General features: G+C 40.5%; 95 protein-coding genes and 1 tRNA gene. 34 read left to right on the top strand and 62 right to left on the bottom strand.

All coding sequences use genetic code 11. The annotated features are described in order from the left end of the window. Nucleotides 1–46: 46 nt before the first annotated feature. Nucleotides 47–856 carry a Uma2 family endonuclease gene (locus tag ACE1CC_RS27130; protein ID WP_413273550.1) on the bottom strand — a complete coding sequence of 270 codons (810 nt, stop codon included), beginning with the start codon at nt 854–856 and terminating at the stop codon, nt 47–49. 101 nt (nt 857–957) lie between these two features. Here ACE1CC_RS27130 and ACE1CC_RS27125 point away from each other — a divergent pair, with 101 nt between their 5' ends. After that, nucleotides 958–1,506 carry a pentapeptide repeat-containing protein gene (locus ACE1CC_RS27125; protein WP_413273549.1) on the top strand — a complete coding sequence of 183 codons (549 nt, stop codon included), beginning with the start codon at nt 958–960 and terminating at the stop codon, nt 1,504–1,506. Here the strand turns inward: ACE1CC_RS27125 and ACE1CC_RS27120 are convergent. Further along, entirely contained in the window at nt 1,477–2,187 is a 711-nt protein-coding gene (locus ACE1CC_RS27120; protein WP_413273548.1) for a GDSL-type esterase/lipase family protein, read from the bottom strand. The genes ACE1CC_RS27125 and ACE1CC_RS27120 overlap by 30 nt on opposite strands. 227 nt (nt 2,188–2,414) lie before the next feature. Between ACE1CC_RS27120 and ACE1CC_RS27115 the strand changes: the two genes are divergently transcribed. From ACE1CC_RS27115 to ACE1CC_RS27100, 4 genes are all read left to right on the top strand, one after another. After that, nucleotides 2,415–2,648, top strand: coding sequence for a DNA-directed RNA polymerase subunit omega (locus ACE1CC_RS27115; protein WP_413273547.1), 234 nt, complete (start codon nt 2,415–2,417; stop codon nt 2,646–2,648). A gap of 75 nt (nt 2,649–2,723) precedes the next feature. Continuing rightward, nucleotides 2,724–3,365 carry a hypothetical protein gene (locus ACE1CC_RS27110; RefSeq protein WP_413273546.1) on the top strand — a complete coding sequence of 214 codons (642 nt, stop codon included), beginning with the start codon at nt 2,724–2,726 and terminating at the stop codon, nt 3,363–3,365. 17 nt (nt 3,366–3,382) lie between these two features. Then, a complete protein-coding gene (locus ACE1CC_RS27105; RefSeq protein ID WP_413273545.1) occupies nt 3,383–3,754 on the top strand; it encodes a DUF1818 family protein in 372 nt (123 codons plus the stop codon). A 46-nt stretch (nt 3,755–3,800) separates the two neighbouring features. Next, nucleotides 3,801–3,874: transfer RNA gene (locus ACE1CC_RS27100), tRNA-Pro, on the top strand. A 179-nt stretch (nt 3,875–4,053) separates the two neighbouring features. Here the strand turns inward: ACE1CC_RS27100 and ACE1CC_RS27095 are convergent. The 5 genes from ACE1CC_RS27095 to ACE1CC_RS27075 all read right to left on the bottom strand — a co-directional run bounded on the left by ACE1CC_RS27095 (nt 4,054) and on the right by ACE1CC_RS27075 (nt 8,043). Then, complete coding sequence (locus ACE1CC_RS27095; RefSeq protein WP_413273544.1) at nt 4,054–5,817, bottom strand: ABC-three component system protein; 1,764 nt, start codon at nt 5,815–5,817, stop codon at nt 4,054–4,056. Continuing rightward, nucleotides 5,814–6,041, bottom strand: coding sequence for an ABC-three component system middle component 6 (locus ACE1CC_RS27090; RefSeq protein WP_413273543.1), 228 nt, complete (start codon nt 6,039–6,041; stop codon nt 5,814–5,816). The genes ACE1CC_RS27095 and ACE1CC_RS27090 overlap by 4 nt, the downstream gene beginning before the upstream one ends. Before the next feature lie 38 nt (nt 6,042–6,079). Further along, a complete protein-coding gene (locus ACE1CC_RS27085) occupies nt 6,080–6,715 on the bottom strand; it encodes a hypothetical protein (RefSeq protein WP_413273542.1) in 636 nt (211 codons plus the stop codon). Nucleotides 6,716–6,718: 3 nt separating this feature from the next. Then, on the bottom strand, nt 6,719–7,429 hold the full coding sequence (locus tag ACE1CC_RS27080; protein ID WP_413273541.1) for a hypothetical protein: 711 nt from the start codon (nt 7,427–7,429) through the stop codon (nt 6,719–6,721). Between the two features lie 227 nt (nt 7,430–7,656). Further along, nucleotides 7,657–8,043, bottom strand: a complete 387-nt coding sequence (locus ACE1CC_RS27075; protein ID WP_413273552.1) for a GUN4 domain-containing protein — start codon at nt 8,041–8,043, stop codon at nt 7,657–7,659. A gap of 594 nt (nt 8,044–8,637) precedes the next feature. Between ACE1CC_RS27075 and ACE1CC_RS27070 the strand changes: the two genes are divergently transcribed. Beyond that, on the top strand, nt 8,638–8,775 hold the full coding sequence (locus tag ACE1CC_RS27070) for a hypothetical protein (protein ID WP_413273540.1): 138 nt from the start codon (nt 8,638–8,640) through the stop codon (nt 8,773–8,775). Here ACE1CC_RS27070 and ACE1CC_RS27065 read toward each other — a convergent pair. Beyond that, complete coding sequence (locus ACE1CC_RS27065) at nt 8,769–8,924, bottom strand: ribbon-helix-helix domain-containing protein (protein ID WP_413257255.1); 156 nt, start codon at nt 8,922–8,924, stop codon at nt 8,769–8,771. The genes ACE1CC_RS27070 and ACE1CC_RS27065 overlap by 7 nt on opposite strands. A 266-nt stretch (nt 8,925–9,190) precedes the next feature. Here ACE1CC_RS27065 and ACE1CC_RS27060 point away from each other — a divergent pair, with 266 nt between their 5' ends. After that, nucleotides 9,191–11,056, top strand: a complete 1,866-nt coding sequence (locus tag ACE1CC_RS27060) for a hypothetical protein (RefSeq protein WP_413273539.1) — start codon at nt 9,191–9,193, stop codon at nt 11,054–11,056. A 438-nt stretch (nt 11,057–11,494) separates the two neighbouring features. On the opposite strand, the gene ACE1CC_RS27055 is transcribed toward ACE1CC_RS27060, so the two are convergent. Further along, a complete protein-coding gene (locus ACE1CC_RS27055; protein ID WP_413273538.1) occupies nt 11,495–11,929 on the bottom strand; it encodes a hypothetical protein in 435 nt (144 codons plus the stop codon). A 415-nt stretch (nt 11,930–12,344) separates the two neighbouring features. On the opposite strand from ACE1CC_RS27055, the gene ACE1CC_RS27050 reads away from it, so the two are divergent. From ACE1CC_RS27050 to ACE1CC_RS27035, 4 genes are all read left to right on the top strand, one after another. Then, nucleotides 12,345–12,845, top strand: coding sequence for a hypothetical protein (locus ACE1CC_RS27050; RefSeq protein WP_413273537.1), 501 nt, complete (start codon nt 12,345–12,347; stop codon nt 12,843–12,845). 63 nt (nt 12,846–12,908) lie between these two features. Then, nucleotides 12,909–14,168, top strand: coding sequence for a nickel pincer cofactor-dependent isomerase, group 22 (locus tag ACE1CC_RS27045; RefSeq protein WP_413273536.1), 1,260 nt, complete (start codon nt 12,909–12,911; stop codon nt 14,166–14,168). A 207-nt stretch (nt 14,169–14,375) separates the two neighbouring features. After that, nucleotides 14,376–14,699, top strand: a complete 324-nt coding sequence (locus ACE1CC_RS27040) for a hypothetical protein (RefSeq protein ID WP_413273535.1) — start codon at nt 14,376–14,378, stop codon at nt 14,697–14,699. Nucleotides 14,700–15,007: 308 nt separating this feature from the next. Then, entirely contained in the window at nt 15,008–15,373 is a 366-nt protein-coding gene (locus ACE1CC_RS27035) for a hypothetical protein (RefSeq protein WP_413273534.1), read from the top strand. Nucleotides 15,374–15,622: 249 nt separating this feature from the next. On the opposite strand, the gene ACE1CC_RS27030 is transcribed toward ACE1CC_RS27035, so the two are convergent. After that, nucleotides 15,623–15,913 carry a DUF2103 domain-containing protein gene (locus ACE1CC_RS27030; RefSeq protein ID WP_413273533.1) on the bottom strand — a complete coding sequence of 97 codons (291 nt, stop codon included), beginning with the start codon at nt 15,911–15,913 and terminating at the stop codon, nt 15,623–15,625. A gap of 10 nt (nt 15,914–15,923) precedes the next feature. Further along, nucleotides 15,924–16,250: an ATP-dependent Clp protease adapter ClpS gene (gene clpS, locus ACE1CC_RS27025; protein WP_193981883.1), complete on the bottom strand. Its 327-nt coding sequence runs from the start codon at nt 16,248–16,250 to the stop codon at nt 15,924–15,926. 373 nt (nt 16,251–16,623) lie between these two features. Here clpS and ACE1CC_RS27020 point away from each other — a divergent pair, with 373 nt between their 5' ends. After that, on the top strand, nt 16,624–18,471 hold the full coding sequence (locus ACE1CC_RS27020; protein ID WP_413273532.1) for an alpha-amylase family glycosyl hydrolase: 1,848 nt from the start codon (nt 16,624–16,626) through the stop codon (nt 18,469–18,471). Between the two features lie 809 nt (nt 18,472–19,280). Here ACE1CC_RS27020 and ACE1CC_RS27015 read toward each other — a convergent pair. The 8 genes from ACE1CC_RS27015 to ACE1CC_RS26980 form a co-directional block, all read right to left on the bottom strand. Further along, nucleotides 19,281–21,302 carry an FAD-dependent oxidoreductase gene (locus ACE1CC_RS27015; protein ID WP_413273531.1) on the bottom strand — a complete coding sequence of 674 codons (2,022 nt, stop codon included), beginning with the start codon at nt 21,300–21,302 and terminating at the stop codon, nt 19,281–19,283. 12 nt (nt 21,303–21,314) lie between these two features. Then, nucleotides 21,315–21,557, bottom strand: a complete 243-nt coding sequence (locus ACE1CC_RS27010) for a hypothetical protein (protein WP_413273530.1) — start codon at nt 21,555–21,557, stop codon at nt 21,315–21,317. Between the two features lie 116 nt (nt 21,558–21,673). Beyond that, complete coding sequence (locus ACE1CC_RS27005; protein ID WP_413273529.1) at nt 21,674–21,994, bottom strand: hypothetical protein; 321 nt, start codon at nt 21,992–21,994, stop codon at nt 21,674–21,676. Nucleotides 21,995–22,006: 12 nt separating this feature from the next. Continuing rightward, nucleotides 22,007–22,285, bottom strand: a complete 279-nt coding sequence (locus ACE1CC_RS27000; protein ID WP_413273528.1) for a hypothetical protein — start codon at nt 22,283–22,285, stop codon at nt 22,007–22,009. A gap of 581 nt (nt 22,286–22,866) precedes the next feature. After that, on the bottom strand, nt 22,867–23,163 hold the full coding sequence (locus ACE1CC_RS26995; protein WP_413273527.1) for a hypothetical protein: 297 nt from the start codon (nt 23,161–23,163) through the stop codon (nt 22,867–22,869). Then, nucleotides 23,160–23,411, bottom strand: coding sequence for a BrnT family toxin (locus ACE1CC_RS26990; protein ID WP_413273526.1), 252 nt, complete (start codon nt 23,409–23,411; stop codon nt 23,160–23,162). The genes ACE1CC_RS26995 and ACE1CC_RS26990 overlap by 4 nt, the downstream gene beginning before the upstream one ends. A gap of 177 nt (nt 23,412–23,588) precedes the next feature. Next, entirely contained in the window at nt 23,589–24,941 is a 1,353-nt protein-coding gene (locus ACE1CC_RS26985) for a GUN4 domain-containing protein (protein WP_413273525.1), read from the bottom strand. 460 nt (nt 24,942–25,401) lie between these two features. Further along, nucleotides 25,402–25,800, bottom strand: coding sequence for a nuclear transport factor 2 family protein (locus ACE1CC_RS26980; protein ID WP_413273524.1), 399 nt, complete (start codon nt 25,798–25,800; stop codon nt 25,402–25,404). A gap of 318 nt (nt 25,801–26,118) precedes the next feature. Here ACE1CC_RS26980 and ACE1CC_RS26975 point away from each other — a divergent pair, with 318 nt between their 5' ends. Next, nucleotides 26,119–26,553: a RidA family protein gene (locus tag ACE1CC_RS26975; RefSeq protein WP_413273523.1), complete on the top strand. Its 435-nt coding sequence runs from the start codon at nt 26,119–26,121 to the stop codon at nt 26,551–26,553. On the opposite strand, the gene ACE1CC_RS26970 is transcribed toward ACE1CC_RS26975, so the two are convergent. The 8 genes from ACE1CC_RS26970 to ACE1CC_RS26935 form a co-directional block, all read right to left on the bottom strand. Further along, nucleotides 26,550–27,557: a zinc-binding dehydrogenase gene (locus tag ACE1CC_RS26970; protein WP_413273522.1), complete on the bottom strand. Its 1,008-nt coding sequence runs from the start codon at nt 27,555–27,557 to the stop codon at nt 26,550–26,552. The two genes, ACE1CC_RS26975 and ACE1CC_RS26970, sit on opposite strands and share 4 nt — an antisense overlap. A 5-nt stretch (nt 27,558–27,562) precedes the next feature. Further along, nucleotides 27,563–28,453, bottom strand: a complete 891-nt coding sequence (locus ACE1CC_RS26965) for a formylglycine-generating enzyme family protein (protein ID WP_413273521.1) — start codon at nt 28,451–28,453, stop codon at nt 27,563–27,565. A 117-nt stretch (nt 28,454–28,570) separates the two neighbouring features. After that, complete coding sequence (locus ACE1CC_RS26960; RefSeq protein WP_413273520.1) at nt 28,571–29,395, bottom strand: alpha/beta fold hydrolase; 825 nt, start codon at nt 29,393–29,395, stop codon at nt 28,571–28,573. 25 nt (nt 29,396–29,420) lie between these two features. Next, complete coding sequence (locus ACE1CC_RS26955; protein ID WP_413273519.1) at nt 29,421–29,864, bottom strand: DUF3598 family protein; 444 nt, start codon at nt 29,862–29,864, stop codon at nt 29,421–29,423. A 424-nt stretch (nt 29,865–30,288) separates the two neighbouring features. Then, nucleotides 30,289–31,704 carry an aldehyde dehydrogenase family protein gene (locus tag ACE1CC_RS26950; RefSeq protein WP_413273518.1) on the bottom strand — a complete coding sequence of 472 codons (1,416 nt, stop codon included), beginning with the start codon at nt 31,702–31,704 and terminating at the stop codon, nt 30,289–30,291. A gap of 43 nt (nt 31,705–31,747) precedes the next feature. Then, entirely contained in the window at nt 31,748–32,788 is a 1,041-nt protein-coding gene (locus ACE1CC_RS26945; protein ID WP_413273517.1) for a nitrilase-related carbon-nitrogen hydrolase, read from the bottom strand. A gap of 30 nt (nt 32,789–32,818) precedes the next feature. Continuing rightward, nucleotides 32,819–34,321 (bottom strand): adenylate/guanylate cyclase domain-containing protein, encoded by a 1,503-nt coding sequence (locus tag ACE1CC_RS26940; RefSeq protein ID WP_413273516.1) that lies wholly within the window; start codon nt 34,319–34,321, stop codon nt 32,819–32,821. A 149-nt stretch (nt 34,322–34,470) separates the two neighbouring features. Next, a complete protein-coding gene (locus ACE1CC_RS26935) occupies nt 34,471–35,235 on the bottom strand; it encodes a hypothetical protein (protein WP_413273515.1) in 765 nt (254 codons plus the stop codon). 56 nt (nt 35,236–35,291) lie between these two features. Between ACE1CC_RS26935 and ACE1CC_RS26930 the strand changes: the two genes are divergently transcribed. Beyond that, nucleotides 35,292–35,987, top strand: coding sequence for a DUF547 domain-containing protein (locus ACE1CC_RS26930; RefSeq protein WP_413273514.1), 696 nt, complete (start codon nt 35,292–35,294; stop codon nt 35,985–35,987). A 9-nt stretch (nt 35,988–35,996) separates the two neighbouring features. Here ACE1CC_RS26930 and ACE1CC_RS26925 read toward each other — a convergent pair whose 3' ends face one another. Together ACE1CC_RS26925 and ACE1CC_RS26920 are read right to left on the bottom strand one after the other, a co-directional pair. After that, nucleotides 35,997–36,728 carry a TIGR04283 family arsenosugar biosynthesis glycosyltransferase gene (locus tag ACE1CC_RS26925; protein ID WP_413273513.1) on the bottom strand — a complete coding sequence of 244 codons (732 nt, stop codon included), beginning with the start codon at nt 36,726–36,728 and terminating at the stop codon, nt 35,997–35,999. Nucleotides 36,729–36,744: 16 nt separating this feature from the next. Then, complete coding sequence (locus ACE1CC_RS26920; RefSeq protein WP_413273512.1) at nt 36,745–37,662, bottom strand: beta-keto acid cleavage family enzyme; 918 nt, start codon at nt 37,660–37,662, stop codon at nt 36,745–36,747. A 155-nt stretch (nt 37,663–37,817) separates the two neighbouring features. Between ACE1CC_RS26920 and ACE1CC_RS26915 the strand changes: the two genes are divergently transcribed. After that, a complete protein-coding gene (locus tag ACE1CC_RS26915) occupies nt 37,818–38,735 on the top strand; it encodes an NmrA/HSCARG family protein (protein ID WP_413273511.1) in 918 nt (305 codons plus the stop codon). A gap of 87 nt (nt 38,736–38,822) precedes the next feature. Here the strand turns inward: ACE1CC_RS26915 and ACE1CC_RS26910 are convergent, their stop codons facing one another. The 5 genes from ACE1CC_RS26910 to ACE1CC_RS26890 form a co-directional block, all read right to left on the bottom strand. Continuing rightward, nucleotides 38,823–39,230, bottom strand: a complete 408-nt coding sequence (locus ACE1CC_RS26910) for a hypothetical protein (RefSeq protein ID WP_413273510.1) — start codon at nt 39,228–39,230, stop codon at nt 38,823–38,825. A 90-nt stretch (nt 39,231–39,320) separates the two neighbouring features. Further along, nucleotides 39,321–40,289: a CBASS cGAMP-activated phospholipase gene (locus tag ACE1CC_RS26905; RefSeq protein WP_413273509.1), complete on the bottom strand. Its 969-nt coding sequence runs from the start codon at nt 40,287–40,289 to the stop codon at nt 39,321–39,323. Nucleotides 40,290–40,307: 18 nt separating this feature from the next. After that, nucleotides 40,308–40,670 carry a dihydroneopterin aldolase gene (gene folB / locus ACE1CC_RS26900; RefSeq protein WP_413273508.1) on the bottom strand — a complete coding sequence of 121 codons (363 nt, stop codon included), beginning with the start codon at nt 40,668–40,670 and terminating at the stop codon, nt 40,308–40,310. 9 nt (nt 40,671–40,679) lie between these two features. Continuing rightward, nucleotides 40,680–41,591 (bottom strand): bestrophin family protein, encoded by a 912-nt coding sequence (locus ACE1CC_RS26895; RefSeq protein WP_413273507.1) that lies wholly within the window; start codon nt 41,589–41,591, stop codon nt 40,680–40,682. A 128-nt stretch (nt 41,592–41,719) separates the two neighbouring features. Next, nucleotides 41,720–43,129 carry a glutamate-5-semialdehyde dehydrogenase gene (locus tag ACE1CC_RS26890; protein ID WP_413273506.1) on the bottom strand — a complete coding sequence of 470 codons (1,410 nt, stop codon included), beginning with the start codon at nt 43,127–43,129 and terminating at the stop codon, nt 41,720–41,722. Here ACE1CC_RS26890 and ACE1CC_RS26885 point away from each other — a divergent pair. The 3 genes from ACE1CC_RS26885 to ACE1CC_RS26875 all read left to right on the top strand — a co-directional run bounded on the left by ACE1CC_RS26885 (nt 43,107) and on the right by ACE1CC_RS26875 (nt 46,759). Beyond that, a complete protein-coding gene (locus ACE1CC_RS26885) occupies nt 43,107–43,913 on the top strand; it encodes an ABC transporter permease (RefSeq protein WP_459563924.1) in 807 nt (268 codons plus the stop codon). The genes ACE1CC_RS26890 and ACE1CC_RS26885 overlap by 23 nt on opposite strands. After that, nucleotides 43,914–44,669, top strand: a complete 756-nt coding sequence (locus ACE1CC_RS26880) for an ABC transporter ATP-binding protein (RefSeq protein WP_413273504.1) — start codon at nt 43,914–43,916, stop codon at nt 44,667–44,669. 95 nt (nt 44,670–44,764) lie between these two features. Next, nucleotides 44,765–46,759 (top strand): M48 family metalloprotease, encoded by a 1,995-nt coding sequence (locus ACE1CC_RS26875; protein ID WP_413273503.1) that lies wholly within the window; start codon nt 44,765–44,767, stop codon nt 46,757–46,759. A gap of 89 nt (nt 46,760–46,848) precedes the next feature. On the opposite strand, the gene ACE1CC_RS26870 is transcribed toward ACE1CC_RS26875, so the two are convergent. The 6 genes from ACE1CC_RS26870 to ACE1CC_RS26845 form a co-directional block, all read right to left on the bottom strand. Further along, complete coding sequence (locus tag ACE1CC_RS26870) at nt 46,849–48,072, bottom strand: M64 family metallopeptidase (RefSeq protein WP_413273502.1); 1,224 nt, start codon at nt 48,070–48,072, stop codon at nt 46,849–46,851. 85 nt (nt 48,073–48,157) lie between these two features. Continuing rightward, nucleotides 48,158–48,988 carry a nucleoside triphosphate pyrophosphohydrolase gene (gene mazG / locus ACE1CC_RS26865; protein ID WP_413273501.1) on the bottom strand — a complete coding sequence of 277 codons (831 nt, stop codon included), beginning with the start codon at nt 48,986–48,988 and terminating at the stop codon, nt 48,158–48,160. A gap of 172 nt (nt 48,989–49,160) precedes the next feature. Next, on the bottom strand, nt 49,161–49,745 hold the full coding sequence (locus tag ACE1CC_RS26860) for a hypothetical protein (RefSeq protein ID WP_413273500.1): 585 nt from the start codon (nt 49,743–49,745) through the stop codon (nt 49,161–49,163). Nucleotides 49,746–49,823: 78 nt separating this feature from the next. Next, complete coding sequence (locus ACE1CC_RS26855) at nt 49,824–51,068, bottom strand: type II secretion system F family protein (RefSeq protein ID WP_413273499.1); 1,245 nt, start codon at nt 51,066–51,068, stop codon at nt 49,824–49,826. A 210-nt stretch (nt 51,069–51,278) separates the two neighbouring features. After that, nucleotides 51,279–52,385 carry a type IV pilus twitching motility protein PilT gene (locus ACE1CC_RS26850; protein ID WP_413273551.1) on the bottom strand — a complete coding sequence of 369 codons (1,107 nt, stop codon included), beginning with the start codon at nt 52,383–52,385 and terminating at the stop codon, nt 51,279–51,281. A gap of 163 nt (nt 52,386–52,548) precedes the next feature. Next, nucleotides 52,549–54,546 carry a GspE/PulE family protein gene (locus ACE1CC_RS26845; RefSeq protein ID WP_413273498.1) on the bottom strand — a complete coding sequence of 666 codons (1,998 nt, stop codon included), beginning with the start codon at nt 54,544–54,546 and terminating at the stop codon, nt 52,549–52,551. Nucleotides 54,547–55,452: 906 nt separating this feature from the next. Between ACE1CC_RS26845 and grpE the strand changes: the two genes are divergently transcribed. The 5 genes from grpE to rsgA all read left to right on the top strand — a co-directional run bounded on the left by grpE (nt 55,453) and on the right by rsgA (nt 60,982). After that, a complete protein-coding gene (grpE, locus tag ACE1CC_RS26840; protein WP_413273497.1) occupies nt 55,453–56,169 on the top strand; it encodes a nucleotide exchange factor GrpE in 717 nt (238 codons plus the stop codon). A 124-nt stretch (nt 56,170–56,293) separates the two neighbouring features. Beyond that, entirely contained in the window at nt 56,294–58,255 is a 1,962-nt protein-coding gene (gene dnaK / locus ACE1CC_RS26835) for a molecular chaperone DnaK (RefSeq protein ID WP_413273496.1), read from the top strand. Nucleotides 58,256–58,431: 176 nt separating this feature from the next. Next, a complete protein-coding gene (gene dnaJ, locus ACE1CC_RS26830) occupies nt 58,432–59,574 on the top strand; it encodes a molecular chaperone DnaJ (RefSeq protein ID WP_413273495.1) in 1,143 nt (380 codons plus the stop codon). Beyond that, nucleotides 59,571–59,822, top strand: a complete 252-nt coding sequence (locus ACE1CC_RS26825; RefSeq protein ID WP_413273494.1) for a sulfurtransferase TusA family protein — start codon at nt 59,571–59,573, stop codon at nt 59,820–59,822. Before dnaJ ends, ACE1CC_RS26825 begins: the two co-directional genes overlap by 4 nt. A gap of 2 nt (nt 59,823–59,824) precedes the next feature. Then, nucleotides 59,825–60,982, top strand: a complete 1,158-nt coding sequence (rsgA, locus tag ACE1CC_RS26820; RefSeq protein WP_413273493.1) for a small ribosomal subunit biogenesis GTPase RsgA — start codon at nt 59,825–59,827, stop codon at nt 60,980–60,982. Between the two features lie 193 nt (nt 60,983–61,175). On the opposite strand, the gene ACE1CC_RS26815 is transcribed toward rsgA, so the two are convergent. From ACE1CC_RS26815 to ACE1CC_RS26790, 6 genes are all read right to left on the bottom strand, one after another. Continuing rightward, nucleotides 61,176–61,637: a DUF29 domain-containing protein gene (locus tag ACE1CC_RS26815; RefSeq protein ID WP_413273492.1), complete on the bottom strand. Its 462-nt coding sequence runs from the start codon at nt 61,635–61,637 to the stop codon at nt 61,176–61,178. A gap of 30 nt (nt 61,638–61,667) precedes the next feature. After that, on the bottom strand, nt 61,668–61,844 hold the full coding sequence (locus ACE1CC_RS26810; protein ID WP_413273491.1) for a type II toxin-antitoxin system HicB family antitoxin: 177 nt from the start codon (nt 61,842–61,844) through the stop codon (nt 61,668–61,670). A gap of 137 nt (nt 61,845–61,981) precedes the next feature. Further along, nucleotides 61,982–62,338: a hypothetical protein gene (locus ACE1CC_RS26805; protein WP_413273490.1), complete on the bottom strand. Its 357-nt coding sequence runs from the start codon at nt 62,336–62,338 to the stop codon at nt 61,982–61,984. A 60-nt stretch (nt 62,339–62,398) separates the two neighbouring features. Then, nucleotides 62,399–62,788: a type II toxin-antitoxin system VapC family toxin gene (locus tag ACE1CC_RS26800; RefSeq protein ID WP_413273489.1), complete on the bottom strand. Its 390-nt coding sequence runs from the start codon at nt 62,786–62,788 to the stop codon at nt 62,399–62,401. After that, the gene (locus tag ACE1CC_RS26795; RefSeq protein WP_413273488.1) at nt 62,778–63,008 is read right to left on the bottom strand and encodes a hypothetical protein; all 231 of its coding nucleotides are present in this window, start codon (nt 63,006–63,008) and stop codon (nt 62,778–62,780) included. Before ACE1CC_RS26795 ends, ACE1CC_RS26800 begins: the two co-directional genes overlap by 11 nt. Before the next feature lie 18 nt (nt 63,009–63,026). After that, entirely contained in the window at nt 63,027–66,983 is a 3,957-nt protein-coding gene (locus tag ACE1CC_RS26790) for a cobaltochelatase subunit CobN (RefSeq protein WP_413273487.1), read from the bottom strand. Between the two features lie 195 nt (nt 66,984–67,178). Here ACE1CC_RS26790 and ACE1CC_RS26785 point away from each other — a divergent pair, with 195 nt between their 5' ends. From ACE1CC_RS26785 to ACE1CC_RS26765, 5 genes are all read left to right on the top strand, one after another. Beyond that, entirely contained in the window at nt 67,179–67,694 is a 516-nt protein-coding gene (locus ACE1CC_RS26785; protein WP_413273486.1) for a hypothetical protein, read from the top strand. Nucleotides 67,695–67,696: 2 nt separating this feature from the next. Then, the gene (locus ACE1CC_RS26780) at nt 67,697–68,557 is read left to right on the top strand and encodes a cytochrome c biogenesis protein CcdA (protein WP_413273485.1); all 861 of its coding nucleotides are present in this window, start codon (nt 67,697–67,699) and stop codon (nt 68,555–68,557) included. Between the two features lie 125 nt (nt 68,558–68,682). After that, the gene (locus ACE1CC_RS26775; protein WP_413273484.1) at nt 68,683–70,203 is read left to right on the top strand and encodes a phytoene desaturase family protein; all 1,521 of its coding nucleotides are present in this window, start codon (nt 68,683–68,685) and stop codon (nt 70,201–70,203) included. Between the two features lie 128 nt (nt 70,204–70,331). After that, a complete protein-coding gene (locus ACE1CC_RS26770) occupies nt 70,332–71,867 on the top strand; it encodes an FAD-dependent oxidoreductase (protein WP_413273483.1) in 1,536 nt (511 codons plus the stop codon). 390 nt (nt 71,868–72,257) lie between these two features. Further along, on the top strand, nt 72,258–73,118 hold the full coding sequence (locus tag ACE1CC_RS26765; RefSeq protein WP_413273482.1) for an SDR family oxidoreductase: 861 nt from the start codon (nt 72,258–72,260) through the stop codon (nt 73,116–73,118). A 160-nt stretch (nt 73,119–73,278) separates the two neighbouring features. Here the strand turns inward: ACE1CC_RS26765 and ACE1CC_RS26760 are convergent, their stop codons facing one another. The 3 genes from ACE1CC_RS26760 to ACE1CC_RS26750 all read right to left on the bottom strand — a co-directional run bounded on the left by ACE1CC_RS26760 (nt 73,279) and on the right by ACE1CC_RS26750 (nt 76,127). Next, a complete protein-coding gene (locus ACE1CC_RS26760; protein WP_413273481.1) occupies nt 73,279–73,731 on the bottom strand; it encodes a hemerythrin domain-containing protein in 453 nt (150 codons plus the stop codon). A 91-nt stretch (nt 73,732–73,822) separates the two neighbouring features. Beyond that, nucleotides 73,823–74,869, bottom strand: a complete 1,047-nt coding sequence (locus ACE1CC_RS26755) for a hemerythrin domain-containing protein (RefSeq protein WP_413273480.1) — start codon at nt 74,867–74,869, stop codon at nt 73,823–73,825. A 223-nt stretch (nt 74,870–75,092) separates the two neighbouring features. Further along, nucleotides 75,093–76,127 (bottom strand): hemerythrin domain-containing protein, encoded by a 1,035-nt coding sequence (locus ACE1CC_RS26750; RefSeq protein ID WP_413273479.1) that lies wholly within the window; start codon nt 76,125–76,127, stop codon nt 75,093–75,095. 432 nt (nt 76,128–76,559) lie between these two features. Between ACE1CC_RS26750 and ACE1CC_RS26745 the strand changes: the two genes are divergently transcribed. The 3 genes from ACE1CC_RS26745 to ACE1CC_RS26735 all read left to right on the top strand — a co-directional run bounded on the left by ACE1CC_RS26745 (nt 76,560) and on the right by ACE1CC_RS26735 (nt 77,824). Further along, a complete protein-coding gene (locus ACE1CC_RS26745) occupies nt 76,560–77,081 on the top strand; it encodes a DUF2231 domain-containing protein (RefSeq protein ID WP_413273478.1) in 522 nt (173 codons plus the stop codon). Nucleotides 77,082–77,196: 115 nt separating this feature from the next. Beyond that, nucleotides 77,197–77,613, top strand: coding sequence for a ribosomal maturation YjgA family protein (locus tag ACE1CC_RS26740; protein ID WP_413273477.1), 417 nt, complete (start codon nt 77,197–77,199; stop codon nt 77,611–77,613). Continuing rightward, entirely contained in the window at nt 77,597–77,824 is a 228-nt protein-coding gene (locus tag ACE1CC_RS26735) for a DUF167 domain-containing protein (protein ID WP_413273476.1), read from the top strand. Before ACE1CC_RS26740 ends, ACE1CC_RS26735 begins: the two co-directional genes overlap by 17 nt. A 174-nt stretch (nt 77,825–77,998) precedes the next feature. Here the strand turns inward: ACE1CC_RS26735 and ACE1CC_RS26730 are convergent, their stop codons facing one another. Then, entirely contained in the window at nt 77,999–78,604 is a 606-nt protein-coding gene (locus tag ACE1CC_RS26730) for a glutathione S-transferase family protein (protein WP_413273475.1), read from the bottom strand. 19 nt (nt 78,605–78,623) lie between these two features. Between ACE1CC_RS26730 and ACE1CC_RS26725 the strand changes: the two genes are divergently transcribed. Next, nucleotides 78,624–79,292: an SOS response-associated peptidase gene (locus ACE1CC_RS26725; RefSeq protein WP_413273474.1), complete on the top strand. Its 669-nt coding sequence runs from the start codon at nt 78,624–78,626 to the stop codon at nt 79,290–79,292. On the opposite strand, the gene ACE1CC_RS26720 is transcribed toward ACE1CC_RS26725, so the two are convergent. Continuing rightward, nucleotides 79,285–79,863: a zinc ribbon domain-containing protein gene (locus ACE1CC_RS26720; protein ID WP_413273473.1), complete on the bottom strand. Its 579-nt coding sequence runs from the start codon at nt 79,861–79,863 to the stop codon at nt 79,285–79,287. The genes ACE1CC_RS26725 and ACE1CC_RS26720 overlap by 8 nt on opposite strands. Nucleotides 79,864–80,274: 411 nt before the next feature. Between ACE1CC_RS26720 and ACE1CC_RS26715 the strand changes: the two genes are divergently transcribed. Then, entirely contained in the window at nt 80,275–80,556 is a 282-nt protein-coding gene (locus ACE1CC_RS26715) for a YiaA/YiaB family inner membrane protein (RefSeq protein ID WP_413273472.1), read from the top strand. 226 nt (nt 80,557–80,782) lie between these two features. On the opposite strand, the gene ACE1CC_RS26710 is transcribed toward ACE1CC_RS26715, so the two are convergent. The 11 genes from ACE1CC_RS26710 to ACE1CC_RS26660 form a co-directional block, all read right to left on the bottom strand. Further along, the gene (locus ACE1CC_RS26710; RefSeq protein ID WP_413273471.1) at nt 80,783–81,922 is read right to left on the bottom strand and encodes a nucleotidyltransferase domain-containing protein; all 1,140 of its coding nucleotides are present in this window, start codon (nt 81,920–81,922) and stop codon (nt 80,783–80,785) included. A gap of 6 nt (nt 81,923–81,928) precedes the next feature. Continuing rightward, nucleotides 81,929–83,878: an ABC transporter ATP-binding protein gene (locus tag ACE1CC_RS26705; protein WP_413273470.1), complete on the bottom strand. Its 1,950-nt coding sequence runs from the start codon at nt 83,876–83,878 to the stop codon at nt 81,929–81,931. Continuing rightward, the gene (locus tag ACE1CC_RS26700) at nt 83,841–84,449 is read right to left on the bottom strand and encodes a 2OG-Fe(II) oxygenase (protein ID WP_413273469.1); all 609 of its coding nucleotides are present in this window, start codon (nt 84,447–84,449) and stop codon (nt 83,841–83,843) included. Before ACE1CC_RS26700 ends, ACE1CC_RS26705 begins: the two co-directional genes overlap by 38 nt. After that, the gene (locus ACE1CC_RS26695) at nt 84,436–85,446 is read right to left on the bottom strand and encodes a serine/threonine protein kinase (RefSeq protein ID WP_413273468.1); all 1,011 of its coding nucleotides are present in this window, start codon (nt 85,444–85,446) and stop codon (nt 84,436–84,438) included. Before ACE1CC_RS26695 ends, ACE1CC_RS26700 begins: the two co-directional genes overlap by 14 nt. Nucleotides 85,447–85,472: 26 nt before the next feature. Then, complete coding sequence (locus ACE1CC_RS26690; protein WP_413273467.1) at nt 85,473–85,670, bottom strand: lasso RiPP family leader peptide-containing protein; 198 nt, start codon at nt 85,668–85,670, stop codon at nt 85,473–85,475. Continuing rightward, the gene (locus ACE1CC_RS26685) at nt 85,660–87,504 is read right to left on the bottom strand and encodes an asparagine synthase-related protein (RefSeq protein WP_413273466.1); all 1,845 of its coding nucleotides are present in this window, start codon (nt 87,502–87,504) and stop codon (nt 85,660–85,662) included. Before ACE1CC_RS26685 ends, ACE1CC_RS26690 begins: the two co-directional genes overlap by 11 nt. Further along, a complete protein-coding gene (locus ACE1CC_RS26680) occupies nt 87,504–87,968 on the bottom strand; it encodes a lasso peptide biosynthesis B2 protein (protein ID WP_413273465.1) in 465 nt (154 codons plus the stop codon). Before ACE1CC_RS26680 ends, ACE1CC_RS26685 begins: the two co-directional genes overlap by 1 nt. Then, nucleotides 87,952–88,236, bottom strand: coding sequence for a PqqD family protein (locus ACE1CC_RS26675; protein ID WP_413273464.1), 285 nt, complete (start codon nt 88,234–88,236; stop codon nt 87,952–87,954). Before ACE1CC_RS26675 ends, ACE1CC_RS26680 begins: the two co-directional genes overlap by 17 nt. 399 nt (nt 88,237–88,635) lie before the next feature. Continuing rightward, complete coding sequence (locus ACE1CC_RS26670; protein WP_413273463.1) at nt 88,636–89,088, bottom strand: ferredoxin; 453 nt, start codon at nt 89,086–89,088, stop codon at nt 88,636–88,638. Continuing rightward, the gene (locus ACE1CC_RS26665) at nt 89,088–89,474 is read right to left on the bottom strand and encodes a DUF1257 domain-containing protein (RefSeq protein WP_413266590.1); all 387 of its coding nucleotides are present in this window, start codon (nt 89,472–89,474) and stop codon (nt 89,088–89,090) included. The genes ACE1CC_RS26670 and ACE1CC_RS26665 overlap by 1 nt, the downstream gene beginning before the upstream one ends. A 45-nt stretch (nt 89,475–89,519) precedes the next feature. Further along, a complete protein-coding gene (locus ACE1CC_RS26660) occupies nt 89,520–89,729 on the bottom strand; it encodes a DUF2997 domain-containing protein (RefSeq protein WP_413273462.1) in 210 nt (69 codons plus the stop codon). A 452-nt stretch (nt 89,730–90,181) separates the two neighbouring features. Between ACE1CC_RS26660 and bioU the strand changes: the two genes are divergently transcribed. Then, the gene (gene bioU / locus ACE1CC_RS26655; protein ID WP_413273461.1) at nt 90,182–91,186 is read left to right on the top strand and encodes a (S)-8-amino-7-oxononanoate synthase BioU; all 1,005 of its coding nucleotides are present in this window, start codon (nt 90,182–90,184) and stop codon (nt 91,184–91,186) included. Nucleotides 91,187–91,227 lie beyond the last annotated feature (41 nt).

The raw sequence follows: 91,227 nt of genomic DNA, 5'->3' as shown, positions 1-91,227 counted from the left end.
TGTTGCGCTTCAGCGCCTTCTTTAGCGCTGAAGCGCAACAACGTACCTATTGTAATTGTTCAGGATCGATGCCCATTTCCCGCAGTTTAGCGAGTAAGGATTGGGTTCTTTCCCTCTCCTGCGCTAACAAAGCTTGTGCTTCTTCCGCCCGTTGGCGTTCCGCTTCTGCCCGTTGACTTTCAGCTTCTGCGCGTTGGCGTTCGGCTTCCCGCTGTTCTTCTGACCATAGTAAGAGATTTCCTTGGGCATCCCACCACCTTAACCAAAATCCGGTTCTGCCTTCGTGAGTGCCCTCCCAAACTCCCAAAAATAAGTCTAATCCGGGAATTAAATAACGCCCAGATTCATCGGCTTCTTGGGGTTTATAATGTCCCGACTCTAAACCATAAACCTCAATGCGTCCGGTGTTTGGGCGAAAAATTACATAGCGCGGAACTTGGATGACTCGTTCGTAAAAGAACCATTTGCCAATGTTTTCGGTAGATTCTACAGAGTATTCTTCGCCGTAGGTAGCTGAAAGAAACTCCATTACTACCTGGGGAATAGTTCCTTCTGTGTGCGGTGTGTAACTGCGACGGGCTGTGTTTTTGCGCCAAGGTTGCACAGGGCGCACATACATCCAGTCTGGTGCTTTACAAATAATTTTTGCATCAATTGCCGCACATAAGGCAAAATTAGAAACTATTAGTGCATCTTGGCAAAGTTCCGGGAATGAGGTTAATGGCTGACGCAATGCTGCTGCCAGTAATGGCTGGTCGGTGTTTTCCACTGGGTCATCAGGTAAAATAAAGTCTTCTGGTAATAAAGGCCAAGTAATTGCCAGTTGTGGTGCTGGTGTTTGAATGGCGGTAGTCATGTGCTCACCTTGCGATCGCCTCTTGTTGAATTTTAATTGATGAATCTAGTCAAATGTTGTGCGAACATTAATGTGTTGAGTAAAGTTATGAGCAAGTTGCTATGGTGTTACCATTTCCCACAATAATCAAATCATTTTGGCTGCGTTTGTTGACGGCAATTTTAACGTTGATTTTGGCTTTTCTTTGGGTAATGTTAAGCGCAACGCCTGTGGCTGTAGCCCAAGAAAAAACTGTTAATTACACTAAGACTAATTTACAAAATCGCGATTTTTCTAATACAGATTTAGAGGGCGCGGTGTTTGCAGCAGCGGAAATGAAGGGCATTAATTTCCAAAATTCTAACCTGAATTTGGCAATTATGACTCAGGGAATTATGCTGGAAGCTAATTTAGAAGGTGCTAGTTTGGCTGGGGCTTTAGTTGATAGCGTGGTCTTTAATAAAGCGAATTTAAAAAACGCTATTTTCACGGCGGCTATCATGGTTGATACTAGTTTTAAGGATGCAGATATTACTGGCGCTGACTTCACAGATGCGATTATCGATCGCTATGAAGTAAAACTTCTTTGTCAACGCGCCGAAGGTGTCAACCCAGTAACTAAAGTTTCTACAAAAGAGAGTTTAGATTGTGACTATTTTAGCAGACATTAGTTGCTGCATTGCTTCCCAGTTGAGGACATCTTCTAATAAACTTTGATAGCCCAAAATATTGGGGTGAAGTCCATCTTCAGTCAGGCGCGATCGCATCCATTGGGAACCACGTCCCATCCAAAGATCAAAAATGTCTAAATAGGGAATCTCTCGCGCCTGACAAGCTTGTTTAGTTGCTTCTTTGTAACGATATTGGTCAGCCAAGTTATAGTAAAAACAATCTAAAAATGGCATCTTCTCTTCATTAACTGGCACCATCCCCACAAATAACACCGGACATAACTGTTGGGCGCGAGCGAGCAAAGCATCAATTTCACGTTCAAAATTGGCAAAATCTGTGTAATTTCTGCCATTTGCTCTAGCTAATCTCGCCGAATCATTGACTCCCACAGAAAGAATGATTAAATCTGGAACGCGATTTCGCAGTTCTCCTCGATTACGAAACTCATCTTCTAAACGTTGGCTAACTTGCTGTGTGCGATCGCCCCGCACCCCCAAATTATACAAAACATGACCCGGATTCGGCGGCATCATCCACTGCCGTCTGAGTCGTTCTACCCATCCCCCACCCTCATGATCGCCGAATCCATAAACTAAACTATCCCCAAGCGCTACCACCTTCAGGGAATTGTTATTCACTAAGCGTAAACGAAAGGAAGTACTATCTGCTAATGCTGCCATGTATCACAGAGTATAAATACTGAACTATTATAAAATCTTGACACAACGACAAGAAAATACACAATATCTCACATTAGAGAAGAGTGTGGGGACTAGGGACTGGGGATTGGCAAAGTTTTAAGTTTTCAACTTTCCTTCCCCTCTGCCCCCCTGCCCCTCTGCCCCTCTGCCCCCCTGCCCCCCTGCCCCTCTGCTACACTGGGAAATGACCTCTAAATAAAGGTTTTATGTACAAGCGATCCAAATTTGAGACTAGCCAAACCCAAGTGATGTATCGGGCGGAAGATTTAATTAGAGCAGCTTCCAACCGTTATCGGATTACTGTACAAGTGGCGAATCGCGCCAAACGTCGCCGCTATGAAGACTTTGAAAATATTGATGATCCAATGATGAAACCTGTAATTCGGGCAATCATTGAAATGTCTGATGAGTTAACTCAACCAGAAATTATCGGCGAATAGAGTTATTAGTCATTGGTCATTTGTCCTTTGTTAGTCAACAATAACAAATGACCAAGAACCAATGGCCAAGAACCAATGACCAAGAAAGCGAGATTTGCACTTGTAGCTTTAACAATTTTGGGTTTAACGGTTTTGCGATCGCTGCACATACCATCAAACAACCTAAATTTATTTACTCTCCAACCTGCACAAGCGCAAAATGCACCGAGTCAGAATCCCCAAAGATTTATAGTAGAAGATGTTTGGCAGAGAGTTTATGAACTTTTGCCCGATTTCCCCAAAGAAAATCAATATATCAGCAAGGAAACGGGAAAACAGGCGACAAGCAATACTCTAGTCGGTCGGTTGATTCGATATCATTTATTTGTTAAAGGTCGTCCACCGATTTACCGCTTGGATTGGAAATTGACGATCGCAGATTATTTAGGTGTAAATGAGGTAATGTTTGAAGGTGTGTATCCGGGTGGAGATACTTTACGACAAAATCCGATGGATAGCGATCGCGCCGTGATTACTCGCCTAACTCGTTCCCAAAGAGATGCTTTAGTCAACATCCTCGTTAGCATCTTTAACCCTAACGCCACCGCAGAATCTCAACCTACGCCAACACCAACTCCCACTCCAACTCCCACCCCAACACCAACTCCCAACCCTGGTAGATCTCTTCCTTCCTTACCCCAACCAGGAGACGCACAGCAACTTAAACTTGAAAAATGACCAATGACAAATAACCAATGACAAATGACAAATTGATTAAAAGTGGTGTCGGTTGGCGAATAGGTTGGAACCCGAAAGCTGAAAAATTTCAGGGTTTGGTGGGTGGAGATGATTGGGCGATCGAACTCACAGAAGCAGAGTTAAACGACTTTTGCCGCTTGTTGACGCAATTAGCAGCCACAATGGAACAAATGGCGAGTGAATTAATGGATGAGGAAAGAATTGCCACCGAAGCCGAAACTGACTTAATTTGGCTGGAAGTGGAAGGTTATCCTCACTCTTACAGTTTGCATTTAATGGTAAATTGCGATCGGCGTTGCGAAGGCAGTTGGTCAGCACAAGCAGTTCCCCACTTATTGCAAGCAATTCAAATTTTCCAAGTTTTTTAGTTGCAAATTCTTTTGTTCGTGCTATACTAGATAAGCAAAATGAAATCGGGGCGTAGCGCAGCTTGGTAGCGCACCACTTTGGGGTAGTGGGGGTCGCACGTTCAAATCGTGTCGCTCCGATATTAAAGAAATAGCCAGAAACCTTACTGGTTAAAGATATAGAAGGATTTACTCTGGAGAGCGATCGGTTTTCTGGGGTGAATTTTTTTGTTTGCATATTGACTATTGACTATCTTAAATTGCGTTTTGGCTATCAGGTGGCTATCATAATACAAAATACTACTAAATATAATTTTTAATTAAAAGCGAATACCTAGTAATCCTCCTTCATCAGTATCATCGGTCAGTCTTAGCCTTACAAAGGAATCAAAATTCTTTTCAAAATCCTGTGAGAACTCGGAACGGGGAATCATATCTGAGTTGAAAGTACAAATATATTGAAACCCGCAGTTGCTTGATACGCGATCAGCTAACTCAAGAGCAAGTGCTACTTGTCTCTCATCTACACCATCAAAAATGGTGCTGTCATGAATCAGTAGGCGTGGTGATGGATCGTGTTCAGACCAAAGTTGTGCCAACATTAAGTCGTAGCAGAATATCTTCATGTTACCGATACCTTCACTACCATCACGCCTAATATCTACTCTAAATTGAAAGCCGTTATCACCTACATTAATAGAGAGACTTCCAGGGGCATCGTAAAGGAACCGAGAGTTTTCATGAAAGAAACTCATAGCTCTTTCTACTTGAACACTCCGTTCTTCCTTATCACGCCTTGCCCGTTGCAAAAGGCGTTCTTTTTCAATCTTTAAACTGCTTTTTGCTTCCTCAAATTTTTTTAATTCCTCTATGCGTTTATTAATTTCATTAAGATCGGCTACGGTGTCTAGATAAAGTTCTTGAAGCCTTGTGAACTCTTCCAAAGCTCCATGAGTTTGTAGAATTTCTAATAGAGAAGCACGTTCTTCAATTTTTTCTCTGAGTAAGCTTTCTCTAGCCGAAATATCACGCCTGAGTCGTTGAATTTCTGCCGCAAGAAAATTACGCCTATTTTCTATAAGTTGACGGTGAAAAACTTCTACTTCTTCCAGCCGCCGAACCACTAAACCTGGAAGTTCAACACCAGCCCTCTCATATATACTAACAACTGCGTCTGGTGATGGTTCATTTTCTGACTCTAAACTAAGCTCATAAAATTCCAGTAGCTTCTGGTCTGTAATATTTTTATTAGTGGCTTCATGAATTTCGGCAGTTAATCGATTAGCTTGTTGCTCTAATTCATGGTACTGAGGCGCTACGCGAAAATTACTTAGAGTTTCTTTTCTCTCACGCAATTGTGACTCAACCTGAACCTTCAAAGCTTCTAGTTCACCTAAAGACCCAAGTACTCCGATTACAACGCCAGTTTCAGTATCTTTTTTAAGTTTCTTAAAATCTTCTAATAATTTTTGTCTGTCTTTCAAAAGCTGTAAGTCTCTAGCATCTTCCCAAGCAAGACCTAGTAAAAAAGCATTATTAACTTGCTTATCCCACTCTAGCTGCTTTCTATAATGCTCAAAAGGTGTAGAAAAGGCATCTCTTCCACGGCGTATAAAATAAGAAATTAAACTTCTAAAACTAGGTTGATATTTTTTATCTTCATCACTAATTGGTAGCCCAAACATTAAAGAGCCCAGGACTGTAGTCCAATCCTTAAGACTAAGAATTTTTTGTCCTTCTTTTACCTTTGGCTGGATAGGCCAATCAGTAGTATCTCCTATAATTAATATCTTTGATGGCTCCTCAGTATTTCTGGTTACTATAACAACTCGATTAGCGAGTGTAAGTTCTAGGCTAAAAGACCAACCCTTGAGTTGTACAACGCCTAGTCCTTTACCTCTTTGTAGACTGGCTCCAAGACAAAAGTGAATTATTTCGATTAGAGTTGACTTGCCAAGACCATTACGCGAATCCCTACTACCAGATACCTCTGTCCGATCCGCCAAAATGACGTTGAAGCCAGGTGTGAAATGTACTTCCTTAAAGGAAGCATGATTACAACGAACAGCACGGATGCGAATCATCGATGACACCTACGAAGCAGTCCTTGATCTATCTCAACGGCTCCAATCATGTACAGAAGGTCAAGAGTTAAAACAAAGCGTTCAAAGGTGGCAACTTCTGGCATGGTAGAGACAGTATTCCAAAGCGATGTAACAGTCTTTGGATAGTACAATTGTTCTATAATTTTAGCACCAACACCCAATAGGGAGTTACGGGTAGAGATATGCTTTGTGGGCAGAATCATAGGAAAATTATTAGTAGAGCCTGGATTTTTGGAAAGAGTCATAGCTCAAACACCTCGCACCTCTCGAAAAGATAAGATAAAACTGCTAATCCTGCTGCTGCCCTCTTCATATCTGAACTATTACAACAGGAGAATTTATGCAAACAATCGAATAAAGCGTCTCCTTCAAAACCTGCTATCCGTAATCTTCGATACTCTGCCAGAAAACCCGCCTTCAGTTTTTCTGGGAAATCAGGGTATAGAATAGCATTATGTTCAACGAAACGATGAACCTCTCTAACTTTACCCATTCCCATAGTTATTAGAAAATGGACTCCCTGAGAAAGATGATTTTTCTCTATTTTCAGGCTTATATTTGTAAGATCAAAGTTGATTTGAGAAGAAGCAGGTGGCATACCAAGAATAAATTTAGTTACAATGTCTAGCTCGTCAAATGTGACAGATGGCATTTCACGAGCTAGAGCTTCGCGTTCTGTAATTTGTTTAGTAACGGTATCTAGTTCATTTTGGCAAGCCGTAATATTTTCTTTTAGTTCTTGAATCTCCTTATTTAGTTTTGCTTTCGTTTTTTCATTGTCTTCGTAGCGCAGCGAGTCTTCCAGCTTTTTCTGTAGTTCTAAATTTTCACAAAGGTGTTGTTCCAAGTCTTGTAAGCGTTTTTGGTGTGGCTCCACGCTCTACTCTCCTCTATATCTCAACACCAAATTTTGCCAAGCAGTTTTAAGATTGATTCCTGTTCCTAAATCCACCTCACCTTCATATCCCAAAATTAAGGGAATAAGGGGTATAGTAACTTTGATCCTATGTCTTGCATCAATGCCAGGTGATTTAATAACTTCCATAATCTCCTGCTGATCCGAAGTTAAAATATTACGCTGGTTCAATATAACTAGCATTTGCTGCGTACTATCTAGAATCTGCTGTACTTCTAAATCTGATACTTTGCCACTATCAATTGCTTGTAGCACAACTGATATCGTATCTAATTGGGTTTTATCCATCTGTGCTGTAATAGCAGTGATTATACGCTGCTCTCCAGCACTGTAATGAGCTAGCAGTCTTTGACGCAAGTCGTTAATATTTCCATAAATTGCCCTTTGTCCAGCAGATAAGGTGTCTAATTTACTGTTTATCTGCTGCAACTGGATACCTACATTCTGCATTTGTTCAGTAGGTTCACCAGTTACTTGCATTCGCAGTTCACTGTACTCCTTCTGATAGCAAGTAGCTGACTCCCGCAATTGCTCGATTTCTCGACCATACTTAGCCTTTTTGCGTGGGTCATCTTCGTAGCGTAAGGCATCTTCATAATCTTTCAGTAACGCTAAGTCTTGTTTAATATTGTCTTCTAGGTGTTTCAGCCTCAGCCCGAAGTTGCCAGAAGTCATTTATTCAACCTTTGCTTGTAAAAGTGATTAATAATTACTGTAGCATCTGGCACAGTGAGTTACTTGCAAAGTAGAGAAGCTTTAATAAAATTGCATAACGCAACTGATACATTCCAATAGGTTGTTAATTATGGATTTTAATAGCAGAAACAAGATTTGAGTGACGGTGCTGGTTTCTCGAATGGGAAAAATGTGGCTAGCTTGGTACTAATTAATATCCTTCAATCCTAAAGTCCACAAGCATCCACACGCTCAAGCAAAGTACCAATCCAATCCCGATATCGTGGATACATTGTACTTTTTTTGCCTGCTAATCTCACCCACCAACTCCAGAAAGCAGCCGGAAGATGTCCCGGTGGTGCATCTAAACTAAAAGTCATTTCCCACCAAGGAATCCAAACTTTCTGGGCTACTCGCCAACGATCGCCAGTAGTCAAATCCACTGCTTCTGGACCATTATCTGTAAGTATATAGTTCTCTCCCACCAAAGGTTCAAATAACGAAGTATTGACTCGCCAAATTCGGTTGACTCTCCAACCAACGCGATCGCCTAATCGCTGATAATCTTTGCCCACAGATTTATAGATTTCCTTTTGTACCGAAAAGCCGACTATGGGAACACAGAGGAAATGTTGAATTATATTTTAAGCATCGGTATAAGCCTTTTAACTATCGGATTGGTAGCTTAACTGAATACTACTTGTTTAGGGAAACTTCGATCGCTGATGCTGTGTTAGATGATTTGAATCAAATGCAACCAATCGCTCTCAATTCCCCAAAACCTAATTAATCTTCACAACAACAGCACCCAAACTGGACTTACCGAATAATTTCCTCTGTTAATTAATGCTACTTGGAGAGACACTGAAAAACTCAAATTCAGTTGTCTTACTCCCCTGTTTCAGTTGAGGAAATATCAGTTTTCTAGTTGTTGAGTGCTGTTGTTAGTTAACAGAATCGATTTTAGATGAAACAGCTTTTTTCCTCCTTAATTCAATAGTGGACGAATTGCTGTAATCTCTATCTGATGAAGCTTTGTAGCTTCACTTATTAACTTACCATTTCCTTTAACATTTGCTTCAAGATGATAAATAACTTTACTTTTGACAGCAGGGAAATTCATCATTTTAAATTTGCTTTGCCATCAACTGTGCTTGGGTTTGGGTTTATTGGTCAATTGGTGGTAAATCTGGCCAGAGAGGTTAATCTTGAAGGTCAGAAGTCACCTGATTAAGGAAAAAGCGATACGCAAGAGAACACGCTACGCGATCGCATTTTTCGGCAAACAACTAGTAGCGGCGAAGGAAAGGCAAGTAACTAACCGCCAACCCTTGAGCCACTACTGAATTTTTCCCTCTTCTTTAGCCTTAGCCAAACCCTGCTGAAGCAAGATTGCTGCCATTTGAGATAAAGAACGCTGCTCTACATCAGCCAGCTTCTTTAAGCCTTCCTTCATTTCTTCGGAAACAAAAACCGTGACGGTTGTTTTCCCCATCTGCTTTATCTGAATCTATTGCAAAGTCCTTTTTTATCTTAGTTTCCCTTGACTTCTCTGTATATGTCACTAATTCTAACAACATCTAGCTAAACTTAATCACATCTGTTAGGATAAGCACAAAGCAAAATTCTACTTACTCCATGAAATACCCACCAGCCGATTCATAGTGGTGCATTCGCGTAGTCTGCCCCACCGATGAACACAACCATCAGCGAGGAATTAATTATGTCTGAGAACAAATCATTTAAGTAAAGAAATTGGAAGTGGCTCCTGAAACCCAAGAGCGCACTTCAAACATCAAAACAACTAACACATTAACTCAAAATCAAGTCAATTGGAGCATCATCATGTCATCTACCACCAAATTCGTTGCAACCAACCAACTCAACAGCTTCGCTTTCGCAGATTCCACCACCACTGATACGGTCGAGTTAGCTACAGAAGTCATACAACTGGGAAATTCTCACACCGCAGCTTTTGTTCACCTCAAAGAGCAAGCATTAGAACTGGGAGACAAACTCAAGGAATTAGAAGCAGCATTAGGCGAAACCCAATTCCAAAAACTGCTCAAACACTGTTTTCCCAAAGAACTAGTACGTTACTTCCGTAATCTAACTGCCCAAGCAAAACTGATAGCGAAATTCCCTAACTTACAAGAACGTATTTTGAATCTGCCTCTGTGTCACGCTGCTTTGTTGTTAGCGGGAACTGAAAGCCAAGTAGAAGCGATTCTTACGACTCAAACCAAATGGACGATTTCGCTCATCAAGGAAAGATTAGCGTCCACTAACGAAAGAGCGATCGAACCCACATTAACAGCGGGTAGCCCAGTAGTTTTCCTCAACAAAATTGGATTGTTACTCAATGAAGAGAACGAACTGCTATCAATTCGTTGCTTTGGGGATGGAGAAATCTATTTGCAACCAGCCTGCGAACTCCGGGCTTTAGATAAAGACAGCTTCGATGAATTTCTGAATCTGTTAGCTACAATTTCTGGGTTAAACGAGCAGTTAAATGATGATGAACGCACTCGTAATGATATTGAAGGCAAGTTAGGGAAACTCAACAAATGTCAACGTTCGTTGATGAATCAGTTAATGTTAACTGATGAGATGATCGGTTGTTTAGATTCAGCGATCGATAAAAGTTTATCCTTACGTCGGTTAACTGATGAAGACATCGATCGCGCTTTGCGGATTTACCACATTACCGATACTGATGCCGTATTAGCCAAAGCCAATTTATTAGCACGTTTGCGAGTCAAAGATGAATTAAATCCTCAGCCAACGATAGCTGAATTAATTATTGCCATTGCAACTTACTTACACAAACCAACCAGTAAACATGGTGGTGGTGGGATTCCGATTACTACTCGTGAGTATAACGAATTGATTGAACTGGTTCGACAACAAAATCAAACTATTGCTGCACTGAAAAGTGAAATCGCAGAAGTTAAAGAAAATTCAGCATCGATAGACAGCAATGTGTTGGCAGATGAATTAACTACCTTACGCTTAAAATTAAATCAATACCAACAACTAATTAACTCACAAGAACAGCAAATCAAATCGCTTCAAGAACAAGTCGAATCTGCTATTGACGAAACTGTTAACAGTGAGCTTAGTCGAACTGTGACTATAGAGAATACTAATACCGTCGAACCGGGAGCAGTAGTTAAGATTACCAAACATCCAATTCATGGGGGAAAACTTGGATTATTTACTGGGTCAACAACCGTGAATGATTGGCGATTTGATGAACCAGTAGCAGTTGGTAAAGTTGTGTTAATGCCGGGAACCAAATGGCAGTTTCCTTTAGAGATTAACAATTATGCTGACTGTGTGGAACCGAGTAACTTGACACCAGAACAATATCAGCAATTGGTAGAACTGGAATTAATTGCCGAGGAATGCAAGAAGGTTAAAGAGGAACTTATTTTTAGTCAAGATGCGATCGAGGAGGCAGTTTATCAGTTAGGCAAGAGTTTAGCGTTAGCGAATGTTCCTGGGTGGGATAATTGCGGGAATTTCACTGATGAAAATGGGACAACTTTAACCGGAACAAAGGCTTTACGAACTGGAGTGACAGCGATTTCAGAATTGTTGTCAGAAGTGTTTTGTGAATTTTAGTTTTGTTTGCTTGTTCAAGCAAGTATTAAGGGAGCTATCGATCTAGATTCTCTTCAATACCTGAACATTTTTGTTTAGCTACCTGCGCTCGCAAAACTGTGAGGCTGATTAGAAATAAGCGATCGCTCTGTCCATGTTTCTGGATGGATGAGTGCGATCGCAGTTAATGACAGTTTACAAACCACAGAATCACCCCCAACCCTGTTATAGTTTACGAATATCCATCGTTCAAAAATAATCAATAGTTGAAATAGTTCGTTTGACATTCAAATTGGAAACATGAATTTCTCGAACGTCGAACAGTTTGTATTTAGTAATGGGGATACGTTCAGTCTCCAAGACCTGCAAGCGCAAGTCCAAATCTAACATTACACCAATTTTAGCTGACGGTTATTCGTTGGAATATTGCGAGTGCGATCGCTATCTTTGAGACTATAATCAATCCGGCTTGATGAACCTTTGATTAGCTCGTACCAAGCAAGCCCGATCATCTCCCAAATCTACTGTTACCCAAGGTAAACCCCTGGTGTCATTGAGCATCGTACCACCACCATGACCATGATAAACCGTCAGGCGCGTGTTCTTGGGAAAACGCCGTACCACAGGCCATTGTTCAATATTCAGGGTAGGCCACACTACATTATCCGCATCCCATTCGCGTCGCGGTAGTTGCGGCGACCAACGGCAATTAAGTCCTCTAGGATCTGAGTCAACCACTATCCAATAATTACGGAAAATATTGGCTGGCACGCTAGTAGTAAAATCCCCATTTTGATTGGCTTTGGGTGTACCATATTGGGCTAGTGCGATCGTCGGTACGAAGGCTAAACTAGCAATGAGAATATATTGATGAATTCTGTACAATTTTTTCATAAACTAAATTGAATTAACACCCATCTATTAGGTGTCATTCAATTGCAATGGCTAATTCTATTGTGATTAATTGAATTTATAAGTAGCGATTGATGTAGCAATTATTTACAGCAGATAATCATGCCCAAACTCCCGGAGTGCGAGTCCTGCCTCTACCATTCCCACCACTACCCAGAGGATTTGGTCCAAGTCCACGACTTTTAGTTCTGTCAAGGTAATTCAAAGTGGCTGAAAGCAGGAAAGCCGGAAAAGCCTGTTAGCAAAGGATATCCGCGACACTCCCCGATAGTTGTGTTCCCTTGTTGCATACTTTCTTTGGCAAAACTGTATGTTATGTAACAAATTGTCTCAAAGTGAGTAATTATGCAATTAACTCGGATACTGTATAAGAGTAGACAGAACGGGAGAGGAAATTGTGAGTCAAAGAGTTACTATCGCAGTACCGGAATCACTGTTTACCCGACTTCAACCCGTCAAGCAAGGCTTCAATATTTCTGCCGTTTGCCAGGAGGCATTAGAGATGGCTATTACAATCGAAGAACTCAAAACCCAAGTTGCCGAAGACGAAAATTTAGTCCAACGCCTTCAAACAGAAAAGAAAGTTCTCCTCAACAAGGTTCGTCAAGAAGGATTTGAATTAGGAATTCGTTCCAGTGCCAAGTTGTCCTACAAAGATTTCCGTCATTTTGAACGAGTTCAGTCTCTAGCGACTGCCCTGGATGAAGATGTGCTGGACTACCTGTGGAGTTATCTCAATCAAAAAGATTATCCAGAACAAGCACGTCATTTGGATGCCGATTTTGCCTACTTGCTGGAAGTAGATCCATCTTGCCGGATTTCCTTTGCACAAGGATGGATTGATGGAGTGTTATCGGCTTGGCAAACGATTAAAACTCAAGTAGAGAACCCACAATAGTCACAGATGCAGAATGATAGGCTAAGTGAACTTCGATTTGTTTGTGTTTGCAAATCCTTGCTCATGTCCTATCCACAGATCTTTCGTGTCCGTCAAACATTTGAAGCCCCCTGCATCGAGGATGTTGCGGCAACAACTCAGAGCGAATTATCCCGACTGCATTTAGGCGATCGCATTGGGCCCAATCAGCAGGTGGCGATTACCGCTGGGAGTCGTGGGATTGCGAACATCCACCTGATTATTAAAGCAGTAGTCGAACACCTAAAGTCCCTTGGTGCCCAGCCATTCATCGTCCCGGCAATGGGAAGTCATGGCGGCGCAACGGCACAAGGGCAAAGCAAGTTGATCGAAAGCTACGGCATCACCGAGGAATTCTGCGGTTGTCCCATCCGTTCTAGTATGGAAACCACAGTCATTTGTCATGCTAAGGAGGGTTTTCCAGTTCACTTTGATAAGTATGCTTTGGCTGCGGATCATCTGGTAGTTATCAATCGAGTCAAGCCACACACAGGCTTTGTTGGTGATATTGAAAGCGGATTGATGAAAATGATGCTCATCGGTCTTGGCAAGCACGAAGGGGCGAAAATCTATCACCGAGCCATCATCAATCACAGTTTCGGGCAGATTGTCCACAGTGTTGCTCGCGAGGTTCTGTCTCGATGTCGTGTGCTTTTTGGTTTGGCGGTAGTGGAAAATGCTTATGACCAAACTGCTTTGATCCGTGCAGTTGAACCCCAGGAATTTGAAGACCGAGAACGCGAACTGCTAATCCTCGCCAAACAGTGGATGCCGCGATTGCCATTCAACACCGCAGATATTTTGATTGTTGATGAAATCGGCAAGAACATCAGCGGGACAGGGATGGATACCAATGTCATCGGACGCAAATATAACGATCATGCAGCGATCGAGAATGAATGGCCTAAATGCCGAAGGATCATTGTTCGGGGTCTAACTCAAGCAACGCATGGTAACGCTAACGGGATCGGGATGAGTGAATTCTGCCGCACAAGGGCGATCGAACAAATGGATCGCAAAAGCACCCGACTCAACAGCCTAACCGCAGGACACCCAACTGCGGCTATGCTGCCCCTTGACTATCCCACCGATCGGGAATGTCTTGATGCGGCACTTTCCACGATCGGTCTAGTTGAACCACCCGATACTCGGTTGATGTGGATACATAATACGTTAGATATAGCAGAGGTGGAGTGTTCTATTTCTTATTTGCCAGAAGTTGAATCGCGCCGTGATTTGGAAATTCTCGTGCCGCCGCGATCGCTACCTTTTGATGCTGAGGGTAATCTACCCGATGAGAATTAAGTTATCCGCTGCCAACACGAATCTAACCCGCCTCATCCTTTCTAAAATCTAACCGTTAACAGATACCCGACTTCTTGGAGAAGTTGGGTATCTGATTTTGGATTGCAAAGTGTTAAGGGCTATTGAATTTTGTAAATATTGCTTTGTTCTATCAACTGTAATCCCTTAGACTGATGTCCAATTGAAATTTTTGGAATAAACAGGGATATGCAAATCGAAAATTTGCACTGGCATGATTATTTAGTTTTAGCTTCTTTGATTGGCTCTATTGTAGGGCTTTGGTTAATTAATAGTCACAAGCCAACTCAAGTAAAAGATAAAGAAGGAACAGAGCGATCGCTATTTTTGATGATCTTCACCTACTGGATAGTTTATTGTGTAGCTGATTTTGCTCAAAAGCTGCAATTACCTAATTGGGATATTTTATTGATGAGTTTGCAAATAACAGCAGCTATCTCTTACTTTTTAACCGCTTGTTGTGTAATTATTCTGCCATTACACCGCTTTTCTTTACAGCAAGTCGCCAAGTAATTGTTAATTAGAAAATAGGAAATAGTTAATTGACTATTTCCTATTTTTTGTTGAACAATATCAGTGAGTAACTTGTTTTCCTGTGAGACTTTTATTCGCTGATTGTTGTAGAAAAAATCAAAATTTTTCTTAAAAGTAACTTAGTTTCAGCTTATTTACCTTAAATATTATCCTTTGTTATCTTTTTATGGGCAGTTTTTTCCTAATTAACTGCGTGAAATTACCGATGACAACCGATGGTTGTAAACTTTACTATCAGAATTAAATACAAAGATATATAGCCCTAAAACCAAATAGCAACAAGTAGTATGTATAAACCTTCGTTTAATCAGTTAACAGCGGGGATAGTAATCTTCGTGCTGTCAGTTTACTTTGTGACGCACTTTCCAGATAAAATACCTTATCTAATATTCGCACTTATCTTATTTTTTTTATTAGCTAAGTACGCAATTCAAGAGTCTTCAAAAACAAATATTGGAAAAAAAACGCAGCTTTACAAAAATACGATTAATGGTAAAGAAACGCAGCTTTATAAATCACTGCTCCAAAGAAGCCAAGGCGATCGCAAACAGGTAGAAAGATTGATTGATTACGAACGGCGACGCAGCCCAAATTCCTGCCGTGCCGACCTTTTGCAATTTGCGATCGATCGCTGGGAGCGCGATCGAAGGTAAGATATCGGTTTAAGTTAACGGAGATCTTGCACCTGTCGTTTTAGCCCACCTGCGAATCAATTCGCAGGCTAATAGCTCAAGTCCATTAAAATGGACTGAAAGCATAAGAATTACTAAGTTTTAGTCATATAACAGAGGACTTTCGCTATGACTCTGGGACTTGAGTCCAGGCGGATTTTGAAACTGGTGCAAGATCTGAGTTAATTAAAAAATAGCAGACTGTCAATTGACAATCTGCAATCTTCAATATCATTTCATAGCTTGAAAAATTGCTGTTTCTAATTCATCTTTTGGGCAGCTAGTAATAATAAAAACCTCTTGAAAAGTTTTACCCTGACGGGCGATTAATTTAAATCCACCTCGGATTGGTACGGAAACTTTTAATTGCAAGCGTGGGGAATGTCCTTTGGCTCTACCAATTACTGCCGGAGTAATGGTTTGAATACCATTATATTTAGTGAGACGTTCCAAAACGGCAATTAAGCCGGGAATGTGGGTGGAATGAGTGAGAACTAACCTACCGCCAGGGGAATTATTCATAATTTTATGTTTATGCTGCTTCTAGGGGAGCCATAGTTAATCCGGCGCGACTCAACTGTTGGTGGTAGAGTTCCGCTTGCTCTTGCGGGCCAACCCAAACAATAGCTTGACCTTCATAGTGTACTTGATTGGTGAGTTCCCAAGCGTGCTCAGTCGTCATCCCAGGAATATACTTCACCAAACAATCATGAACGTGCTGAAAGGTGTTGAAATCATCGTCCAGCACGATTATTTTGTAGTTGGGGTAAAGTTTCCGGGTAACTTGACTAGAGCGTTCAGGAGCTTGAGTCGGCGCGGTTGCCATCCCAAAGATTGCTGCTGAAAGTGTTTTAGTCATAGTGCAGTTCCCGAATTAACTTAACAAATTGATACAACTAGTTATTTATCTATATTAATGGAGAACTGGCAAGGCTGAGTAAAAATTATTTGACTGCTCAAAGTGAGGTTGAGTTTGCTGGCTATCGCTACATCCGCTGCCAATCTAACAACTTTTGGCAAATTATTTTTCCTTTATTCGTAAAATTCTCGGATCATACTATAGGTAGAGTTGTATTAATAAGAAGAAGAGTAGATATTTATGCGTAGGGCTTAAAAATTTGCTCTAGCTGGTTAAGGTTGTTTTACCTGAGTTAAAGTCTCAAAGAAAACAGCCTCACAGTATCTCATAAATTTATCAACTTATCCTTTGTTTATTCGAGGACGAAATTTCTATGGTTTGCGTACAACCTTCTTCATTAATTGCAACTCCTGTAACTAGTAAACATCAAGGCATGGGTAGTATTGTGTTTGATAGTGGTACTGCCTTTAGAGTTTGGGCACCATTTGCCAAGCAAGTTGATGTTGCTTTTTACGAAGATGAAAATCAGGAGAAAGATCGCCCAGATAGGCTGGTAGAATTAGCTTCTGAGGGAAATGGTTACTGGTCAAGTGATGTCGAAGGGATTAAACCGGGTCAACTTTACAGATATCGACTAGTTAATAATAGTTCAAACGATGTTCTCTGGAGAATAGATCCTTATGCTAAAGATGTAACAAATTCTGTTGGGAAAGCGATCGTTAGTCGCTCTGATTTTGCTTGGACCGATCGAGATTTTCGGATGCCAGATTACAATTCTCTGGTGATTTATGAATTGCACTTGGGAACTTTTAATGATACGCCTCAAGGAGAACCGGGAACTTTAGCAAAAGCGATCGAAAGATTGCCATATTTGCGAGATCTAGGAATTAACTGCATTAATATCATGCCGACTGGTGAATTCGCCGCCAGTTTTTCTTGGGGATATAACCCAGCTTTTCCATTTGCAGTCGAGTCCGCCTACGGTCACTTAGATGATTTCAAACATTTTGTTAATACTGCTCATAATCTTGGTCTTGCTGTGATTATGGACTGCGTTTATAACCATTTTGGGCCTAGCGATTTAGGGGATGGATTGTGGCGTTTTGATGGATGGGGCTTAGACAAATGGGGTGGTATTTATTTCTATAATGATGGGCGTGCCATAACGCCTTGGGGAGATACCAAACCAGATTTTGGCAGACCAGAAGTGCGCCAATATCTCCGAGACAATGCGATATTTTGGTTGGATGAGTGTCATTGTGATGGATTGAGATTAGATAGTACCAGCAATATTTGGGGATTTGATAATGGTAAAGGATGGAATAATGAAGGCTTCAATTTGCTACGTTGGATTAGCGATGAAGTTAAACACTTTTTCAAATATCCCAGACACAAAATTGTGATTGCTGAAGACTGGAATAACGATGGGTGGTTGACTAAATCAACTTCTCAATGGGGTGCAGGAATGGATGCGGAATGGCATTGGTTTGTTCATAGTGTTCGCCATGAGTTAGAAAATCCTTTGGATGAGTATCGCAATATGAATGACATTGCCACTGCACTTTATGCTCGTAACAATGGCGATGCTTTTAAGCGAGTTATTTTTACAGAATCTCATGATGAAACTGCTAATGGGAAAACTCGCGTCAACAGACAAATAGACCCCAATAACCCTGAGTCTTGGGTGGCGAAAAAGCGATCGACTTTAGGAGCAGCAATAGTTCTTACTACACCTGGAATTCCGATGATTTGGCAAGGTCAAGAGTTTCTGGAAGTCGATCATTTTCGTGATGACGATCCATTAGAGTGGGATAGAATCGATCGCTTTGCTGGGATTCATGACCTTTATCAACGTCTTTGTCAGTTGCGGCGAAATTGGGAAAATAACACTCGCGGATTGAGAGGACAACATATTAATTGTCAATTAGTTGATAACTTGAATAAGGTGATTGCTTATCATCGTTGGGATCAAGGTGGACCCGGTGATGATGTAATTGTGATTTTGAATTTTTCTAATCGCTATTGGGATTCTTACCGAGTAGGTTTACCTCGTTTGGGTACCTGGTGGTGTCGCTTTTCTAGTGATTGGAAAGGTTACAGTGATGACTTCAGTAATTTTGGCGGATATGCGGTTAGTGCTGAATATTCACCTAAAGATGGAATGGCATATAGTGCAGGTTTTGCGCTTGCACCTTACAGCGCTCTGATTTATTCTCAATGATCTAAATTTGTGCGAAAACCAAGGCAGGCAGGATGCCCGCCCCACAAGAAAGCTGTAAATCTTGTGGGGTGGGCTAGGAGAGCGAGCCCCACAAGAAAGCTGTAAATCTTGTGGGGTGGGCTAGGAGAGCGAGCCCCACAAGAAAGCTGTAAATCTTGTGGGGTGGGCAAGTCCCACAAGAAAGCTGTAAATCTTGTGGGGTGGGCTAGGAGAGCGAGCCCCACAAGAAAGCTGTAAATCTTGTGGGGTGGGCATCCTGCCCGCCCCGCACCCGACAAATAGAGCAATAAATCCTGAATCCAAAACCTTGTAGAGACGTTATATATAACGTCTCTACATTATTATGGGTAATCAAGCAGAAATTATACGATCCGGTTGGCAAAAGTTCAAAATCTAGGATTTTTTACCACAGATAATTACAGATGTTGGCGAAGCCTTCCCGAAGGGTACACAGATAAACACAGACAAAACATAAAGATTGTCTATTTTTGCCAGAGATCTATTTAGGACTTGCTGAAAAAGTCTGTTGGTGAGGGTAGGGACACGGCATCATTAATATTTGCAACTCCTGCGTTATCTTTTGAATGCCGTGTCCCTACAATTTCCCCAAAAAGGCAAGGTTTTTGCACTAAAAGATTGTGATAGCCTTGCATTTATTGTGGGCAAAAAATGGGTAAAACCTTTGCATATCTTACCTTTTACATTTTTGAAGCAAGCCCTATTTAGCTTGGGATATGGTGCGTTACGTTATCACTAACGCACCCTACGGATAGAGACTATACAAGAGCGCTGAAGCGCAACAACGTACTTTACTTCCAGTCTTCCCAAGATTGATTCAAAATTGAGGTGTTGGGGAAAGCAACGGGGTTTTTGTTTTGTTCTAAACGGCGTTGTAATGCTTCTAATTGTGGTTCTTTTGATGGTAATTGATCTACTAATTGATAGGGAAGAATGTTATTTTTTAAAGCGAAGTCGGCGGTAGTTCCTGCTGCTGCACCTACTGACCATTCAAAGGAGTGAACGCGATAAGCTGCTGCTGCTGTGTGACTGGTGGCGATGCTTTTTCCTGCTACTAACATATTGTCAATTTTTTGGGGAATCATTGCTCTTAAAGGTACTTGAAAGGGGAAGGTTCCGCCTTGTCCTTTTCTTGTTCCTTCGCGTTCTCTGTTTCCGGGTGCTTCTGGGGGGCTTTTTTCCATGCAGGGGTGAAAGTCGATCGCATAAAATCCAATTCCTACCGAGTCAGGAAAAATCGCAGAACGCGATCGAGGTTTAACTTGTTCTGGAGATAATTCACCAGAAATTACAGCAGCAGCATTTAACCCAGATAAAGTTGCCCATAAACGGCGATACTCTTCTGGGGAAAGGTTTTGGCTGTAAAATTCTTGGCGGAAATTGTTGCGAGAAATGTCAATTTCCCAAACAGTAAAACCTTCGGCTTGTCCGTAACTTGGTCTACCAATGATCCGTCTTCCTTCGCGCATATATGGATATTTGGATAACCCATGTACAGTTCCCATTGGTGAGTCTAAACCACTGATAAAACGCAAGTTTGGATAAGGTGTTTTGACGTTTGGCCCTAATTGGGAATCTGTGGTTCCTTTGGCTAACCAATAATAAAAACCAAGGGCGTTTTCTTCTCCTCGGCGTAAGGTTTCGGTGCGGAGTCCTCCCATCCATCCACCGGGGTTTAATTGTCCGGTTTCTTGCAATTGTTGACGGGTATAAATGAGGTTATCTTGAGAGGTTCCGGGACGATAATCATTTCCCCAAGTCCAGTTTTGCATGGAAATATCACCAGGATTAATTGGGTATTGTTTGTAGTCTCCTGGTAATGGTTGGTCTGGTTTGGCGCTGAAGATGCGACGATAGGAAAATACTAAATTGAAGCTGGCTAAACGGGGTAATTCATAACTGTAATAAGGCTCATATTGGGGATAAAATGAGGGCATTGTTTGCGGTTGTGGCTGTTCCGTTGCTTCCATTGCAAAGGTGTAGGTGAAGCCTTGGGTGCAAAATTGATCGCCTTTTTCTGTGGAAGATGAAGGTTCTAAATAGGAACGCGGATCGATACCCAAACGGTAAGGAACGTCAGCTAAACCAATTAATTCTCCGGTTTCGGTGGCTTCTATTACATACCAGTCTGTGGGACGAGGTTTTTGATTTGATTTGTTAGTTTTTTTCGGAACAAAACGAATGATGGTTTTATCAAATTGGGGGGAATTTTCGTAGCGATATGCGTCTTCAATGGTGCGGGATAATGGGAGGGTGTTTAATGGAGGAGCACCTTTGGCGGGTTTGTGTTGAATGGCGATCGCACTTTGAATTTGTTTACCATCAGAACTAATATCGAGTTCTTTAATTACTGTTGCAGGAAACCATTTGAGTTTTCCATCGCCTTTTTTGGCAGCATCTTTTAAGATATCAAACAGGATTTTGTGTCCGTCATAAGGGAAAAAACATGATTCACTCACCCAACATTTTCCGGGGTTGAGTCTGCCATAATGTTCTTCAATGCGTTTGCGAAGTTCTAAATAACCGCGAGGATAAAACAGTAGTCGTCGTTGGGTGGCTTTTTCGTCGAGTGCAGAGGTTCCTTGCGAGGAAATTTGTCCGCCTACCCAGTCGGTAATTTCAGTTAAACAAACTGTTCTCCCAGCGAGTAAGGCTTCATAAGCCGCAGCAGAACCAGAAAGTCCTCCGCCAACTATCAAAAGTTCGCATTCTTCGGTTTTGTCTGGTTGTCTCGGTGGTGCGGCTAGAGCCAAGGGTATAGCTGATTCTAGCAGGATTAATGTGAGTGGAATTGTGATGAGCGATCGCTTCATGATGAATTTGAGTCAGATAACTCCTTTTTCCAGGTAGCTATAAGAAGGTAGCACTGGGAAAATGTTCATCGCAAGCTTTTGGGGGGAGGTTGGCAGGCAAGATGCCTGCCCCACAAAATATTTATCTTGTGGGATGGAGGTTGGCAGGCAAGATGCCTGCCCCACAAAATATTTATCTTGTGGGATGGAGGTTGGCAGGCAAGATGCCTGCCCCACAAAATATTTATCTTGTGGGATGGGTATCTTGCCCGTCATTTTTTCTGGGAATTTTGCGATCGATCATTTCACAGTAAAAATAATTATTTGGCAGGCAAGATGCCTGCCCCACAAAACATTTTATCTTGTGGGATGGGCATCTTGCCCGTCACATCTTAGCTAACACTTACAATTCCGCCATTGCGTTCTTTGGCGATCATCTCTGCTACTGATTCGGGAAATTCCTCCAATTCAGTAGTTTCCGATCCCGGTTTCATTGGAGTATTAAAAGTATAATTTGGGTCGCATTCTCCATGTTCGTAAACCTGAAGAACCCATTTATCAGGTAATCCTTCAATACCAACTTCTACCACGAACCAACTGTTTTTAACATAGCGAGAGTTCAAAACAGTAAACCACTCCCAATCTTCTGCCGGAATTTCCCAATCTGTCATAAGAAATTCCAGAGCAATTTCTCCTGCTTCTTCCCCAGTCATAGCTTCCCCTAATTATGCTTCACTAGCAACAGCAGTAGTTGGTTGTTCGGGATATAAACCCAATTGTTTCGCTAATTCACGGGCGACATGAATTAAAAATTTAGCTGCATCGTGATTATTATTATGTGCGAATCCTGCTGCCACTTGTACCATTGTGTTGATGAAATTTTCATCGATTAAGTCTAAGTGTGCATCTAATACTTCCGGTTCTTGTCCGTTGGGGCATTTTAATAGTTGATCGATAACGTTCAAGTACTCTTCTTGGCGCTGTTCAGGGCTTTGTTCTGACATGATTATTAATGTTGAATTTGGGTGAGTTTGGGCAATTTAACAAATTGCTATAGCGATCATGAAACTATAATCCTTTGGGAAAAAACGTATTAGATGATACGAGGGTTTGTTGATAGTTGTTACTTTTGTAAGAATAAAAATTACGGGATGGTTAAGTTATTTTAAATTTTTGTTACTAATTAAAAGTTTTTCTCATTATTAATTGAGGGGGGAGTGCGATCGGATTTTTTTAATTATCCTTGAAATGATCTATATGGATAGAAATAGAAATTCTGTAGGGGCGAAGCATTCGGGCGACAATTTATGCAATTCAACCAAGATATAACTATCCGAATGCTTCGCCCTCCCCCACAGACAACCTGTATGTACAATCTTGCGCCAAGACAGGGCGTTCGCGTAGCGTGCCGTAGTCATTAGCATTTGGGTACAAACATCTTTGGTGGGTTACATAAATTGTCGCCCAAATGCTATAGCGCTATCGCGCATGGCTTCGCTAACGCCCCTACACTAATTAATTTGCTAACAGCATCATCAATTTCCGATTTTTAATCCTCTTCCTCATCGGGTGCATAAAATTTTATCTAACCAACCTTTTTTGTGACTAACTCGCGCTTGATTGCCGAAAAAGCTGATTCTTCAAGTTCAATTCGCTCTTTAATTATCCGTGTAATCCAGTCTTGAACTTCTTCCGAATGTAAGTTAGCAACAAAAGCTACTCTTGCTGCGAGTTCTGAGGGAATTTGTACAGAATTTGGCTGTTTTTGAGATACTTGAATCGGTGCTTCCCATGCTGAATCATCATCGGCTTCTGCTATGACAATTTCATCAATTTCTGCTTCCGAGAGATTTGGCTTTTTTGGGTTATCACTGGTACTCATATTTGCCATCCTGTGATGATACGAACAATATTTTCTGGTTTTAACTGAAAAATTATTTTGAGTCTGCGTCCGCCAAGAGTTTTTCCAATTAACTGATAACGATCTTTGTATGACTTATTTCGACGTACTTCGTAGTCAGAAAAGAAACATTCCACAGCCTCATCGAATGTTATTCCATGTACTGCTAGTTTATCGCTTTCAAAGTCGTACTCAAAGTCTGAGGGTGTAAAATCATTCCAGTTGACCACTTTTGTATCCTATTTTTTGCCCACTAGGACAATATAAAGTAAACTTTCACGAAAATCTTCAGTCAGTTAAAACGGACTTTCGCTATTAGCCTGGGAAAGCCAGAATCCTCATAGCTTCGAGAAATTTCCCTCTGTTGCAATTCTTAAAAATTTTCGGAAAGCCTTATAGGTTACAATTTATAAGTCTCGACGCGAGAGAAGAGACACCGCACCGTAGTAGAGAGTGCCAAGTGGGCACCCAAAAACCCAAAACCCAAAGTGGGCAGGGAGATGCCCCCCAGGGGCATTTAGGGAAAAGGTGAGGTCTGAGTAGTTTTTCCAGTCGTTTTTTTCCTCTACATACCAGCCTACTTTCTTTTCTCGACAAAGCCAGCCTACTTTCTCGCCAAACTTCTTGTAATAATGGTACTTACCGGGTTTACCCCTAACACTTTCCCAGATGCGCTTCTGCACCGAAAAGCCAAAGCGCCCATTACTGTATTTTACCCAAAGTTGGTCGATAGTACGCAAATCCGTACAAGGGAATTTGTCGATACTCTCGTCATCCAGCCAATCTTCTTTTTCCCTTCCCGCCGCCTTCAACATTACCTTAAGTGTTTCCTCATCCGCCTCTTTCCAGCTTCCTCCCTTCAATAAATCCCGCAATTTTCGATAATCTACCCCTTTATCCGAACTTAAATCATCCGCTTCAATTTCACTCAATAATTTTAACCAACTTTGCACCGACTGAGGACGTTTTTGGGGTAACAATTCCATTCCTCGAACAATTGCATTATGTAGATTATCACTCAAACTCGGTACAATCTGTTTTACTGGTTTTAAAGGCGCATTCATTGCCCTCCATAAAGCAGTAGTTGGCAGTGTACCCGTTACTAAATGATAAAGTGTTGCCGCTAAAGCATAAACATCAGTGTACTCTTTTGGCTGGGCAATTGTAGGATCGAATTGTTCTGGCGCTCCATAACATAGAGTACCAAGAATTGTATGAGGTGAGAGAGTTGGAGTGAAATCTCGCGCAATCCCAAAATCAATTAACACAGCTTCCGAATTAGTAGCCCGTAAAATGATATTACTCGGTTTCACATCTCGATGCAGCAAACCTTCTCTATGTATCGCCGTCAAAGCTTCACCAATTTGCTTAATATATCGCACCGCTTCTACTTCTGGTATTGCACCTCGCTTTTCCACCAATTTTTCTAAAGTTGTTCCCTCGATATATTCCATCAAAATGCAGCAGAGGGAAATGCTAGAAAAAAAATTATTTTTCCGAACCGTTTCTTGCAGTAATTTATAAACTTTAACAATACGAGGATGATTAAATTTCGCTAACCGTAGCGCCTCATTCATAAAATCTTCATGCAGTTTAGCAAAATTCGGTTCTGCAATTGCCTCATCGTTGAGAGTTTTCAGCGCAAACTGTCGCCCATTTTCATCTCTAACGCGATAGGTGATGCCAAAACCCCCTTTTCCCAGCACTTCTCGGATGGTGTACTTACCATCTTTTAATGTATCCCCTCTGTTCCAAGCCATTGCGTGTAAGGTTGAGACTCATAGATTTAATTGTGACATATCATTAGAAATTTCCAGAAATTCAAGGTGCGTTACCTGGAACCAATGTAGAGACGTTGTATACAACGTCTCTACATTGTTTTTTGGAGATGTCTATTCCAAGTGCTACCCAGCCCATCAGATGATTTAGCCTTTAGCAAAGCAATGTATTACTGAGATATTGCACCTGCGATGCGAGCCCGCCTGCGAATCAATTCGCAGGCTAATAGCTCAAGTCCATTAAAATGGACTGGAAACTTTTGAATCCTAAGTATTAAAATGGACTGGAAACTTTTGAATTTTAAGTATTTAGTCCTCTTTAGAGGAGTTTAGCTATTAGCCTGCGAATTGATTCGCAGGCGGATTTGGGGACTGGTGCAAGATATGAGTATTACCATGATTTACTGTATTAAATAGAGCAAATCTAGAAGTTTTACCATACCTAATTCGATTTCCCATCACTACCAAAATATTCCCGATATCCACAAATTTTATCTCCCCGAATATCGAAAGAAGCTGCAACCCGATTTTTATAAGGTTCTCCTTGTAATTTCCCTTCGTCTCGAAACTCAAAAACAACTGTTGTATCGCTACTAGTTACTCGTTCTACAGAAGTGATAGAAAGTCCTTCAGCGAAGGATTGAGAAACGTATTCTAAAAATTCTTTTGCTTTCGGTTTACCGATGTTTAATCCGTGATATTTACCCATTGGAAACCAAAATGTAAAATCATCGGTTAGCATATTTAAAAACTCTTCCCATTCTCCGGTTTTCAGTCCATGAGTTAAGTGAGAAAATGCTTTTTTACCAACTTCTAATGTTTTTTGCTGCTGTTCTGTCATTTACCTTTCCTCCTTTAGTCAATTATTGTAGAATCTATCTAACACAATTTAGTAATTACACAAATTGTCGTTTTGATCCCCCCTAACCCCCCTTAATAAGGGGGGAACCGGATTCAAAGTCCCCCTTAACAAGGGGGGAACCGGATTCAAAGTTCCTTTTAACAAGGGGGAACCGGATTCAAAGTCCCCCTTAATAAGGGGGGAACCGGATTCAAAGTTCCTTTTAACAAGGGGGAACCGGATTCAAAGTCCCCCTTAATAAGGGGGATTTAGGGGGATCTAATTAATTGGGTTTGCAATTTTTAGGTTGCCAGTTCTATGTCTAAGCGTGAAGTCATTATCCCTAAAGGAATGGAAGTTTTGTATGAAAAGTATCATTATTGTCCCGGCATCAAAATTAATAATACATTATACATTTCCGGGCAAGTAGGTAGGGATGAAAATATGCAAGTTGTTCAGGGAGTCGAACCGCAGTTTGTTCAAGCTTTTGAGAATGTAAAAAAAGTGTTGACAGCGGCGGGTGCAACTTTTGATGATGTGGTAGAAATGGTTACTTATCATGTTACCGGACAACCGCCTGTTACCCCCGGCGAACAACAAAATTTTACGATTCCCCATTTGCAATTGTTTATGCAGGTGAAGGATAGATATTTTACTAACAATTTTCCGACTTGGACTGGTTTTGGGATTACTGCTTTGTCTACTCCTGGGTTGATTGTGGAAATTAAATGTACTGCTGTTTTTTCAGATTAAAAACTAACTACTACTTTGCCACAGTTTTTCCCACTGAGTAGGTATTCTACGGCATTTGGAATTGATTCTAATCCTTTAAACTCGGTGGGGTCAACTGTTACTTTGATTTTGCCGGAATAGTAAAGGTTGAGGAGTCGATCGCACGCCTCCCCCCCAAACTCCGCATAATGCGGCATCAGAAAACCTCGCACTGAGGCAGCTTTCCAGAATATTTTACTATAAATTCTCGGCTGATTTACTAACTCAAAATCATTTAAATATTCGGAAATAAACCCGACAATTACTAATCTACCTCGCACTGCTAAATTGTCTACGCAAGTATCAAAGGTTTGTTTGCCAATACATTCAAATACTAAGTTAATGCCTTGGGGATATTCTTGTTTTAAGACTGTGTTTAGGTTTTCTTGGCGGTAGTTGATTGGGCGATCGCACCCCAACTCCTTCAGCAAATTTACCTTAGCATCCGATCCACAAATTCCAATAACATGATTCCCCGCTAACTTAGCTAATTGTACCGCAATATGTCCCGTACCTCCAGCAGCAGCAGTAACTAAAACTACCTCATTACTTCGCATTTCTCCGACTTTTTCTAACGCTACTAAAGCTGATACACCTGTAGGCATTAAAGTTAAAATTTCCGGGTTAACTTCCCGAATTTTAACCGCTAATTTAGCATCCAAAACTTGATATTCTCGATATCCACCACCCCTGATAGTTGTTGCTACTGCATCGCCTATTTGTAAATCTTTAACCTCACTCCCAACTGCTACTATTTCCCCAACTGCTTCTACTCCTAAATCAAAAGGCGGCGTAAGGTTAATGTAGGGAACTTCGCCTCGACAACTTAATGTATCAAACCCTGCATTAATCCCAGCATATTTGTTACGAATTAGGATTTGATTAGCAGACAAATTGGGAATGTCAGCTTCTACAATTTCAACAGCAAATTTAAAATCCTTACTCAAATTTTTAGCAATTAATTTCCGGTATTTGCTTATATTCATAATCTTTAATCCCAAGAACAAGCAACCCGAAAACCGATATCATAAAGGGAAGCATTTGCTTCTAAAACACTGCGAAATGCCGATCGACATTTTGTTGGCCCAGTATTCCAAGAACCACCACGCAAAACCCGTTTTTCCCTATCTCCACCTGTCACCCAAGCACTACCATCAGTGGGCGCATCTTGATAATTTTCATGCCAAAAGTCTGCACACCATTCTCTCACATTTCCGTGCATATCATAAAGTCCGAAATTGTTAGCAACCTGAAAGCTTCCAACAGGTGTTGTTTCTCTTCTATCTTGTCCTTTTGGCCCTGCGCCATAAGCACCACGACTGCAAATTTTTCCCATATATTCCCAGTCTATTCCTGAATAATTTGCTAACTCAGTTGTGCAAGTTTCTCCAAAGTGAAAAGGTGTGGTAGTTCCGGCGCGACAAGCATATTCCCATTCTGCTTCGCTGGGAAGTCGATATTCTTTTCCTGTATGTTGAGATAATCTAGCACAAAATTCGATCGCATCATCCCAAGAAATTTGTTCAACAGGGTGATTTTGTGATTTAATAATTGATGGGTCAGGATGTAAAAATTGATTAACTTTTGGCAAATTTGCTACTGCTTCCCATTGTGCTTGAGTAACAGGGTATTTGCCCAGTAAAAAAGGTTGAATAGTCACTAAATGTTGCGGATTTTGATTCTTTAACCTGCCTTCCTCGGTATTAGTTGTACCCATTAAAAAAGTTCCGCCCGGAATAGCAACCATTTCTAAAGTTACACCCTGTCCTAATTCTTCCACTTGATATTTAGCTGAACTTCGGATACGTTCAACTTCCTCACCTTGCGGATTAACTGTTACCACATCAAAATCAAAAGTCAACAAATCTGACCTAACAATCACCTAATTAATCTCCTCTAATAACACTGTGCAAACATCTGTGTTCATCTGTGTTCATCTGTGGACATCTGTGGTAAAAATCCAAAACTTTCCGACTTTGCCAAGAGTCTATTCAACGAACTAAACTAAAGGACTGTCCAAAAATTCCGTTACTGCTTGCGCTATTTCTTCGGGAATTTGATTCATCATGCAGATTGTTCCCCCAGGAAATTCAACAACTTTTGCCTGTGGTAATGCTTGGGAAAGGAAGAATCTATCTTTAGCTTTTGCTAAACCCAATCTTTCAAATTCTTCCATGTCATCAATTCCCCAAATAATCAACGCAGGACATTTAATTAATTTAAATCTTTCTGGCGCATCCAAACAGTAATTTGCTACTGCCCAAACTGCATATAAAGGATGACCAAAACATTTTAAATCATCTAAAATCCAGCGATGGTTTAACTCAGCAGAACCGACATATCGAGAACGTGCTAACCATCTTTCCATTAAATGAGAACCGTCTTCTTTAATTTTAAAACCTTCGTCAAATCTCCTCATTAAATCAGCTTTTCCATCCTCTCCAAAACCAGCAACATTGCAAACAATTAGTTTTTCCACTCTTTCGGGATAAGTTGCGGCGACTTCTCCCGAAACAAAAGCACCTGTATGGTTGCCTAAAATGCAGGTTTTTTCTATTCCTAATTCGTCTAAAAGTGCAATGACAGTTTTGGCGTAGTCTGCAACTGAATAAAGTCTGGGTGGTTTATCTGAGTCACCAAATCCCATGAAATCCATTGCAATGACTCGTCTTTTTTGGGCAATAATTGGCATTAATTCCCGATATTCATCACTACTTCGGGGGTTCATGTGAAGTAAAAGTAACGGTTCTCCTTCTCCACCAATTCGATATAAAATTTGCCCGTCTTCTGTATCTAAGAATGCTCTTTTAATTGGTTTAGGCATTTTATTTTCCCTGATGTGAAAACTTTTATTTCATCCGTTCTTCTTGAATTAAGGTGCGCCTAAATATCTGATTATTTTTAAACCATTGCCAAGTCCTAGCGCGATAGTTATTGCAAGGACTAATCTGAATCATTTCGTATAAGTGCATATCTGGCATGGTTTTATAGCCAAACCACAAAATAATAGTTGAGTCATCTACTTCCCAAGCGTGTCCTTCAATTCTTTCTGTATCAAACCACAATTTATTATCACGATAGATTCCGGGAAATTGATGTTCTTCATATTTGCCATCTGCCCATTGATAGCGATTAATTTGATAGTAAGGATAGTCGTCTGTTTCGGGAAATTGGCAGGTTAAATGGGATTTGTGTTTGTCGAGAATGTTTCCTTCAAGGTCAACTAAAGTGTATGTTCCTACCCAGTCGCCTTCGTGTCTGGTAAGTACGGGCATTCCTTCGCGTATTGACATAGTTAATTCCTCCATTTATTAAATCTCAAACAATTAATATTCAGTAGGGTGCGTCAGACATGAGAATTTTTCGTGAGAATACTTTTTTTAAGTTCTGACGCACCCTACAAATACTGGCGCGTATTGACATAGTTAATTCCTCCATTTGTTAAATCTCAAACAATTAATATTCAGTAGGGTGCGTCAGACATGAGAATTTTTCGTGAGAATACTTTTTTTAAGTTCTGACGCACCCTACAACTGGCATTCCTTCACTTATTGACATAGTTAATTCCTCCATTTGTTGAATATTACTAAGATTTAGTAAGGTGCGTCAGATATTATAATTTTTGGTGAGGCTACTAAATTTAAGTTCTGACGCACCCTACAACTACAATTTCACTGGGATTTCTTCGCGTATTGACATAGTTAATTCCTCCATTTATTAAATCTCAAACCACCAAGGGTTGGCAATGGGTTGGGTTTTAATTAATAAGGCTTTTTTTCGCATAAACCTTTTAATTGCTGCTGCACCCATGCGCGAACCACCCATTCCTGAAAATTTAAAGGAATTTTTTTCTCCTTCGTGTACGATCGCTGTTAATGCAGCATCATTGATACTAATTGCACCTGCATTTAACTGCTGTGCTATTTCTATAGCTTCGGTTTCTGTCCCAGCAAAAACTGCGGCACTTAATCCATAAATACTATCATTAGCTAAGTGAATTGCTTCGGAAATTTGGTAAAATTTCATAATTGGCATGATCGGACCAAATGTTTCTTCTGCCATTACTTTCATGCTGTGATTGACTTGGGTTAAAACTGTTGGTTTACACCATAAACCACCACCTAATTCTTCAATCTTTCCGCCACAATGAATTACTGCACCTTTAACAACTGCATCCTCCAATTGTTCTTCAATTATTTTGGCTTGTTTTTCGGCAATAATCGGGCCGATTTCGCCATCTTCTACATTAGGAAAAGCTAGCTTAACTCGTTGGGCTTTTTCGACTAATTGGGCAACAAAGGTATCAAAAATTGTTTCCGAAACATAGATCCGTTCAGTTGATAAACATGATTGTCCTGTATTAACTATTGAACCCCATAAAATAGCTGATGTTGCTAATTCTAGATTAGCTGTTTCTGTAACAATCGCAGGATCTTTGCCTCCCAATTCTAAGAAGGCTGGAATAAATTGTTTTACCGCTTCTTCTGCTACTTTTTTACCTATATTGACGCTACCTGTAAAACATACTAAATCTACCAATTTTATTAAGTTACTTCCTGTTTCGCCTGTGCCTTCAATAAAGGTTAATATTGATGATAATTCGGGAACAGATGCAATGGTTTCTGATAGTGGCTGAATGAAACGAGGCGCAATTCCACTCGGTTTTACTATTACTGCACAACCAGCTAGTAATGCGGGAATTGTATCAATTGTAGAGAGTAATAAGGGAAAGTTCCAAGGGCTAATTACACCAATTAATGTGTAGGGAACTAGTTGACTTTGCAGTTTTATAAAGGGAATTGCTGTGGGTTTTTCGGTTTCTATTAGTAATTCTGGGGCGATTTTACACCAGCGATCGATACTAGAGATAAAAGAATCTATTTCTAAAATTGTGACTGATAATCTACCTGTGTCATTAACTAAAGCTTCAGTAAGTCGATCTTTTTTCGAGATAATCTCTTGTTTCCATTGCTGTAATGCGGCAATTCTTGTTTCTAATCCAGCTTTTTGCCAGTTAATTTGTGCTTCTCGCAATTTGGCACATTCTGCTGTTAGTTCTTCTAATGTTGGCGGTATAATTGAATAGTCTGTTTGGCCTGTGCGAGGATTGCGAACATTAATTTTTGCTTTCATAGTTTTGTTGATTCACTATCACTACAGGGAAATTCAGCAAATTTTAAATGATTCCCAAGTTGGATAAACGATCGATCGCTTCTTGTTGAGTCTTCATAAAATGCTTCCGATCTATCTCTCCATTTTCCATTGTATTAGCTGGGTAAAAGTGAGATTGCGAGTAACTTTCTGCATATAATTCAAACCTTTGGCGAGACAACAAATTGTTTAATCCGGGGCGACGACGATATCTTCTTAAAGCAGCTAAATCAATTTCGGCAAATGCTGCCATACTTTCTCCCGCACCTGTTTCTGCTAATACTAATCCCCGATAATCTATAATTTTAGAACCTCCATCAGCGGAAGAAATCGGAATCGAAATATTGGCGATTCCGGCGGTATTTGCTGATACGACATAAGCCATGTTTTCTACTGCACGGGTGATTTTGGCAGCTGATTTGGGCGATCGATCTTTGCCAAAGACTTCTGATGTAGAATGCAGGAAAATTTCTGCGCCTCGCATTACTAAACACCTGGCAACTTCGGGGTATAAAATTTCCTCAGAAGCTAAGGCGGCTAAATTGCCAATTTCTGTTTTAGCAACGGGGAAAACTCCTTCTAATCCATAACATTCTAAATATTTATCCCAAACATCATGAGGAGTGGGAGCAAACATTGAATTTAACCGACGATATCTTAAAACAATTGCGCCGGAAGAATCAATTACAAAGCAAGTTTGAAAGTATAATTTAGGAAAGTTGGGATCGAGTTCATAAGCGTTTCCGGCGAGAAATATTTTGTATTTTTGGGCAATTTTTCCTAATGCTTCATACTCTGCGCCAGCCATTTCTAAACAAGCTTTTTCTGCCCAAACAGCTATTGATTCTCCCATTGGAAAACCTGTTAAAAAATATTCGGGCAATACTATTAATTTACAGTCTGAACCAATAAAGGCGATACTACCAGCAATCTGTTTTTCGATGCGGTTAATTGATTGTTGGATGAGCGATCGCGCCTCACTCCGATCCTGCACTTGGTTAACTGCATGACAAGTTACCTGAAGTGCTAAAGCAAAAAAGGAGTCTTGTTTATTGGCGGCTTCCATATTTTTCGCTGTAGTTGATTTTAGATAGTATCACTCTTTTCTGCCCATAAGTAAATAGGTAGTCATCTCTCCTTTGCCTTTAATGTGAACTGATCCTCTTAACAGGAAATTGTAGCGATCGCTTAACATTTCATAAATTTTTTCTGTAACTTGAATTTCCCCTACTATACCATGAGATTCCATGCGGCTAGCAACATTAACTGTATCGCCCCAAAGGTCATAGATGAATTTTTTTGTGCCTATTACTCCAGCTACTACAGGGCCAGTATTAATGCCAATTCTGATACTTAGATTATAGTCGTTTTTGGCATTAAAATTTATAATTTCTTGCTGCATATCTAGAGCCATTTCTACTACACATTGAACATGATCCTTCCTGGGGTTGGGAATACCACTAGCTACCATATAAGCATCACCAATTGTTTTAATTTTTTCTAAACTATGCTTTTCAGTTAGGCGATCGAACGCCGAAAAAATTTCGTTGAGTAAAGCTACAAGTTCAGTGGGAGTTACTTTTTCTGAAAGTTCAGTAAAGTTGACTAAATCAGCAAATAAAATCGTGACTTCGCTAAAGCCATCGGCAATGCTTTTTTGTCCTTCTTTGAGGCGATTAGCGATCGGTTCAGGTAAAATATTTAGTAATAAACGCTCTGACTTTTCCCGTTCATTTGCTAATTGATTATTAGCTCTTTGTAATTCTGAGGTGCGTTCAATCACACGCAATTCTAATTCTCTGGAAGTTTCGCGCAATCTAGTAATTACTAAAGTTAAACCAAAAAGTCCGAACATTGACAGCATTCCTAAAGTAATGAAAGTTCCTTGCAAACCTTCATTAGTTTTGTGCATTAAACTATCTAAAGAACTGCTAATTTCTAATACTCCTCGCACATCCCCAACTTTCCAATCTGTTTTCGGACTGCTGGGGTGTGTGTTATGACAATTTACACAACTAGGTTGCAGAATATCTGCTTGGGTGTATCGCAATTTTAGGCTACCTTTTGATTTGAAAAACCGAAAAAAAGGGCGGTCTGGATGTAATCTTAAATAACGTAATGCTTGTAATTCAAAATCATCTCTTGCACCGCCTTCTGCTTGCCGCCAAGGAAAGGGATAATCGCTGTATAATCTAACTGACATTCCCGCATTTCTTTCAATTACTTCTTTACCTAGTTCGATTAAATATGTAGCTGGTAAAGGTATAGCTCCTTCTTTATTTTTATAATCATGGGTGACAGTAATGCCGTGTATTTCTTTTACCTGATTAACAGCTTCCGAACTGTAAAGTGTACGTGCTGTTTGGATAGTTTGTGCGTATAAAGCTGCATTTTCCAGTGCTTGAGATTCGATCAAATTCCATGACAAACGAGAGACATTCCACAACGCGCCTGCAACTCCCGTGCAGAAAAGAATTGCTAAAATCAAAATAGTCCGTTTGTAGAGCAGTTTCAGCACTGTTAGTTTAGATTTTTCTCCTAATTGCTGTATTTTCTGCCCAAATACTTGCGGAGTTTGATAAAAGGTTTTGAGATTCATTGAATCTTTCCTGCTTTTTGCTCAAGCAATGTCTTAATATAAAATTTCTTAAATTACTAGTATAGATCTTTATTTTAAATTTGTCTGTATTCACTTTTAATTAGCTGTGATTCATGCTATTAATTTAATAGCAGAATCACGAATATTTTTTAATGGGGAGAGCGATCGCCACCCCACAGCGCTTTTACCAACTTATCTGTTAATTCATTTCCTAACATTTGCGCCGCCATTTTATTACCTGGATCGCGTTCAGCAATGCTACGACGGACAAATAAATCCCGCTCAAACAAAGCTTTTTGCATTGATTCTGGAACAGCTTCAGCTACATCTATCCAACCTAACCAACGATCTAACATTTCATGGGAAATTGTGCGAATTAGCGCCAATAAATCTTCTGTAGGCGGACAAGTGTAACATAAACTAATTGGCGATTGAAATAGCCGAATGTGCAAACTTTTACTGATGAATGGAGACAGACGGGAATCAGCTTGTAAAGTTAAAAATGTTTGATTAACTGGTTCATAGTAGCGATTTAAATCATCTAAATTCAGCAAAATATCGTTGCGAGGAACGTAATCAATATAAAACAGAATATTGCCAAAAGTGCTAAATTCAAACGCTAAATGCGGAACAGCAATGTGAGGTTTTAACCAAGTAGTTAAGCGCATGGTGCTAAAACCAGTTTTGGTGTTACGCAGCCAAGAATGCACCAACCAATCAATTTCTGAACCTGAAAAAGTTTTCATTGAACCTTTAACATTAGGATCAATTCCAGTATAATCTTCTAAATCTTTTGCCGAGGGATCTGGATGTAGCGTAAAACCTGCTTCTATTTTTTGGCGAAGTTCGTTGCTAATTTGCCAAAGCTGTTCAAATACTACGCTGTTGTCTAGATTTGGCTGTGGATTAACCATTGTCAATTATCTCTGCTATGTTTATGGTTTAAGCGATCGCTATTTTAACTTTAATCATGATTGACTTCACTATTTGGGATCAACTTTTGCGCCAATACGTAGATAACTTTGGTCGTGTTAATTACTCTGCTTGGCAAAGAGAAAATCATCAAACTCTGACTAATTGGTTAAAAGATTTAGAAACTTTGAATTATTCGCCCTCTTCTAACCCCAACGATCAATTAGCATTGTGGATAAATCTTTACAATGCTTTCACTGTTTCAGCAATTTTAAATCACTATCCAATTAAATCTATTTTGCCGAAAATTTGGGGTATTTCTAATTGGTTAGCTTTCCTGTGGTTTTTTAACCGTCCAGCTTACAAATTTGCCGGAAAACGTTACAGTTTGGGGAAAATAGAGCATGGAATTTTGCGTAAAAAGTTACAAGATCCGCGCATTCATTTTGCCATCGTTTGCGCTTCTATTGGTTGTCCTTTGTTACGAAATAGCGCCTATTTTCCAGAAACAGTGCAACAGCAATTAGCGGAAGATGCAAGTCGCTTTATTAATAACTCTGATAAAGTTCGCTATGATTTCCAAACTAAAACGCTGTTTTGTAGTAAAATTTTTAAATGGTATCGCCAAGATTTTCTTGCCGTTTCTCCTTCCATTCCTGATTACATTCGCACTTATTTAAAAACTGATTTACCTTTTGATGCTAAAACTCCCATTGCTTATTTACATTATGATTGGAGTTTAAACGAACAATAAGCAAAAATTTTAACGAATATCTTGATAGAACTTTTTCAAATATTCAGGCGAAACACCCAAACCCCATAAAATGCCAATGTAAAGATAGATAGCTGTAGCTTTTAAAGAACCCCAATGGGCGACTCTGCGATCGCTACTTTGCACAATCCGATTTACTTGTTTAATTCTGCCTTTTTGCACTAATTTTAAACACAAATCTGCTTCTTCCATAATCGGAATATTAACATCAAAACCCCCAACTTCTAAAAAATCACTGCGACGGCAAAACATCACTTGATCGCCAAACAAAAGCCGTAAACCTTTAACAAACAAATGGGGTTTAAAAATTAGTGGTGCGTAATAGGTTTTGAGATAGTTATGTAGAGAAATTGCCCAACGAGTTGTAGTAGCACCTGTCATCAAAGAAATGAAACCACCACAAGCAATATTTTTGTTAGTTAATGTTTGTTCAATTACTGTAACTAAGTCATCAGGAACTAAAGTATCAGCGTGTAAAAAGCAGAGAAAATCTCCGGTAGCAGCGATCGCACCTTGATTCATTTGTCGAGAACGTCCCCGGTTTTCGCAAGTAATAACTTGTACATTTGCCGCTTCCGCAATGGCGATCGTTTCATCTTTACTTCCCCCATCAACTATGATTATTTCTTTCGCTGGAGGGTCAAGCAAGCTGAGGTTTCGTAAAGTGCGACCCAAACAGCTTGCTTCATTCAAAGTAGGAATAATAATGCTAACGTCAGACATCAAAAAACTTTTCCATTCACACAGTTAAAGGTTGCAATTTTGACCTTTGAGGCATTTTCAAAATTTCCCGCGCTTGTGCTGGTGTTGCTACCTCCCGACCTAAAGTTTCTGCCATTTTTACTATCTTATCTACTAATTCACCATTATGGGGTTTACCAAAGCGACTATAAGGCCAATCTCCTAGTCCAATACCAACATGACCTCCTAAAGTAATCACCCAAGAAGCTAAAGGCATAACATCACCATTCCAACACATTACTAACCATTGAGCATCAGAGGGAATAGAACTAATTGCTGCTTGTAAATTGGGGAGTGTGGGCAAAAATCCACTGGGGATAATTTCTCCAGTAAATACTAATTCCCACAGTGTATTTTTGGAGTGAATGCCCATTTCTTGAAAACAAAGTGCAGTGCGAATTTGTCCAATATCCCAGCAAACTGTACTAACAAAAATATTATGTTCATTCAATTTTTGCAGCACTTCTCGAATGCGATCGCGTGAGTTACTGTAAACTTGATCGTATGTAGTAAATTGCTTGGTTTCTGGTTCCCAAAAATCTACATTAAAAGAGCCAAATTCCAAAGGCACCATGTCAACACCTAAAGCCGGATCTGCCTCGGCTGCGAGAATATGTCTGACGCGCTCTTCCGCACTATTTTTAGTAGTAACGTAGCCCAAAGTAGGATCGACAATTAAATCAGTTTTCTCCCTAATTCCTTGGATAACTTCTAAATAAAGTTCTACATCATTTAACCATTTTCCGCTAACAGGATCGCGTCCGTGCCAATGAAAAATTGATGCCCCCGCTTCCCAAGCACGTACCGCTTCCCGGATAATTTCTTTTGGACTGTAGGGAAACTCTGAATTATCTTTCCGGTAATCCATATCATTGCAGCGACATTCAATGATTAAGGGTAATTCACTGTTCATCATCTTGTCTCCCATGTTTTCTAAAGTTTATCTATATTGAAATATTTTTAAGTATATCGTCAAGTGTATTCTCAATTTGGGTAAAATAAATCTTTAGAGGTATGCGATCGCACCCAAAAATAATTAAAATTTGCCTGTGGACAATCGCTGGAAACATCATGAATTCTCCTGATTTTAACATCGATAAAGTGTTGCTAATTGGTGTTACGGGTGGCACAGGTGGAAACGTAGTCAAGGGATTTTTGGAACAAGGAATAACCCATCTGCGTGCTACCACCCGGAAAATTGACTTGAGTCGCCCTTCTTTAGCCAAAATAAATGATGCCGGAGTCGAACTTTTTGAGGCTAATTTAGATGATGAAAAATCTTTAGCAGCTGCTTTTACTGGAATTTCTCATGTTTATTGTCATGCCACTTCCGCTGATTTGTCTAAAGCCGATCCTTTAGAAATTGAAAGAGCAAAGCGAGTTGCTCAAATTGCTAAGAATGCCAACATCAAACATTTTGTTTATAATTCCGCAGGTGGGGCTCAAAGAAATTCAGGAATTAGTCATATTGAACAGAAATATAAAGTAGAACAAATTTTGCAACAAACAGGTTTACCAACTACTATGTTGCGTGCTTGTTTGTTCATGGAGGAATTTTGGAAAAAATACACAAGACCATCAATTCTCAAAGGTAGTTTTCCCTTTTCTATTCAGCCAAATAAACCATTACATTTAATTACAACCAAAGATTTGGGTCGTGTTGCTGCTTATGTTATGAAACATCCCGAAAAATATATTGGTAAAGAGATTGAACTTGCTGGGGATATGCTAACACCAAAACAAATGGCAGCAGAGTTTTCCCAAGTACAAGGAATTCCTGTAGTTCATAAAGAAATACCTCCTTGGATTTTCTTACTATTGTTCAGAAAAGAACTGTTTGATTTAATTCAATGGTATCGAAATAAAGGTTATCAAGCAGATGTTAAGTATTTAAGAGAAGAGGAATTTCCCGGATTGTTGACGACTTTTAAGGAATTTTTGCAAGAAACTAATTGGGCTAATCAGGAACTTACTTATGAATCTCTATAGGTACGTAGTTGCGCTTCAGCGCCAATAAGAGCGCTGAAGCGCAACAACGTACTTGGCAAGACAAATTACCAGCTTATATTTCATAATTCATTTATTAGTAGGTTCTAAATCAGGTATATTTGTATTGTAAGTTCCTGGGGGAAATTTTGTTGTCGGTGAGCTACAAGCTACATACTTATTATTAACAGAAATTACGACTACTGGATTGGTACTACAGGAAACAGGAGTTAAACCTTCTTTAGTGAAAAAAGCTGAAATTTTGTTAGTAACAGCAAAAGGAATTACTTGATTTGGTTGATTAGAAACTATTACCCAAGGCAACTGAGTTTGATTAATTTGTCTCTCATCCTCCCGTAAAATATTACCCTCTAAAGCTGGACTGGGTGATGGTGGTAAATTCGTTTGTGCATATAGTTTATTGGTTTGTGAAAGATTTGCCAACCCGAGGAAAAATATAGTACTGACCAAACTAATATATTGTGAATGCCAATACATGACAAAACCTCCATGAAAGTATCAGTTGATTCATCATTTACTTAATATTCACATTCTGCACTGTTTTTTGAAATTAATAAATTTAATTTCCTAAGAACTAATTTTTTCCAAAAAGCTTGTGAGTAAGCCTTGATTCTGTTGGACATAGGTTTGTGTCAGTGTGATTAACCGATTAATATTTTCATCACTGGCATCATCTATGGCATTTTTCATTATTTTGGGTTGCAGGCGAAAATAACGAGGCGAGGCTTCATCTTCCATTTCTGGAGGATTCATAACTTGCTTACTAATGTAATCATTAACATCAGCAGAAGCGTCCATAAGTACTTCAATTAAACGCCCTTGCCAAATCCACTGAATTAATCCCCAGGAGCGAACTTTGGCAAAAGGAATAGTTTGAGTAGCATCTCCTGTACCAATAGAAAGTACCGCAATATCTTTGATAGGATTTTCTAGTCGCAATGCTTCTGCAATTGCACAAGCTGAAGGGTTATTTGCTCCAATACCACCATCAATTAATGAGTAGGTTTTTGATTCAGCTGTGAGTAGATGGGCGGGAAAGAAAGTAGGTGCTGATGATGAACAAACGCATATTTCCCAGATGGGATTATTGCTCCAGGGTTTGTAAGTTTGCCAGTTCTTAAAAACTATGAATTGTCGATCGATCGTATCGTAAGCTGTGATTAATAATTTTGGTGATTTAATATCTCCAAATTTGGTGTAACCAAATTCGGTTTGTAACACTTCTATTAAACCTCTATCTGAGTATTTAGGTGCAGATAACCCATATTTCAGCATTAAACTCAACCGTTGGGATGATAAAATACTAGTGTAGGGGAAAATTCTTTTTCCTCTTTGGCGATACAGTTGAATAATTTCTTCGCTTTTTTTACCAAGAGCGATCGCAGCTGCTAAAATTGACCCAGTAGAAGTACCTGCAATTAAATCAAAGTAACGATTTAAAGGTACTTTGACAATCTTCTCTACTTCTGCCAAAATAACGGCTTCAATAACACCGCGAATTCCTCCTCCATCCAAACTTAATATCCGAAAAGGCATCTTTTTATTTTCCTTAAATTAGTAGTGTTGCACCCTGGTAATATCGATCGTAATTTTACCGCCAAACTCAGGAATTGGCGCAGCAGGTTTTGTTAATCTTACTCTAACTTTGGTGACTTTAATTGATTCTAGGATACTTGATGCGATCGCCTCTGCCAATTTTTCCACCAAGGCGAATTTAGCAGTCTTCACCAAACTTTTTACCTTTTCAATTGTCGTGCGATAATCCAAAGTATCGGCAATAGCGTCACTTTTTCCCGCCAGGGTTAAATCTAACCACAAAGTAACATCTACCTCAAACCATTGCCCTAAAACCTGTTCTTCCGGTAAATAACCCGTGTAACCGTAACAGCGAATACCAGTAATTTCAATTGAGTCCATAAAAATTGCCTAAACTAAATTTTCTAGTTCATTTTCTGGATAATGGCTATCAGACAAACCTATTATATCTTCCATATTACTTTGAATTGTCCGACAAATTTGGTCTAATGGTATGTCATTTGGATCGTAACCAAATGGTTCTTGAATTTCATTACCGATCTCTTCAATACCAAACAAAGCAAAACTAATTAAAAATACTAGAAAAGCCGTTAACCATTCGGAATTACTCACTAACTGAAAAGGCAAAAAGAAACAATATATCAGCAACAATCGCTTTAAATAAATCACATAAGCTAAAGGAATTGGAGTATTTAAAATCCGTTCGCAGCTAGTCAACCCTTCTACTAGTTTATCTATTAACTGATTCATCGCTGTTATCTGATAAGAATTTAAACCACCCTTTTCCCCTTGTTTGTGCAGGTAATCTCCTAGCCAACGAATAATTTCTAATGGTGGGGTTTTTACCTGTTTTAGCTTGACTAATTCTGTGGGAGTTAGCCAGGGTTCTAATTCTTCTGTTACAGGTTCTCTTCGCAAATGCAATTTAGTCGCAATAGCAAAAGCCACTAATAATTTTAATTGTTGATTTTTCTCGGTTTTATCTGTTTCTGACTCCGCCGCAACAACTGTGTAAATTTGTCTAGCTAAACTGCGAATATTGATTACTAATGTACCCCAAGCTTTGCGCCCTTCCCAAAAGCGATCGTAAGCTGTATTAGTCCGAAAAACCAGCAATAAACCTAATACTAAACTGAATACTACATTAGTAGTAATGGTTCCTAAATTATGCCAAGGTAAGGGTAATTTCGAGTAATAAATTAAGGAAATTACTAGTCCAAACAAGCTGCAAATAAAAGCACGAGGTAGCACTTTTATTGCCACCGAACCTTTTAATTGCAAAGCCATTTGAAACCAACTCATCGTTTCTTTAATTAAACTCATTGAATAGGGAAATGGAACGGGGAACAAAAAATTTATGAATTATGAGTTTTTAGTTTTGAGTTCATTCTTGATTCAACTTAAAACTCATAACTCATAACTCAAAACTTTTACTCTAGGGGCAAATCTTGGTGATGGAAAGGTTTAGCATTCTTACCACTATAACTTTCGACAATGTGACCATCTCCAGTTAATTGATATTTGTATGTTACCAAACCTTCTAAACCAACAGGCCCACGCGGAGGCATTTTTTGGGTGCTAATTCCTACTTCTGCGCCAAAGCCATAACGATAACCATCAGCGAAACGAGTGGAACAATTATGGTAAACTCCAGCTGCGTCAACTTGGGCGAGAAAAACTTTGGCAGCTTCGTTATCTTCAGTGACGATCGCATCAGTATGCCGAGAACCATAAGTGTTAATATGAGCGATCGCATCCGCCAAAGAATCCACTATCTTAATTGATAGAATCAAATCACTATATTCCGTTGCCCAATCTGTTTGAGTTGCTGGCGACATTTCGACAATTTCTCTGGCGCGATCGTCCCCCCGCAATTCCACATTTCGCCCTTTTAAAGCCGCTGCTGCTAAAGGTAGAAAATCTGGGGCAATTGACTTGTGAATTAACAAAGTTTCGATCGCATTACAAGCAGCCGGATACTGCGTTTTTGCATCCACAGCAATATCCACCGCCTTAGTAATTTCCGCCGTCGCATCTACATATAAATGACAAATTCCCTCAGCGTGTCCTAAAACTGGAATTCGGGTATTTTCCTGCACAAACCGCACAAAACTATTAGAACCTCTGGGAATAATTAAATCTACATATTCATCCAACTTTAATAATGTCGAAATTTCCTCTCTAGTTGTGAGTAACTGGACAACATTTGGCGAAACATCGGTTTTTGCTAAACCTAAACGAATCGCTTTTACCAAAGCATCACAAGAACGAATCGCTTCTTTCCCACCTTTGAGAATTACCCCATTCCCAGACTTAATTGCCAAACTAGTAATTTGCATCACAGCATCAGGACGGGCTTCAAAAATTATCCCCAAAACACCCAAAGGACAACTAACTCGCTTTAAAATTAATCCCCGATCCAACTGACGATGAATTTCCAGTTTTCCTACAGGATCGGGTAAACGTCCCACATCGCGTACACCTGCGATCGCACCTTTCAACTTAGTCTCATCCAACTTTAACCTTGCATAAAGCGACTTCGAGATCCCTTCCGCTTCAGCAGCTTGACAATCGGCACTATTGGCAGTCAAAATCTCAGGCATCATCGATTCTAACGCTTGGGCGATCGCTTCAATCGCATCATTCCTAGCAGCAGCAGAAAGCATCCCCAACTCTCTTGCTGCTTGGCGGGTAACTTGGGCAATCTCAATTAGCGAACTCGTAGCTATTTGGGAAACAGTCATGGACATTTCTCGATTTGCGGCGTATAGTCCAAGCTTAGTACAAGATTGGTCTTTCAGAGACAGGTGCAGAGTGGTGCGAGTGAGTAAAATATCCATTTTCCAGAATGCTAACCTAGTCCGCTATCTGGAATTGTTGCAAGTATTGGTAACGCGAAATCTTAAAGTCCGTTATCGCGGTTCCATTTTAGGCATCTATTGGTCATTGTTAAACCCCTTACTAATGACCGCAGCTTATACCACAATTTTTGGTATGGCATTTTTACGATATTACGAAAATTCCCTTGCCATTTATATGTTAGAAGTGTTTACAGGTTTAGTGGTAATTAACTTTTTTTCCGCAGCCACTACCCAAGCATTAACTAGTGTAGTCTGCAACGGGGGATTATTGAATAAAATTCGCTTGCCAATCAATGTTTTTCCCCTATCCATGATTGCTGCGAATGTCTTTCAGTTTGTCTGCGGTTCCTTGCCATTTTTAGTAATTGCCACATTAGTAACTTCCCAAAGTTTAATTAATGTGTTAGCTTTGATCCTGCCCTTATTATCCTTAGTTTGCTTTTGTGCAGGAGTGGGATTGATTGTCAGTGCGCTATTTGTTTTCTTTCGGGATTTGCCATATTTCTATGAATTAGTTGTGTCCCTAATGTGGTTTAGCTCTCCCATATTTTACCCAATAGAGATTGTTCCGGCAAATATTAGACCAATTTTAGCCCTTAACCCCCTCACTTGGATTATTGGCAGTATTCGTCAGATTGCCTTGTCAGGAGACTTACCAGACCTCAGCTTAATTGGCACTTCTTTGTTCACTAGTTGTGTAGTTTTAGCTGTAGGATGTAAATTGTTTGATAGTTGGCGATCGCAATTTATGGATTTATTATAAATGCAAGCAATCTGCTTAGAACAAGTATCCTTATGGCGCAGAACCCAAGAAGAGTTTTCTTATGACTTGAAGAAAACAATTTTGTCAGTTCTGGAAGGCAAATATCATAAACCCATCAAAAAGTTAGTCTTAGATCGGGTTGATTTAACCATAACAGCAGGCGAAAAAGTAGGCATTATTGGTGTCAATGGTTCGGGAAAATCCACCCTGCTAAAAGTGATTTGCGGAATTTTAAAACCAACGCACGGTCAGGTGAAAGTCTGGGGAAAAATCGCGCCGATGATTGAATTAGAAGCAGGTTTTGATCCAGATTTATCGGTGATCGATAATATCATTTTGTATGGGGTAATGCTGGGATTTTCTCAAAAACAAATGCGCCAAAAAATCGATTCGATTTTAGCTTTTGCGGAATTAGAACAATATGTTTCAGTACCCTTAAAAGCTTTATCATCTGGAATGGTAGCAAGGTTGGGTTTTGCGATCGCCACTGATATCGAACCAGATATTTTAATTTTAGATGAAGTCCTTGCAGTCGGTGACGAAAGATTTAAAAAGAAATGCAAACAGCGCTTAAAAAATTTCTGGGATGCTAATGCTACAGTTCTTCTGGTATCCCATGAATTAAATTTAGTTGAGCAATTTTGCGATCGGGTAATTTGGTTAGACCAAGGTAAAATCAAATCTATTGGTTCAGCCAGCGAAGTCATTGATTATTATCGGGATATGGTCAGTTTAACAACCCCCACTTTCGTGTAAAAATTCCCCTTCCTAAAGTTTTACTAACAAAGGCTGACAACCATCCCTTCCCTGAGTATTGATCGAAACAGATATACTCCGTTAGGTTGATGAATATGTCACTGCAAGCAGGCATGGAAGCCATTAAGCAAAAGCGTTATCAAGAGGCGATTAATCTCTTGGAAAAATTTTGTGGGCAATGTTTAGACGATCGATCTGAAGATTATTTGCGGGGGCGAATGTGGTTAGTAGCAGCTTATCAAAAGACTAACCAAAATCAAAAAGCGATCGCCTTATGTCAGCAACTTAGCAAAAGCACCAATCCCAAAGTTTCTCAATGGGCAAAACAAACCTTAGAATCCCTAAATCCATCAAATTCATCAGCGATTACTAATACTAAACGTGCAGCAGGCTTAGGTGTCAAACTAGCAATGGGAGGTGTAGGTGGAAATCTCGCTTTAGCCTCCATTGTCACCATGACATTATTATTTGGCATGGTGTTTGTGTTAGCTTTAGCTGTTGTCTTTATTTACAATAGTGAAAACCCAACTTTGGGATTGGGAATTGCGATCGCTTTTACCTTAATTTTCAATCTCGCCGCTTTTTTCCTATCACCTTACTTGATGGATATAATGCAAAGCTGGCTGTATAAAACTCGCTGGATAGACTTAGCAGAACTAGAAAGCAAAAGTCCCGAAACAGTAGCAGTAATTCAGCGAGTTTGTGCCGAAAAAAACCTTAAACAACCCCGTTTAGGAATAATTGACGACCAAAATCCCACCGCTTTTACTTACGGTTCTTTACCCAACAGCGCCCGTTTAGTAGTCAGCGAAGGACTGTTCACCTATCTAAAAGATGACGAAATTGCCACCGTTTACGCCCATGAATTAGGTCATATTGTACATTGGGATTTTGCGGTAATGACAGTAGCCGCAACATTAGTCCAAATATGTTATTTGCTGTACGTCTTTTTGCGAGAATTAGGCAGTGGAAATAGCAACAATAGCGCCAAAGATGCTGCCGGGGGAATTGCTTTAGCCGCCTATTTGTTTTATATCATTGGTACTTACTTAATCCTGTACTTGTCTCGCACTAGAGAATACTTTGCCGATCATTTCGCCGCCGAAACTACAGGCAATCCTAACGCATTATCTCGCGCCTTAGTGAAAATCGCTTACGGCATTTTAGAAGAAAGTCAACAAAACAAAGAACCAAGTAAATTAATAGAAGGTACTCGCGCTTTAGGAATTTACGATCATAAAGGTGCAGCAGCAACCGGAACTGCTTATCGCGCCGCCTCTCGTCCAGAACAAATCGGAAGAGTCTTTCTTTGGGATATGTTTAATCCTTGGGGTTGGTGGATGGAATTAAATTCAACTCATCCATTAACCGGAAAAAGAGTTCGCGCCTTAAGCACTTATGCCGAACAACTAGGTTTAGAAACCGAGTTTGACATGAGTCGAGTCGTGCGAGAAGGTAACACTTTGAACAAAGGGAAACTTTATGGTAACTTTGTGTTGGATATCTTCCTTTATCTATCGCAAACAATTGGTTTCTTCACTGGGTTAGCGATCGGAATTATCCTCTTGATCCAATCCCCAGAATCAGTACAAAGCTTTGGTTTATTGTTAGCTTCTCCGTTAATTGGTTTAGGAATAGGAACATTATTCAAAACCTTTGTTACCTATCCTGATTTCAGTCACGCCGCTGACACAGATATGATTTCGTTAATGTCCGATCCTTATGCCAGTCCTTTGCGTGGTAAACCTGCAAAATTACAAGGCAAACTGATCGGCAGAGGCGACGCAGGTTACGCCTTTGGTTCAGATTTAATGTTGCAAGAACGCAGTGGTTTAATGTATTTACATTATGCTTCTCGGTTTGGTTCGATCGGTAATTTCTTGTTTGGCATGAAACGAGTTAAAAGCCTAATTGGATCGGAAGTGAACACTTTAGGATGGTTCCGTCGCGGCATCGGATCTTGGATGGATTTAATCCGTTTAGAAAGTACCAACGGCACAACTGTCAGAAGTTACCATCGTTTTTGGGCATTAGTTTTTGGTAGTGGCGCAATTATTTTAGGCTTGGCTATTATCCTGCTTTTGCGCTAACCATAATACCCTTCATCCAAAACCTTGTAGAGACGTTATATATAACGTCTCTACATATATAACCTCTCTACATTATGCAATATCTCAGTTTAAGATAAATCTTTGCCTTTTTTAGCACAACTATCCAAAGCGAAAATGCTCATAGTCAACAACCCTAACAAAGTTCCAGGTTCAGGAACTCGTTTGGAAACAGAAACCTCTACATTCCATGTAATACTTTGCTCTAAACGATCGCGTTTAATTCTCACCCAATCTGTAGGATCAAAAGCTTTAGCTGTAATCTTGTAAAAACCTGGATCGAAACCATAATTTGCCAAATCAAACCACTGATTTATAGCACCAGGTATTAAAATATCATTCACATACCAGTTAACATTAATCACATTGGGATCTATAGGCTTTACCCAAATTCGATCGGGATTAAATAAAGTAATGGTATTGTCCAGCCAACTGTCCAAAGGATTTACTAAATCATAAATATCTAAAATAATCTTTTCTCGACTTACCGCATCAAAAAGCTGACCTAAACTCCGCATTTTAGAATTCATAGAAGGTCGAAACAAACCTCTTTGGTAAAAACCAGCACCCTCATAAGCACCAATAACTCCAATACCCGGTTGAACATAACCTAGCCACTGTGACCACTTATCTCCTCTAGGAGATTTAGTAATATTAATTGCTGTGGGTTCTGGACCCGTATAAATTGCTAAATCGTTATAATCATATTCATCAGCTAACTTATTAAAACTATGTCCTAACTCATGGAGTGCAATTTCTGTAGAATTGCTATTTCCACCCGCATAAACAGCAAAATATCCACCACCCCCTCCATATTTAGTATCATTAACAGTTAATAGCCGAACTTCTGCTAATGAAAGGTCAGGTAGATTATTGACTAAAGCTTGGTTAGCTTTTGCTTCATTAATATAAAGTAAACGCTCCGTTACTCCGTCAAAATAGTAACTCGCATCCAATGCAGTATTGCGGAAAATACCATTAGGAGGAATATCTGCTCCCCTTTCCGAGGAAATAATATCTAAACGGTGAACATTAAAAAAGTTCTTATACCTGGGATATGGGTCTTCATTTCCAAAAAACATCCAATTCAGCATCGCATTAATATCATTGTTGTAGGTGGTATTAATATCTGCTGCTGTATAACCATCTCCCAGAAACACTATATCAACTCGGTTACTTGATGGCCCATTATCCCACAGTTTTAAGTAAGCGCCTTGAGCAACCTCTGGGATTACCAGTATCATACTGATAGTAGCTGCTGATAATTTCAGGGATTTTGATACAAATTGTAACATGGCTCTTCCGCAAATTTACTAGTACTATTCAACAGTAAGTTTAGCTATTACGGAAGTATTGAGTTTATCCTCTTCAAAAAATAAATTATATATCAGTCCGATCGCCATTTTTTTGCGCCGCCAACTTAGCTTTTGCTTGTTGCCAAAGTTGTTCCAACTCTTCTAAAGAATAATCCGAAAGCGGGCGGTCTGTCGCTGCCTCCATTTTCACAATTCTTTGAATAAAACGTTGATTTGTTCCCTGCAAAGCAGCCGCCGGATCTAATTCATACCACCGCGCCAAATTAATAATTACAAATAACAAATCGCCTAATTCTTCTTGTTGCCGTTCCTTACTTTCATGTTGAATAGAATAGCGAAACTCTGCCAATTCTTCATTAAACTTTTCCCAAACATCCTCAATTTTGTCCCATTCAAAACCGACAGCCGCCGCTTTTTGGGAAATTTTCATTCCCGCAGTTAAAGGTGGCAAAGTCCGAGCATAACGACTAATTTTTGCACTAAGTAACTCTTGCTGCTTTAGAGTTTCTCCCTTTTCAGCCGCTTTAATTTGTGACCAATTTTGCCGCACTTCCTCAACACTTTCCACAGCCACATCACCAAAAACATGAGGATGTCTGCGAATTAACTTTTCGGTAATTCCTTCAACCACTTCTTTAATGGTAAATTGTTCAGATTCGCTAGCAATTTGTGATTGTAAAACTACTTGTAACAGTAAATCTCCTAATTCTTCGGCGATCGCACTTTGCTCACCACATCTAATCGCATCAACAACCTCATAAGCTTCTTCAATTACGTAGGGAATTAAAGATTGAGGAGTTTGCGCTAAATCCCAAGGACAACCACCATAAGGCGATCGCAACTGCGCCACCACCTCAATTAACTTTTGCCATGCCACCACCGAATCCTGCGTCATTATCCCCTTCTCCAAAAAGTACAAAACTATAACCGAACAAACTAATCTGACAGCGTAAGTCCTCTGATCTCAATGGAGCATGAAGTCACGGCGTAGGGGTAATTCATGAATTACCCCTACGAGTGCAAAACAGAACAAATTGCTTTAATCCTCTCCCCTGCTCCAAGAACACCTAACTTGCTGGAGTTTCAGGAGATAAAGCAGGCGGAATTTCTTCGTGAGTTACAGTCAAATTTTGCACCACAAACGGCAAATAAGCACCCTTTAAACCCGACTTAATGCGTTCTGGAGTTTCCGCATAAATCACAAACAGTGGATGTATTTTATCAGCACCCTCACTCAAAATATGTTTGTACCGGGAAGGCATCACCCACTCGTAACCATTATCCAAATAAACCTGAGTTTGTCGCCACCGATTTAACAGTTCCGAAAACTCTTCATCAGGACGATGGATGAACACTAAAATTTCTGCACCCGTTTTAATTTTCCATTCCGGGTCACACATTAAAACTGCTACATCACAGGGTAAACAAGTTGCAAGTCGTCCTGGTTTTACTACACCACTATGTTTTGCCGATGTGTTATTTTGACTTAAACGCACGATCGGCAATGGGATAGTGATTAAACTTTCTTGTGGTCGGCGCAGACTAGGAATTAGCTCAAAATAGGGTCGATGTTGCTTCAGTAGCTCGATCGCCCCTATTTGGCTACTATACTCTGCAAGTAACTCTTCGTAATGGAATTGCTGTATCGACATTATCCTAATTGGAACTGCGATGGTTTGCCAAATTCTTCTCTGATTTTAGATAGCCCAAACAAACGGCATCTCTATCGATTAGCCTAACTTATCGAACACTGCAAACATTGGTAGATACATCGACAACAAAATCGAACCCACAATAGCAGCAATACCCACCATCATCAGTGGTTCTAGCACACTTGTTAAAGCTTTCACAGCTTGTTCGACTTCATCTTCATAGAAATCGGCAACCTTCATCAACATTTTGTCAATTTCCCCGGTTTCTTCCCCAATACTGATCATTTGAATTGCCAGAATCGGGAAAACTTTTTCTCGTTGCAAAGCAAGGCTAATCATCCCCCCACCTTGAATTTCTTTTCTCGCCGCTTCGATCGCATTAGAAATAACCACATTACCCGCCGTATCCCGCACAATTTCCAAAGAAGTCAAAATTGGTACACCAGAACGAGTTAAAGTCCCAAAAGTGCGGCAAAAACGCGCCACCGCAGTTTTTTCCGTCAAATCACCAATAATTGGAGCTTTCAGGAAAAACTTGTCCATTTGTAAGTGACCTACCGGAGTTTTGTAATATTGCTTATAGGCAATATTCAACCCTACAATCACACCAATAACAACAAATACCCAGTAATTTCTTTTCGGTTCTGGCAGGAATGGACCCCGAAAAATTTCACTAATTCCCATCATAATTTGGGTAAACAATGGCAATTGCGTTCCCAAATCTTCAAAAATCTTCGCAAAAATTGGTAACAGAAATGTCGTCATCCCAATAAAGATCAGCACAGCCAAACTTCCCACCGCCACCGGATAAGACATCGCCGACTTAATTTGGTTTTGTAGTCTCGCCGCATCTTCTAATAATTTCGCAATCCGGTTTAAAACCTCATCGAGTACCCCACCAACCTCCCCAGCTTCTACCATTGCCACATAGAGGTTATCAAAGCAATCGGGATGTTTTCGCATTGCTTCTGCCAGAGCAATCCCCTCATTTACATCTGCACTAATCCCCACCAAAGCTTTTTTCAACTTCGGATTAGTACATTGTTCAGTTAATACCCCCAAGGCTCTCACCAAAGCCACTCCAGCATTTACCATTGCCGCAAATTGGCGAGAGAAAATCGCTTTATCCTTGACAGTGACCTTCGCCATTGCGGCTTGAAAATCAAAGTCTTTCAAGCTAAAGCTTTTTGCTTCCTTGAGGTCTTGAATTGTCATTCCCTTCTCTCTCAGAAGCGCACGGGCATCCCTGATAGATCCGGCAACTACTTTTTCTTTTTTGGCAACTCCTTGAGAGTCTCTAACTTGGGCTAAGAAAGTAGGCATAGTTAACACCAAACTTTTTGTTTAATTTATTTTTGTTTAGGCGGTAATTGGTCATTGGTAGTTGGTAGTGGGTGTTAGGAGTTAGTAGGACAGTCAAAATGCTTAAATTCTCGCAAGGAAGTAGGCAAAACCCATCACTTAAAACTTTTACCTACTACCTACTACCTACTACCTACTACCTATTACCTAACACCGCTATCCTAACTTAACTTAGTGGGCCGATCCGACTTTTACTCCAGCTGGTGCTGGCCCAATTAACCTTTGTAATTCATCAGGTTTAGAAGATTTACTCATGGCAGCCTCGTAAGAAATAGCCCCTGATTTGTAGTAGTTAGCTAAGGACATTTCCATAGTTTGCATCCCCAATTTACCTCCGGTTTGAATCGCCGAGTAAATTTGGGAAGTTTTGCCCTCCCGAATCAAGTTAGAAATAGCAGGTGTAATCACCATAATCTCCTGAACCATTACCCGACCATATTCCCCTGGTTTAACATTTTGTTTTGGTACCAAGTTTTGGCTGAATACAGCTACCAAAGAGTTAGAAAGCATCGCCCGAATTTGGGGTTGTTGAATTGGCGGGAATACGTCCAACATCCGGTCAATGGTCTGAGCAGCTGAGTTTGTGTGCAGAGTGCCAAATACCAAGTGACCTGTTTCGGCTGCGGAAATTGCCAAGCCGATCGTTTCTAAGTCCCGCATTTCACCTACCAGGATTACATCTGGGTCTTCCCGTAATGCTGCTTTCAAGGCATTAGCAAAACTCTTAGTATCTTCACCTTTTTGCCGTTGGTGAACCAAGCTTTTAATATTGGGAAATACATATTCGATCGGATCTTCCACCGTCAGAATATGTTCGTTTCGCGTGCGGTTGATCAAATCGATCATCGCCGCCATCGTCGTCGTTTTTCCAGACCCCGTTTGTCCAGTCACCAGCACCATGCCTCTCGGTCTTTCGGTGGCTTCCCGCACCACATCTGGCAACCCCAATTTATCGAAATTCGGAATCTTAGAAGACAAAGCTCGCAAACAAGCCGCCCAAGCCCCCCGTTCCCGGTAAACATTCACCCGGAACCGAGCTAATCCTTTCACCCCATAAGCACAGTCTAATTCCCAGTTCTGCTCCAACTCTTTCCGTTGCGAGTTATTGAGCATACTAAAAATTAAGCGTTGACACTCTTCTGCCGTCATCGGCTCCTCGCCCACAGGCCCCAATTTACCACTGACCCGGAAATAGACAGGTGCGCCAGCTTGGATGTGCATATCCGAGCCGCCCATCTCAATTAATTGTTCCATTAAGTCTTCAATCATCATTTCCATCGGCATAAGACTGTCTCCGTTAGCAGTAGATTTATTTGTTTAGTATTCTTAGTTTGCCCAAATAGTTTTGGTCATTTGTCATCTTTCTTTTGTTTTTTTTGCTCATTGCTAGTTGTTCGATGCACCTTTAACCAATGACTCAATGACCAATAACTTAATGATGCTATTCGCTAAACCTGAGTGTTAAGCAGTAAGGACATTCGATCCACTCCTGTTGTAATCCGGCATCACAAACCCGACAGGTAAGGGCGCTCTTGCGTTTGGCTTTTAATTCTGCTTCTAACCCAGAATCAGTAAAGGTAACGCGCTCTACTTCTTCCAAGGTAGTCCGTCCTTCGCGCACCAATTGTAAACTGTATGCCAAAAGTGTAACCATGCCTTCTTCTACAGCCGTTTCTTTGATGCGTTCTGTGGGTGCGCCTTGACTAATTAAAAGTTGCAGATTTTCTGTAACTTTCAATACTTCGTAAACCCCAACCCGACCTTTGTAGCCGACTCCCTTACAAGTTTTGCAGAGGTTTTTATCATTGGGTCTTTCGGCTGGTGGGATGGTATTCGCCTTGTAAATTAACAGGTCTACATCACCCGAAGCAGTTAAACCAAAGCGTGCTAGTTCTTCGGGTGCGGGTGTGTAGGGAATGCGACAATCAGGACAAACGCGCCGCATCAACCGTTGTGCCAATACACCGAGTAAAGCACCAGACACCATGAATGGTTCTACGCCCATTTCATCTAGACGAGCGATCGCACCTGCCGCATCATTCGTGTGTAAAGTGGTTAATACTAAGTGACCTGTTAGAGCCGCTTCGATCGCTGTTTTCGCCGTTTCCTTGTCCCGCGTTTCACCCACCAGAATCACATCAGGATCTTGTCGTAAGAAAGCCCGCAGCGCGTTAGAAAAATCTAAGCCTTTTTCCCGAATTACTTGTACCTGAGTAATCCCAGCCAAAGTGTACTCGATCGGGTCTTCCACCGTACTAATATTTACACCCGGATCGTTCCGTTCTGCCAACACCGAGTATAAGGTAGTTGACTTACCAGAACCCGTCGGCCCCGTTACCAGAATCAACCCAAACGGACGACTAGCCATTTCTCGGACTAACGCCAAACTCTCTTGATTAGTAATTAACTTATCCAATCCCAGCTGGGTTGAGGAATTATCCAAAATCCGCAGCACCACCTTTTCCCCATAGCGGCTGGGCAAAGTATTCACCCGGAAGTCAATCTTACGTCCATTAAACATCCGGCGAATCCGACCATCTTGTGCTTGTCGTCGTTCCGCAATATCCAAATCAGAAATTACTTTAAACCGAGCCGTCACCGCCGGAATAATTTGCTTCGGTAAAGGATCAAAAGCCTGTTGCAACACCCCATCCTTACGGAACCGAATCCGTAAAGTTTCTTCTTGTGGCTCAACGTGAATATCCGAAGCACCTTCCTGCAAAGCCTTAATCAAAATCTTGTTCACCAAGTTAATAATTGGCGCTGATGACTCCTTACCGTCTGCGTCAAGGTCTTCACCTTCTTCGGGTGCTTCTTCTAAACCTTCTATATTCAGATCGTCTAATAAGCCGCTGACATCGGTTTGCTTTTCCCGTTCCCGTTTTTCTAATCTGTCCGCTTCTTCATCTAAATATTTAGTAATCAGGTGTTCATAGTCTTCTCTGGTAATCACCATCCGTTGCAATGCCAAACCTTGAGGCCGTAAAATCCGGTTCAAGTCATCTAAGGCTTCCAGGTCATCAGGGTTGACCATCGCAATCAGCACACTAGGCGGCTGAGTATCATTTTTAGATAAAGGTACTAAACGATAACGACGACAGATATCAATGGGAATTAAGGAGTCAATCAACTCCCCTAGCTGATTAACTGGGACTTCCGTGATTTCTGGATCAAGCGATTCCACACCAAAGAGAATCTTGAGTTCAAACAGCTGCTGTTTCTTGTACTGACGTAACAAGTCTGGGGGCAACTGTCTTCCGGTAAGCGACTCTAGAATCTCGGTTAACGGTCTTCCTGATGAGCGACTTTCGATCATCGCTTGTTTCATTTGCTCAGGATTAACATAGCCCGCTTGAATTAACTTATTGCCGAAGGGCGAAAAGTTTTGGACTATCAGGCCGGTTGAGGTGCGTTTTGGAAATGATGAAGAGTTAGTCATAGCTGATGCAGAAGTTCTCCTTATAGAGTATTCCCAAAAGTTTTTGCCAAATTTTCACCAGACTGTGATTCTCAAATACTGAATTTTCCGATCCGGGGACTCCCAAAAGCAGAAATTGCCGCTTCAGGAAGCTACACTTTTTCCAGGGAATACAGTACAAGTTTTTCAGTCTGAAATTAAGCTAACATCACAAAATTACCCAGTTAATCGGGATTTGCGGTTAGCAGTACCATTTTTCATAGATGAGCCAGTCAAGGGAGGGTATTTTTCTTCTACCTTTCCAAGATGATAGCCTTAACCAATGCTTCAAGTAGAGGCCGATCTCATAGATTTTGTCTATGTTATGTGAATATAAAAATGGTCGTTGACCCACCCACAAGGCTGTAAACAACATGAAGTAGCGGTAAGACGCTGGCGAAGGAAACTAGCGTGAGTAAGGGGGAAGACGCTTTAATTGCAGGTTGGCTATCGTCGTAAATCCAAGGTAAGCGTGTCGTCAAGCAATTTAACTGCCTGCGGAAGCCAAGCAGCCGCCAGGGTTCCTGCATTGACTGGATAAAGGGGGAAACAAGAGAGATGCTACCTAAGACCATCATCGGCTTAAGTGCCCAATACCCTTGTGGTATGCCCAACGTGGCAATAGCAAATGAGACAGGAAGCCTACACTGTATGGCAGGTCAGTGTAGGTAATTCACGAAAGTATTACCTTGTTCTCTTTGAGCAAAGTACAATAATTAAAAGGGATTGACTAGTTCAAGAAATTAGACAACTAGCTATTCAATGGCCAAGAAAAAGTGACCTTTATTACTGTTTTTTTTGTAAAGTTAAGGGGGAGCTAGCGCAAAATCTATTTTTAGAGTAATTAGTTCGCTGTAGCTAGCAGTCTCTTAACTGGGTGAGTGGACGATGATAGAAGAATCTAAACAGACAGAACAAACGGAAAATATAAACGCTAACGTTGCTGAAGAGAACAACAATTCAGCCCGGATGTCAGCTAATCTGGAAACAGAGCTAAACTCGGACGTAGCCACAACCGATGGGAACTCCGTAAGGGAAACGAATTGGGCAGCAGATGCCGCCCAATGGGAAGAAATGGAAGCGGAAATCGCGGCCTTAGAACAGCAAGTGGCTCAGTTAAAAACTCAACTGGAAGAACGTACCAGCCAATATATGCGAATTGCGGCGGATTTTGATAATTTCCGCAAGCGCAGCCAAAAAGAAAAGGAAGAGTTGGATCAGCAGGTCAAGTGTAATACTCTCTCGTCGCTCTTACCAGTAGTGGATAATTTTGAGCGGGCACAAGCTCAAATTAAACCCCAAACAGACGCAGAAAGAAATATTCACAAAAGCTATCAAAGCATTTACAAGCAAATGGTAACGGCTCTGAAAAGTTTGGGAGTATCGGCGATGCGTCCGAAAGGGCAAGAATTTAACCCAAATTTACATGAGGCGGCGATTCAGGAACCAACTAATGAATATCCAGAAGGAACAGTGATTGATGAACTGATTCCTGGGTATTTTTTGGGAGAACGAGTCCTGCGTCATGCAGTGGTGAAAGTTGCTGCTCCTTTTGAGCACATGGTACCCTCAGAGGAAAGTAGAAGCGAGTCACCGGAAAGTTAAGGGGTGTTGGTGATTTTAGATTTGAGATTGTAAATTCAATTGAAAATCTTTAAAATTTCAATCTACCAAACCTAAGTTACAACAAGCCTGAACAGAAGCACTCTTCGAGAAACTGCCGCGAGCTATGGGAAAAGTTATTGGCATCGACCTGGGCACTACGAATAGTTGTGTCGCCTTTCTAGAAGGCGGTCAACCGATCGTCATACCTAACTCAGAAGGAGGGCGAACCACGCCTAGTATAGTGGGATTTGGCAAAGCTGACGAACGGTTGGTCGGTCAACTGGCGAAGCGACAAGCGGTTATGAATGCCGAAAATACTATTTACAGCATTAAACGCTTCATTGGTCGTCGTTGGGATGATACGGAGATCGAGCGATCGCAAGTTCCTTATAACTGCGTTAAAGGGAAAGACGATACGGTTGATGTGAAAGTCCGCTCTAAAGCTTACACTCCCCAGGAAATTTCGGCGATGATTCTGCAAAAGTTGAAGCAGGATGCGGAAAATTACTTGGGAGAACCCGTAGAACAAGCAGTGATTACGGTGCCTGCCTATTTTACAGATGCTCAAAGGCAGGCAACCAAAGATGCGGGGACGATCGCTGGGCTGGAAGTGTTAAGAATTATTAACGAGCCGACCGCTGCTGCTCTGTCTTATGGTTTGGATAAACAAGATGAAGAGCAGTTAGTGCTGGTATTTGACTTGGGTGGGGGCACCTTTGATGTCTCGATCCTGCAATTAGGTGATGGGGTGTTTGAAGTCAGAGCAACATCTGGGAACAACCATTTGGGTGGCGATGACTTCGACAACTGCATAGTCCATTGGATGATTGAGAATTTCCAAGCAACAGAGGGAATAGACCTGAGTGCTGATAAAATGGCGCTTCAGAGGTTGCGGGAAGCGGCGGAAAAGGCCAAAATTGAACTTTCTAGCATGGTGACGACCTCGATTAATTTGCCGTTTATTACGGCAGATGAAAGTGGGCCAAAACATCTGGAAATGTCACTGACTAAGGCGAACTTTGAAGATTTGGTGAGTCATTTGGTGGAAAGCACGATCGAACCAATGAACCAAGCTCTCAAAGATGCCGATTTGAAGGCAGGGGATATCGATCGGATTATTCTGGTAGGCGGTTCGACTCGGATTCCGGCAGTTCAAGAGGCACTAAAATCTTTTTTTGGCGGCAAAACTCCCGATCGATCTGTAAATCCAGACGAAGCTGTAGCTTTAGGTGCCGCCATTCAAGGCGGCGTGTTAAGTGGGGAAGTAGAAGACCTGCTGCTGTTGGATGTTACACCTCTGTCCTTGGGAATTGAAACTTTAGGCGAGGTGTTTACGAAAATTATTGACCGGAATACCACGATTCCGACGAGCAAATCGCAAGTATTTTCTACCGCAACCGATGGGCAAACATCGGTGGAAATTCACGTCTTGCAAGGGGAACGGGCAATGGCTCGTGATAACAAGAGTTTGGGTAAATTCTTGCTCACAGGGATTCCCCCAGCACCACGAGGAGTGCCACAAATTGAAGTGTCGTTTGAGATTGACGTGAATGGCATTCTCAAAGTAGCGGCGCAAGATAAAGGTACGGGTCGAGAGCAAAGCATTCGGATTACTAATACGGGTGGTTTGACGGCTGCTGAAGTGGAACGGATGCGGCAAGAAGCGGAAATGTTTGCTGAGGATGACCGCAAACGCAAACAGTTAATCGAAATGAAGAATCAGGCAGATAGCTTGTTCTATAGCTATGAATCGACAATGAAAGATAATAGTCAATTCATTAGCGACGAAATGCAAGTCTACGCGAAAGAAAGAGCGGCAGAATTAAGAGGAGCGATCGCCGATCCTTACATCTCTTTAGAAGAGATGAAACAATTAGTAGATAGTTTCCAACAACTGCTTTTTGATATTGGTGCAGCGGTATATCAGCAGGCTAACCAAAGTCAAACTGAATTTGTAGATTCCTACTCCGCCTCCGCTGCGGAACCTGTAGATGAAGCAGTAACCGTAGCTAGTGAGGACGAAGACTTCGATTTCAACTTTGAAGATGAAAACACGGTGAGTGCAGATTACGAAGCCGTAGACTAATAGTAGTTTTGAGTTTTGAGTTTTGAGTGAGAGAGTTAAAATTTTCACTTAAAATTCATAACTGAAAACTTAAAACTATCCTGCCACTCAATTCGAGAGTTTTGAGTTAACTACATAACTTAAAACTCTCTGACTCAAAACTCATAACTTAAAACTTAAACCTGTACCAGTCCTCTATGTCCACCGATTATTATGAAACTCTAGGTGTTGCTCGCAACGCCGACCAAGAAGAAATCAAGCGAGCCTACCGCCGTCTGGCTCGTAAGTACCACCCAGATGTGAACAAAGAACCAGGGGCGGAAGACCGCTTTAAAGAAATTAACCGAGCTTACGAAGTGCTTTCCGAACCAGAAATGCGGGCGCGTTACGATCGCTTTGGTCATGCCGGAGTAGAAGGCGCAGCAGCACAAGGCTTTCAAGACTTTGGCGACATGGGCGGTTTTGCCGATATTTTTGAAAGTTTCTTCAGCGGATTCGCGGGTCAAAGCGGCGGCGTAGGCGGGACTCGCACTGGGCGACGACCCACAGGCCCCGCTAGAGGTGATGACCTGCGATTAGATTTAAAATTAGACTTCCGCGAAGCTGTGTTTGGCGGTGAGAAGGAAATTCGCATTTCTCACCTAGAAACCTGTGAAACTTGCAGCGGTACAGGTGCTAAACCAGGGACTCGACCTCGGACTTGTGCTACCTGTACAGGTTCCGGTCAAGTACGGCGAGTGACACGCACTCCTTTTGGCAGCTTTACTCAAGTTTCCGTCTGTCCTACCTGTAACGGTAGCGGTCAGGTGATAGAAGATAAATGTGAAGCTTGCGATGGTCGGGGTCAAAAGCAAATTACTAAAAAGCTGAAAATTACCATTCCCGCTGGTGTGGATGATGGCACTCGTCTGCGTGTTGCTTCTGAGGGCGATAGCGGTCAACGAGGTGGCCCTCCGGGTGACTTGTATGTATATTTGTTTGTCAACGAAGACGCAGAGTTTAAGCGGGAAGGAATTAATATCCTGTCGCGGATTGAAATTAGTTACTTACAGGCAATTTTGGGAGGTCGGCTGGAAGTCAATACAGTGGATGGCCCACAGGAGTTGACGATTCCCCCCGGTACGCAGCCAAATACAGTTCTAAAATTAGAAAATCGGGGTGTACCAAAGTTAGGCAACCCAGTGAGTCGGGGCGATCACCTGATTACTGTGGATATTGAAATTCCTAACCGAATCACTCCAGAGGAGCGGGAATTGTTAGAAAAGTTGGCTAAAATTAGGGGCGAACGCACTGGTAAAGGCGGTATAGAAGGATTCTTTGGAAATATTTTCCACAAATGAGTAACCCTGCCCTATCAACCCCGGATGCCCAGCTAGACCTGCGAGGCACTCCTTGTCCAATTAATTTTGTCCGCACGAAACTGCGCTTGGAGCAAATGGCTCCCGGTTCTCTGTTGGAAGTATGGTTAGATCCCGGAGAACCGATCGAGCAAGTTCCTGATAGCCTAACGATGGCAGGTTATCGCATTGAACAAATAGAAGACCGGACTGGTTTTTTTGCCATTTTAGTCCGGCGACCTGCGAGTTGACCGTGAGTGCCGCAGATGACGATAACGCAGTTTCTCCGCTGTGGGGAACTGTGTTAGCGGTGCAGGCGAATTTTTATCGGGTGAAGCTGGGAGATGGGGAGCAGGGGAGCAGAGGGGCAGAGGGGCAAGAAAATTCTGTAGGGGCAATTCATGAATTGCCCCTACAAAACTCTCCTAGTCCCCAGTCGCCAGTCCCCAGTCCCGAATTACTATGTACCCGTAGGGCGAGGTTGAAGAAAATCGGTCAGCAGGTGATGGTGGGCGATCGCGTGGAGATTGAAGAGCCTGATTGGGCGGGGGGACGGGGTGCGATCGCGCAGGTTTTGCCTAGAGAGACAGAACTCGATCGTCCTCCGATCGCGAATGCCGATCAAATTATCTTAGTTTTTGCTTTGGCAGAACCAGATTTAGAGCCATTTCAACTGAGTAAATTTTTGGTGAAGGCGGAGTCTACTGAGTTGGAGGTGAGTTTGTGTTTGAATAAGAGCGATTTGGTGAGTTTGGAAGTACGAAAAGCTTGGCGCGATCGCTTATCTGCTTGGGGTTATGAACCAATATTTATTAGTGTTTATGATGGCAGCGGTTTAGATGAATTAACTGCTAAATTAAACAATAAAATTACAGTTTTGGCTGGGCCTTCTGGGGTAGGAAAAACGAGTTTAATTAATTATTTAATTCCTGGTTTGGAACAGCGGGTGGGTGAAGTTTCGGGGAAATTAAGTAAGGGAAGACATACTACTCGGCACGTTGAATTATTTGAGTTACCAAAGGGCGGTTATTTAGCAGATACTCCGGGTTTTAATCAGCCGGATCTTGATTGTAGTCCAGAAGAATTAACGCAGTATTTTCCTGAAATAAGAGAGCGTTTGGCAGAAAATAATTGTCAGTTTAATGATTGTTTACATGGTGATGAACCAAATTGTGCAGTGCGGGGAGATTGGGAGAGATATGAGCATTATTTGGAGTTTTTGGAAAGTGCGATCGCACACCAAGAACATTTAAATCAACAATCCGATCCTGATGCGGTTATGAAAATGAAAACTAAACGCAAAGGTGGGAGTCAATATGAACCGAGATTAGAAGCGAAGAAATATCGGCGCACTTCGCGGAAAACTCAACAGCAAAAGTTGTTGGAGTTGTATGAAGATACGGATATTTGATACTCAAGTGGGGTTGATTAATCTCTTTTTTTTGAACCGCGAAGGACGCGAAGGACGCGAAGAGAAGAAAAGGAAAAGAGATTAGTTAATACCAAATCCACTGAATTTGCTGCTTTTTTGAACCACGAAGACACGAAGAACACGAAGAAGGAAGAGGAAGGATATCAAGGGAGTTGCTAACCCGGATTTGGTATTAGTCGGTTGTTGGTAAGAAATCAGAATCTAGAGATTGTTCTGGTGTATAAGGACAATCTTCGGGAAAAGTTGCTAATGGCAAACCTGTTTCATCTGCTGCTTGTTCACGAGCATTTTTGTAACACTCAGCAAATATTTCTGACAAATAAGGTTTTAAACTTGGGGAATCATGCAAATCATCGTTGATGCGTCGGCGATGTTCCCGAATACTTCCTCGCCAACTACCACTGCGAAATTCTGGTTGATATTGCCATTTGAGAAGATGGAGCAGAACTACTATCAGATTGTTTTTTAAGCTTTTCCGCTCCCGTTTTGACATATCTGCAATTTCTTCAATTAAATTTGTCCAATCTACATTGGCATAATCTTGATTCTGCAATTGTTCTACTGTGGTTTCAACCCAGTTGACAAAATCATTTTCATAGAGGCTTTTTTGATTAGCTTGAATCTCGGTTGTCATGATTTTGTATCCTCTTGAATTGAGCCTTGCTCATTTTAAGTCTGCTAGTTCGCGGTTAGATATTAGGATTAATTCTATAGCTTCTTGTAAACTTTCTCTTGCTTCTTCCAAAGTTTTTTCTTGTACATTGGCACCGGATAACTCTTCAACATAGCCAATATACCAATCGTCTACTTTTTCAAAGATTGCAGTAAATGTGTTTGACATTGCTAAATGTTTTACAAAAATAGTGTTTTTATTTTCTCACTTGGTAGGTTATGGCGCTCTGGTGAAAATAAATAAGGGCGATTAGCTATATCGTCCTTATCTTCAGTATTTCTGTAACCAGAATCAAGAATTTAAGTTTATCTCACCAATCTATCTATAATGCTTCGGGCGCAGGCATAAAGTTCTCGCTCGTTATTATCCTTAGCAAGTAAGGCAAAGACGTGCCATTCATCGGGTGTAATACGCAGGTACTCACCTGGCTTATAATTGTCTGCTGATGCGCGTATTTTTAGTGAACCATGCGACTCTAACTTGATTTTGAGGTAGCGTTTGCGATAGCCAGTAAAGCGAACCTTAACTTTCCAAAGACGGCTGTTGCTGTCCTGTATCAGCACCGAACCAAAATCTTCTTTACCACCGTGCCATGCCTCATTCCACAAATCTTCGGCAACCTTACCAAATTTATAGAGCGTGACTATATCTGTTGGGTTCATCTTTTCATCCCTAATTTTCAATGGTGCTACATCTTATAGTTCCCTAAATCGATCGGCAAATTACCAAATTTCTACCATCAATTGATCAACGTACTGAAAATCTGAATCACGGGATACCAAGGTTAACTGATATTGCATTGCAATAGCAGCAATCCAAATATCATTTTCAGGAATAGGTCGCCCTTTCTGTCGTAAAAGATTCTTAATTTGCCCGTACAGTAAAGCTGTCACTGCATCGCAAGCAAGAATAGTGTAGCGGGGAATAAATTCATCTACCCGTGTAATATTAGCTGTTACTCGCCCAGACTTGTAAGCACCATAATAGAGTTCACCTATTACGATGCTTGGCACAAATATTGCCTCAGCTTCAGTAAAGCGTGTTTGAACTGAACTTTCTCCTTCAAGGAAGGCAACAACTATATTTGTATCTACCAAAAACCTACCATTCATTCAAATCCACCTTCCCGCAACCTTCCTCAATTGCCTCCAACATCTCTTTTGCTTCTTCAGGCGAGAGAGTACCAGCAAATTGCAAAAGATCCTTACCAGGAACACCAACAGGCATTGTACCTGCTAAAGATTTAGCAAAGTTAAGAACTTGAATTTGTTGCTGCAAAGTTAATTTTTCTAGTTGTACATGAATTTCCTTTTCAATCAATGGATTAATCATCGTTCAATTTCCTCCTTATCAAACTGTAACACCTTCCAATTCTTCATCCGTCAAATCGTACAACTCGCGCAATTTTTGCAATTTATCTTGACTCGGTTGCCAAAAACCACGCCCATTCGCCTCTAACATTCTGCCAATAATATTGCGGAAAGCTTCGGGATTTGCTTTGCGTAATTTCTCCGCCATTTCTGCATCTAAAGCATAAGTTTCCGCAGCTTGATCGTAAACCCAATCATCAGTAAAATCAGCAGTACCACCCCAACCAATTAATGCTGTCATCCGTTGGGAAATTTCATAGGCACCACCACTACCTTGATCTGCCATTGCTTGTGCCCATTTGGGATTTAATAATTTTGTGCGATACTCCATTCGCAGCAAATCTTCTAAATTTCGCGGAGTTGTATCTTTAGAAAAACTTTCCACAAAACTAGCACTAACCTTTTTTCCTCGTTGTTTTTCCGCCGCTTTTTTCAATCCGCCAGTGTTGGCGTAATATTCCTGAATGTCAGTCAAACCATATTCAACGGAATCGATTTGTTGCACAACTCTTTCGGTTGTTTGTAGCAATTGATTGAGGATTTCGGTTCGCGCTTCTCCTTTATCTTTTCTGCCAAAACTGAAAGCATTTCGCCCTTGCCAAGTGTTCGCTAATTCATCGCCTGTTTCCCAATTTGAAGCAGTAACTTGATCGTTTACTAACGAACCATAATCACCCGCAGGATTAGAAAATAAGCGTGCAGTGGCATTTTCTACACCTTGTTTTTTCAATGCTAAAGCGTGTTTGCGGATAAAGTTTTGCTCTTCTGGTTCATCTGCATCAGCTGCACGTTGAAACAAATCATCTAAAAGTTCGATAATATTCACAAAACTATCGCGGAAAATACCGGAAAGATTTGCTAATACATCAATTCTGGGATGTCCGACTTCTGCTAATGGTTTTAATTCGTAACGAACTATTCGCCCAGTACCTTCTTTTATTGGTTCAGCACCTACTAATTCTAAGAGAATTCCTAGAGATTCACCTTTAGTTTTAATGGCATCTAATCCCCACAACATTACTGCTATTGTTTCAGGATATTGTCCATTTTCTTTGAGGTTTTGGGCGATGATTTTTTGACCAATTTCTCGCCCTCTTTCATAAGCAGCAGGTGAAGGCATTCTGTAAGGATCTAAAGCATGAATATTTCTGCCTGTTGGCAAAACTCCCGCACCATCACGCAATAAATCACCACCGGGCGCAGGGGGAATATATTCACCATTTAATCCCCGCAATAAGTTAGTTAATTCGTCTGTTGTTTGCATCAACAACTCCCGAATTTGTGAAGCTTCTGGACGGGCAGGATGCCCATCCCACAATTTTTCTGTCTCACGGGCAAGATGCCTATCCCACAATTTTTCTGTTTGTTGTGGGATAGGTGTCTCACCTGTCCTTTCTTCCCCAAAATAAGCATTTAAGTAAGATGTCATTTCCTCTTCGTTTGGCGGTTCTCCTAAAACGTGCAAACCGGAAGAAAAGAGGCGATTTTCCAAAACTTGCAAATATTCGTAAAGCTTCACCAAATAATGATTAAAAACATCGGCGCTAAACATTCTGACGTTTTCAGGGGTGAAGGCAATTCCTAATTTTCTTGCTTCTTCTAATGGGCAATCTGCATCTAAACCAGTATCGACAATCTTTTTACAAATTGCTTCTTTGAGAACGTAATTCTTTTGTGGATCTTCCCGATATTCGGAGATTAAATCGCGCAAATTGACTAGTTCTTTGTACAATCCTGCACGCCCGTAAGGGGGAACGTTGTGAGAAATTAGTACGCCGTAACCGCGCCGTTTTGCTAACATTGATTCGGAGGGATTGTTGGCGGCGTATATATATAGATGGGGGAGATTTCCTAAGAGAATATCTGACCAAGAATAACCTGTATTTCCTAATGGCGATCCGGGCAACCATTCTACTGTGCCGTGCATTCCGAAATGGACGATCGCATCCCCCTCAAACTCATTCTGCAACCACTTATAAAATGCTGCATATTGCGGATGTGGCGTTAAATCTTTCTCAAACATTAACCGCATTGGATCGCCGGAAATCCCTAAAGGTGGTTGCACGCCAATCCAAATATTTCCTAATTGTACGCCACCAATTTGATATTCATCTTCATAAGTTTTTATCCCGGTTTCGGTGAGAGATTTCCATTGTTTTTCGATGCGATTTGTTAACAAATATCCCAACCATTTTTCTAAAACGCTAACATGAACTTTATTCGCGTGAATAAATTCTTCCCGACTCACCTTTTCGGTATCTGCTTCTTTGACTAAGTTAATTAACTCTTCGCCATCTTCGGGAATGTCTCCCACATTATAACCTTCTGCTTTAAGTGCGTTTAGGAAGTTAATTAAACTTTTGGGGACGTTCAATAAAGCAGCGGTTCCTACTGCGCCATATCCGGGCGGGAAACCATATAAAATGATGGCGATTTTCCTTTCTGATGGGGGTTTTTGCCGTAAGTTAATCCATTTTTTCAGTCTTCCGGTGAGGCGTTTTACTCTTTCGGGAATTAGGTAAATGTCTTCTCCGACTAAACCGCCGAGGGGTACAGGATCGATCGCCCCATCCAACTCAGGAAGCGCATACAAAACTACACTTTGTAACCCGCCAACTCCTTGACGAGTCCAAGAATGAATGTCTTGAATTAACAACGGTGCTGATACAATATAAGGTACATTCTTCGCAGTTAAAATGCGTTTTGCTACCTCTACTTGTCGTCCCGCTTCCATTGAACCAGCAGGCCCTCCAACTAACGGAAATCCTATAGTAGAAACGATCGCATCAACTTCTACTGCTTCTTCTGATAAGGAAGGAGTTTCGATTTTTCCCTGCTTTCTTTGGGCGGTTTCGTAAGCGGTTGTCATCCAATCTCTTACCGCAACATGACCTTCTACGCCGTTAATAAAAATGGGTAAAGGTATTAATCCTGCTTTTTCAAATTCTCTAATTAATTGGGGAATGTAAGGTTGTTTAGTAATAACGTGCTTGCGATAAAGTAAGATTCCTACTATTGGTTTTGTATTTGTAGGACAGGCATCTTGCCTGTCAGATTTTGGAGAATTTGTATTTGTAGGACAGGCATCTTGCCTGTCAGATTTTGAAGAATTTGTATTTGTAGGACAGGCATCTTGCCTGTCAGATTTTGAAGAATTTGTATTTGTAGGACAGGCATCTTGCCTGTCAGATTTTGGAGAATTTGTATTTGTAGGACAGGCATCTTGCCTGTCACTATTATCTAATGACAGGCAAGATGCCTGCCCTACAAGATACCAATCAATATATTGGCGTGGTGATGTGAAATATCCTTGGTAATCTGGGTGTAATAAACCCATGTTTGGGGTTTCTATTGGTGGGGGGATTTCGCCAACTTTTAACCCTAAATATTTTTCTGCTATTGTCCAAAACATTGCGGAAACATTTTCGGTTCCGCCAGCGTTCCAATAACCGTAAATAATTAACCAGTTGCGTAAATCTTGGACTTTTTGTACGGGGACATATTTTAATAATTTTGGCCCAACTTTCAAAAAGCTGATGTAACCTGCGAGTTTGTCTTCTTCTCGCCCATTGCTGAATTTGTCTAAAATAAATTTAACTGGTTTGGGCATTCCTTTGGGTTTGTCGCCAATTTTGAAAGCGCCAATTTGAGTTAAACTCATTAATTCTAAAGCTGACTCGAAAACTAAGCGAATCGGAATGTTTTTAACTCTTTCTTGTAACCATAAAACTTGGTCATAATCAAATATTAAACTGCCAAAAAAGACATCTGCCCCTTGTAATGCTGCTTCTACTTTATCAGGTTCGGTGGTTAAGGCGCGATCGCTAAACACCCGAATATCTAACTCAGGACAGCGTGCAACAGCTAACTGGGCAGCTTTGCGGTACAATTGGGCGTTGAAAGATTCAAACCCAGCAATCAGAACTATGCGTTTCATGACTCAAGCTGAAAAAGTTTCTTTATCTTTCGATCATAAAGCGATCGCCCGGTAAATTTAAAATAGTTCCTGATTTTGAAAAAAAAACTAGGAAAAATGTGTAAAACAGGTAAATCTGTGGGAAAACTGCTGTAAGCTGGAAAATTAATCATTTAAAACTGCTGAATTTTCTGCTCATCCTATTTGCCAAACTCTATGAAATCAATCTCAATCATCCAATTTGTCAAAATTAGCCTACCGACAGCGATTTTTGCCTCGCTAGCACTTATTTCTAGTTGTTCTTCCACTAATAACTCCCAAAAAGTAGAAGCTCAAACTGCGCCAACTCCCACTCAAACAGTCTCAGCTACAACTAAATCAACTCCCACTAAAAAACCTGCTAATTCTAATGTAGTTTCAGAAGTTGCTTTGGCGAATCATTTAAAACAGAAAGGTGCGAAAATGTATAGCACTTTTTGGTGTACAACTTGTAATTGGCAAGAGCGACAATTTGGCACGCAAGCAACCCAAGTTATTAAAGCAAGTGTGCGTGTTGAATGTGACCCTCGTGGGAAAAATCCTCAAACGGAACTTTGCGACAAAATTGATATTAGAATTTTACCTACTTGGCAAATTAATGGCAAGTTATATGAAGGTGCTATGCCTTTAAGAGAACTGGCTGATATTTCTGGTTATTCCGGCCCTCGCAACTTTAAAACTTCAGGAAATTAATTATGACACTGAGCAAATGGTTTACAGGAAAATTCACTAAACCTAAATTTTCCGCTTGGTTATTATTTGGGTTATTGTTTGGACTCACAATATTGGTAATTTTAGCCAGTAAATTATTTAGCGAAAATGGTATATCAGAAACGATCGACAATTTCATTTTAGGTATAGGCGATCGCTATCAGCAATGGTTCAGCGAACAAAACACCAATAATCCCTTAGTTTTATTTTCTCTCTCCTTTGCTGGGGGTTTAATTGCCAGTATTTCACCTTGCATTCTTTCTTTGCTTCCGATTAATCTCAGCTATATTGGCACCCGTGAAATTAAATCTCGTTGGGATGCTTTTTTCAAAGCCGGAGCATTTGTTTTAGGTGTAGTAACAATGCTCAGTTTATTTGGAATCTTATCTTCTTTTGCCACAATTATTTTACTTAAATATCGAGGTTTTGTCCAGTTATCTGTGGGATTGTTCATTGTTTTAATGGCACTTTCCCTATTAGGAATTATCCGTTTACCATTGCCCCAAACTAACTTTAATATTCCCATTCTTGGAGCTTATGGAGTTGGTTTAACCTTCGCTTTAGTCAGTTCTCCTTGCACTAGTCCGATCATGTTTGCTGTATTAGCTGCTTCCTCTGCTACGGGTTCACAATTGCAAACAACTTTAGCAATGGTTTTTTATGCTATAGGTTACACAGCAGTAATTTTCTTCGCTAGTTTGTTCGCAGGTTTAGCAAAACAAACTCGCGGTTTATTGCAATATTCCGAAAAAATTACTCACCTTGGTAGTTTGGCTTTAATATTAATCGGAGCCTACTATTTAATTGATGGAATTAGTTGGATTGTTTCCACAATTAAACTTTAACCAGTTAACCAATAAGCTGTTAATCATTTTATAATACTTAAAGGATTTTCTAAGTACGTTGTTACGCTGTCTTCGCTCTTATTAGCGAAGACAGCGCAACAACGTACCTCTGTAAGTGATAGGATATGCAGCAACAGCAATTAGATGCGATCGTAATCGGTAGCGGCATTGGCGGGTTAACCGCAGCCGCTTTACTGGCACGTTATGGCAAAAAAGTCCTAATTTGTGAAAGTCACGCCATAGCGGGCGGTGCAGCCCACAGTTTCACCCGCAAAGGTTTTCATTTTGATTCTGGCCCATCTTTTTATTGTGGTTTAAATCATCCAAAAAGTCTGAATCCTTTAAGGCAAGTTTTAGCAGTTTTAGGTGAATCTTTGCCCACAATTAGTTACGATCCTTTGGGGCATTATCATTTTCCTGAAGTTACTTTTCCGGTTTATAGTAACTCGGAACGTTACCGAGAGGAATTAGCGAAAATTACGCCGCAAGGTGCAGTTGAATTAGCCAGATTTGAAAAACGTTTGTTATCTCTCTATGAAGCTTTAAAAGATATCCCAACCATAGCTTTAAGGGCAGATTTACAAATGATTCCGGTTTTGTTGGTCAAATATTTACCTTCTCTATTCAAATTGTTACCCCATTTAGGAATTATTCAAGGTTCCGTTGGTAACATAATGAATCAAGAAGTAACAGATCCTTGGGTGAGAAGATTAATTGATTTAGAATGTTTTTTACTTTCTGGGCTAAAAGCTGAAGGAACGATCGCCCCAGAAGTCGCTTTTATGTTGGGAGAACGTAACAATATTGGAGTTGATTATCCTATTGGCGGAAGTGGGGCAATTATTGATGCTTTAGTTAGAGGTTTGGAACGTTGGGGCGGTCAAATTAAATTAAATGCTCATGTTGAGCAAATACTTTTGGAATCGGGGAAAGTTGGCGGCGTTAAGTTGCGAAATGGGGAAGTTATTAAAGCAGGAATTGTAATTTCTAACGCGACGATTTGGGATACTTACACTAAGTTATTGCGTGCTGAAGATTTACCAGCAGATTATCGGCAAAAATCCTTACAAATTCCGGCAGTTGATAGCTTTATGCACTTACATTTAGGGATTCGGGCAGAGGGTTTGGAAGATTTAACTGGTCATCATGTAGTTGTTCACGATCGCAACAAAGATATTACGGAACCTGGGAATACTTGTATGATTTCGATTCCCTCGGTTTGGGATGCAAATTTAGCACCAGAGGGACATTATGTGGTTCATGCTTATACTTTGGAACCTTTCGAGAATTGGCAGAGGGATTCTCATTATTTGGAGAGGAAAAAAGAGCGATCGCAATCCCTATTCTCCGCCTTAGAAAAAATCATTCCCGACTTGCGCGATCGCATCGTTTTAGAATTAATTGGTACACCCTTAACTCATAGCTATTACTTACGCCGATATCAAGGAACTTATGGCCCTGCAATTGCCGCAGGTAAAGGCACATTTCCCAGTTTTAATACTCCGATTCCCGGATTATATCGCGTTGGCGATAGCACTTTGCCGGGGATTGGTGTTCCCGCTGTTGCTGCTTCCGGTATTTTATGCGCCAATACTTTGGTTTCTCCCCAACAAAATGCCGATTTGCTAACTGAAATTTACCGTTAATTGAAAGTGAAATTTCTACTTTTAAGTTAACATCTGCGAAAAGATAGATTCTTTTTATTCCTATTAACAGATCCCAGGTTGATAGGAAAAACGTTATCCCAGATAGAGGAGTAATTGGAATAAGAATAATGAATTTACCAGGAACCTCTGTATCTGTTTGGATGGATACCACAGAAACTACAAATTTTCCACCTTTAGGGGGTAACATTTCTGTCGATGTTGCTATAGTTGGTGGTGGAATTACTGGGTTAACAGCTGCTTTATTGTTGAAGCGTGCAGGGTTAACTGTGGCAGTTTTAGAAGCAGGAAAAATTGGCAGTGGTGTGACTGGATATACAACTGCACATATTACGGAAGCTGCTGACGAACGCTACAAAAATATGATTTCTTCTTTGGGGGAAAGTGATGCAAAAATAGTAGCGGAATCTAGTCGAGTGGCGATCGAACGTATTGCCGAAATTGTTGCCCAAGAAAAGATTGATTGCGACTTTCAAAGAGTACCAGGATATCTTTACACCGAAAATACTCAAGACATTTCGGAAATAGAACAAGAAGCAGAAGCAACACAGAAATTAGGGATCAAAACTTCTTTAACTACTGATGTACCGTTACCAATTTCCGTAAAAGCTGGACTGTTATTTCCCAATCAAGCACAGTTTAATTCTCTGCAATATTTACAAGGATTAGCAAAATCTGTGAATGGTCACGGCAGTTTTGTTTTTGAAGAAACGCCTGTTACTAAAATCAACAGTAATCCGGTTAATGATGTTTACACCGAACATGGAATTGTGGCAGCTAAAAATGTAATTATTGCCACTCACACACCAATTCATAACCTTTCAAGTCTGCCAGATTTGTATGTAATGTCAACCAAAATTGCCCCTTATCGTTCTTATGTAATTGGGGTAAGTTTGCATTCTCCAGCACCCGTAGGACTGTTTTGGGACACCGATTCACCCTATCATTATACCCGCAGTTATGGAAACATTTTAATTGTCGGAGGTGAAGATCACAAAACCGGAGAAGAAGTCAATAATCAGCAGTGTTACGAACAGTTAGAAACTTATGTAAAAGCTCGTTACAATGTGAAATCAATTGACTATCATTGGTCATCTCAACTTTATGAACCCGCCGATGGTTTGCCTTACATTGGTAAAACTGCTGCTAACAATAACATTTATGTTGCTACTGGTTATTCAGGTAACGGCATGACTTTCGGTACTATTGGCGGAATGTTGCTGAGTGACTTAATTTTGGGTCGGGAAAATCCTTGGACTAAACTTTACGATCCTAACCGGGCAAATCTTTTAGCTGGCGTGCAAAGATTCGTTACGGAAAATGTGGGTGTTGCCAAACATTTTATTGCTGACAGGTTTAGATCTGATGTTAAAGAACTTTCCCAAGTGCCAATAGGTGAAGGGAAAATTGTTGACATTGATGGTAAGAAATATGCAGTTTACCGCGATGAAAGAGGTGATTTGTGTTCTTTATCACCTGTTTGTACTCATGCGGGTTGTATTGTTAACTGGAACAATGCGGAGAAAACGTGGGATTGTCCTTGTCATGGGGGACGTTTTAGTACTACAGGTGAAGTGTTAAATGGCCCACCAATTACTGATTTAAATCAAAAACCTCTTCCTACTAGCAATGCAACTAAAGGTTGAGTTAGAATTTGGGCGTTTTCTACCCGTAGGTTGATAAAGCAAAAACTGGTAATTGTTAACCTGAAACATAACTGAGAGTGCAGAATTTTGCATCGGATGGGAGTTTTTTCGCTGTGTCCCATTGTTGTGCATCGAAGGAGAGCGACGGCAGATGTACAAACGGTGTAAAAATGCCAAAGATTAAAGGGCGGTGTGGAGTTTTTGTCGCTTCCTCCACTTAGTTATTACTGGCGAGGAAATTAAAGTTTCCCTCAGAGCGATCGCCAGTAGTAAACGCTCTATATTACTAGTAATTAGTTGGTTATTTTCCAAGTTTAAAATGCACAATTTTAGTTTTGGGTTGCTGTCAATTTAGGGTGCAAATCTTTCAGGATTCTCTAGGAGAATACTATGCAAACGAAGGAACAATTACAACCACCTCAACATCAGGATCAACAACCGGGAATTGAGTCAGAAATGACTCCGAAACCAAAATCAGATGATCCTAAATATCAAGGTAGTGGAAAATTACTTGATAAGGTAGCTTTAATTACTGGTGGTGATAGTGGAATTGGTCGTGCAGTTGCTATCTTTTTTGCGAAAGAAGGTGCAGATGTGGCGATCGTCTATTTGAACGAACATGATGATGCTAAGGAAACACAAAAACTGGTAGAACAAGAAGGTCGTAAGTGCATAACGATCGCAGGTGATATCGGCGATGAAAAGTTCTGCCAAGAAGCAGTACAAAAGACAGTTGATGAGTTAGGAAAACTCGATATTCTGGTCAATAATGCTGCTGAACAACATCCTCAACAAAGCATAGAAGATATTACTGCCCAACAGTTGGAACGCACTTTCCGCACCAATATTTTCTCAATGTTTTACCTATCCAAAGCTGCACTGAAGCATCTCAAAGAAGGCAGCGCCATCATTAATACTGCTTCCGTTACCGCATATAAAGGTAATCAACAATTGCTAGATTACTCCTCAACTAAAGGAGCAATTGTTGCCTTTACGCGATCGCTTTCTCAATCCCTAGCGGAAAAGAAAATTCGCGTTAACGGTGTCGCACCCGGCCCAATTTGGACACCATTAATCCCCGCAACTTTCCCAGAAGATAAAGTTGCCAGCTTTGGCAAACAAGTACCCATGCAACGCCCTGGACAACCAGAAGAAATCGCCCCTTGCTATGTATTTTTAGCATCAGATGACTCTTCTTATATGTCTGGTCAAATCTTACATCCAAATGGCGGCGAAGTTGTCAACGCTTAAACTAATTTAACTCTCAATCTCTCCTACTTGTTGAGTACTCATTGTAGGGTGCGTTAGCGAAAGCGTAACGCACCATTTCTCTAAGAAACGGCACAAAGAAACCCGGTTTCGCAGAAGTTACCGGGTTTCTGGGGTGTATTGCTGTAAGTCTCTTCATTAATTAACTAGCAGCAGAAATCTCTTTCTCTAACTTGCTTTTAGCTTCTTGAAACTCCTTAGCCAGTTCCTTCATTTCTTGTTCATCCATGCTATCACTTACAGAAGGTAAAATTTCGCTTTCTTCTTCCTCAACGTGATGCTGAACAGCTTCTCTTAATTCCTCAATTTTAGCTTTGAACTCTGGATCGCTAGGACTCATGGATTTAATTTCTTCCAATAGTTCCCTAGCTTCAATATGCTCCTCTTCAGCTTCCTCTACCATATCATGTGTTTCATCATAATTCCGCATACTTGGGTAGAGGGTTAACTCTTCAACTTTCGCGTGTAAAGTTAACTCAGTGTAAATTTGGTCAAACAAGATTTGCATTTCTTCCGAGTCTTTAGCCTTCTCCATTTCGGAGAACAAAGACTCGACTTTGCGATGATCGGATTTGATTAATTCAATAACATTCATTGCCATTTCTCCGAGAAATAAAGTATTAACAAAAATCCCACCACCTGTTAAATAAATGGTGGGAAAACCAAATTGTTAAATGAGCAATTAATTACTGATTCATGGAAGCAGCCATTTGCTCTTGAATCTGGCTCTTAGCTGATTTGAATTCGCTCGCTAACTGTTCGCGTTCTTGTTCGCTCAAATTATCACCGATCGCACCGAACATGGTGCTTTCTTCCTGACGAATGTGATCGCCAACTATATCCATCAGTTGCTTAATTTGTTCTTTGAACTGAGAATCAGCAGGACTGATCGACTTAATTTCATTCAACATTCGCTCCATTTCTGCTTGTTCATCAAACAATTCTTGGGTGTTGTCATCACCGTAGAAAGAGCGAACTCTTGGATAAACAACTTCTTCTTCCGCTTTGGCGTGCGCCAATAAATCTTTGTACATTTGACCAAACAATTCTTCCAGTTTGGCAACATCTTCGGTCGCACCCATTTCGGTGTAAATTGTATTCACCTTATTGTGGTCTAATCTGATTAAATCGCGGATATCCATGTCTTGTTTATCAGAGTTTTGGGTAACGGCGCTACCAAATACACCTGATAAAGCGGCGACTGCATCTTGCACTCTTCCCCAAAGTCCTTGTTCGGGTTCTTTGCCTGTTAATTCACGAGTACCAAGAATTTCAATTACTCCTTTGAGTTGTTCTTGATGAGCGCGATTTTCAAAGTTAATTGCGTTCAAAGGTCCGATCGCAACTGCAACATCAGCACCCACAACTTGCGAGCATTTGTGAACTAAAAGTCCAGCCATTACTTGCTTATGCTTTAATAGTTCGTGCTGTCCTACTTTTTGGAATAATTGTAATTCAGAACCATTCATTAATTGCTGAACTTGTTCAATCATTTGCTTGGTGATATCGCGAGGTTCCGCTTTTACACCATACTGCACCATGACTGTTTCTAAAACACCCATATTCTTTTGATCGTCATCCAGCATCTTTTGGAAGCGATCGCGAATATCAGGATCAGAAATTTCGGAAATAAACTTTTCCTCATTAGCAATCAACAACTTTTGAAGCTCTGCCATATCTGCCAATTCCATAGCAATAGCAGAACGCTTTACATCATCTAAACTTTTAACCATCTCGTGTTTCCTTTCTCATTAATTATGGATTTAGTCCATACCTTGAGAATGTCACACAATTTACAGTTAATTCATCCATCTCTCGACCGATCAAAAACACCAATTAGGGAGGAATAAATAATTTAAATTGCTCCAAAAGACTAATGACCAAATGCCAAAAAAATCTAGGGGCTAATAGATTAAGCCACCTAGATTTAATTTGCTTGTTGTCTAGCTGTTAAGCTTATTTCATAGCAGCCATTTGGTCTTGCAACTTGCTCTTAGCAGCTTTGAATTCACTTGCCATTTGTTGCTGTTGTGCGCTGCTGAAATTATCCCGAATTTTGGGGAACATTTCATTTTCTTCTTGATTAATGTGATGCTGAGTTATCTTTGCTAACTCCTTAACTTGATCTTTGAACATCGGTGAAGCAGGACTCAAAGACATGATTTGATTGAGCATTCTTTCTTGTTCAGCTTGCTCTTGATACAAGTCTTGTGTCTTTTGGTAATAAGGACGTATTGCTGGGTAAACAACTTGTTCTTCCGCCTTAGCGTGTGCTGTCAAATCTTTGTAAAGTTGACCAAAGAATTCTTGTGCTTTTTGTGGATCTTTAGCACCTTCAATTTCCATGAACAAGGTGTTAGCTTTGGCATGATCCATCCGAATAATTTGCTCAATTGTCATATCGGACATATCAGAGTTTTGAGTCAGCACGCTACCCGCAACACCAGAGAAAGCAGCGACGGCATCTTGAACTCTCGCCCAAATACCTTGATCGGGATCTTTTCCAGTCAGTTCCCGCACGCCCAAAATTTCTAAAATACCTTTCAATTGTTCTTGGTGCGCCCGATTTTCAAAATTGACGGTATTTAAAGGAGTAATTGCCGCTTCAATATCAGCACCGACAACTTGTGCTGCTTTATGAACTAACAATCCCTTCATTACTTGAGCGTGTTTCAAAAGTTCATGCTGAGAGAACTTTTCATAAAGAGATAACTCAGAACCTTGCATCAATTTCTGAGTTTTCTCAACCAGTTCTTGAGTCGTTTGTTTCGGCTCTGCTTTGACACCGTATTGAACAATTACTGTATCTAAAACCCCCAGATTTTTCTGGTCATCATTGAGCATATCCCGCACTCGATTGCAGATTTCTTGATCTCCGCAAGCATTCAACAGCATTTGTTCATTGCTGATGATTAAGTTTTGGATAGCTTTCATGTCTGCTAATTTAGTAGCAATAGCAATGCGCTTGGTGTCGTCGAGAGTCGATACCATGTTGTTCTCCTTTGTGTTTATTCTCTTAAAATCGCCAAACTTATCTAGTCTGATCCTGCAATAGGAATACAGCAATTACCTCTCTCTTTTGACGGAGTTAAAACCGATTAAATTCTCTTTAACCTCTGATTCGGTTTAATAATAAATAATTTTAATGTTTTTCAGATCACATATTATATGTAAATCATAAAAAACTCTAATATTTGCTTGGCATTCTACTCAGAGATATATAAAAATTATCTATCATCTACTTCGTGAGATAGATACACTTTTTTCGCTAATGATATAGATTAAAGATGTACGATTCCCTGTATAAAGTTCTCCTCAGAAAATTTGCAACTGGGATATGTTGTCTTGCCAAAGCAATTTCTGATAGTCAAACACTGACTAGCAAAAAACCTAATTAGGCGAACCAAACAACTAGAGAGAAATATGACACAAACTCCAAATCTTCCCCCACTAATTGAAAGCCATCAATCAGAGTATCAAGATTCTGGTGTGGTAAGTACAGTAGCGATCGCAGGACATCCAATACATCCAGTAATTGTTACTTTACCAATAGCTTTTTTAGTGGCAGTACCAGTCTGCGATCTAGTTTATTTACTGACAAAAGATTTGTTTTGGGCAAGAGGTTCTTTCTGGCTATTAGCTGCCGGAACAGCAACTGGTTTGCTAGCAGCAGCTACAGGATTAATGGACTTTTTCGGCATAGAAAGAGTCCGCAAACGTACCGCAGGTTGGGCACACATGATCCTCAACGTTGCGGTTTTAGGGCTAACAGGTGTTAACTTAGTATTGCGTTGGGGAAATTTGGCTGGAGCAGTTATACCTACAGGATTAGTTATTTCTATTATTGTGGCATTGCTTCTCGGTCTTTCTGGTTGGTACGGTGGAGAATTAGTATATCGACACAAAATCGCTGTTATTGGCTATACCGATCGCAATCAATCATAACCCAATCAAAAGATCTCATCACTACAATTTGCCTCTCAATAAACACACCTATCTGAGCGATAATTTAACTCAGATAGGTTTTTGTTTGTCTAGATTCACTTGTAGAGGTAAAAATTTGAGTTACAAAAGCAAAATCCGTCGATTAACTCTAATTTCACTACTGATTGTTACACCACTAGGCTTTTTCACTAAATTTTATAATGGCCCTGCTCAATCCTGGATTGACCATTATGCTGGCGATATACTCTACCAAATCTTTTGGTGTTTAATAATCTTTTTCTTCTTCACCACTTATCCTGCTATCAAACAAATTCCGATTTGGGTTTTCACATTTAACAGTATAATAGAAATCCTCCAACTTTGGAAACCACCATTTTTAGAAGGATTCCGCTATACCTTTTGGGGAAGAATGACACTAGGAACCCATTTTGATTGGCAAGACTTTGTTTACTATTTAATAGGTAGTTTCCTCGGTTGGTTGTGGTTGCATCAGCTTTGGCGGAAAGGAAACAATCATGAAAAAACAAGTTAAAGTTAAACCAAATTCTAAACAACAAAGCATTCAAGAAGCAGCTGACGGTAGCTTAACTGTACATTTAAAATCACCACCAGTTGACGGCAAAGCCAATGAAGAATTAATTAAACTCTTAGCCGAAAAGTTTAACGTCTCCAAATCTCAGATTACTATTAAATCAGGGCTATCTTCCAAAACAAAATTAGTAGAAATAAACACTGATTCTTAAAATTATAGCCAGTACAAATGAATTGTGAAAATTGTTTCTTCTCTTCTTTCTTCCTGTCCTAATTCGCGATAGCGAATCGCTGCGCTACCCTGTCTTACGCGCTACGCGCACGCTACGCGAACGTGGTTCAAAAAGAATCTTTTTAACGAGTCATTTAGACTGGCTATATATTTGTTATACTTGTTGTGTAATACTGATATGTTTTGGCTGTGTTTGTACTCGCTTTATCCAAGCCTGAATAGCCGGAAAACCCGATAAATCAAAACCTCCTTCATCAGCCACATGAGTATAAGCAAACAAAGCAATATCAGCAATAGTATAACGTTCACCAACAAAATATTGATGTTCAGTTAAATGCTTTTCCATTACTTTTAATGCAGCCTCACCTCCGGCTCTTTTTTGATTGAGTGCTTCCCGGTATTCTTCAGCTTTTCCAGTAGTAATCCAAAATCGAGAAGTGGCAATATAGGGTTCGTGGCTGTACTGTTCAAAAAATAACCATTGCAACACTTGCGCCTTTTCAAAAGAGTCCGTTGGCAAAAAATCTGTCCCCTCACTCAAATAAAAAAGGATGGCATTTGATTCCGCTAAAAATTTCCCAGGTTCAATTTCTAAAACTGGAGTTCTCCCATTAGGATTTTTGCTTAAAAACTCAGGAGTTCGGCTTTCTCCTTTGAGAATGTTAATTTCTATTCTTTGAAAAGGAATATCTAATTGAGTCAACAAAAGCCTGATTTTGTAGCAGTTACCAGAAGAAAAAAATTCGTAGAATTTATACATTACCAATTCCTCAAATTTTATGTGTGGCAGATACAGTTTTACCCAAGTAGCCGAAGCTATAGCTGACAAGTTTCAAGTCAAAGAAGTTCCTCCCCTTTCTCCCAGATACAACATCGCACCAACTCAACAAATAGCAACAGTTTCAGTAAATTCCGAAAGCTCAGAACGCCAATTTAAAATGCTACGTTGGGGTTTAATTCCCAGTTGGGCAAAAGATGCGAAAATGGGAGCGAAACTAATTAACGCAAGAGCCGAAACAGTTGCCGAAAAACCAGCCTTTCGTTCAGCTTTTAAAAAGCGACGCTGTTTAATTTTAGCTGACGGTTTTTACGAATGGAAAACCCAAGACGGGGAAAAACAACCGTTTTATTTCCGCTGGGAAAATGGCGAACCTTTTGCTTTTGCGGGTTTGTGGGAACATTGGGAAAAAGGGGAGGGTGAACCAATAGAAAGTTGTACAATTTTGACTACCGAAGCCAATGAATTAATGCGTCCGATTCATGACCGAATGCCAGTAATTCTTGAACCCAAAAACTATGAACAATGGTTAGATCCAGAAGCTAAAAAAATCGAATTGTTACAATCGTTTCTGCAACCCTACCCTTCCGAAGAAATGACCGCTTATCCTGTTAGCACAAAAGTGAATAACCCGAAAAACGATCGCTCAGAATGTATTCAACCTATCTAAGTTGATGACCGCATCGAGCGCAAAATTTATCTTGCTCACTTACTTGATTACCACATTGAGTACAAAAGCCACCTTTGGCTGGCGTTTGTGTTCCCATCGGCGGCATTTTTAATTCCATATTTCCCATTCGCATTTGCATTGTAGGCGACATTTGCATTTCCATATCACCCATTCGCATCGGTTCCATTGGTTTCATAGGTTCCATTGGTTTCATGGGTTCTATTGGTTGCATCGGTGGCATAGAAGGCATTGTCGATGTCGGAATTTTTTCCGTTTGTTGCAGGGGAATATTTTCTGCATTACTCAAAGAAGGAGTTTCATTTAGGGTACTCATTCCATTAGTTTGCAAACGCACAAAATAGTTACCTGCTTGGGTTTGAATTTGCAAAATTACACCAGATGCAGTGCGAAACAAAGCTGGCGGTTTTACCCAAGAACCTGTTTGAAAACTGTTGCTTTGACTTTGTTGTTGTCCTGGACTACTGCTGAAAAGTGTGACGATCGTTTGCGTTCCCTGATTTTCAACGTAAACTTGTTGTCCACTACCCAGGTTGCCTAAGTAAGTATTCATGTTTGCAACCAAAAGACAGACTAATATATAGTGTAAAACACTTTTCCACATAATTACTTAAGTAGAAATAACCGATCGCGTTTTACTATTTTTCTCCTTTATTGGAAGATGAATTTGGTGCGATCGTCTATTTTTCAGCCAATAATTTATAATAAATTGCCTTGGTTCACAAAAAGATAAATTTTGCAACAAATAACTAATAATTTTGGTAAATAACTTACTTCTGTGTCAGTTATGAAACTGTCCCCATATTTAGCCACAAGTTTACTGATATTTAGAGCTAAAAACCTTTAATTCTTTCACCCAGTTAACAAACTGTCACTGCCAATTTATCGGCAATAGAAAGCAATTAGAAGATTGTAATACAAAGCAGAGTAACAACAAATTTTATCTTCCCTTTAGGTGATATTTATGAAACAAACGATTCAAAATCAAAAAGATACAACGGCTTGGATTATTCAAGTTTGGCTTTCCTTTATTCTTTCTCTTTCCGCTACCTCCATCGGGATAATTTATTTACCCGTTGATGGTTGGGTAAAAGGTTATATGGGAATGGGTGTACTATTTTCGATCGGTTCTACATTTACTTTAGCTAAAACCGTTAGAGACAATCATGAAGCCGCCAAACTAACAGCCAGAATTGACGAAGCCAGAGTCGAAAAAATCTTAACAGAACACCATCCCCTCAAGTAATTTTAATATCATTTGTTGTGAGGACTTCAGTCCTAATAAGCGTAGACAGAAGGACTAAAGTCCTCACCACAAACTTACCAAATAAGTAGGTAGATTTAAATAAAGTGAAAACCAGGGCGGGCAGGATGCCCGCCCCACAAGAAAGCTCTAACTCTTGTGGGGCAGGCATCCTGCCCGCCCCATCCTCATATAACTATTATCACTTTATTTATTTGCACCTACTTAATCAACCAGATACTTTTCGGAAACCTCGTAACCAACGATAGGGATAATAGAAAGGAGTAAGTAAAGGATGAGGAATTTCGTAACGATGCTGCATATAAGCGCGACTAGGAAATAATGTATCCCAAGCGATATGTAAACGAGTCAGCCAATCTTTTGCACCTGCTAAATCATCAAATAAGCGTAAAACCATTGTTTGATTTTGCCAAGAATAAGCTCTGATTTCTTCCCAAGAAGGTTTTAAAGTGGCTAATTGCGATCGCACATTTCCCGGAATTTCCGCTTTCCATTCATCAGCTACTCGCAGCAAAATTTGTTGTACTGATAATACTAAATTGTAAGTTTGTGCTTTGCTAATCACTAAATCCCAATCTATTTGTGTGGGAGAAAAGGCGATCGCCTCAGCAATATCATGCAACCAAAGTAAACTATTTCCTCCATGATGCAACATCAAATGAGCACATAGATAAACAATTTGCGCTTCATTACCTAAAATAAAAGCCGGAGAACCACTAATTTTAGTTGGTATAGCCGTTTCCCAAAACCAATCAGTTAAAAAAGTCCGTTGATAATAAACCGGACTAACTAATTTCCAATGCAAATCTAAATTAACATTTACTAATCCATGCTTCCAATGAATTTCTTCATTGCGAAACTCTTCATTAAAACCAGATTGCATTTCCACACCTGCTAGCTGATAACCCAAATTCGCTATAACTTTTCTAACAATTGCTAAATCTTCTGGTTTAATTAGTAAATCTAAATCTACCATTTGTCTAGCAGCGATATCACCATAAACTTTTTCCGCCAAAGCTGCACCTTTAAGAACGATTACATCTACTCCCACATCTGCCAAATTTTGCAACACATTACCCAATTCTCGCAGCAATAAAGTATTGCGGCAGGCATTTTGATAATAGGCATTGCGCCATTCTATTTTTACATTTTCTGGCAACCAATCTTCATTTCGTAAAATTCGATAAAGCAGTGGAGTCAAAGCTTCAATATATACAAATTCACATAAATTATCCCAATTTAAATCTTTATTCGTTGCTATTTCTCGCGCCACTTGTAACGCCGTTTTATCCCATCTTCCCCGTAAAATTAAGGTTACTAATGATTGGTTTTCTTTTAAGTTTTTCATTAACTTTTAATTTACCTGCATTTGACTTTTCCACGATTGAGCATAACGACACCCAAGAGCTAATAACTCATCATGGCACCCTGTTTCTACAATTTCACCATCTGACATAACATGAATAATATCAGCACGTCTAGCAATAGTAAAACGATGGGTAATAATAATAGCTGTTCTCCCTTTAGCTAAATGGCAAAATCGCTCCAACCAATCTGCTTCCGCCCAAGAATCCATTGCGCTAGTTGGCTCATCTAAAATAATTAAAGGAGCCTGACGCAAAAAAGCCCTTGCTAAAGCAATTCTTTGCCATTCACCACCGCTAAGTTCTACGCCACCAGCAAATAATTTACCTAAAAGTGTATTGTAATTTTCAGGTAAACGATCGATAATTTCTGCTGCACCCGCAGCTTCAGCAGCATTAGTTATTTCCGGCAATTTAGCAGTAGCTAATAAGTCGCCCAAAGCTATATTTTCAGCAACCGAAGCATTATAATCAACTGGTTGTTGAAATAAAACAGTAATCAATCTTCGTAAGTTTTGAATTGGTAAATCGCGCAAGTCAATTCCATCCCAAGTTATTTTTCCTTGTTGAGGATCGTACAACCGACAAAGCAGTTTTAGCAAGGTACTTTTACCCGCACCATTTGCGCCGACGATCGCCACAATTTTACCCGATGGAATAGTTAAATTGAAATTTTCTAAAGCGGTTTTTTGGCTACCAGGATACCAGAAAGAAATATTTTCAAATTTAATTTCTTGGTTTAAGTTTTTGGGGGCTAACCTTGGGGTAGGAGGATCTATTACTTGAGGCGCTAATTCTAAAAACTCGAAAAGATTACCTAAAAACAGCATATTACTGTAAACTTGACCTAAGTTTTGGAGCAAACTTCGCATCAATGTTTGACCTTGGTTAAAAGCTTGGTAAAATAATGCTAAGTCTCCTAAAGTTACCCGTTTTTGTAAAACTTGCCATACCATCCAAGTTAAAGCAAAGGCGGTGATTAAAAGCGCGATCGCACCAGCACCCAAATTCGCCAAACTCTCATTCTTTGCTAAATTAACTTTTTCGGCACGTAACTTACGCCGTAAACTCTGATAAGCAGACTGAAAATAATCGCCTAATTCAAAAATTCTTAATTCCGCCGCCGAATCTTTTTCAGTCAGTAAGTAATAGTAATACCAGCTACGCCTTTCATCAGCAGTTGTTTTCAACCACCAGTTATAATTTTGTTTACTATAATTTAAAATTACTACAAAAGCGGGTAAAGTACTAATTAATAAAGCCGCAGGAATCCAAACACCAAATTGAGTTAAAACTGCCGCCATTGCGATTAAAGTAATGCCATTTTGTACCAAACTTCCGCTATTTTCTAATAATGCAGTTGGGCGAAAAAACGCATCTTGTCTGGCGCGGTGTAGGCGATCGTAATATTCCGCCGACTCATAAAAAGCAAAATCAACCTCTAGCGACTTTTTATGAATCAAATAACTAATATAATCCTTTACTAATTCTGATTGAACAACACGCACCCAACTTAAAAAACTTCCCAATACCTGAGTTAATAATAAAACTCCCCCCATTAAAGCAACTAAAACTAAAATTGGGATAACTTTTTCCTGAGAAACTCCCACATTTAAAGCAGCTACCAAACTATCAACTATTTGCCGAGTTAAATAAACAGTTGCAACTGGTAACAACCCCTGAATAATTAACAAAATTGCCCAAATAACAGTCCATTTTTTCGCTGCTTGCCAAACTAAATTAAAAGCTTTCACTAAATAGGGAAGCTGACTAAATCCACTTTTTAATTTTTGCTTCAAAAAGCTAAATTTTTGCATAGATATTTGTTGCTTAACAGTATTAAATAAATTATTTACTGTAATCGTGTCGCCATAGCTGGAAATATTTACGTTTAGACTTTCGTTAGAAAAACCAACTAACGATAGTGTACCTTTCGCCAAAAATTATAGGTTCAACCTCATGCCAAATCTCACAGCGAAATGCAATCAACAACCCCGCTTCGCCATTTAAAGAGAAACCATACTTTTGCCAAAGCGGATCTTTAATTAATCCGTAAAATGTTAAAGCACCTCCGCCATAATATTCCTCTCCTAACTCTTCTGATTCACTACTCAAAAATATAACCGCAGATACCTGACGATTTTTTACAGACTGTGGTGCATTATCTGTATTGCAGCTATCCGAGTGAGGTAGATAAAAATCTCCTTTCGTATATCTAAGAAATTGCGGGGTTTCACAATCAGTAAGCTCTAACTTAAAATGTTCTTCTAACTTAGGTTTAACAGCAATTAAACATGAATTAACTTTGTTAATTGTTTCCTCAGATACTTGACTATATTTAATTTTGCGGATCTCCTCAATCACTTCGTACTTACCATCTTTGCCCAAAACAGAGGCAGCATTATTCACTGCATCACGGGATTCAATGCGAATTTTATCGCACAATTCTAAATCAAAAAAATCTTTGACTACAAACAACCCAAGGCTAGTAAAAAAGTCAGCTTTCGGCATCTTTTAAAGTTACTGCTGAATAATTTAAACTTTCAAAATCGTTTATAATAACTTCACAAAGCTTTGGCAAATAAATAGCATCGGCGTGAGGAGTTACCTGTCGCACGGGAACTTTAGCTACTAAACGACTCAGCAAATCGAATTCTTTAGCACGCATCCCCTTGTCCAACAAACCATTACCATAAGTGTTAGCAATTAGCTTGATTATACTGGCTGGTGCAGGTAGGGATTCAATAAAGGGTGCTGCTGCATCGGAACTCCGCGAACCCAAAATATAAATAGCACCTAAAGGTAGGGGTTGTTGCTGAAACTGATATCCTTCTTGAGTTAAGTCCAAATAACGTTTATCCCAATTTGGTGTCAAGCAAGGCAAAGCATCTTCTGTACCATACAAAATCTCGACCGATTTAGGCCACAAACGCACTCGCGGATAACCAGCTTGTACCAAAAAAGTCCGATCGCGCTCCCATAACGGTAATACATCATCTGATAATATCGGAAACCCAGCTTTAGCAAAAGCTGCTGCTGTGGTAGATTTACCTGCACCCGCATGACCAACTATTGCCATACACCTGTCGCCAACTTGTATGCTACTGGCGTGTAGACAGACAATACCCCGCAGACGGAGCACCAATCCGAATACAGGGCCTAACAAATAGGTCGCTGTATCTTCTAAAGTTAATTTATCCGACCATTTAGCCCAGATTTGGCTACCTGCGCGATCGACTATAAATTCCGTGCCATCAAAGTAGCTAATTTGAAAATAAGCGCCACCTAAAAGCTGCTGCACTCTCAACAATGGTTCACCGCATTCTACTTGATAGTCGCTGACAAACCATATCTGCTTTTTAGTGTTCGGTATTTCCTGCAACCAAGGCGGCATTAAATCTAACCATACCTCTACATCTACCTTTGGTGTAGGGGGTAAAGCAACTAATCCCGGAATATAGCCATTGGAATGTAGATGCAAACCAAAAACATAGTGATAAAATCCCACAATAGTTCGATCTACTTTACATTTAGTTAAGGAGCAGGACAATTCGGTGGATTAGGATTCGGGTTTCCGAAACCACAAGGATTAGATGTAGTTAATCTTTCTGCCGCACCATCCCAGTTTTGGATACTGCCACCCCCTTGTGTCAGTTCCCGGATATTACCATAAACTAATAATTTAGGACTGTGGTATTCTCTCTTGATTAACTGAGCATTATTAGATTTCATAACATACCTCCTTTTCTAATTGATATTTTACTGGTTTGAGATTCTTTAGCCAGTAATTAAGACATATAGGACGCAAATTAATCCATGCTTCATAGGCATTGACATTCATTCCTGAAACTGGCGTTATCATATCTCGATTAACATATTTCGCCAAATCCGGCACAGACTCAAATTGATCTATCCACTTAGTCGCAGGTTGTTGTAAAAGTTCATATACTGGATCTCCAGCCAAAGTTGTTTTAGGACGTAGCCGCACCTCTTCTGGCAAAATACCCTGCATTGCCACTCTGACTAGTTCTTTGTGTACGAACCAAGGTATTGGTGGAATTGCTAATAGGTAATCTACCAATCGCAAATCTAAAAAGGGATATCGAATTTCTACTGGATAACCCGTTACGCCTGGATCGAAGAACTCAAAAAGACAAGGCCAATTTGAGGAAGTCAGGGTTTGATATGCTTCCGATCGCGTCGGGTGAACCATCAGCCTTTCCTGTACCAGTTTATCCCACCGCGCTGGCAAATCCAACCTAGTTACTAGTTCTGGGTGAAGCCATTTTGGATTTGGATAAGGTTTTGGATGCCACAATTTTAGCGATCGCTTTAACTGAGTACGCAAACCTACTGGTGGTAAACGTCGGTTAGTTCTAAAATACCACCCTACTGCTGTTAACAGTTCTCCCCATCGGAGAGATTTTAGCAGAGTAAAAAAGTAGGAACCAGAAGGATACAAAATCGGATCGCCCCCACTACCCTTTAAGGCAACTCGGCTGTGATCTGCCATTTGTTTGATATGATCCAGTGAAATAGCTAACAGTGGATTTGCCATTGGTTCTGGTTGGTGTAGTTCTGGTTTCTCCCACCCCTCAAACAGCTTATACTCATCTGCTACTAAATATTGGATGGGAATGCCCAAAGTTTCTGCTACTAATTTGGAATAGTAACGTTCTCGATCGGGAATTAGGCGATCGTAAACAATGGTAAAAGCTCGCAGATCAAATGAGTCGAATTGTTTTGACAGCAGTTCCCTTGTAGTAGCAGCTATTGTTGTTGAATCTAACCCCCCTGTCATCCCAATGCTAACGCGGTTTGTTCGTAGTCTATCATTAACAGCTTGTTCCAGTAATTCTTTAAATTTTTCAACGTAATCTTCTGCCTTTTTGTACCTAATAAAACCATCAGTGGGTAATGTCCAATAGCGTTTAATTTGTAGCTTTTCCTTTGACCAAGTTAAACAATGTGCTGGTGGCAAACGTTGGATATTGGCAAAAGTAGTTGTAGTGAGTTCTTGGTTGTAACCAAACAATATAAAATCTGCGATCGCCCTTTCATTCAACTCATCCGAAACCCCCGGATGAATCCTCAAACAATTCAGTGTATTACTAAAAATTAAACAATTTCCAACTTCTGCATAATAAAAAGGTTTTACGCCAAAATGATCTCTGGCGCAGAATAACTTTTGCTCTCTTTCATCCCAAATCGCAAAAGCAAAATCACCCAACAAATATTGAACACAATCTTCCCCCCAAACTTGATAAGCCCGTAAAATTAATTCTACATCTGTTACAGGATTAATCTTTAACTTTTCAATTAACTCTTCTCGACCATCAATTCTCGCATCAGCAGTAATCCAAATCCCATCTAAATTAAAAGGTTGTTTCTCCTCTAAAGACGCTTTAGTAGTTCGTAGCATTGTATGACCAAAACCCACATTGCCATTCACCCATATCTGTTGAGAATCTGGCCCTCGATAGCTCATAAAGTCAGTCATTCGCTGCAATAAATCAGGGTTAATTGGTTGACCATTTCGATTAATTATCCCGACAATACCGCTCATTATATTTTTACCTCAACTGGCAGAATTGACCCAGCGAAAGGCGCAAAACGTTGGTCAACATCGTTGCGATCGTTCAAAACACAACCCTGATATTCTACCCAAGCATGAGCTTCTAAAATTTCTCCTTTTTTCCGTACACCTATCCGCAATTCACTTTCAATACTTCGTCGTTGCAATAACCACCAAAGTAGCAAAGATTTCTGTAAACAATTAGGTTTATATAAACCATGTCTGCTAGCAATTTCTACTAATTTTGCGATCGCCCTAGCTGACTTAATCCCCTCTCTCTCTTGCCCTTTATCTTTTCTGCGGTTAAGATTAGCGATCGATCCATAAAACCGTCTAAACCCAAAACATTTTATCCCAAAAGCTACCAATGGCAGTAACAACAACGCCTGTATCAGTAGCATTAGTTCTGACCAAGAAAGTGATTTTAACTTCCGCCAATTATTGATTGCTGACATGAATCAACCCATGTTCTACCAACTGTTGAAGTAAATTATACAAATCCGTTTGTAGTTGCTCAGGAACTACATCATATTCTGATAATAAAGTTTGATAGGCTGCTGCGATCGTTTCCGAACTAGAAAGCACTTCCCACATCCGAGTTCCCACCTCATCCAAACCAAAATAACGTTCACTCTTCAAGTTCAGAATCACCGACTCCCCATCTAATTCCCGAATTAACACATCTTCGGGTACAGAAACTCGCATTGCAAAACTAATAGCCATTCGATTTTAGATTTTAGATTTTGGATTTGGGATTTTTAGACTTTACTATTTCCAACGTTATCTTATCCCAATTCCTGAAAACTGAGATCTTACATCAAGAGGCAGAGCCTCTGTTTTTCGTTCCCAGGTTGAACCTGGGAACGAGATCAACCAAACCTTTTTCCTTCCGCCCTTTTGCCCTTTTGCCCTTTTGCCCTTCTGCCCTTCTGCCTTGGAGCCTTCAAAAAGCCTGTTTCTCGTTGTTTCTCGTTCCCAGGTTCAACCTGGGAACGAGGTGAAAGGAGGTTCTACCTCCATTGCTGTTCTGCCTTTCAACCCTTCTTCCTTCAACAAAAAAGGCTGCTCAAAACAGCCCTAAATCACGATAATTTGCAACCAAGAAAGCATGAAAAACCGAATTTAGTGCTTTTTTGACCTGCGCTTTTGTTGACGGCTTCTGGCAGTAACCATTGCCGGATCTACTGGGAACCCAGCCATTGGAATTACCTGGTACTGGCGTTCTGCTTCCAGTTTTTTCAACTCTGTGTAGTCTACCCAGTGAATACAATCGACAGGACAAGTATCAATTGCTTCTTGAATTAACTCTTCCGAGTCACCATCCTGCCGAACTACTCGCGATCGACCATAATCAGGTTCTATATAGAAGGTATTACGCGCAACGTGAGCGCAATGCTTACAACCAATGCAGGTAATCTCATCTACATAAACACCTTTTTGCCGGACTGAACCACCAAGTTCGGGCTCAAAACCAGAGCGTTCTGGATCGTCCCTTAAAAAACCACCTAACTCTGGTTCTAGACCCGATCGAGCTACGCCGTCATTATCTCCTGATGCGGGAGAAAAGTCGGACATTAGCCCCTCCAACGTTGTACGACTAAGCGAATCGAACCATCTTCATTTTTTTGTTGTTCAGCAACTTGGAAACCTTGTTTAGCGGTTTCATTCAATACAGTTTGGAAAGCATAACGCTGAGTGATTTTGTTTAAAAATCGATCTACAGTGATAGGTTGCTGCCAATACTGTAAGTCCGCAACTAATTCATATTCGTTGCCATTCCATCTAAAGCCAATGTCGTAACCATTTTCCTGTTCGATCGCAATCTCAGCATTAATGGTTTGACCGCGATAACCACGCACCGGACAAGGGCCAGATTTCCAATCAATCCCTAAATCTGTCAAAGCAGTTTGCAGGGAGACAAGGTTACGGAGTTGAGTTTTGATTTGGCTAAAGTGTGACATAGTTTCTGATGATTAAAACAAAGTAAAATTTGCAAAAAAAACAACTTACCATTCACTAAAAGTCGCTTGGGTTGTGGCTGCGTTTGATTGTTCTAACACTTGAGCAAAATACTCAGAAGTTTCCTCCTGACTCAGTACTTGTCCAAGTTGAGCTTCAATTGCAGCAGTAACCTCAGCACAGGAGTTCCCTATGATGCCAGTAACTTTTTCTTTTACTCGCCCATCGGGATAGATGATAAACTCTAGTGTTTCCATGCTCTTGGTTGTCACCTACATAGATATTGAACTCGCGGCTGGCACTTTTACGTGCCTCCACAGCTTCTCGATCGAGATGCTAACAATTTTGTCTTTAACTCACTTTACCTAAATAGGCAAATCGAATCAAAGCGCAACACAACTTATTATTTACGCGATTAATCCCTCAATTATTTGTCAGTTTCGCTTAACTTGCCCTAGCAGTCAAGATGTCTGAGGAGAGAGCCACCAGCCTTACAAGCATTGATACTTCTCTTCGCATTAGTGCTATTTTGGCTCCCATAAATTATTCGCTATCTATATATAGTGTGTTTATTTGAAGAATTACGCTAAATATGTGATAAGTTTTGTATCATAGACAACGAAGATGGTATTAATAAAATTTTTCAATAACTCTGAGTTCAACTAATTACCTAGATAATTAAAGGTTGTCTTTAAATTTAAGGTTAAGAATGATGAATCTAGAACAACTCATAAGTCCGGTTCGTGTAGGAGTACTGGGTTTTGGTGGGTTAGGACAAGCCGCCGCGAGAATACTCGCGCCCAAGCAGGAAATGATTTGGGTAGCAGCTGCGGATCAAAAAGGTTATGCTTACGACGCTAGAGGTTTAAATCCCGATACCTGCATCTCCACCTACCAAGCACAAGGTTCTCTCGGCTACCTAGAAGCAGGCGGTACTTTAAGCAATAACAGCATTTCTGATTTAATCAGTCAAGCATCTGTAGATGGGTACTTCCTCGCACTTCCGAACCTACCTAATACCTTTATGGCTTCTGTAGTGCAGGAAATCATTAAATCTGGTTGGCGGGGAGTATTAGTAGATGCCCTCAAGCGTACCAGTGCTGTTGAACAAATGCTGCAATTAAAGGATAGTTTACAAGTAGCAGGCATTACTTACATGACTGGATGCGGTGCAACTCCTGGGTTATTAACCGCAGCAGCAGCTTTAGCAGCACAAAGCTATGCAGAAATTCACTCAGTAAAAATTACCTTTGGCGTGGGAATTGCTAACTGGGAAGCGTATCGGGCGACAATTCGCGAAGATATCGCTCATATTCCAGGTTACAACGTAGAGAAAGCGGTAGCGATGAGCGATGCCGAAGTTGAAGCGTTACTGGATAAAACAAACGGCATTTTAGCTTTGGAAAATATGGAGCACGCTGACGATATTATGCTGGAATTGGCGGGAATTTGTCCACGCGATCGCGTCACCGTCGGCGGAGTCGTCGATACCCGCAACCCGAAAAAACCCCTGAGCACCAACGTTCAAGTTACAGGTAGAACCTTTGAAGGCAAAATCTCCACCCATACCTTCACTTTAGGCGATGAAACCAGCATGGCAGCCAATGTGTGCGGCCCCGCCTTCGGTTATCTAAAAGCTGGAATAGCCCTAAATCAAAGAGGTATTTACGGCTTATTCACGGCTGCGGAAATTATGCCTCAATTTGTCAAGTAGATCAGTACGTTGTTGCGCTGAGAGCGCTCTTCTAAGAGCGC

This window comes from Floridaenema aerugineum BLCC-F46 (assembly GCF_041929345.1).
Classification (GTDB): Bacteria; Cyanobacteriota; Cyanobacteriia; order Cyanobacteriales; family Aerosakkonemataceae; genus Floridanema; species Floridanema aerugineum.
The sequence above is the reverse complement of the archived record's forward strand: the minus strand, read 5'-3'. Positions and strand labels throughout refer to the sequence as shown.

What these genes read in the sequence shown, in the direction of transcription:
- ACE1CC_RS27035 (WP_413273534.1), top strand. Translation starts at nt 15,008, where the DNA reads ATGTATAAACCTTCGTTTAATCAGTTAACAGCGGGGATAGTAATCTTC.
- ACE1CC_RS26940 (WP_413273516.1), bottom strand. Translation starts at nt 34,321, where the DNA reads ATGAATCTCAAAACCTTTTATCAAACTCCGCAAGTATTTGGGCAGAAA.
- ACE1CC_RS26875 (WP_413273503.1), top strand. Translation starts at nt 44,765, where the DNA reads ATGTCACTGCAAGCAGGCATGGAAGCCATTAAGCAAAAGCGTTATCAA.
- ACE1CC_RS27005 (WP_413273529.1), bottom strand. Translation starts at nt 21,994, where the DNA reads ATGACTGGGGAAGAAGCAGGAGAAATTGCTCTGGAATTTCTTATGACA.
- ACE1CC_RS27065 (WP_413257255.1), bottom strand. Translation starts at nt 8,924, where the DNA reads ATGGGGAAAACAACCGTCACGGTTTTTGTTTCCGAAGAAATGAAGGAA.
- ACE1CC_RS26700 (WP_413273469.1), bottom strand. Translation starts at nt 84,449, where the DNA reads ATGCCGAAAGCTGACTTTTTTACTAGCCTTGGGTTGTTTGTAGTCAAA.
- ACE1CC_RS26995 (WP_413273527.1), bottom strand. Translation starts at nt 23,163, where the DNA reads ATGAGTACCAGTGATAACCCAAAAAAGCCAAATCTCTCGGAAGCAGAA.
- ACE1CC_RS26770 (WP_413273483.1), top strand. Translation starts at nt 70,332, where the DNA reads ATGAATTTACCAGGAACCTCTGTATCTGTTTGGATGGATACCACAGAA.
- ACE1CC_RS26775 (WP_413273484.1), top strand. Translation starts at nt 68,683, where the DNA reads ATGCAGCAACAGCAATTAGATGCGATCGTAATCGGTAGCGGCATTGGC.
- ACE1CC_RS26725 (WP_413273474.1), top strand. Translation starts at nt 78,624, where the DNA reads ATGTGTGGCAGATACAGTTTTACCCAAGTAGCCGAAGCTATAGCTGAC.
- ACE1CC_RS26795 (WP_413273488.1), bottom strand. Translation starts at nt 63,008, where the DNA reads ATGATTAATCCATTGATTGAAAAGGAAATTCATGTACAACTAGAAAAA.
- ACE1CC_RS26870 (WP_413273502.1), bottom strand. Translation starts at nt 48,072, where the DNA reads ATGTTACAATTTGTATCAAAATCCCTGAAATTATCAGCAGCTACTATC.
- ACE1CC_RS26800 (WP_413273489.1), bottom strand. Translation starts at nt 62,788, where the DNA reads ATGAATGGTAGGTTTTTGGTAGATACAAATATAGTTGTTGCCTTCCTT.
- ACE1CC_RS26755 (WP_413273480.1), bottom strand. Translation starts at nt 74,869, where the DNA reads ATGGTTAAAAGTTTAGATGATGTAAAGCGTTCTGCTATTGCTATGGAA.
- dnaJ (WP_413273495.1), top strand. Translation starts at nt 58,432, where the DNA reads ATGTCCACCGATTATTATGAAACTCTAGGTGTTGCTCGCAACGCCGAC.
- ACE1CC_RS26855 (WP_413273499.1), bottom strand. Translation starts at nt 51,068, where the DNA reads ATGCCTACTTTCTTAGCCCAAGTTAGAGACTCTCAAGGAGTTGCCAAA.
- ACE1CC_RS26690 (WP_413273467.1), bottom strand. Translation starts at nt 85,670, where the DNA reads ATGAAATCTAATAATGCTCAGTTAATCAAGAGAGAATACCACAGTCCT.
- ACE1CC_RS27125 (WP_413273549.1), top strand. Translation starts at nt 958, where the DNA reads ATGGTGTTACCATTTCCCACAATAATCAAATCATTTTGGCTGCGTTTG.
- clpS (WP_193981883.1), bottom strand. Translation starts at nt 16,250, where the DNA reads ATGACTAAAACACTTTCAGCAGCAATCTTTGGGATGGCAACCGCGCCG.
- grpE (WP_413273497.1), top strand. Translation starts at nt 55,453, where the DNA reads ATGATAGAAGAATCTAAACAGACAGAACAAACGGAAAATATAAACGCT.
- ACE1CC_RS27115 (WP_413273547.1), top strand. Translation starts at nt 2,415, where the DNA reads ATGTACAAGCGATCCAAATTTGAGACTAGCCAAACCCAAGTGATGTAT.
- ACE1CC_RS26750 (WP_413273479.1), bottom strand. Translation starts at nt 76,127, where the DNA reads ATGGTATCGACTCTCGACGACACCAAGCGCATTGCTATTGCTACTAAA.
- ACE1CC_RS26780 (WP_413273485.1), top strand. Translation starts at nt 67,697, where the DNA reads ATGACACTGAGCAAATGGTTTACAGGAAAATTCACTAAACCTAAATTT.
- dnaK (WP_413273496.1), top strand. Translation starts at nt 56,294, where the DNA reads ATGGGAAAAGTTATTGGCATCGACCTGGGCACTACGAATAGTTGTGTC.
- ACE1CC_RS26730 (WP_413273475.1), bottom strand. Translation starts at nt 78,604, where the DNA reads ATGTATAAATTCTACGAATTTTTTTCTTCTGGTAACTGCTACAAAATC.
- ACE1CC_RS27020 (WP_413273532.1), top strand. Translation starts at nt 16,624, where the DNA reads ATGGTTTGCGTACAACCTTCTTCATTAATTGCAACTCCTGTAACTAGT.
- ACE1CC_RS26880 (WP_413273504.1), top strand. Translation starts at nt 43,914, where the DNA reads ATGCAAGCAATCTGCTTAGAACAAGTATCCTTATGGCGCAGAACCCAA.
- ACE1CC_RS27095 (WP_413273544.1), bottom strand. Translation starts at nt 5,817, where the DNA reads ATGATTCGCATCCGTGCTGTTCGTTGTAATCATGCTTCCTTTAAGGAA.
- ACE1CC_RS27120 (WP_413273548.1), bottom strand. Translation starts at nt 2,187, where the DNA reads ATGGCAGCATTAGCAGATAGTACTTCCTTTCGTTTACGCTTAGTGAAT.
- ACE1CC_RS26745 (WP_413273478.1), top strand. Translation starts at nt 76,560, where the DNA reads ATGACACAAACTCCAAATCTTCCCCCACTAATTGAAAGCCATCAATCA.
- ACE1CC_RS26765 (WP_413273482.1), top strand. Translation starts at nt 72,258, where the DNA reads ATGCAAACGAAGGAACAATTACAACCACCTCAACATCAGGATCAACAA.
- ACE1CC_RS27000 (WP_413273528.1), bottom strand. Translation starts at nt 22,285, where the DNA reads ATGTCAGAACAAAGCCCTGAACAGCGCCAAGAAGAGTACTTGAACGTT.
- ACE1CC_RS27055 (WP_413273538.1), bottom strand. Translation starts at nt 11,929, where the DNA reads ATGAAAAAATTGTACAGAATTCATCAATATATTCTCATTGCTAGTTTA.
- ACE1CC_RS26910 (WP_413273510.1), bottom strand. Translation starts at nt 39,230, where the DNA reads ATGTATTGGCATTCACAATATATTAGTTTGGTCAGTACTATATTTTTC.
- ACE1CC_RS26805 (WP_413273490.1), bottom strand. Translation starts at nt 62,338, where the DNA reads ATGAACCCAACAGATATAGTCACGCTCTATAAATTTGGTAAGGTTGCC.
- ACE1CC_RS26920 (WP_413273512.1), bottom strand. Translation starts at nt 37,662, where the DNA reads ATGATGAACAGTGAATTACCCTTAATCATTGAATGTCGCTGCAATGAT.
- ACE1CC_RS26720 (WP_413273473.1), bottom strand. Translation starts at nt 79,863, where the DNA reads ATGAATACTTACTTAGGCAACCTGGGTAGTGGACAACAAGTTTACGTT.
- ACE1CC_RS26930 (WP_413273514.1), top strand. Translation starts at nt 35,292, where the DNA reads ATGATTGACTTCACTATTTGGGATCAACTTTTGCGCCAATACGTAGAT.
- ACE1CC_RS27130 (WP_413273550.1), bottom strand. Translation starts at nt 856, where the DNA reads ATGACTACCGCCATTCAAACACCAGCACCACAACTGGCAATTACTTGG.
- ACE1CC_RS27110 (WP_413273546.1), top strand. Translation starts at nt 2,724, where the DNA reads ATGACCAAGAAAGCGAGATTTGCACTTGTAGCTTTAACAATTTTGGGT.
- mazG (WP_413273501.1), bottom strand. Translation starts at nt 48,988, where the DNA reads ATGACGCAGGATTCGGTGGTGGCATGGCAAAAGTTAATTGAGGTGGTG.
- ACE1CC_RS26675 (WP_413273464.1), bottom strand. Translation starts at nt 88,236, where the DNA reads ATGGCTATTAGTTTTGCAATGCGAGTTTCTGTACCCGAAGATGTGTTA.
- ACE1CC_RS26960 (WP_413273520.1), bottom strand. Translation starts at nt 29,395, where the DNA reads ATGCCTAAACCAATTAAAAGAGCATTCTTAGATACAGAAGACGGGCAA.
- ACE1CC_RS27040 (WP_413273535.1), top strand. Translation starts at nt 14,376, where the DNA reads ATGCAAATCGAAAATTTGCACTGGCATGATTATTTAGTTTTAGCTTCT.
- ACE1CC_RS27080 (WP_413273541.1), bottom strand. Translation starts at nt 7,429, where the DNA reads ATGACTTCTGGCAACTTCGGGCTGAGGCTGAAACACCTAGAAGACAAT.
- ACE1CC_RS26980 (WP_413273524.1), bottom strand. Translation starts at nt 25,800, where the DNA reads ATGACAGAACAGCAGCAAAAAACATTAGAAGTTGGTAAAAAAGCATTT.
- ACE1CC_RS26760 (WP_413273481.1), bottom strand. Translation starts at nt 73,731, where the DNA reads ATGAATGTTATTGAATTAATCAAATCCGATCATCGCAAAGTCGAGTCT.
- ACE1CC_RS26680 (WP_413273465.1), bottom strand. Translation starts at nt 87,968, where the DNA reads ATGTCAGCAATCAATAATTGGCGGAAGTTAAAATCACTTTCTTGGTCA.
- ACE1CC_RS26985 (WP_413273525.1), bottom strand. Translation starts at nt 24,941, where the DNA reads ATGGCTTGGAACAGAGGGGATACATTAAAAGATGGTAAGTACACCATC.
- ACE1CC_RS26915 (WP_413273511.1), top strand. Translation starts at nt 37,818, where the DNA reads ATGAATTCTCCTGATTTTAACATCGATAAAGTGTTGCTAATTGGTGTT.
- ACE1CC_RS27010 (WP_413273530.1), bottom strand. Translation starts at nt 21,557, where the DNA reads ATGACGGGCAAGATACCCATCCCACAAGATAAATATTTTGTGGGGCAG.
- ACE1CC_RS26670 (WP_413273463.1), bottom strand. Translation starts at nt 89,088, where the DNA reads ATGTCCGACTTTTCTCCCGCATCAGGAGATAATGACGGCGTAGCTCGA.
- ACE1CC_RS26685 (WP_413273466.1), bottom strand. Translation starts at nt 87,504, where the DNA reads ATGAGCGGTATTGTCGGGATAATTAATCGAAATGGTCAACCAATTAAC.
- ACE1CC_RS26735 (WP_413273476.1), top strand. Translation starts at nt 77,597, where the DNA reads ATGAAAAAACAAGTTAAAGTTAAACCAAATTCTAAACAACAAAGCATT.
- ACE1CC_RS26850 (WP_413273551.1), bottom strand. Translation starts at nt 52,385, where the DNA reads ATGGAAATGATGATTGAAGACTTAATGGAACAATTAATTGAGATGGGC.
- ACE1CC_RS26905 (WP_413273509.1), bottom strand. Translation starts at nt 40,289, where the DNA reads ATGCCTTTTCGGATATTAAGTTTGGATGGAGGAGGAATTCGCGGTGTT.
- ACE1CC_RS26845 (WP_413273498.1), bottom strand. Translation starts at nt 54,546, where the DNA reads ATGACTAACTCTTCATCATTTCCAAAACGCACCTCAACCGGCCTGATA.
- ACE1CC_RS26890 (WP_413273506.1), bottom strand. Translation starts at nt 43,129, where the DNA reads ATGGATATTTTACTCACTCGCACCACTCTGCACCTGTCTCTGAAAGAC.
- ACE1CC_RS27090 (WP_413273543.1), bottom strand. Translation starts at nt 6,041, where the DNA reads ATGATTCTGCCCACAAAGCATATCTCTACCCGTAACTCCCTATTGGGT.
- ACE1CC_RS26975 (WP_413273523.1), top strand. Translation starts at nt 26,119, where the DNA reads ATGTCTAAGCGTGAAGTCATTATCCCTAAAGGAATGGAAGTTTTGTAT.
- ACE1CC_RS27030 (WP_413273533.1), bottom strand. Translation starts at nt 15,913, where the DNA reads ATGAATAATTCCCCTGGCGGTAGGTTAGTTCTCACTCATTCCACCCAC.
- ACE1CC_RS26970 (WP_413273522.1), bottom strand. Translation starts at nt 27,557, where the DNA reads ATGAATATAAGCAAATACCGGAAATTAATTGCTAAAAATTTGAGTAAG.
- bioU (WP_413273461.1), top strand. Translation starts at nt 90,182, where the DNA reads ATGATGAATCTAGAACAACTCATAAGTCCGGTTCGTGTAGGAGTACTG.
- ACE1CC_RS26660 (WP_413273462.1), bottom strand. Translation starts at nt 89,729, where the DNA reads ATGGAAACACTAGAGTTTATCATCTATCCCGATGGGCGAGTAAAAGAA.
- ACE1CC_RS26810 (WP_413273491.1), bottom strand. Translation starts at nt 61,844, where the DNA reads ATGTCAAACACATTTACTGCAATCTTTGAAAAAGTAGACGATTGGTAT.
- ACE1CC_RS26950 (WP_413273518.1), bottom strand. Translation starts at nt 31,704, where the DNA reads ATGAAAGCAAAAATTAATGTTCGCAATCCTCGCACAGGCCAAACAGAC.
- ACE1CC_RS26710 (WP_413273471.1), bottom strand. Translation starts at nt 81,922, where the DNA reads ATGAAAAACTTAAAAGAAAACCAATCATTAGTAACCTTAATTTTACGG.
- ACE1CC_RS26895 (WP_413273507.1), bottom strand. Translation starts at nt 41,591, where the DNA reads ATGAGTTGGTTTCAAATGGCTTTGCAATTAAAAGGTTCGGTGGCAATA.
- ACE1CC_RS27045 (WP_413273536.1), top strand. Translation starts at nt 12,909, where the DNA reads ATGTCCTATCCACAGATCTTTCGTGTCCGTCAAACATTTGAAGCCCCC.
- folB (WP_413273508.1), bottom strand. Translation starts at nt 40,670, where the DNA reads ATGGACTCAATTGAAATTACTGGTATTCGCTGTTACGGTTACACGGGT.
- ACE1CC_RS26825 (WP_413273494.1), top strand. Translation starts at nt 59,571, where the DNA reads ATGAGTAACCCTGCCCTATCAACCCCGGATGCCCAGCTAGACCTGCGA.
- ACE1CC_RS26715 (WP_413273472.1), top strand. Translation starts at nt 80,275, where the DNA reads ATGAAACAAACGATTCAAAATCAAAAAGATACAACGGCTTGGATTATT.
- ACE1CC_RS26860 (WP_413273500.1), bottom strand. Translation starts at nt 49,745, where the DNA reads ATGTCGATACAGCAATTCCATTACGAAGAGTTACTTGCAGAGTATAGT.
- ACE1CC_RS27105 (WP_413273545.1), top strand. Translation starts at nt 3,383, where the DNA reads ATGACAAATGACAAATTGATTAAAAGTGGTGTCGGTTGGCGAATAGGT.
- ACE1CC_RS26665 (WP_413266590.1), bottom strand. Translation starts at nt 89,474, where the DNA reads ATGTCACACTTTAGCCAAATCAAAACTCAACTCCGTAACCTTGTCTCC.
- ACE1CC_RS26935 (WP_413273515.1), bottom strand. Translation starts at nt 35,235, where the DNA reads ATGGTTAATCCACAGCCAAATCTAGACAACAGCGTAGTATTTGAACAG.
- ACE1CC_RS26815 (WP_413273492.1), bottom strand. Translation starts at nt 61,637, where the DNA reads ATGACAACCGAGATTCAAGCTAATCAAAAAAGCCTCTATGAAAATGAT.
- ACE1CC_RS26790 (WP_413273487.1), bottom strand. Translation starts at nt 66,983, where the DNA reads ATGAAACGCATAGTTCTGATTGCTGGGTTTGAATCTTTCAACGCCCAA.
- ACE1CC_RS27015 (WP_413273531.1), bottom strand. Translation starts at nt 21,302, where the DNA reads ATGAAGCGATCGCTCATCACAATTCCACTCACATTAATCCTGCTAGAA.
- ACE1CC_RS26785 (WP_413273486.1), top strand. Translation starts at nt 67,179, where the DNA reads ATGAAATCAATCTCAATCATCCAATTTGTCAAAATTAGCCTACCGACA.
- ACE1CC_RS26945 (WP_413273517.1), bottom strand. Translation starts at nt 32,788, where the DNA reads ATGGAAGCCGCCAATAAACAAGACTCCTTTTTTGCTTTAGCACTTCAG.
- ACE1CC_RS26955 (WP_413273519.1), bottom strand. Translation starts at nt 29,864, where the DNA reads ATGTCAATACGCGAAGGAATGCCCGTACTTACCAGACACGAAGGCGAC.
- ACE1CC_RS26925 (WP_413273513.1), bottom strand. Translation starts at nt 36,728, where the DNA reads ATGTCTGACGTTAGCATTATTATTCCTACTTTGAATGAAGCAAGCTGT.